The organism is Nocardiopsis terrae (assembly GCF_014651695.1).
Classification (GTDB): domain Bacteria; phylum Actinomycetota; class Actinomycetes; order Streptosporangiales; family Streptosporangiaceae; genus Nocardiopsis; species Nocardiopsis terrae.
In genome coordinates this window covers 54,825-170,167 of the sequence record NZ_BMXJ01000009.1, presented here as the reverse complement: position 1 = coordinate 170,167, position 115,343 = coordinate 54,825, and the positions used below count along the sequence as shown (strand labels likewise).

General features: G+C 71.1%; 99 protein-coding genes and 1 pseudogene (2 of these 100 cut by a window edge). 55 read left to right on the top strand and 45 right to left on the bottom strand.

The annotated features are described in order from the left end of the window. The 4 genes from IE195_RS24040 to IE195_RS24025 all read left to right on the top strand — a co-directional run. A protein-coding gene (locus IE195_RS24040) for a YciI family protein (protein WP_191275572.1) crosses the window boundary here: on the top strand, window positions 1-98 show its final stretch. It extends 340 nt beyond the left edge of the window; 98 of the gene's 438 nt are visible here — the last part of the coding sequence; the start codon falls outside the window, past its left edge; it ends in the stop codon at window positions 96-98. Between the two features lie 41 nt (window positions 99-139). Next, a complete protein-coding gene (locus IE195_RS24035; RefSeq protein WP_191275570.1) occupies window positions 140-1,393 on the top strand; it encodes an RNA polymerase sigma factor in 1,254 nt (417 codons plus the stop codon). Window positions 1,394-1,797: 404 nt separating this feature from the next. Then, window positions 1,798-2,544: an ABC transporter ATP-binding protein gene (locus IE195_RS24030; RefSeq protein ID WP_225942297.1), complete on the top strand. Its 747-nt coding sequence runs from the start codon at window positions 1,798-1,800 to the stop codon at window positions 2,542-2,544. Further along, a complete protein-coding gene (locus IE195_RS24025; RefSeq protein WP_191275568.1) occupies window positions 2,541-3,317 on the top strand; it encodes an ABC transporter permease in 777 nt (258 codons plus the stop codon). Before IE195_RS24030 ends, IE195_RS24025 begins: the two co-directional genes overlap by 4 nt. Window positions 3,318-3,339: 22 nt before the next feature. Here the strand turns inward: IE195_RS24025 and IE195_RS24020 are convergent, their stop codons facing one another. Further along, window positions 3,340-3,903 carry a CGNR zinc finger domain-containing protein gene (locus IE195_RS24020; protein WP_191275566.1) on the bottom strand — a complete coding sequence of 188 codons (564 nt, stop codon included), beginning with the start codon at window positions 3,901-3,903 and terminating at the stop codon, window positions 3,340-3,342. Window positions 3,904-3,965: 62 nt separating this feature from the next. Between IE195_RS24020 and IE195_RS24015 the strand changes: the two genes are divergently transcribed. Beyond that, window positions 3,966-4,802, top strand: coding sequence for an alpha/beta fold hydrolase (locus IE195_RS24015; RefSeq protein ID WP_191275564.1), 837 nt, complete (start codon window positions 3,966-3,968; stop codon window positions 4,800-4,802). 93 nt (window positions 4,803-4,895) lie between these two features. Next, window positions 4,896-5,882, top strand: coding sequence for an NAD-dependent epimerase/dehydratase family protein (locus IE195_RS24010; protein WP_191275562.1), 987 nt, complete (start codon window positions 4,896-4,898; stop codon window positions 5,880-5,882). Between the two features lie 42 nt (window positions 5,883-5,924). Here the strand turns inward: IE195_RS24010 and IE195_RS24005 are convergent, their stop codons facing one another. Further along, window positions 5,925-6,521, bottom strand: a complete 597-nt coding sequence (locus IE195_RS24005; RefSeq protein WP_191275560.1) for a Uma2 family endonuclease — start codon at window positions 6,519-6,521, stop codon at window positions 5,925-5,927. Between the two features lie 142 nt (window positions 6,522-6,663). Beyond that, the gene (locus IE195_RS24000; RefSeq protein WP_191275558.1) at window positions 6,664-7,677 is read right to left on the bottom strand and encodes an ethyl tert-butyl ether degradation protein EthD; all 1,014 of its coding nucleotides are present in this window, start codon (window positions 7,675-7,677) and stop codon (window positions 6,664-6,666) included. A gap of 202 nt (window positions 7,678-7,879) precedes the next feature. Between IE195_RS24000 and IE195_RS23995 the strand changes: the two genes are divergently transcribed. Beyond that, on the top strand, window positions 7,880-8,080 hold the full coding sequence (locus IE195_RS23995; RefSeq protein WP_191275556.1) for a hypothetical protein: 201 nt from the start codon (window positions 7,880-7,882) through the stop codon (window positions 8,078-8,080). Between the two features lie 215 nt (window positions 8,081-8,295). On the opposite strand, the gene clpB is transcribed toward IE195_RS23995, so the two are convergent. From clpB to dnaK, 5 genes are all read right to left on the bottom strand, one after another. Beyond that, entirely contained in the window at window positions 8,296-10,923 is a 2,628-nt protein-coding gene (gene clpB / locus IE195_RS23990; protein ID WP_191275554.1) for an ATP-dependent chaperone ClpB, read from the bottom strand. A gap of 85 nt (window positions 10,924-11,008) precedes the next feature. Further along, a complete protein-coding gene (locus IE195_RS23985) occupies window positions 11,009-11,554 on the bottom strand; it encodes a heat shock protein transcriptional repressor HspR (RefSeq protein ID WP_191275552.1) in 546 nt (181 codons plus the stop codon). Then, window positions 11,551-12,711 (bottom strand): molecular chaperone DnaJ, encoded by a 1,161-nt coding sequence (gene dnaJ / locus IE195_RS23980; RefSeq protein ID WP_191275550.1) that lies wholly within the window; start codon window positions 12,709-12,711, stop codon window positions 11,551-11,553. Before dnaJ ends, IE195_RS23985 begins: the two co-directional genes overlap by 4 nt. 148 nt (window positions 12,712-12,859) lie before the next feature. Then, window positions 12,860-13,594 carry a nucleotide exchange factor GrpE gene (grpE, locus tag IE195_RS23975; RefSeq protein ID WP_191275547.1) on the bottom strand — a complete coding sequence of 245 codons (735 nt, stop codon included), beginning with the start codon at window positions 13,592-13,594 and terminating at the stop codon, window positions 12,860-12,862. Between the two features lie 43 nt (window positions 13,595-13,637). Next, on the bottom strand, window positions 13,638-15,494 hold the full coding sequence (dnaK, locus tag IE195_RS23970) for a molecular chaperone DnaK (protein ID WP_191275545.1): 1,857 nt from the start codon (window positions 15,492-15,494) through the stop codon (window positions 13,638-13,640). A gap of 617 nt (window positions 15,495-16,111) precedes the next feature. Between dnaK and IE195_RS23965 the strand changes: the two genes are divergently transcribed. From IE195_RS23965 to IE195_RS23950, 4 genes are all read left to right on the top strand, one after another. Further along, window positions 16,112-18,331: a (Fe-S)-binding protein gene (locus IE195_RS23965; RefSeq protein WP_191275535.1), complete on the top strand. Its 2,220-nt coding sequence runs from the start codon at window positions 16,112-16,114 to the stop codon at window positions 18,329-18,331. 1,053 nt (window positions 18,332-19,384) lie between these two features. Next, window positions 19,385-20,389: an ABC transporter ATP-binding protein gene (locus IE195_RS23960; RefSeq protein WP_191275533.1), complete on the top strand. Its 1,005-nt coding sequence runs from the start codon at window positions 19,385-19,387 to the stop codon at window positions 20,387-20,389. Window positions 20,390-20,484: 95 nt separating this feature from the next. Beyond that, window positions 20,485-21,327: an ABC transporter permease gene (locus tag IE195_RS23955; protein ID WP_191275531.1), complete on the top strand. Its 843-nt coding sequence runs from the start codon at window positions 20,485-20,487 to the stop codon at window positions 21,325-21,327. Window positions 21,328-21,515: 188 nt separating this feature from the next. Continuing rightward, window positions 21,516-24,173 carry a sensor histidine kinase gene (locus IE195_RS23950; protein ID WP_229826413.1) on the top strand — a complete coding sequence of 886 codons (2,658 nt, stop codon included), beginning with the start codon at window positions 21,516-21,518 and terminating at the stop codon, window positions 24,171-24,173. 30 nt (window positions 24,174-24,203) lie between these two features. Here the strand turns inward: IE195_RS23950 and IE195_RS23945 are convergent, their stop codons facing one another. The 3 genes from IE195_RS23945 to IE195_RS23935 all read right to left on the bottom strand — a co-directional run bounded on the left by IE195_RS23945 (window position 24,204) and on the right by IE195_RS23935 (window position 26,480). Continuing rightward, window positions 24,204-24,959 carry a hypothetical protein gene (locus IE195_RS23945; protein ID WP_191275529.1) on the bottom strand — a complete coding sequence of 252 codons (756 nt, stop codon included), beginning with the start codon at window positions 24,957-24,959 and terminating at the stop codon, window positions 24,204-24,206. A 168-nt stretch (window positions 24,960-25,127) separates the two neighbouring features. Further along, window positions 25,128-25,625, bottom strand: a complete 498-nt coding sequence (locus tag IE195_RS23940) for a hypothetical protein (protein WP_191275720.1) — start codon at window positions 25,623-25,625, stop codon at window positions 25,128-25,130. 291 nt (window positions 25,626-25,916) lie between these two features. Next, window positions 25,917-26,480, bottom strand: a complete 564-nt coding sequence (locus IE195_RS23935) for a gamma carbonic anhydrase family protein (protein ID WP_191275527.1) — start codon at window positions 26,478-26,480, stop codon at window positions 25,917-25,919. Between the two features lie 376 nt (window positions 26,481-26,856). Between IE195_RS23935 and IE195_RS23930 the strand changes: the two genes are divergently transcribed. Together IE195_RS23930 and IE195_RS23925 are read left to right on the top strand one after the other, a co-directional pair. Continuing rightward, window positions 26,857-28,125 (top strand): F0F1 ATP synthase subunit B, encoded by a 1,269-nt coding sequence (locus tag IE195_RS23930; protein ID WP_191275700.1) that lies wholly within the window; start codon window positions 26,857-26,859, stop codon window positions 28,123-28,125. 124 nt (window positions 28,126-28,249) lie between these two features. Next, window positions 28,250-28,699: a GNAT family N-acetyltransferase gene (locus IE195_RS23925; protein WP_191275525.1), complete on the top strand. Its 450-nt coding sequence runs from the start codon at window positions 28,250-28,252 to the stop codon at window positions 28,697-28,699. Here IE195_RS23925 and IE195_RS23920 read toward each other — a convergent pair. Beyond that, on the bottom strand, window positions 28,690-30,402 hold the full coding sequence (locus tag IE195_RS23920; RefSeq protein WP_191275523.1) for an MDR family MFS transporter: 1,713 nt from the start codon (window positions 30,400-30,402) through the stop codon (window positions 28,690-28,692). The two genes, IE195_RS23925 and IE195_RS23920, sit on opposite strands and share 10 nt — an antisense overlap. 192 nt (window positions 30,403-30,594) lie before the next feature. Here IE195_RS23920 and IE195_RS23915 point away from each other — a divergent pair, with 192 nt between their 5' ends. Next, window positions 30,595-31,197, top strand: a complete 603-nt coding sequence (locus tag IE195_RS23915; RefSeq protein ID WP_191275521.1) for a TetR/AcrR family transcriptional regulator — start codon at window positions 30,595-30,597, stop codon at window positions 31,195-31,197. A gap of 141 nt (window positions 31,198-31,338) precedes the next feature. Here IE195_RS23915 and IE195_RS23910 read toward each other — a convergent pair whose 3' ends face one another. Next, the gene (locus IE195_RS23910; RefSeq protein WP_191275519.1) at window positions 31,339-31,659 is read right to left on the bottom strand and encodes a hypothetical protein; all 321 of its coding nucleotides are present in this window, start codon (window positions 31,657-31,659) and stop codon (window positions 31,339-31,341) included. Between the two features lie 182 nt (window positions 31,660-31,841). On the opposite strand from IE195_RS23910, the gene IE195_RS23905 reads away from it, so the two are divergent. After that, a complete protein-coding gene (locus IE195_RS23905; protein WP_191275517.1) occupies window positions 31,842-32,492 on the top strand; it encodes an SAM-dependent methyltransferase in 651 nt (216 codons plus the stop codon). A gap of 77 nt (window positions 32,493-32,569) precedes the next feature. Here the strand turns inward: IE195_RS23905 and IE195_RS23900 are convergent, their stop codons facing one another. After that, window positions 32,570-32,950, bottom strand: coding sequence for a RidA family protein (locus IE195_RS23900; RefSeq protein ID WP_191275515.1), 381 nt, complete (start codon window positions 32,948-32,950; stop codon window positions 32,570-32,572). A gap of 188 nt (window positions 32,951-33,138) precedes the next feature. Between IE195_RS23900 and IE195_RS23895 the strand changes: the two genes are divergently transcribed. Together IE195_RS23895 and IE195_RS23890 are read left to right on the top strand one after the other, a co-directional pair. Continuing rightward, entirely contained in the window at window positions 33,139-34,737 is a 1,599-nt protein-coding gene (locus IE195_RS23895; protein WP_191275513.1) for an N-acyl-D-amino-acid deacylase family protein, read from the top strand. Beyond that, window positions 34,734-35,639 carry a sugar kinase gene (locus IE195_RS23890; RefSeq protein ID WP_191275511.1) on the top strand — a complete coding sequence of 302 codons (906 nt, stop codon included), beginning with the start codon at window positions 34,734-34,736 and terminating at the stop codon, window positions 35,637-35,639. Before IE195_RS23895 ends, IE195_RS23890 begins: the two co-directional genes overlap by 4 nt. 46 nt (window positions 35,640-35,685) lie before the next feature. Here IE195_RS23890 and IE195_RS23885 read toward each other — a convergent pair whose 3' ends face one another. Beyond that, window positions 35,686-35,997, bottom strand: coding sequence for a hypothetical protein (locus tag IE195_RS23885; RefSeq protein WP_191275509.1), 312 nt, complete (start codon window positions 35,995-35,997; stop codon window positions 35,686-35,688). Between the two features lie 246 nt (window positions 35,998-36,243). Between IE195_RS23885 and IE195_RS23880 the strand changes: the two genes are divergently transcribed. Further along, complete coding sequence (locus tag IE195_RS23880) at window positions 36,244-36,543, top strand: DUF6412 domain-containing protein (protein ID WP_191275507.1); 300 nt, start codon at window positions 36,244-36,246, stop codon at window positions 36,541-36,543. Between the two features lie 98 nt (window positions 36,544-36,641). Further along, complete coding sequence (locus IE195_RS23875) at window positions 36,642-37,349, top strand: YidC/Oxa1 family membrane protein insertase (RefSeq protein WP_191275505.1); 708 nt, start codon at window positions 36,642-36,644, stop codon at window positions 37,347-37,349. Between the two features lie 63 nt (window positions 37,350-37,412). Here IE195_RS23875 and IE195_RS23870 read toward each other — a convergent pair whose 3' ends face one another. From IE195_RS23870 to IE195_RS23860, 3 genes are all read right to left on the bottom strand, one after another. Then, complete coding sequence (locus IE195_RS23870; protein ID WP_191275503.1) at window positions 37,413-38,030, bottom strand: superoxide dismutase family protein; 618 nt, start codon at window positions 38,028-38,030, stop codon at window positions 37,413-37,415. 66 nt (window positions 38,031-38,096) lie between these two features. Continuing rightward, a complete protein-coding gene (locus IE195_RS23865) occupies window positions 38,097-38,585 on the bottom strand; it encodes a DUF3291 domain-containing protein (protein ID WP_191275501.1) in 489 nt (162 codons plus the stop codon). 32 nt (window positions 38,586-38,617) lie between these two features. Next, a complete protein-coding gene (locus IE195_RS23860) occupies window positions 38,618-39,295 on the bottom strand; it encodes a helix-turn-helix transcriptional regulator (protein WP_191275499.1) in 678 nt (225 codons plus the stop codon). An 85-nt stretch (window positions 39,296-39,380) separates the two neighbouring features. Here IE195_RS23860 and IE195_RS23855 point away from each other — a divergent pair, with 85 nt between their 5' ends. From IE195_RS23855 to IE195_RS23845, 3 genes are all read left to right on the top strand, one after another. Further along, window positions 39,381-40,013, top strand: a complete 633-nt coding sequence (locus IE195_RS23855) for a YigZ family protein (protein ID WP_191275497.1) — start codon at window positions 39,381-39,383, stop codon at window positions 40,011-40,013. 118 nt (window positions 40,014-40,131) lie between these two features. Further along, entirely contained in the window at window positions 40,132-41,664 is a 1,533-nt protein-coding gene (locus tag IE195_RS23850; protein WP_191275495.1) for an outer membrane protein assembly factor BamB family protein, read from the top strand. Between the two features lie 355 nt (window positions 41,665-42,019). Further along, window positions 42,020-42,520 carry a sigma-70 family RNA polymerase sigma factor gene (locus IE195_RS23845; protein ID WP_229826412.1) on the top strand — a complete coding sequence of 167 codons (501 nt, stop codon included), beginning with the start codon at window positions 42,020-42,022 and terminating at the stop codon, window positions 42,518-42,520. A gap of 29 nt (window positions 42,521-42,549) precedes the next feature. Here IE195_RS23845 and IE195_RS23840 read toward each other — a convergent pair whose 3' ends face one another. Beyond that, entirely contained in the window at window positions 42,550-44,223 is a 1,674-nt protein-coding gene (locus IE195_RS23840) for a hypothetical protein (protein WP_191275491.1), read from the bottom strand. Between the two features lie 221 nt (window positions 44,224-44,444). Here IE195_RS23840 and IE195_RS23835 point away from each other — a divergent pair, with 221 nt between their 5' ends. The 9 genes from IE195_RS23835 (at window position 44,445) to IE195_RS23795 (ending at window position 57,899) form a co-directional block, all read left to right on the top strand. Beyond that, window positions 44,445-50,063: a hypothetical protein gene (locus IE195_RS23835; RefSeq protein ID WP_191275489.1), complete on the top strand. Its 5,619-nt coding sequence runs from the start codon at window positions 44,445-44,447 to the stop codon at window positions 50,061-50,063. 182 nt (window positions 50,064-50,245) lie between these two features. Beyond that, on the top strand, window positions 50,246-50,479 hold the full coding sequence (locus tag IE195_RS23830; RefSeq protein WP_191275487.1) for a hypothetical protein: 234 nt from the start codon (window positions 50,246-50,248) through the stop codon (window positions 50,477-50,479). A 113-nt stretch (window positions 50,480-50,592) separates the two neighbouring features. Next, a complete protein-coding gene (locus IE195_RS23825; RefSeq protein WP_191275485.1) occupies window positions 50,593-51,120 on the top strand; it encodes a hypothetical protein in 528 nt (175 codons plus the stop codon). A 97-nt stretch (window positions 51,121-51,217) separates the two neighbouring features. Continuing rightward, window positions 51,218-51,541, top strand: a complete 324-nt coding sequence (locus tag IE195_RS23820) for a hypothetical protein (RefSeq protein WP_191275483.1) — start codon at window positions 51,218-51,220, stop codon at window positions 51,539-51,541. A 14-nt stretch (window positions 51,542-51,555) separates the two neighbouring features. Further along, window positions 51,556-52,200 carry a hypothetical protein gene (locus IE195_RS23815; protein ID WP_191275481.1) on the top strand — a complete coding sequence of 215 codons (645 nt, stop codon included), beginning with the start codon at window positions 51,556-51,558 and terminating at the stop codon, window positions 52,198-52,200. A 68-nt stretch (window positions 52,201-52,268) separates the two neighbouring features. Beyond that, entirely contained in the window at window positions 52,269-52,562 is a 294-nt protein-coding gene (locus IE195_RS23810; RefSeq protein WP_191275479.1) for a WXG100 family type VII secretion target, read from the top strand. Between the two features lie 122 nt (window positions 52,563-52,684). Next, window positions 52,685-57,034 (top strand): FtsK/SpoIIIE domain-containing protein, encoded by a 4,350-nt coding sequence (locus tag IE195_RS23805; protein ID WP_191275477.1) that lies wholly within the window; start codon window positions 52,685-52,687, stop codon window positions 57,032-57,034. Between the two features lie 26 nt (window positions 57,035-57,060). Further along, on the top strand, window positions 57,061-57,738 hold the full coding sequence (locus tag IE195_RS23800; protein WP_191275475.1) for a hypothetical protein: 678 nt from the start codon (window positions 57,061-57,063) through the stop codon (window positions 57,736-57,738). Further along, entirely contained in the window at window positions 57,735-57,899 is a 165-nt protein-coding gene (locus IE195_RS23795; protein WP_191275473.1) for a hypothetical protein, read from the top strand. The genes IE195_RS23800 and IE195_RS23795 overlap by 4 nt, the downstream gene beginning before the upstream one ends. Before the next feature lie 143 nt (window positions 57,900-58,042). Here IE195_RS23795 and IE195_RS23790 read toward each other — a convergent pair whose 3' ends face one another. The 7 genes from IE195_RS23790 to IE195_RS23760 form a co-directional block, all read right to left on the bottom strand. Beyond that, a complete protein-coding gene (locus tag IE195_RS23790; protein ID WP_191275471.1) occupies window positions 58,043-58,792 on the bottom strand; it encodes a hypothetical protein in 750 nt (249 codons plus the stop codon). 93 nt (window positions 58,793-58,885) lie between these two features. Beyond that, window positions 58,886-60,025: a methyltransferase domain-containing protein gene (locus IE195_RS23785; protein ID WP_191275469.1), complete on the bottom strand. Its 1,140-nt coding sequence runs from the start codon at window positions 60,023-60,025 to the stop codon at window positions 58,886-58,888. 296 nt (window positions 60,026-60,321) lie between these two features. Beyond that, on the bottom strand, window positions 60,322-60,519 hold the full coding sequence (locus IE195_RS23780; protein WP_191275467.1) for a BldC family transcriptional regulator: 198 nt from the start codon (window positions 60,517-60,519) through the stop codon (window positions 60,322-60,324). Continuing rightward, window positions 60,512-60,913: a hypothetical protein gene (locus IE195_RS23775; protein ID WP_191275465.1), complete on the bottom strand. Its 402-nt coding sequence runs from the start codon at window positions 60,911-60,913 to the stop codon at window positions 60,512-60,514. The genes IE195_RS23780 and IE195_RS23775 overlap by 8 nt, the downstream gene beginning before the upstream one ends. Further along, a complete protein-coding gene (locus tag IE195_RS23770) occupies window positions 60,910-61,131 on the bottom strand; it encodes a hypothetical protein (protein ID WP_191275463.1) in 222 nt (73 codons plus the stop codon). Before IE195_RS23770 ends, IE195_RS23775 begins: the two co-directional genes overlap by 4 nt. After that, the gene (locus IE195_RS23765) at window positions 61,128-61,349 is read right to left on the bottom strand and encodes a hypothetical protein (protein ID WP_191275461.1); all 222 of its coding nucleotides are present in this window, start codon (window positions 61,347-61,349) and stop codon (window positions 61,128-61,130) included. Before IE195_RS23765 ends, IE195_RS23770 begins: the two co-directional genes overlap by 4 nt. Window positions 61,350-61,401: 52 nt before the next feature. Beyond that, window positions 61,402-61,698, bottom strand: coding sequence for an ATP-binding protein (locus IE195_RS23760; protein WP_191275458.1), 297 nt, complete (start codon window positions 61,696-61,698; stop codon window positions 61,402-61,404). A gap of 171 nt (window positions 61,699-61,869) precedes the next feature. On the opposite strand from IE195_RS23760, the gene IE195_RS23755 reads away from it, so the two are divergent. After that, window positions 61,870-62,625 carry a GntR family transcriptional regulator gene (locus tag IE195_RS23755; RefSeq protein ID WP_229826411.1) on the top strand — a complete coding sequence of 252 codons (756 nt, stop codon included), beginning with the start codon at window positions 61,870-61,872 and terminating at the stop codon, window positions 62,623-62,625. A 261-nt stretch (window positions 62,626-62,886) separates the two neighbouring features. On the opposite strand, the gene IE195_RS23750 is transcribed toward IE195_RS23755, so the two are convergent. Beyond that, a complete protein-coding gene (locus IE195_RS23750) occupies window positions 62,887-63,573 on the bottom strand; it encodes a hypothetical protein (protein WP_191275454.1) in 687 nt (228 codons plus the stop codon). A 490-nt stretch (window positions 63,574-64,063) separates the two neighbouring features. Here IE195_RS23750 and IE195_RS23745 point away from each other — a divergent pair, with 490 nt between their 5' ends. After that, the gene (locus IE195_RS23745; RefSeq protein ID WP_191275452.1) at window positions 64,064-64,546 is read left to right on the top strand and encodes a hypothetical protein; all 483 of its coding nucleotides are present in this window, start codon (window positions 64,064-64,066) and stop codon (window positions 64,544-64,546) included. A 16-nt stretch (window positions 64,547-64,562) separates the two neighbouring features. Then, window positions 64,563-64,739: a hypothetical protein gene (locus tag IE195_RS23740; protein ID WP_191275449.1), complete on the top strand. Its 177-nt coding sequence runs from the start codon at window positions 64,563-64,565 to the stop codon at window positions 64,737-64,739. Between the two features lie 720 nt (window positions 64,740-65,459). Here the strand turns inward: IE195_RS23740 and IE195_RS23735 are convergent. Continuing rightward, entirely contained in the window at window positions 65,460-66,101 is a 642-nt protein-coding gene (locus IE195_RS23735; protein ID WP_191275446.1) for a hypothetical protein, read from the bottom strand. 249 nt (window positions 66,102-66,350) lie between these two features. Between IE195_RS23735 and IE195_RS23730 the strand changes: the two genes are divergently transcribed. The 6 genes from IE195_RS23730 to IE195_RS23705 all read left to right on the top strand — a co-directional run bounded on the left by IE195_RS23730 (window position 66,351) and on the right by IE195_RS23705 (window position 75,713). Next, window positions 66,351-68,291 carry a methylmalonyl-CoA mutase family protein gene (locus IE195_RS23730; RefSeq protein ID WP_191275444.1) on the top strand — a complete coding sequence of 647 codons (1,941 nt, stop codon included), beginning with the start codon at window positions 66,351-66,353 and terminating at the stop codon, window positions 68,289-68,291. Continuing rightward, window positions 68,288-70,537 (top strand): methylmalonyl-CoA mutase, encoded by a 2,250-nt coding sequence (scpA, locus tag IE195_RS23725; RefSeq protein ID WP_191275442.1) that lies wholly within the window; start codon window positions 68,288-68,290, stop codon window positions 70,535-70,537. The genes IE195_RS23730 and scpA overlap by 4 nt, the downstream gene beginning before the upstream one ends. Next, a complete protein-coding gene (gene meaB, locus IE195_RS23720) occupies window positions 70,534-71,556 on the top strand; it encodes a methylmalonyl Co-A mutase-associated GTPase MeaB (protein ID WP_191275440.1) in 1,023 nt (340 codons plus the stop codon). Before scpA ends, meaB begins: the two co-directional genes overlap by 4 nt. A gap of 351 nt (window positions 71,557-71,907) precedes the next feature. Beyond that, entirely contained in the window at window positions 71,908-72,279 is a 372-nt protein-coding gene (locus IE195_RS23715; protein ID WP_191275438.1) for an STAS domain-containing protein, read from the top strand. A gap of 365 nt (window positions 72,280-72,644) precedes the next feature. After that, window positions 72,645-73,628 (top strand): LacI family DNA-binding transcriptional regulator, encoded by a 984-nt coding sequence (locus IE195_RS23710; protein ID WP_191275436.1) that lies wholly within the window; start codon window positions 72,645-72,647, stop codon window positions 73,626-73,628. Window positions 73,629-73,745: 117 nt separating this feature from the next. Next, window positions 73,746-75,713 (top strand): glycoside hydrolase family 31 protein, encoded by a 1,968-nt coding sequence (locus tag IE195_RS23705; protein ID WP_191275434.1) that lies wholly within the window; start codon window positions 73,746-73,748, stop codon window positions 75,711-75,713. On the opposite strand, the gene IE195_RS23700 is transcribed toward IE195_RS23705, so the two are convergent. After that, the gene (locus tag IE195_RS23700) at window positions 75,703-77,739 is read right to left on the bottom strand and encodes a beta-galactosidase (protein WP_191275432.1); all 2,037 of its coding nucleotides are present in this window, start codon (window positions 77,737-77,739) and stop codon (window positions 75,703-75,705) included. The genes IE195_RS23705 and IE195_RS23700 overlap by 11 nt on opposite strands. A 48-nt stretch (window positions 77,740-77,787) precedes the next feature. Here IE195_RS23700 and IE195_RS23695 point away from each other — a divergent pair, with 48 nt between their 5' ends. From IE195_RS23695 to IE195_RS23685, 3 genes are all read left to right on the top strand, one after another. Continuing rightward, window positions 77,788-80,013: a glycosyl hydrolase family 95 catalytic domain-containing protein gene (locus tag IE195_RS23695; protein WP_191275430.1), complete on the top strand. Its 2,226-nt coding sequence runs from the start codon at window positions 77,788-77,790 to the stop codon at window positions 80,011-80,013. Window positions 80,014-80,161: 148 nt separating this feature from the next. Then, complete coding sequence (locus IE195_RS23690) at window positions 80,162-82,939, top strand: cellulose binding domain-containing protein (protein ID WP_225942300.1); 2,778 nt, start codon at window positions 80,162-80,164, stop codon at window positions 82,937-82,939. 205 nt (window positions 82,940-83,144) lie between these two features. Further along, window positions 83,145-83,312: a hypothetical protein gene (locus IE195_RS23685; protein ID WP_225942301.1), complete on the top strand. Its 168-nt coding sequence runs from the start codon at window positions 83,145-83,147 to the stop codon at window positions 83,310-83,312. Here the strand turns inward: IE195_RS23685 and IE195_RS23680 are convergent. From IE195_RS23680 to IE195_RS23670, 3 genes are read right to left on the bottom strand one after another with little or no spacing between them, the layout of a single operon-like run. Further along, window positions 83,302-84,213: a carbohydrate ABC transporter permease gene (locus tag IE195_RS23680; protein ID WP_191275426.1), complete on the bottom strand. Its 912-nt coding sequence runs from the start codon at window positions 84,211-84,213 to the stop codon at window positions 83,302-83,304. The genes IE195_RS23685 and IE195_RS23680 overlap by 11 nt on opposite strands. Continuing rightward, window positions 84,210-85,241 (bottom strand): ABC transporter permease, encoded by a 1,032-nt coding sequence (locus IE195_RS23675; protein WP_191275424.1) that lies wholly within the window; start codon window positions 85,239-85,241, stop codon window positions 84,210-84,212. Before IE195_RS23675 ends, IE195_RS23680 begins: the two co-directional genes overlap by 4 nt. Further along, the gene (locus IE195_RS23670; protein ID WP_191275422.1) at window positions 85,234-86,895 is read right to left on the bottom strand and encodes an extracellular solute-binding protein; all 1,662 of its coding nucleotides are present in this window, start codon (window positions 86,893-86,895) and stop codon (window positions 85,234-85,236) included. Before IE195_RS23670 ends, IE195_RS23675 begins: the two co-directional genes overlap by 8 nt. Before the next feature lie 201 nt (window positions 86,896-87,096). On the opposite strand from IE195_RS23670, the gene IE195_RS23665 reads away from it, so the two are divergent. The 3 genes from IE195_RS23665 to IE195_RS23655 all read left to right on the top strand — a co-directional run bounded on the left by IE195_RS23665 (window position 87,097) and on the right by IE195_RS23655 (window position 93,316). Further along, a complete protein-coding gene (locus tag IE195_RS23665; protein WP_191275414.1) occupies window positions 87,097-89,943 on the top strand; it encodes a glycoside hydrolase family 3 protein in 2,847 nt (948 codons plus the stop codon). 144 nt (window positions 89,944-90,087) lie between these two features. Beyond that, complete coding sequence (locus IE195_RS23660; protein WP_191275411.1) at window positions 90,088-92,598, top strand: PEP/pyruvate-binding domain-containing protein; 2,511 nt, start codon at window positions 90,088-90,090, stop codon at window positions 92,596-92,598. A gap of 67 nt (window positions 92,599-92,665) precedes the next feature. Then, window positions 92,666-93,316 carry a hypothetical protein gene (locus tag IE195_RS23655; RefSeq protein WP_191275409.1) on the top strand — a complete coding sequence of 217 codons (651 nt, stop codon included), beginning with the start codon at window positions 92,666-92,668 and terminating at the stop codon, window positions 93,314-93,316. A 107-nt stretch (window positions 93,317-93,423) separates the two neighbouring features. Here the strand turns inward: IE195_RS23655 and xylA are convergent, their stop codons facing one another. Next, entirely contained in the window at window positions 93,424-94,581 is a 1,158-nt protein-coding gene (xylA, locus tag IE195_RS23650) for a xylose isomerase (RefSeq protein WP_191275407.1), read from the bottom strand. A 145-nt stretch (window positions 94,582-94,726) separates the two neighbouring features. Continuing rightward, window positions 94,727-94,894 carry a DUF397 domain-containing protein gene (locus IE195_RS23645; RefSeq protein ID WP_191275405.1) on the bottom strand — a complete coding sequence of 56 codons (168 nt, stop codon included), beginning with the start codon at window positions 94,892-94,894 and terminating at the stop codon, window positions 94,727-94,729. A 710-nt stretch (window positions 94,895-95,604) separates the two neighbouring features. Between IE195_RS23645 and IE195_RS23640 the strand changes: the two are divergent. Beyond that, window positions 95,605-95,808, top strand: a pseudogene (locus IE195_RS23640) (IS5/IS1182 family transposase); the annotation flags it as partial. Here the strand turns inward: IE195_RS23640 and IE195_RS23635 are convergent. Then, window positions 95,805-97,043 (bottom strand): ROK family transcriptional regulator, encoded by a 1,239-nt coding sequence (locus tag IE195_RS23635; protein WP_191275403.1) that lies wholly within the window; start codon window positions 97,041-97,043, stop codon window positions 95,805-95,807. The pseudogene IE195_RS23640 and the gene IE195_RS23635 overlap by 4 nt on opposite strands. A gap of 73 nt (window positions 97,044-97,116) precedes the next feature. Here IE195_RS23635 and IE195_RS23630 point away from each other — a divergent pair, with 73 nt between their 5' ends. Beyond that, window positions 97,117-97,698 carry a GNAT family N-acetyltransferase gene (locus IE195_RS23630; protein WP_191275401.1) on the top strand — a complete coding sequence of 194 codons (582 nt, stop codon included), beginning with the start codon at window positions 97,117-97,119 and terminating at the stop codon, window positions 97,696-97,698. A 25-nt stretch (window positions 97,699-97,723) separates the two neighbouring features. After that, the gene (locus IE195_RS23625; RefSeq protein ID WP_191275399.1) at window positions 97,724-98,194 is read left to right on the top strand and encodes an NUDIX hydrolase; all 471 of its coding nucleotides are present in this window, start codon (window positions 97,724-97,726) and stop codon (window positions 98,192-98,194) included. Window positions 98,195-98,489: 295 nt separating this feature from the next. Here the strand turns inward: IE195_RS23625 and IE195_RS23620 are convergent, their stop codons facing one another. The 3 genes from IE195_RS23620 to IE195_RS23610 form a co-directional block, all read right to left on the bottom strand. Next, the gene (locus tag IE195_RS23620) at window positions 98,490-98,750 is read right to left on the bottom strand and encodes a DUF6504 family protein (RefSeq protein WP_191275397.1); all 261 of its coding nucleotides are present in this window, start codon (window positions 98,748-98,750) and stop codon (window positions 98,490-98,492) included. 117 nt (window positions 98,751-98,867) lie between these two features. After that, a complete protein-coding gene (locus tag IE195_RS23615) occupies window positions 98,868-99,794 on the bottom strand; it encodes a M48 family metallopeptidase (RefSeq protein ID WP_191275395.1) in 927 nt (308 codons plus the stop codon). A 106-nt stretch (window positions 99,795-99,900) separates the two neighbouring features. Continuing rightward, a complete protein-coding gene (locus IE195_RS23610; RefSeq protein ID WP_191275393.1) occupies window positions 99,901-100,587 on the bottom strand; it encodes a DivIVA domain-containing protein in 687 nt (228 codons plus the stop codon). A 656-nt stretch (window positions 100,588-101,243) separates the two neighbouring features. On the opposite strand from IE195_RS23610, the gene IE195_RS23605 reads away from it, so the two are divergent. After that, window positions 101,244-102,473 carry an LPXTG cell wall anchor domain-containing protein gene (locus IE195_RS23605; RefSeq protein WP_225942302.1) on the top strand — a complete coding sequence of 410 codons (1,230 nt, stop codon included), beginning with the start codon at window positions 101,244-101,246 and terminating at the stop codon, window positions 102,471-102,473. A 108-nt stretch (window positions 102,474-102,581) separates the two neighbouring features. Here the strand turns inward: IE195_RS23605 and IE195_RS23600 are convergent, their stop codons facing one another. Continuing rightward, window positions 102,582-103,493, bottom strand: coding sequence for an N-acetylmuramoyl-L-alanine amidase (locus IE195_RS23600; RefSeq protein ID WP_191275391.1), 912 nt, complete (start codon window positions 103,491-103,493; stop codon window positions 102,582-102,584). A gap of 677 nt (window positions 103,494-104,170) precedes the next feature. Here IE195_RS23600 and IE195_RS23595 point away from each other — a divergent pair. Further along, entirely contained in the window at window positions 104,171-105,349 is a 1,179-nt protein-coding gene (locus tag IE195_RS23595; RefSeq protein ID WP_308428457.1) for a hypothetical protein, read from the top strand. Window positions 105,350-105,566: 217 nt separating this feature from the next. On the opposite strand, the gene bldC is transcribed toward IE195_RS23595, so the two are convergent. Together bldC and IE195_RS23585 are read right to left on the bottom strand one after the other, a co-directional pair. Then, window positions 105,567-105,770, bottom strand: coding sequence for a developmental transcriptional regulator BldC (bldC, locus tag IE195_RS23590; RefSeq protein ID WP_013155387.1), 204 nt, complete (start codon window positions 105,768-105,770; stop codon window positions 105,567-105,569). A gap of 706 nt (window positions 105,771-106,476) precedes the next feature. Then, a complete protein-coding gene (locus IE195_RS23585) occupies window positions 106,477-107,310 on the bottom strand; it encodes a DUF8083 family protein (protein WP_191275387.1) in 834 nt (277 codons plus the stop codon). Window positions 107,311-107,563: 253 nt separating this feature from the next. On the opposite strand from IE195_RS23585, the gene IE195_RS23580 reads away from it, so the two are divergent. After that, the gene (locus IE195_RS23580) at window positions 107,564-107,791 is read left to right on the top strand and encodes a DUF3073 domain-containing protein (RefSeq protein WP_191275385.1); all 228 of its coding nucleotides are present in this window, start codon (window positions 107,564-107,566) and stop codon (window positions 107,789-107,791) included. Between the two features lie 154 nt (window positions 107,792-107,945). Here IE195_RS23580 and purM read toward each other — a convergent pair whose 3' ends face one another. From purM to IE195_RS23565, 3 genes are all read right to left on the bottom strand, one after another. Beyond that, the gene (gene purM / locus IE195_RS23575; protein ID WP_191275383.1) at window positions 107,946-109,010 is read right to left on the bottom strand and encodes a phosphoribosylformylglycinamidine cyclo-ligase; all 1,065 of its coding nucleotides are present in this window, start codon (window positions 109,008-109,010) and stop codon (window positions 107,946-107,948) included. 117 nt (window positions 109,011-109,127) lie between these two features. Then, window positions 109,128-110,624 (bottom strand): amidophosphoribosyltransferase, encoded by a 1,497-nt coding sequence (purF, locus tag IE195_RS23570; protein ID WP_191275381.1) that lies wholly within the window; start codon window positions 110,622-110,624, stop codon window positions 109,128-109,130. 65 nt (window positions 110,625-110,689) lie between these two features. Continuing rightward, the gene (locus tag IE195_RS23565) at window positions 110,690-111,142 is read right to left on the bottom strand and encodes a sterol carrier family protein (protein WP_191275379.1); all 453 of its coding nucleotides are present in this window, start codon (window positions 111,140-111,142) and stop codon (window positions 110,690-110,692) included. 454 nt (window positions 111,143-111,596) lie between these two features. Between IE195_RS23565 and IE195_RS23560 the strand changes: the two genes are divergently transcribed. After that, window positions 111,597-112,214, top strand: a complete 618-nt coding sequence (locus tag IE195_RS23560; protein ID WP_191275377.1) for a DUF47 domain-containing protein — start codon at window positions 111,597-111,599, stop codon at window positions 112,212-112,214. A gap of 37 nt (window positions 112,215-112,251) precedes the next feature. Here the strand turns inward: IE195_RS23560 and IE195_RS23555 are convergent, their stop codons facing one another. After that, window positions 112,252-113,811 carry a PucR family transcriptional regulator gene (locus IE195_RS23555; protein WP_191275375.1) on the bottom strand — a complete coding sequence of 520 codons (1,560 nt, stop codon included), beginning with the start codon at window positions 113,809-113,811 and terminating at the stop codon, window positions 112,252-112,254. Between the two features lie 169 nt (window positions 113,812-113,980). On the opposite strand from IE195_RS23555, the gene IE195_RS23550 reads away from it, so the two are divergent. Together IE195_RS23550 and IE195_RS23545 are read left to right on the top strand one after the other, a co-directional pair. Further along, window positions 113,981-115,237: an NAD(P)/FAD-dependent oxidoreductase gene (locus IE195_RS23550; protein ID WP_191275373.1), complete on the top strand. Its 1,257-nt coding sequence runs from the start codon at window positions 113,981-113,983 to the stop codon at window positions 115,235-115,237. Window positions 115,238-115,309: 72 nt separating this feature from the next. Next, window positions 115,310-115,343: the 5' end (the start) of a GreA/GreB family elongation factor gene (locus IE195_RS23545; protein ID WP_191275371.1), read on the top strand. It continues 425 nt past the right edge of the window; only the first 34 of its 459 coding nucleotides appear in the window; its start codon is at window positions 115,310-115,312; the stop codon falls past the right edge of the window.

The following is a 115,343-nucleotide window of genomic DNA, read 5'->3' as shown; positions in this document are numbered from 1 at the left end:
GCCGGATCGGTGAGCTGGAGGACCTGGACCGGATGCCCGAGGAGCTCAAGGAGCGCGAGCGCGAACTGCGTGCCGAGCAGGAGCGCCGGAACGGCTGAATCCTGTTGCGCGGTGCGGCCCGCGGTGCTGGGATGGTGCCGTGGGCCACACCGGTGTCGAACGCGAGGTGGAGGCGGTCTGGCGGATCGAGTCGGCCCGCCTGGTCGCCGCGCTCACCAGGATGGTCGGTGACGTCGGCCTGGCCGAGGAGTTCACGCAGGACGCCCTGGTCAGCGCCCTGGAGAAGTGGCCGGAGGAGGGTGTTCCCCGCAAACCCGGGGCCTGGCTGACCACGGTCGCCCGGCGCCGCGTCCTCGACCGCTGGCGGCGGGACGAGCGCTTCCGGCTGCGCATGGTGGAGCTGGGGCGCGAGGTCACCGAGAACGACGGGCAGGCGGAGTTCGACGCCGTCCTGGAGGAGGACTACGGTGACGACCTCCTCAAGCTGATGTTCGTGTGCTGCCACCCGGTCCTGCCCGCACAGGCCCGCCTCGCCCTCACCCTGCGGTTGCTCGGCGGGTTGACCACCGACGAGATCGCCCGCGCCTTCCTCGTGCCCGAGTCCACCGTCGCCCAGCGGATCGTGCGCGCCAAGCGCACCCTCGCCAGGAAGAGGGTCCCCTTCGAGGTTCCCGCAGGCGAGGACCGCGACGCCCGTGTCGACTCCGTGCTGGAAGTGGTCTACCTCGTCTTCAACGAGGGGTACACGGCCACGTCGGGTGAGCGCTGGCTGCGACCGGAACTGTGTGAGGAGGCCATGCGCCTGGGCCGGGTCCTCGCGGAACTGCTGCCCGAGGAACCCGAGGTGCACGGGCTCCTCGCGCTGATGGAACTCCAGGCCTCCCGGTTCCGCGCCCGGGTCGGTCCCGGTGGCGACCCCGTCCCCCTCGCCGAACAGGACCGGTCACGCTGGGACCGGCTGCTCATCGGCCGGGGGCTGGCCGCGTTGGAGCGCTCGGTTCCAGCGGACCCCGCTCGCCCCCGGGGCGTCTACTCCCTCCAGGCCGGGATCGCCGCGAAACACGCGGTGGCCCTGCGGCCAGAGGACACCGACTGGTACGGGATCACCGCCCTGTACGAGTCCCTGGTCCGCCGCACCGGATCCCCCGTGGCCGAACTCAACCGGGCGGTGGCCGTGTCGATGGCACTCGGTCCCGGCGCCGCACTGGGCGTCGTCGACGCCCTGCGCGACTCCGGGACCCTGAACGGCTACCACCTGCTCCCGGCGGTCCGCGCCGACCTGCTCGAACGCCTGGGCCGTGCCGAGGAGGCCCGCGCGGAGTTCGGACGGGCCGCCGAGCTCACCCGCAACGAACGCGAACGCGCACTCCTGCTGGAGCGGGCACGGCCCTGAGGACCACGCCCGCCGAAGCCGGTTGCCGCGTCCGCCTCCTCGGCCCCCTCGGCTTCTCGTGTCCGGATCCGGCCATTTCCCGGAACCCTTTTTCGGTGCGGGGTGAGATGCCGGGCGCCGCGTCCCTGTCTTTCGTTGTGTCAACGCTTCGGTGGGCACACCGAAAGCTTGTCTGAATTACATCGAAAGTTGTGGGGTGCCTCGGGAGCCAGCGGGTTCGGGCCCGTCTCGGTGGTCATGGCGGCCTCGCCTACCAGGGGATCCGGGGTCGGAGGAACCCGCGAAAGTCAGGTCCTGACGCGCTGTCCAGCATTCCTCGCCAGGTACGAGAACCGGCAGAAACCACTGTTAGCGTTCTTTCACGGACGAACTGGATGAGTATGTCCCCGGCGAAGGTGAGTTGCATGGCAGCGATTGAGATAAGGGAAATAAGAAAGTCCTTCCGGAAGAAGAAAGCGGTGGACGGGGTCTCCTTCACCGTCGACCCCGGAACGATCACGGGCTTCCTCGGCCCCAACGGGGCGGGTAAGACCACCACCCTGCGCTGCCTGCTCGGGCTGGTCCGGCCGGACAGCGGCGAGGGGCTGGTCAACGGGCGCGCCTACACCGACATCCCCGACCCGCTGACCGAGGTCGGCGCGGTCCTGGAGGCCACCAACCTCCACCCCGGGCGCAGGGGCCGCGACCACCTGCGGGTCGTGTGCGACGCCGCCGGTATCCCCGTCTCCCGCGCCGACGAGGTGCTGGAGGAGGTCGGACTGACCGAGGCGGGCCGCAAACGGGTCGGCGGTTACTCGATGGGCATGCGCCAGCGCCTGTCCCTGGGGGCGGCCCTGCTGGGCGAACCGAAGGTGCTGATCCTGGACGAGCCCGCCAACGGACTGGACCCCGAGGGCATCGACTGGCTGCGCCGCTTCCTGCGCTATCAGGCCCACGAACGCGGGGTCGCCGTGCTGGTCTCCAGCCACGTGCTCGCCGAGGTCGAGCAGACCGTCGACAACGTCGTCATCATCGCGGGCGGGCGCAGCGTCCAGCAGAGCGCGCTGGCTGAGCTCACCAGGGAGGGCGAGAGCCTGCACGAGGCCTTCCTCCGCCTCACCTCGACCGGGTCGATGCCCATGACCTTCGGAAAGGCCGGTGCGGACCAGTGATTCCCCTCCTCAAGGCGGAACTGCGCAAGACCTTCACCACCCGCGTCTGGTGGATTCTGCTCCTCGCGGCCCTGGCCTGGACCGGGCTGATGCTGGCCGGCACCTTCTTCGTCGCGGGGATGGAGCACGGACCGGGGCGGGACAGCGCCGAGTACGGCGCGATGGCCTGGCCCCAGCTGGCCAACGGCACCACGTTCGCTTTGGTCATCGGTGTCCTGATGGTCACCACCGAGTACCAGCACCGCACCGTCAACGTCACCTTCCTGGTCACCCCGGAACGGGGCAGGGTGATCGGGGCGAAGCTGGTCACCGCCGCCCTGGTCGGGGTCGGCTTCGGCCTGACCGTGGCGGTCCTGGGCGGCAGCGCCGTCGCCGCGTCCATCCTGTCCGCGGGCGGTTCCCTGGACCTGGCCGCCAACGAGGTGCCGCGCGTGGTCGGCGGCACGATCGCCGCCTACGGCGTCTACACGATGATCGGGGTCGGGGTCGGCGCCCTGGTCCGTAACCAGGTCGCCGCCGTCGTCGCCTGTCTGCTGTGGGTGTTCATGGTCGAGCCGGCGTTCATGGTGGTCCCCAACGAGGTCGTCCAGACCATCGGTTCCTGGATGCCGGGTATCGCGCTCGCCTCGCTCTACAGCACCAGCAGCGCCGACTTCGGGTTCGACCCGGGCCAGTTCCTCCCGGTGTGGGTGGCCGCCCTCGCCCTGGTGGGGTACGCCGTCCTGGCCTCCCTGGCCGCTTCGTTCACCACGGCCCGGCGCGACCTCGCCTGATCCGGTCCCCGACCGGCCAGGGTCACGGTCGTCCCGGTGACCGGCGGGCGCGGTGGTTCGCGACGTTGAGCCGGTTACCGCACAGGCTCGGCGTGCAGTAGCGCCGCCGCCCCGCCCGGCTGGTGTCGACGAACACTCCCTCGCACGAGGACGAGGCGCAGTGCCGGAACCGGCCGTGGCCCAGCACGTCGAGGACGCCGAGGAGGCCGGTTCCGGCGAGCACCGCCAGCCGGTCCGCGAGGGGGGCCTCCGGCACGGTCCCGACGTACCACCGCCACCGGCCGTCACCGTCGCGGTGCAGGGCGGGGCCGACCCCCGCCCGTGCGACCAGGGCGTTGGCGGCCTCGGCGGTCTCGTCCTCGTCCTCCGTCTCCAGGATGTCGCGCAGTCGGCTCCGCAGGGAGAGCACCTCTTCGAGGTCGTCGGTCCCCGGTTCGCCTCCGTCGACGCCGTGTTCGGACAGGAAGTCCCGCAGGGCCCCGGGATCGGCGAGTACCTCTCCGGCCTCGCGGACCAGGGGTGAGGTGTTGACCAGCTCGGTGGCCAGCGCAGCCCCCCGGGTGTAATCGTTAAAACCTATTTTCAAGTCTTACTCCATGTTAGCGTAAGCGTTGCAAGGCAATTATAAGTCTTACATGGAGGTCCGCTGTGCCCACCCGAACCGAAAGCTGGCAGCTCACCGACCGTGTCCGCGTCTCCGGTGGCGAGGTCGCCACCGGGGTCTTCGGGGACGGCCCGCCCGTGGTCCTGGTCCACGGGACCCCGGCCTCCTCCTACCTCTGGCGCGGGGTCGTCCCCTCCCTCGCCCGGCAGCACACCGTGCACGTCTGGGACATGCTCGGCTTCGGCTGCTCCCACCCCGACCCGGGGGTACCGCCGTCGATCGCCCAGCAGGCCCGCACCCTGGCCGAACTCGTCGAACACTGGAACCTGGAGGCGCCGAGCCTGGTCGGCCACGACATCGGCGGCGGCGTGGTGACGCGGGCCCACCTCGTCGAAGGCGTCCCCGCGAACCGGCTCGCCCTGCTGGACGCGGCCGTCATCGGCCCGTGGAACACCCGGTTCACCGAACACATGCAGCGGCACGCGGAGGTCTACGCGACCATGGAGCCGAGCGTGTTCGCCGACATCGTCAACCCGCGCGTGCACACCGCGACCAGCCGTCCGATGTCCGACGAGGTCGCCGCCGCCTACCTCGCGCCGTGGGCCGGGGCCCGGGGCCAGCAGCGCTGGGTCGACCAGGTCGCGGCGGTCAGTTTCCGCGACACCGAGGAGGCCGTGCGGAGGCTGGACCGGGTCACCGCACCCACCCTGGTCCTGTGGGGCGAGGACGACGGCTGGATGCCCGCCTCGATGGGGGACGAACTGGCCGCGGCCATCCCCGGGGCCCGCCAGGAGAGGATCGCCGGTGCGGGCCACTTCCTCCCCGAGGACGCGCCGGAGGAGACGGCGGAGGCGCTCCTGCGCTTTCTCGGTCCGCGGTGACGCGGAACGGCCCGACGGTGGCTCCCCGCATGCCGGTTCTGCTGTGAGCAGGCAACCCTGGTGTTCGGGGTCCCCGGCCGCGAGACTGGCCGCATGAGGAGACTTCTGGTTCTGGGCGGTACCGAGTTCGTGGGGCGGGCGGTCGTGGCGGACGCGCTCGCCCGGGGTTGGGAGACCACCGTCTTCCACCGGGGACGCCACCCCGCCCCCGAAGGGGTGGAGGTGCGCCGCGGCGACCGCACCGCGGAGGGCGGTCTCGACGAGCTGGCGGCGGGGGAGTGGGACGCGGTCGTCGACACCTGGTCGGACGCGCCGTCCGCGGTGGCCGACGCGGCCCGCCTGTTGGAGGGGCGCGTCGGCCACTACTCCTATGTCTCCAGCCGCTCCGTGTACACCTCGCCCACCGCGCCGGGCGCGGATGAGGACGCGCCGGTGGTGGAGGCCCCGCCCGACGATGACGGAACCCACTACCCGACGGCCAAGCGCGGCGGCGAACTGGCCGCGGAGGCGGTGTTCGGCGGGCGCGCCCTGTTCGTGCGGGCCGGGCTCATCCTCGGCCCGCACGAGAACGTCGGTCGCCTGCCCTGGTGGCTGAACCGGATCGCCCGGGGCGGGGCGGTCCTGGCGCCCGGGCCGCGCGACCTGCCGCTCCAGTACGTCGACGCACGCGACCTCGCCGCCTGGACCCTCGATGCGGCGGAGAAGGGGCTGGGCGGACCGTTCAACACGGTCAGCCCGGTCGGGCACACCACCATGGCGGGCCTGCTGGAGGCCTGCCGGGAGGCCACCGGCTCCGACGCCGAGTTCCGCTGGACCTCCCCCGAGGTGATCGAGGAGGCCGGGATCGCCCCATGGCGGGAGCTGCCGGTCTGGCTGCCCCCGGGCGAACTGCACGGGACCCTGCACCAGGGCAACGTCGACCGGGCGCTCGCCACCGGTCTGAGGTGCCGCCCGGTGGCGGAGACCGTCGCCGACACCTGGGACTGGCTGCGCGCCGTCGGCGGCGGGGCACCCCAGCGCCCCGACCGGCCGCGCGTCGGTCTGGACCCCGGGACCGAGGCCCGCGTCCTGGGACTGTGAGACCGGTCCCGAACCCGGACGCTCGGGGACCCTCCGGATGGACTAGCGGCCGTACCGTTTGAGCCCGGTCGTGTCCAGGGTGATCCCGACCCCGGGGATCTCGACCGTGTGCCCGTAGCCGAGCGTGACGATGTTGCGGTAGCGGTCCCCGTCCGGCTCGCTGTGTACGGTGACGCTGTCGTCGTCACGGTCGACGAGGAGATAGGCGCCGATCCCGGAGGGGGCATGGGCCCGCGCCTTCCCGACGCGGTCCCGAGCGTTGGTGTCGAAGTCCCAGGACGTCACCTCGACCACGGCGAGCACGCCCCGTGGGCCGGCCCATTCGCCCTGTCCGGCGAAGTGGTCCACGGGTGCGAGGATGCCGTCCGGGCGTACCCGGCCCCTGCGGTAGGTGTCCACGTTCAGGCCCTGGCCGGTGACGTTCAGGTCCAGGTCCGCCCGTTGTGTCATGAACTGGCGCATCAACCACATGAGGACCGCGTTGTGGTCGCTGTCGGGCACGGGGCGGATCTCCATCCTGCCGCTGAGGTACTCAAGTGTGACGTCCTCGCGGGCGGCGGCCCGGGCGATGACCTCGAACTGTTCGACGCTGAGCTTTTCAGCAGGGGGTCTCGGCGAGGGGTGTTCGGTCACGGTCATGGCAGGCGGTCCTTTCCGGCGTGGGCGCGGGCCCCGGTACGCAACGCGGACTCCTGGGCCCAGGACACAAGGAGAGGGCCCCCGGGGCAGGATGCTCCCGGTAGGGCGCGGGACCGCTACGGCTCACGGGGTCCCGCTGGATTCAGGGGCGCCGCCTGAGCTGGTCCAGCCCGCGCACGGCGTCGCCGAAGAGGTGGTGCAGGAGGTCCTCGTCCCGCTGGTTGTCCGCGCCCGCGGCGGTGATCGCCCGCACCGCCGGGTAGCCGCGCAGGCCGACCTCCGTGGGGCGCCCGGCGCGGATGAGCGTGTGGATCTCCCGGACCGGGTACGTGTGGACGGCTCGGACCAGTTCGGAGAGTTCGCCGGTGGCCGTGCTCGCCAGGAGTTCACCGACCGCGCCCCGGTCACGTGCCGCCAACTCGATCCAGCCGAGATAGGTCTGGTCGTTCGGCCACTGGTGCGGCACACCGGGCGAGCCCATCGCAGAACGGGCGTAAGGGGGGAGCGGCTCGACGCGCACCCGCAGGGCGCTCGGACGTCCGCTCCACGGGCGCGCCACGCGCTCGGCCAGGTAGCGGTGGAACTCCTCGGTCGAGGCGGCTCCGGCCCGTGGGACGAAGCAGAGCACGAACGTCGGCACGTGGGGAGGGCCCTGCACGGCGGGGGCGTCGCTCCGGTCGAGGAGGGTGCGGCCGCCGCCCGGGGGCGACAGTTGGGCACCGATTCGGCCGAGGAAGTTGTGTGCGTCCTCTGGGATGGTCTCCCGCGCCATCGGATGGTCCGCGAACGCGGCCAGGTCGGCCTCGGACCGGAAGAGCCCGTGCGGCAGGCCCTGGGGCTGGGCCGCGTCCGGCGCCTCGAACGAGACACCTCGGGCCTCGGGCCAGAGGTCGGGACGGTTGGCGCCCAGACGCAACTGACGTAGCTGCCACAGGCCCGGGACACGGGCGAACATGATCCCGTGCACGTCGCGCCAGTAGTCCTCGCAGACTTCCCGCGGGAGGTCGGACCGCCACCAGCAGAAAGCCGACAGGGTCAGTTCGGCGGCGTTCTCGAGCCCGGCCGTGCCCGCGCCGTCGGCCCCGGCCCCCGGCTCGGCGGCCGGTGCCTCGTCCGGTCGTGCTGTGTCCCCCGCGAACTGCTTCCCGTCACCCATGGCGGGTTCCTACCCGGTGGAGGCACACCGTTCTGGCGGCGTGGCCCCAGCAAGGTCCAGACCCGGGAGCCCAGAGCACATTTGGTCCGCGGGCGCACGGTCCTGGCCGATGCCGGGTGTCAGCGAACACGGAACGCTGTCGGTGCGTCCTACTGGTGTGAGCCCCTTCACAGGGGGTCCGGAGAGAAAGGGGGAACGCATCATGCGCGCACTGACGGCGGCACTGCTGGCCGGAGCCGGGATCGCCCTGGCCTCCTCGGCTGTGGCCGCGGCCGACGAGAACGGTTTCCAGGTGTCGGGCGAAGCAGCCGGGACCTGGGACCCCAACGGGACCTGGGATCCGAACGGGACCTGGGATCCGAACGGGGTCTGGGACCCCAACGGGGTCTGGGAACCGAACTAGGTCCTGATGCTCGAATCCGTGGCTTCCGACGCCGGTGTGCGACCGGGAGCCGCGGGTCCGAGCTCACCGACGAAGAGCGGGGACCCGTCCGGGCCCTGCCGCTCACGACCACGCCCCGACGCGGCGGCCGTTGGCACGACCGTCCTCGGGGCGAGGGAGCGGGGTCGCGCCCCGATGGGTGCGGCCCCGCGCCGTCCCCGGCCCCTACGACCCGATCAGGCCGGGAGCCGCGGCTCATCCGCCTTCCTGGTGGTGACCGCCAACCGGTCGCGGTCGTCGTTCACGTCCACCATGACGGTGTCGCCGTCGGTCAGCTCCCCCGACAGCAGCTCCCGGGCGAGCGGGTCGCCGATCGAGGACTGCACCAGACGCCGCAGCGGCCGGGCACCGTAGTTCGGGTCGTAGCCGGTCAGCGCCAGCCACTCACGCGCCCCCTCGGTCACCTCCAGGGCGAGCTGGCGGTCGGCCAGGCGCCGGGCCAGCTTGTCCACCTGCAGATCCACGATCCGGGTCAGGTCCTCGGTGGACAGCGCGTCGAACATGATCACGTCGTCCAGGCGGTTGAGGAACTCCGGCTTGAACGTCGCCCGCACCACGTCCATCACGCGGTCCCTGCGCACGGACTCCTCCAGGGACGGGTCCACCAGGAACTGCGAACCGAGGTTGGAGGTCAGGATGAGGATGGTGTTGCGGAAGTCCACCTGGCGCCCCTGGCCGTCGGTCAGCCGGCCGTCGTCCAGCACCTGCAGGAGGGTGTCGAACACCTCCAGGTGGGCCTTCTCCACCTCGTCCAGCAGCACCACGGTGTAGGGGCGGCGGCGCACCGCCTCGGTGAGCTGACCGCCCTCCTCGTAGCCCACGTATCCGGGAGGCGCACCCACCAGGCGGGACACCGAGTGCTTCTCCGAGTACTCGCTCATGTCCACGCGCACGATCGCGCGCTCGTCGTCGAACAGGAACTCGGCGAGGGCCTTGGCCAGCTCGGTCTTGCCCACACCGGTCGGGCCGAGGAACAGGAACGAACCCGTGGGCCGGTCCGGGTCGGAGATACCCGCCCGGGCGCGGCGCACCGCGTCCGACACCGCGGCGACGGCGTCCCTCTGCCCGATGAGCCGCTGGCCCAGCTCCTCCTCCATGCGCAGCAGCTTGGAGGTCTCCCCCTCCATGAGCCGCCCCACCGGGATACCGGTCCAGGAGGACACGACGTCGGCGACCTCGTCGCCTCCCACCTCGTCCTTGACCATGGGGTCGTCCTCGCCGCCCGCGGCCCCGGCCGCGTTCTCCTCCGCCTTGGACGCCTCCTCCACCTGCTTCTCCAGCTGGGGGATCTCCCCGTACATCAACCGGGAGGCCTCCTCGAAGCGGCCCTCGCGCTCGGCCAGCTCCGCCTGGGTGCGCAGCTCGTCCAGCTGCCCCTTGAGCTCACCGACCCGGTTCAGCCCGGCCTTCTCCTGCTCCCACCGGGCCACCAGCCCGTTGAGCCGCTCCTGGTGGTCGGCCAGGTCGGCGCGCAGCTTCTCCAGGCGCTGCTGGCTCGCCGGGTCGGACTCCTTGTCGAGCGCCATCTCCTCCATCTTGAGCCGGTCGACCGTGCGGCGCAGCTCGTCGATCTCCACCGGGCTGGAGTCGATCTCCATGCGCAGGCGGGACGCGGCCTCGTCGATGAGGTCGATCGCCTTGTCCGGCAGGAACCGCGCGGTGATGTAGCGGTCCGACAGCGTCGCCGCCGCCACCAGGGCCGAGTCGGAGATCTGTACCTTGTGGTGCGCCTCGTAGCGGCCCTTCAGACCGCGCAGGATCGCGATGGTGTCGGTGGCCGACGGCTCACCGACGAACACCTGCTGGAAGCGGCGCTCCAGCGCGGGGTCCTTCTCGATCTTCTCCCGGTACTCGTCCAGGGTGGTCGCGCCCACCATGCGCAGCTCACCGCGGGCCAGCATCGGCTTGAGCATGTTGCCCGCGTCCATGGCGCCCTCGGCGGCGCCCGCGCCCACCATGGTGTGGAGTTCGTCGATGAAGGTGATGATCTGGCCCTCGGACTGCTTGATCTCCGAGAGCACCGCCTTCAGCCGCTCCTCGAACTCGCCCCGGTACTTGGCGCCCGCGACCATCGCGGACAGGTCGAGGCTGATCAGGCGTTTTCCGAGCAGCGACTGCGGCACGTCGCCGGCCACGATGCGCTGGGCCAGCCCCTCCACCACGGCGGTCTTGCCGACACCCGGCTCACCGATGAGTACGGGGTTGTTCTTGGTGCGGCGGCTGAGGACCTGGACGACCCGGCGGATCTCGCCGTCGCGTCCGATGACCGGGTCGACCTTGCCCTCGCGGGCGCGTTCGGTGAGGTCCACACCGAACTTCTCCAGCGACTGGTAGGTGTCCTCGGGGTTCTCCGAGGTGACCCGGCCGGTGCCGCGTACCCGCTCGAAGGCCTCCAGCAGCGCCTCCGGGGCGGCCCCGGCCTCGTTGAGCAGCCGGGCGGCCTCGCCGCCGTCGGTGGCCAGCCCCACCAGCAGGTGCTCGGTGGAGACGTACTCGTCCTCCATCTGCTGGGCGCGCTGGGCCGCGGTGTTGATGGAGACGATGAGCTGGCGGGAGGAGCTCGGTGAGCTGACCGTGGAACCGGCCGCCTTGGGCAGGTTCGCGATCGCGGCCTCGACCCTGTCCCTGATCCGGTCCGGGTCGGCGCCGACCTCCTTGAGCAGCGGCCGGGTGATGCCTCCGGCCTGGTCCAGGAGGGCGTTCAGCAGGTGCAGGGGCTCGGTCTGCGGGCTGCCGTCGGCGGTGGCCTGGCGGATGGCGGCGGCCAGGGCCTCCTGGCTCTTCTGAGTGAGCTTGTAGTTCATCTCCGGTGACTCCGTTCGCAAGTACTGTCACTCAGGGTGACGCTCGTTGGCCGAACGCGCCCCGTGTCGAAAGGTCGGAACCCTGTCAGCCCCGGGTGGGCCCGCCCGTCCCCGGCTCGTCCTGGTCGCTCTGTCCGCCCGGGCCGCCCTGACCGCCCGGGCCGCCCTGACCGCCCGGACCCTCGCCCCGGTCGGGGCGTCCGTCCTCGGGCTCCGCGGTGTTGAAGATCGTGACGCGGGTGCGGCGCACCAGCTCTCCGCGCACCGGTCCGCCCTCGGGGCGGGCCGGGCGGCCGCGCCGGGACACCGCCCGGCGGGCCGCCTCGAGTTCGTTGGCCAGGTGGAACACCTGCTCGCGCAGTTGCTCCACCTCGTCCTGCAGCTCCAGGATCCGCTTGATGCCGGCGAGGTTGATGCCCTCCTCCTGCGACAGGCGCTGCACCTCACGCAGCGTCCGTACGTCGCGCATGGAGTAGCGGCGGCCCCGCCCGGACGAACGGCCGGGGGAGACCAGACCCAACCGGTCGTACTGTCGCAGCGTCTGCGGATGCATCCCGGCCAACTCAGCGGCCACCGAGATCACGTAGACCGGTGCGTCGGCGCCGAAGGCAGGATCGTTCACGTTGTTCACGCGCCCTTCGCCCGCGCTTCGAGCCCGTCGCGCGGGTCGTAGTCCGACGTCGCCGCTCGGAACTTCTCCAGCGCCTCGCGCGCGTCGTCGTTGAGTTTCTGCGGCACCGCCACCTCGAAGGTGACGAGCATGTCGCCGGTGGTGCCGTCCTTGCGGGTGGCGCCCTTGCCGCGGACCCGCAGTGTGCGCCCGTTCTGGGTGCCCGGCGGTACCTTCACGGTCACCGGGAACCCGCTGAGGGTGGGGACCCGGACCTCGGCGCCCAGGGCGGCCTCGGGGAACGTCACCGGCACGGTGATGGTGATGTTGTCGCCGCTCCTGCCGAACACCGGGTGTCCCTTCACATGGACGACGACGTACAGGTCACCGTTGGGGCCGCCGTGCTCGCCGGGGGCGCCCTTGCCCTTGAGTCGGATCCGCTGCCCGTCGGACACGCCGGCGGGGATACGGGTCTGGATGGTGCGGGTGCTCTTGCCGCGCCCGCTGCCGGTGCAGGTGGGGCAGGGGTCGTCGACCACGAGGCCGCGCCCCTTGCACTCGCTGCACGGCTCGGACAGCGAGAAGCCGCCCAGGTTGGTGCTGTCGTGCCCGGTGCCGCTGCACTTGGGGCACATGCGCGGGGCCGAGCCGGCGCGTGCTCCCGTGCCCTTGCAGGTGGGGCACGGGGCCTCGCTGCTCAGCTGGAACGAACGGGTCACCCCGTCCGCGGCCTCGCGGAAGTTCAGTGTGGCCTCGGTCTCGACGTCGGCTCCGCGCCGGCGGCGGGTGGACTCACCCGCTCGGCCGCGGTTGCCGAACAGACCGCCGAAGAGGTCGCTCAGGCGCTCGCCGCCCGGGGCCCCGCCGCCCCCGGTTCCCTGACCGAAGATGTCGCTCATGTCGAACCCGCCGGGTCCGGCGCCGCCGGGACGGTAGGAGCCGCCGAACATCGAGCGCGCCTCGTCGTACTCCTTGCGGCGCTTGTCGTCCGACAGGACGTTGTACGCCTCGGAGATCTCCTTGAAGCGGTCCTCGGCCTTGGGGTCACCGGTGTTGGCGTCCGGGTGGTTCTCCCGGGCCAGCTTGCGGTAGGACGACTTGATCTCGTCCTTGGAGGCGGTCTTTGAGACTCCCAGGACCTTGTAGTAGTCCTTCTCCAGGTAGTCCTTGGTGCTCATCGACTGGTGCCTTCTCCCGCTGGTGCCGGTTGCGTCCGATGTTTTCACGTGTCCCCGCGCCGGGTGGGGCCGGGGTGCGACCCGGGGGCCGTGACCGACGCTCTCACGCCGGCCACGGCCGCACCAGGCTCACGGGCGTTACCCGCTCCTACTTGTCGTCCTCGCCGCTCTCGCCGTTCGCCTCGGCGGAGTCCGGGGACCCGTCGGCGGAGCTGTCCGCCTCCGTGCCCTCCATCGGCTCCCCGACCACCACGCGGGCGGGGCGGAGAACCCGCTCACCCATGCGGTACCCGGGCTGGAACACCTCGATCACCGTCTGGACGGAGATGTTGGGGACCGGGACCAGGGTGAGGGCCTCGTGGATGTTCGGGTCGAACTCCTCGCCCTGCTCCGCGTACTTCTCCAGGCCCAGCTTGGTGGCCGTGGCCTCCAGGGCCTCACCCACCGCCTTGAACCCGCCGTTGAGCTCGTCGTGCTCACGGGCCCGGCCGATGTCGTCCAGGATCGGCAGCAGTTCACCGACGACCTGGGCGGTGGCCGCCTCACGGACGGCCACCCGGTCGCGCTCGACACGCTTGCGGTAGTTGGCGTACTCGGCCTGGACCCGCTTGATGTCGTTGGTGAGCTCGACGACCCGCTCGTCCGCGTTGATCGCCTCGGTCACCACCGACTCCGGGGTGTCCGGAACCTCCGGGACGTCATCGACCTCGGCCTCGACGACCTCGGGCTCCTCCCCGGTCGCGGCCTCCCCTTCGGCGGACTCGGCCCCGGAGTCCCGGACCTCGCCGGTCTCGGGGTCGATCCTGCGGTTGTCGCGGATCACCGGACCCTGGTTCTCGTCACCGTCACCGGTGCCGGAGCTGTTCTTGTCCGACAGCGCCATGTCCGACGTTCCCTCCTTCCTCGGCTCTTACCGGACTCCCGGGTCAGGAACCCTGGTTGCCCTTGCCGTTGTCCTCGTCGACGATCTCGGCGTCGACCACGTCGGAGTCGTCGGCGGAGGCGTCGGCGTTCTCGGCGCCGGGCTGGGCGGCGTCCTCACCCTGCTGCCCCTGGCTGTAGATCGCCGAACCGATCTTCTGGCTGGCCAGCGCGACCTTCTCGCTCGCGGAGCGGATGGCCTCGGTGTCGGTGCCCTCCAGGGCGGTCTTCAGCTCGGCGACGGCGGCCTCGGTCTCGGAGCGCACGTCCGCCGGGACCTTGTCCTCGTTGTCCTTGATGACCTTCTCGGTCTGGTAGACGAGGGACTCGGCGTTGTTGCGGACCTCGGCCTCCTCGCGGCGCTTGCGGTCCTCCTCGGCGTACTGCTCGGCGTCGCGGACCATCTGGTCGATGTCCTCCTTGGACATCGCCGAACCGCCGGAGATGGTGACGGACTGCTCCTTGCCGGTGCCCAGGTCCTTCGCGGTGACGCTGACGATGCCGTTGGCGTCGATGTCGAAGGTGACCTCGATCTGCGGGACGCCGCGCGGCGCCGGGGGCAGGCCGGTCAGGTCGAAGACGCCCAGCTTCTTGTTGTACTGGGCGATGTCACGCTCGCCCTGGTACACCTGGATCTGCACGGACGGCTGGTTGTCGTCGGCCGTCGTGAAGATCTCGGAGCGCTTGGTCGGGATGGTGGTGTTGCGCTCGATGAGCTTGGTGAACACCCCGCCCTTGGTCTCGATGCCCAGCGACAGCGGGGTGACGTCCAGCAGCAGGACGTCCTTGACCTCGCCCTTGAGCACACCGGCCTGGAGCGCGGCACCGATGGCCACGACCTCGTCCGGGTTGACGCCCTTGTTGGGCTCCTTGCCGCCGGTCATCTCCTTGACCAGTTCGGCGATGGCGGGCATCCGGGTCGAGCCGCCGACCAGGACGACGTGGTCGATCTCGCTGAGCTGGATCCCGGCGTCCTTGATGACCTGCTGGAACGGGGTCTTGGTCCGCTCGACCAGGTCGGAGGTCAGGCGCTGGAACTCGGCGCGGCTGAGCTTCTCGTCCAGGTGCAGGGGGCCCTCGGCCGAGGCCGTGATGTAGGGCAGGTTGATCTGCGTCTCGCTGGAGCTGGACAGCTCGATCTTGGCCTTCTCCGCGGACTCGCGCAGGCGCTGGAGCGCCATCTTGTCCTTGGCCAGGTCGACGCCGTTGGAGTTCTTGAACTTCTCCACCAGCCAGTCGACGATCGCCTGGTCCCAGTCGTCGCCGCCGAGGTGGTTGTCGCCGTTGGTCGCCTTGACCTCCACGACGCCGTCACCGACCTCCAGCAGGGAGACGTCGAAGGTGCCGCCACCGAGGTCGTAGACGAGGATGGTGGCCTCGTCCTCCTTCTCCAGGTGGTAGGCGAGCGCGGCCGAGGTGGGCTCGTTGATGATGCGCAGGACGTTGAGCCCCGCGATCGTGCCGGCCTCCTTGGTGGCCTGGCGCTGCGAGTCGCTGAAGTAGGCCGGGACGGTGATGACCGCGTCGGTCACGTCCTCGCCCAGGTAGGCCTCGGCGTCGCGCTTGAGCTTCTGCAGGATGAAGGCGCTGATCTGCTGCGGGTTGAAGTCCTTGTCGTCGATCTTGACCGACCAGTCCGTGCCGATGTGGCGCTTGACCGAGCGGATGGTCCGGTCGACGTTGGTGACGGCCTGACGCTTGGCCACCTCGCCGACCAGGACCTCACCGTTCTTGGCGAAGGCCACGACCGAAGGGGTGGTGCGGGAGCCCTCGGCGTTCGTGATGACCGTCGGCTCGCCACCCTCAAGGACCGCGACACACGAGTTCGTCGTACCGAGGTCGATTCCGACCGCACGTGCCATGGTTGTTTCCTCCGTCAAAGTTGAGTCGTTCAGACGTAAGTTTGCTTCGTCGGGTGGCGGCTGTCAAGTCAGTTGAGTCAACCCGACTCAAGTTACTTCCTACGCCCTGACAACGGGCGGCCGGGCCGGGATGTTCCCGACCTGGACCGATTCCACCTGGGAAATGGGCGAACCCCGGGACAACTCCGGGACATCCTTGACCTGGAATCCAGGGGTGCGCGGGGGTTCTCGGGGTTGTCCCGGGGGGAGCGGTGGGGGAGGGCGGCTCCGTGCCGGGCGGGCGGGGCATGACCGGTGGACCTACCGATGCCCGGGTGTCCCCCGTTCGTTCCGTTGTCCGCTTACATAGAGACGTGTGGTGTGTTCGGGGGAGACTCCGGTGCACCCGAGTGATTCTGTTGTGCTGTGGCTGGCTACGGTTGGCACTCGCGCCGACGGGGCCCGCAGCCCGATCGCGCGCGGGCGATGGATGACAGGAGGGGCGGGGCTGCCGCGGATGCCGGGTCGTCGAGGCCCAGGGTCGATGGTCGCCGTGCTATTACTCGCTAGTAACATCAAAGATGACCTCCGGTGTGTGGCGCACCGGACGACGAAAGCAGGATGGGAGGCCACGGACGATGCATCCTCTGTACTTGACGCTGGGCATCATCACCTCGGTCTTCGCCGTGGTCGCGCTTGCCTTGTTCGCTCTGGGCGGTTACCAGATCTGGCGAACTGTGAGTGTGGGCCGACCGGCGGAGCCGGAGCGCACGGAGTCGCTGGGCAAGCGGCTCACGATGACGCTCATCGAGATCCTCGGGCACACGAGGATGCTCAAGCGGCCGTGGGTCGGCGTGGCCCACTGGTTCGTGATGGTCTCGTTCCCGCTGCTGTTCTTCACGGTCGTCGAGGCCCAGGGCGAGGTCTTCGACCCGCACTTCAAGCTTCCGGTGATCTACGACTGGGCCGTCTACGGCCTGGCCATCGAGATCATCGCCGCGGCCAGCCTCGCGGGCATCGTCGGCCTGACGATCTACCGCCTGCTGAACGGCCCCCACCGCAAGGGCAAGCAGTCCAGGTTCTTCAACTCCAGGACCTGGACCGCGTACTACGTCGAGGCCTACCTGTGGGCCCTGCTGATCTCGATCTTCGTGATCCGCGGTCTCAAGGTCGCCCTCGAGGACTTCCCGTTCCCGACCTGGGCCACCCCGGTCTCCCACGCCGTGGGCGCGGTCATGCCGACCGACGCCGCCGTGGCCGAGCCCGCCATCGCACTGGTCGCCGCGTTCAAGCTGATCATCAGCTACCTGTTCTTCGTGGTGCTGTACTTCAACCTCACCATGGGCATCGGCTGGCACCGGTTCGTGGCGCCGTTCAACATCTTCTTCAAGCGCAACGCCGACGGGTCCCCGACCCTCGCCGGCGCCAAGCAGATGATGGACTCCTCCGGCAAGAAGCCCCTCGACTTCGAGGAGGCCGACCCGGACGAGGACCCGTTCGGCGCCGGCAAGCTGGAGGACTTCACCTGGAAGGGCCTCCTCGACTTCACCAGCTGCACCGAGTGCGGCCGCTGCCAGTCGCAGTGCCCCGCCTGGAACACCGGCAAGCCGCTCTCGCCGAAGAAGGTCATCCTCGACCTCCAGGCGCACGCCTACGAGAAGGCCCCGTACCTCCTCAAGGGCATCACCGAGGAGACCCTCGCCGAGGCTCCCGACAACAGCCACGCGGGCGTCGACGTCCTCGCACTCCTCAACAAGCCGCTGGTCGGCACCGAGGAGGAGGGCGGCGTCATCCACCCCGACGAACTGTGGGCCTGCACCAACTGCGGTGCCTGCGTCGAGCAGTGCCCCGTGGACATCGAGCACATCGACCACATCCTGGACATGCGCCGCTACCAGGTCATGGTCGAGTCCAACTTCCCGTCCGAGGCCAACACCCTGCTCAAGAACCTTGAGAACAAGGGCAACCCGTGGGGCATGGCCGAGGACCGGCGGATGGACTGGATCGAGGAGCTGGCCTCCCAGGAGAACCCGGTCGAGGTCCCGGTCGTCGAGGACAAGCTGCCCGAGGGCACCGAGTACCTCTTCTGGGTCGGCTGCGCCGGTGCCCTGGAGGACCGCGCCAAGAAGACCACGAAGGCCATCGCCGAACTGCTGGACATCGCGGGCGTCAAGTTCGCGGTCCTGGGCGGCATGGAGGCCTGCACCGGCGACCCGGCGCGCCGCCTGGGCATGGAGTACGTCTTCCAGATGCTGGCCCAGCAGAACGTGGAGACGCTCAACGACGCGGGCGTCACCAAGATCGTGGCCAGCTGCCCGCACTGCTTCAACACCCTGGCCAAGGAGTACCCGCAGCTGGGCGGCACCTACGAGGTCGTCCACCACAGCCAGCTGCTGGCCAAGCTGGTCGACGAGGGTCAGCTGACCCCGGTGAACTCGATCGACGAGAACATCACCTACCACGACCCGTGCTTCCTGGGCCGCCACAACAAGGTGTACACGCCTCCGCGCGACATCATGGCGCAGGTGCCCGGCGTCAAGACCCAGGAGATGCACCGCCACAAGGAGCGGGGCTTCTGCTGCGGCGCCGGCGGTGCCCGCATGTGGATGGAGGAGCGGATCGGCAAGCGCATCAACACCGAGCGGGTCGATGAAGCGCTGACCACCAACCCGGACACCGTCTCCACCGCGTGCCCGTTCTGCCAGGTCATGCTGGGCGACGCGATCAACGAGAAGAAGTCCGCGGGCGAGGCCAAGGAGTCGCTGGAGGTCGTCGACGTCTCCCAGCTGCTGCTCCGTTCGATCAGGAACGAGGGCCCGGCCGAGTCCGGTGAGGACAAGGAGACCGCTGACGCCTAGGAGCTGACGCGGTCCTCCGAAGGACCACCGCACACGGTAGGGGGCGGGGTGCCCGGCGCACCCCGCCCCTTCCGTGTGGCCGGGCACCGTACGGCTCGGGTCCGCTCCCCGGCCGGGGCCGGGTGTCAGCCCAGGACGATCAGATGGTGGGTCATGGGCGTCGAACGCGGGACGGAGCGGGCAGCGCAGTTTCACGCGGCCGCTGCCCCGGACGACCTCGGAGGCCGCGAAGGTGAAGCCGAGCAGCAGGGTGCACCGCCCCGATACCCGCCGGCGGCGGCCGTGCCGGGCACGAGCGAGTCAGCCGGGGCGACGGCTGCTGCGAGGGTTCGGGCGGGGCGGGGGGAACGCATGGGATCTCCTTCAAGGGGGTTCTCCGGACGGGGACCATGATGCGGATCCCGGCTATCGTGCACCTATCGCTCCTCCTGCACCCCCGCCGGAACCGCTCGCAGCGTTCCCGCCCGTGCGCCTGTCCGTTTCGCTTTACCGGCGAATTGTTTTCCGTGCCGGGTGTTCGGGAGTCCCTTTTCCCCTCCCTCGGGGGTGCGACGGTGAAGGGGCTGCCATTCGGGTCGTCGTGACTGTTCAGGCGGGGTTCTTTCCGGTGTTCGGGCGCTGTCCGAAGCGCCCGCCCGGCCTCACCTGGCGCCGAAACACCCCGCGGGGTGATGTTTCCCGGGAAAGAGGCGGCAAATGCGCGGACCCGCCGTTCCGGTGCACCGGGCAATGACGCATTCCGCCCACGCGTCCGGGAGGATTCGTGTAGAAAGTTGACAGCCGCCGAGGGGCCGCGCCCGACGCGAGTAGTGAGGGGACGGGCGCGTACCCGCAGGCGGTCGCGACCGCGCCCGCACGTGAGGTGAAGAAGGGGTACGTGCGGGCGCGGCCGCACCACCACGCGCGGCAAGGGGATCGCGGCCCGGAAGAGCCGGGTTTCCACGCCCGACGGACCGATGACATTTGTCAGTACCGGAGCCGGGTGAAGTGCCATCGCGGGACGGTGACAGGAACGTCTGTCGGCGGGGGACCGGTTCACGGGAGCCTGGGGGCATGACGACGACAGCGAACACCGAACCGGCCGCCGCGAACCAGGACCCCGCCCAGACCGGCGGGCCGTCGGTGGTCGTCCGTGACCTCCACCAGCACTACGGCGACTTCGAGGCGGTCAAGGGCGTCTCCTTCGAGATCCGGCCCGGCGAGCTCTTCGCGCTCCTGGGCACCAACGGCGCGGGGAAGACCACCACCATCGAGACGCTGGAGGGCTTCCGCCGACCCAGCTCCGGCAGCGCCCGGGTCTTCGGCCGGGACCCCTTCGACCAGCCCGCCGGGGTCCGTGAACGCGCCAACGCTGTCCTCCAGGGCAGCGGACTCCTGGACGACCTCAGCGTGGACGAGAACCTCGGCCTCGCCAGCGATCTCGCCGCCGCCCCCCGCGACGCCGACGAGGTCCTAGGGCTGGTCGACCTGACCGACAAGCGCAAACTCCGCGTCCGCCAGCTCTCCGGCGGCCAGAAGCGCCGACTCGACCTGGCGCTGGCCCTGATCAGCGACCCCGAGGTCCTCTACCTCGACGAGCCCACCACCGGCATGGACCCCGAGGCCAGGAACGAGACCTGGAAGCTCATCAGCGAACTCAAGGAGAGCGGAGTCGCGATCCTGCTCACCACGCACTACCTGGAAGAGGCCGAGCGCCTCGCCGACCGCCTCGCCATCATGCACCGCGGCCGGGTCCACGTGGAGGGCACCCTGGCCGGAGTCCTCGCGGGCTGGGGCGACCGGGTGAGCTTCCTGGTCCCCAGCGACGTGCGCACCGCCGACCTGCCCGAGGTCGACGGGGCCGAGGTCGGGGTGCAGGCCCGGGACCAGGCCCTGTGGGCCACCTACACGGTCACCGGCGGCGAGGTCGCCGACCGCGCCCACCACGCCGTGTCCGCCCTGTTCGAGTGGGCCCGTGAACAGGGGACGACCCTCCAGCACCTCCAGGTCCGCGGCGCCTCCCTGGAGGACGTGTTCCTCCGGGTGGCGGACGACACCGCCGGCACGCTCCCGGAGTGAGAACCGGGTCCGGCGCGAGCCGACCCGCCCACCCGCCCCACCGGGGCCACCCGCCTCCCACCGCGAGGCCCCGCCCAGACCCCAGGAGAAACCCGATGACCACGACCACCACCCCGGCCCCGGTCCGGGGGGCCGCCCGCACACGGACCGCCCCGGGATGGTTCCGGCAGACCCTGCGCCTGACCCGTACCGAGTTCACCCTCTTCGTCCGGTACAAGACCGCGTGGCTGTACCTGGTGATGCCGCTGGTCCTGTTCATGCCGCTGACGTCGGTGCCCAGCACCCCGGCCTTCGGCGACTTCACCACCCGCGACCTCTCCTTCGCCGCGGCCGTCCTCGGAATCGGCCTGATGCTGGGTATCGGACACCCCTCCAACGTGTTCGCCGCACGGCGGGAGTCCCTGGTCCTCAAACGGCTCCGGGTGAGCGGGGTTCCACAGGTGGCGATCTTCGGCGGGGTGGTGGCTCTCGTCGTCCTGTTCACCCTGCTGCTCGCCGCGCTGGTCATCGCCGTCGGCGGCAGGGTGCCCGCCGACCCGGTGCTGATGCTGGTCGCGGTGCTGCTGGGCGCCGCCGCCATGAGCCTGGTCGGCCTGCTGATCACACCGCTGGTGCGCAACGCCGAGTCGGCGCAGATGTTCTCGATGGTCCCGATGCTGGCGCTGCTGCTCACCGGCGGGGTCTTCTTCCCGCTCGACCTGCTGCCCGAGCCGGTGCGCATGGTCGCCCAGTTCCTCCCGGTCGCCCCGACCGCCGAGATGGCCCAGGCCGCCTACACCGGTTACGACGTCTTCGGCGGTGTCGAGGGCGCCGAGGCGGTCGGCACCGCGGCCCTGTGGACCGGCGCCCTGCCGGCCATCGGCGTGATGCTCGCGTGGATCGTGGTCCTGGCGCTGCTGGTCCACCGCTACTTCAAGTGGGACCCCCGCCAGCCGTAGGGCGGTTCCGGAACACTCGCGCCGGGGCGCCCCGTACCGGGTGCCCCGGCACGGCCGTACCGAGGGACGGGGCCGGAACAGGACCGGGCTGTGGACAACGCCCGGAAGGGCCCGCCGCGCTCTAACGTGAAGGGGAGCGCTGCCGGGACCGCCCGGCACCGACCTACTGACGGCGCAGGGAGGCGGACGTGGTGAACCACGGTGCTGGTGCGGTGGAGACGGCGCCACCCGGCCCCGGGAACCGGCCCGGTCCGGGGGACGCGGAGGGGCTCTCCCCGTCGGAGGCGAGCAGGCGCTTCACCCGCAGGGTCCGCCGGGCCCGGACGCTGTGCCTGTGGAGTACGGCGCTCTTCCCCCTGGTGATCCCCACCTGGGCCGCGTCCGGGCTGCTGGCGGAGCTGGAGACCCCGGCCGACCAGCCGGAGCTGCTCACCGCGGCCCGCGCCCTCGCGGTGCTCCTCGCCGCGGTCCTGTGCTCGGCGGCGACGTTCCGGATGATCCGGGACCGGCTGGACGGGGCGCGGACCCCGGACCGGCGCCTCTACCGGAGCACGTTCGCCCTGCTCGCCGTGGTCGCCCTCCTCCTGTGGTACATCCCCAACGTCTTCTTCATCTGCGCCAGCACGTGGGCCATCGTCGCCTGCCTGGTGCCCAGGGGACGGCTCCTGCCCCCCACACTCCTCCTGGCGGCACTGCCGTGGGTGAGCGCTCTCGTCTCGCCCCGGGACGTCTCCCTCCTCAGCCTGCTGGGGCACGGCGTCGTCACGGTCCTCTGGGGCCTCCTCGTGTGGCTGAGCCTGCTGTACACCGTCTGGCTGTGGGACCGGATCCGGGAGGCGGTCGAGGGGGAGCAGGCCCGGGCCCGGTTGGCGGTGGACGGGGAACGGCTCCGCTTCACCAACGACATCCGGGAACTGCTGGGGCACGAACTCGGCTCGCTGGAACTCGGCGCACGGCGGGCCGGCGGGCTCCTGCGGACCGATCCCGAAGAGGCGAAGGCGGAGGTCGGCCGGGTCCACGACCTGGCCAGGACGACACTGCGGCAGCTGCGCTCGGTGGTCCGGGGGTACCGCGACATCGACCTCGGCACCGAGGTGCGCTCGGTCCGCGCGGTCCTGGAAGCCAACGGGACCGCCACCACCGTCACCGGTCTCGACGGCCTCCGGCTGCCGTCGGACACCTCCGCCCTGGCCGCCTGGGTGGTGCGTGAGGGCGGCACGAACGTCCTGCGGCACAGCCGTGCCCATCGCTGCCGGATCGCCTTCTCCGTGTTGGAGCCGTCCGGGGACGGGCGCCGGGAAGTCGTCGTGGAGGTGTTCAACGACAGGGCCCGGAAGGGCGGGCGGGACGGAGCGGACTCCGGCAGCGGGCTGGCCGGGCTCACCGAACGGATCGACGGGGCGGGGGGCACCCTGACGGCGGCCCGGACCGATGACGGCGGCTTCCTGCTCAGGGCCGCCCTCCCGCTGCCCGACGGGCCGGTCCTCCCGGAGGACGGTGTGCGCGGCCCGGCCCCGATCGCCGTACCGGACCGCCGGACCGGGCACGCGCCCCCGCCGGGGTCCACCGCCGCAACAGCTGCCGTGGACCCCGGCGGGGATGTCCCCGGGCCAGCCGCCCCTCCACTGAAGGGCCCGGAAACGGATGCCCTGCGGGGGGAGGGCGCCGACCCCGGCGGCACGGCCGACGACCGACGGGTCCGGATCGCCCGGCGCATCATCATGGGGACGATCGGCCTGAACGGCCTGATCCTGGTCGCCCTGGCCTTCGGAGACGTCCTCATCAGTCTCCAGCTCGGCGTGCCGTTGTGGCGTTCGGCGGTGGGCACGGCTCTGGCGGTGGCGGTCGCCGTCCTCCTGGTCCGGCTGCTCCGGGAGCGGGTGGGCGGTAACCGGCAGCCGAGCCCGAAGCTCTTCTGGACCTCTGTGGTGCTGCTGCTGACGGCAGCCGTGTTCCTGCGCTCCCCGATCCTGACCCTGGTCATGATCGGGGTCTGGTGGGGGACCGGGATCTTCTTCACCTCGCGCCGGTCCGGGCTCCTGGTCACCCTCCTGCTCCTGCTGTCCCCCCTGCCGCTGATCCCGACCTTCTTCGACCCGGGCGAGGTCGACCCCCTCCTCTACGGTCTGGTCTGGCTGGCCGCGGCCGCCGCCGCGCTGCTCCAGGTGACAGCCACGCTCGGCACGGTCTGGCTGTGGGACATCAGCCGTGAGGCGGTCGCCGGGCAGCGGGCCCGCGCCCGGTTGGCGGTGACCCAGGAGAGGCTCCGGTTCGCCCGGGACATGCACGACCTGCTCGGGCACAGCCTCTCGGCCCTGTCGGTCAAGGCCCAGCTGGCCGGGCGGCTCGTGGACCGGGCCCCCGAACGGGCGGGCACCGAGATCGCGGAGGTCCAGGCCCTGGCCCGTCAGGCGCTCCAACAGGTGAGGTCCGCGGTCAGCGGGTACCGGGAGGTCGATCTGAGGGGTGAGGTGGACGCGGTCGCGGCCGTCCTCGGCTCGGGCGGTACCAGGGCGGAGGTCACCGGTCTGGACGGGCTGGAGCTGCCGCCGGAGGTCGCCGAACTGGCCGCCTGGGTGGTGCGTGAGGGCGGCACGAACGTCCTGCGGCACAGTGAGGCCGAGGCGTGCCAGATCAGTTTCACGCTCGCCCGGGAGGGCGACGACGGGCTGAGGCAGTTGGTCGTGGAGGTCCACAACGACCGTGCGAAGGGGGAGGGCGCGGAGCGCTCCGGCGGCAACGGGCTGGCCGGCCTGTCCGAGCGCGTCGCCCTGGGCGGCGGAGCGTTGTCCGGGTCCCGGACCAGGGACGGCGGCTTCCTGCTCCGCGCGATCATCCCGCTGTGATCCGTCGGCCCTTCGGCCCGACAGGCGTGCTCAGAGGACCCTGACCGAGGAGAGGGCGGCGTCGATGCCCTCGGTGGCCTCGTCCGTGCCGCCGGTGTTGAGGCCGAGCACGAAGGCGCCCTTGCCCCCGGCGAGTTCGACCACCAGGAACCGGCCGTAGGCGTCCGCACCGTTCCCGGAGTCGCTGCCCATGGTGGCGCCGAAGGCGGGCAGGCCGTCCACCTCGGTCTCCCCGGACGGTTCGGCCCACACGTCGCCGCCGTCGGTGACCAGGTCGTCGACCATGTCCACGGCCATGCGGGCCCCGGAGACCGCGACGGGTTCCAGGGAACCGAGGTCCTCGGTCCCGGTGACGATGATCGCGTCCGGGTCGTCCGCGGACCCGTACACCGCGTACGAGGAGTACTCCGCCGGGACCTGGTCGTCGCCGAGACGTTCCCAGCCCTCGCCGGGCAGGTCGTAGGCCAGTCCCGCCCTGGGGTCGGTGACGGCGCCCTCCCCGTCGGGCCCCGTGCCCGGACCGGCGGTACCGTCCTCCCCGGCCTCCTGGGTGCTTTCGTCCCCGCTGGCGGCCGGGGCGGTCCCCGCGCCGGACCCCGGGTTCTGTTCGGAGAGGAACCAGATGAGACCGACCGCCGTGACCAGGAGAAAGAGAAAGGTCACCGCAAGAGCGACCGTGAGGGCGGTACGGCGGGTGCTGTCGGTGCCGTTCTCGTCAGGCCGTCGGCGGCGGACGCCGGAGGCGCTGTCCTCCTCGTGCGCGGTCCGTTCGGGTGCTGTGTTCATTCTGGCTCCTGAAAGGGTGCTGGCCGTTCCCCGGGCCCCGGGGCCCAGAGGGGCAGTACCCGGTGCGACCGCACGCGGAGCGGGATCGACGTGGCCGGATCGGGCCGTTTCCGGCCGGAGCGGGGCGTGCCGCGGTGGGCCGGGCCCGGGTCGGGCGGCCCGGGCCCCTCAGGTGTGCCGGACGTACCAGGGGAGGAACGGTTCGCACCTGGGGTGCGGCGGCCTGGTGTCGGAGCCGGTGCCGTGGGCGGGCAGGACGACGGTCGCGGGGCGGTGACCGGTACGCGGTGGCACCGCGGGATCGGGGTGCCGGCCCTGGCTGACCTCCTCCAGCGGTCCGGGGTCGCGCGGCGCCGTCTCCTCCGGCTCTTCGCCTCGCGCCCCTTCTTCGGGACGGGCGGGGTCGCGGGGCCTGGGCGGGGCCTGGACCTCGCCGTCCGGGGGGTCGCCTGTCGGCGGGCCGTGCGGGTGGACGTCCTCCGCCGATACCGCGGGGGGAGCGGAGGCCCCGGGTCCCGTGGTGAGCCCGAGGGCCCGGTCGAGCTCGGCGGGGCTGAGCGCGTGGTCGGTGTCGGCCACGGCGATGAGGACCTCGGCGTAGAGTTCGATCTCGTCCAGGGCGACGTGGTCGTGGAGACGGTTGCGCAGACCCGGGGTACTCGCCACCACTCACCTCCCGGGACAAAGGCGTCGCAGGACAGGACGGCAGCCCCTGCGCGGGGCGTTGTGGGCGCGGGCGCGACGGAACCGTTCCCACAGGGCGAGAGGACCCCCAGGTTACGTCCGGGGGCGTCCGGGGCGCATGACTCTTGTGGACCAGTGGCCCGCCCACCCGGGTTAGCCAGAGGCCGGTGGCCCCCTCGGGGGAGGGGTGCGCAGGCTCCCCCCGAGAGGGCCATGGTCGCGGGGCCGGTGCACGGGACCGCTGTGCGGACGCGGTCCGGGGACGCGCGCGGGTCAGCGCCAGGTGACGTCCTGGTGCTGGACGGCGTAGCCCGCGTAGGCGCTGGGGGTGTGCTCCAGCACGAGGCGGTCGTCGTCGTTCAGTTCCCGGACGACCTTGCCGGGCAGGCCCGCCCAGAGGGTGTCCGGGGGGACGGTCTTGCCGGGCGGCACCAGCGAGCCCGCGGCGACCAGCGCGCCCCTGCCCACCCGGGCGCCGCCCAGCACGATCGCCCCGATGCCGATGAGCGCGCCCTCCTCCACGATCGCACCGTGCACCATCGCCTTGTGGCCCAGGCTCACGTCGTCGTGCAGGATCGCCGGCTGGCCGGGGTCGGAGTGCAGACCGCACTGGTCCTGGATGTTGACCCGCTCACCCACCACGATGTCCTCGGTGTCGGCGCGAAGGACCGACCCGTACCAGACACTGCTCCGGGGGCCCAGCCGGACGCGTCCCACCACGACCGCCCCGGGGGCGATCCAGGCGGTGGGATGGATCTCCGGTTCACCGAAGGGAGCCCCGCCGATCCACGGCCCGGGGGCCTGTTCCGCCGCCGGTCCGTCCGTCGCGCTGCCCATGTCACGGTCCTCTCAAACGTAGGTCCCCGAGGGCCGGAGTGCGGGAAGTTGACCGCTCTGCCCCCGTACGGGGATGATCGCGCATACCTTAGTAAGAACGTGACCAGGGTCCGCACGGCGATGTACCTGTCAGGACTCTTGACGCTCAGGCGCAGCGCGTGTCTACCTTGGTCGTCTGGACGGTGTCCACGGCGTTACGCTCCGCTCTCGGCCGGTGCCCCTCATCGCGCCGAACCGGAGCACGAAAAGGCATCCTCGGGCCAACCTCACTGCACGGGTCCGACGGGTGTTTCTGTGACAAATGGGTACGGGGCTACTCTCACCATCTGCGACGCGCAGTCAACGGTGTTAAGGACATGAAGGGCACATGAGCGATATGTTGCCGGGCGGCGGACTGCAGCAAGACAGGTTCCCGACAGTGCGCAAGGGCGGCTACGACAAGGCGCACGTCGACGACTACTACGTCCGAATGGACAACCAGTTCAAGGACCTCCGCGAGCGTCTCCAGCGGATGGACGACGAGCTGGAACAGTACAAGCGCGACCTCGCGATCGCTCGGGAGAAGGCCCAGGTCAAACCTGAGCACGAGCAGATCAGCGAGCGCATGGCGGAGATCCTCCGGATAGCCGAGGAAGAGGCCAAGGAGCGTCGCTCCCGGGTCGAGGCCGAGGTGAAGGAGGCCCAGAAGAAGGCCCAGGAAGAGGTCGCCAAGCACCGCAAGGACTCCGAGGAGCACGCCGAGCGGATCGTCTCCTCCGCGCGCACCGAGGCCAACGAGATGGTCGCCGGCGCCAAGAAGGAGGCGGACCAGCTCCGGGAGCAGGCCAAGCAGGAGGGCGACCGCCGTCTGAGCGAGGCGGAGGCCAGGGCCAAGAAGATCCACGACACGGCGGACCGCCGTCTGGCCACACTGACGGCCACGCACGCCGAGGCGCTGCGCCGCCTGAAGGACATGCACTCCACCCTGGCCGACCTGGTCGCGGCCGAGGACCGGGCCGGTGCCCTGGAGACGGGCCTGTCCCGCGAGGACGCGGCGTCCGCCCCGGCTGAGGCTCCCGGGGAGAAGCGCGACTCCGGCCAGCAGAACCCGGGCCAGCAGAACCCCGGCCAGGCCAAGCCGGCAGCCAGGCCCGAGGGCAGGGCACCGGAGAACGGGGCCCCGGAGGACAAGGCGGCCCAGGGCCGGGCTCCGGAGAACAAGACCGCTGAGAACAAGGGTTCGGAGAACAGGGCTCCTGAGGCCGCCAAGCCCGCTGCACAGCCGGAGAAGGACGAGGCCACCGCCAAGCTTCCCCCGCTCCAGCAGGAGTCGGACGAGGCGACGGTGCGCATCAAGCCGGTACCCAAGCCCGACCAGGCCAAGCAGGAGGGCCCGAAGCCGGAGGCGCAGCAGGACGAGGGCAAGGGCGGCGACCCCAGGACCGCGGCCGCGCAGCCCCCGCAGGGCGCCCGCTTCACCGGCCCGGCCCCGGGCGGACAGCCGCAGGCCCACCAGCAGCAGAGCGGTCCGCAGCAGCCCCCGGCGGTCCCGCCCGCCGACGAGGACGGCGGTGACCCGGGCATCACCGGTGTCTACCGGCGACCGGAGGGTCCTCAGCAGCCGCCCATGGGCGACGAGGGCGTTCGGGTCATCCGTAAGCCCTGACGGGCGGAGCTCCGCCCGTCACGATACGGGGGCGGGACCAGACCGGTCCCGCCCCGGTGCTTTGTGGTCAGTTGTGGGGTGACGTCCGCCTTGTCGCAGGCTGTCGGCTACGATGCCGACAGCCATGATGATACGCGCGGCCATACGGTCTGACCTCGGTGCGATCCTGCGTCTCCTACGCGACCTCGGTGACACCACCCATACGCAGAGCGCGCACGTTCGCATGTCCTCAGCGGCTGTACGCGCCTGGACCCGGATGGAGAACGACCCCGACCGCACCGTCCTCGTGGCGGAGCGCAGAGGGCAGATCATCGGGACCCTGGACCTGCTGGTGGTGGCCAACCTGACCCACGACGCCCAGCCCTGGGCGGTGGTCGACAACCTCGTCGTCGATCCCGAGACCAGGCTCCAGGGCATCGGCCGGGCACTCATGGAGGACGCCCTGGACCGCGCCACGCGTGCGGGCTGCTACAAGGTCGAGCTGCTCTCCTACGAGGTCCACCAGGGGACGCACCGCTTCTACGCCTCCCTGGGCTTCGACGAGTCGTCCGCGGGCCTGCGCCGCTACCTCTGAGTCCCCGGCACGGCTTCGCCGGCCGACGTCGTCCTCCTGGGACCGCCGCGCAGCGGCACACCCCTCATGAACGACACCGCCACCAGGCCCAGCGCCGCGACGGGGATCCCGGCCACGAACACGCCCTGCATCGCGTGGTCGAAGGCGCCCACGATCACCTCGCGTACGGGTTCGGGCAGCGAGTGCACCAGCTCCGGAGAGCCCTGCGCCGAATCGGCCGCCTCCTCCAGGCCGGTCGCCAGCGCCTCGGCGCCGGAGTCGGTGCCGTTCGCGGCGTCGACGGCCAGGCGCTCCCGTGCGGCGGTGGCGGCGGCGGCGAGTTCGCTGTTGAGCCGGCTCACCATCACCGCGCCGAAGGCCGCCACGCCCACGGCACCGCCCAGGTTGCGGAAGAAGGTGACCGAGGCGGTCCCGGAGGCGAGGTCCCGCACGGGTAGTGAACTCTGGGTGGCCAGCAGCAGGAGTTGCATGTTGAGCCCGAAACCGAGGCCCACGAGTATCTGCCCCGCGACGACCGTGGTCAGCCCGGGGTCGACCTGGGCCAGGCTCAGCACGGTGAACCCGAGCACGCACAGCACCATGCCGACGACCGGGTAGGCCTTCCACCGGCCGGTCCCGCTCACCGCGAAGCCGGAACCGATCGAGGTGACCAGGAACGAGCCCACCAGGGGCAGGGTCATCAGGCCGGACACGGTCGGACTCATGCCGTGGACCATCTGGAGGTACTGCGGCATGTAGATGATCAGGCCGAACATCATCATGCCCACGGCCACCGAGCCGACCGAGGCCAGCACGAAGGTGCGGTCGCGGAACAGGCGGGCGGGGATGATCGGTTCCTTCGCGCGGCGCTCGACCAGGACGGCGGCGGCGGTCAGCAGCACCGAGGCGGCGCCCATGGCGTACGCGGCCGGGGAGTTCCACGGGATCTGGGTGCCGCCCAGGCTGATCAGGACGATCACCGTGCTGGCGGCGCTGAAGATCAGACCGGCCCCCAGCCAGTCCACGGACGGCTTGTGGCGCGGGGTGAACGGCATCCGGAACATGAACTGGATGACGCAGAACGCCACCACGGCGAGCGGAACGGTGATGAGGAAGCACCAGCGCCAGCCGAGCGGGCTGTCGACGAGGAAACCGCCGACCAGGGGGCCGAGCACGGTGGAGACGCCGAAGACCATGCCGATCAGCCCGCTGTAGCGGCCGCGCTCCCGGGGGGAGACGACGTCGCCGAGGATGATGTTGGGCAGGGTGGCCAGGCCGCCGACGCCCAGTCCCTGGAGGGCGCGGGCGGCGATCAGCCAGTTGATGTCCTGGGCGAACCCGGCGGCGAGCGAGGCGGCGATGAAGACGCCGAGGGCGATCTGGAAGAGGAGTTTGCGTCCCCAGAGGTCGGAGAGCTTGCCCCACACCGGTGTGGACGCGGTCATGGTCAACAGGGCGGCCGTGGCGACCCAGGCCAACCGGTCCTGGCCGCCGAGCTCGCCCATGATCGTCGGCAGGGCGGTGCCGATGATCGAGTTGGTGAGCATCGAGGTCAGCATCGCCAGGACGAGGCCGACCATGATCCGGCGCACGACCCGCCGCGGGGGGTACTCGGGCGCGGGCTCGGCCGGTCCGGCGGGGAGCCGGGACGCCTGTGGGGGAGGGGGCCCGGGGATCCGGGACGGTTTCCGTGGCTTGGTTCTCCCGCGTACCGACTGTTCCATGAGGCCCCCGATTCCGGACGCACGAAAGCCCCACGGCACACACACCGGGGGCAAGCATCCACCTCAGGTATATGTAAACGCTGTTGACCTGTCAAATCGGTATCTCTACGCCCCTTCCGGTATGCGCCGGGTGCACCGAGGTGCCAACCTGGAAACCTGAAAGCCAGACCGCGGCCACCAAGGGGTGTGCAGATGGACCGTCCGGACAGGACCGGAGGCGGTGCCGGGGCGCCGGTGCGTGGCCGTGAGGCGACCAGGGAACGAATTCTCGCCAGCGCGAAGGTGCTGTTCACCAGCGAGGGGTACGGGGCGGTCTCCTCCCGCAAGATCGCTTCGCACGCGGGGGTGAACGTCGCCCTGATCAACCGCTACTTCGGGTCCAAGGCCGGACTGCTCACCGAGATCCTGCGCGAGGACGGCGTCTTCCCCAGACTGATCGAGGAGGGGCCGCCGGAGGGGCTGACGGAGCGGTTGGCCGAACACTCGGTCAGCCGGCTGCACGGCGAGGGGAGCCCGCTCCAGCTGTCGCTGGACGACTCGGCCGGCGACCCCGACCTCCAGGCGGTCTACCAGGGGCGGCTCAAGAGCGCGTTGATCGAGCCCCTCGCCGCCTACCTGGGCGGCAGGGACGCGCGTGTGCACGCCTCCCTGGTCGCCGCCGTGCTGATGGGGGTGGGCCGGGTCCGGCGGGTGGAGGGTGCGACCGCCCTGCGTGCGCACGACCGCGAGCAGCTCAAGGAGCGGGTGCTGGCCCTGTTGGAACTGTGCCTCAAGGACTTCGACCCCCCTGAGTAGGGCGCCCGGGCCTCGGGCCGGTCCCGGGCCCGGCCGCCCCTCCTGGGACGGGCGGCCGCCGAACGTGAGGGCCCCGGCCCTCCCGGGGCGGGAGAGGGGCGGGGCCCTGCGGGACGAGGCGTCCCGGTCCCTTCGGGGGTCCTAGAGCGGCAGGGCGCTGATCGCCGCGGCGACGCCGCCGATCGGCAGGACGAACGCCCAGTACTGCATCGGCACGAAGAAGAACGTGTGCGCGTTGCGGTACTCCACCGGCTGGCCGGTGGCGGGGTGGAAGCCCTGCCTGGGCGCGTTCAGCTTCCTGCCGGCGAAGTAGACGCCCACGGCGCCGAGGACGAGGCCCGCGCCCGCGCCGAGGCCCGCGGAGTCGCTGCCCAGGACTTCGGCTGCGAGGAAGCCGAGGGGGACGGTGAAGACCGCCGTGATGAGGACGACGAGAATTCCCCAGCCGTTCCAGATGATCATGTGGACCTCTATGAGCTGTTCTCGTGGGGGTATGGACGGTCAATGGGATGACATGTGGCGGATGTGTTGTTCCGGGTTTTTCCTGAGTCCCAGGGCGGATGCCTCGCTTTTTGCCGTTCCGGCAAGGGAGCTCGCTCGGCCCGCCGCCACTGAGCAGAGTGAGAGGCGGAGGTGGACGGCACATGACCCACGAACACGAGTCCCTGCCCGAGGAGATGGGCGAGGACTTCTGGAACGAGCGGTACCGCTCCGGTGAGCGGATCTGGAGCGGGAGGCCCAACCGGCACCTGGTGGCGGAGGCCGGGGGGCTGTCCCCGGGGAGGGCGCTGGACGTCGGCAGCGGCGAGGGCGCGGACGCGCTGTGGTTGGCCGAACGGGGATGGCGGGTGACCGCGGTCGACATCTCGTTCGTGGCGCTGGACCGGGCCGCGGCGCACGCCGCCGAGCGGGCGCCGGACGTCGCGGAACGGATTACCTGGCTGGAGGCGGACGTGACCCGGTGGTCTCCGCCGACGCCCGGGTTCGACCTGGTCACGGCCCAGTTCATGCACCTCCGCCCGGAACCCCGGGCGCGGTTGTTCGCGGGCCTGGCCGCCGCGGTGGCGCCCGGCGGTGAGCTCCTGGTGGTCGCGCACCACCCCAGCGACCTGGAGAGGGGGGTGCCGCGTCCGCCGGACCCCGAGCTGTTCTACGGGGGTGGGGAGGTGGTCGCCGCGCTCGCCGAGGGGGAGTGGGAGGTGCTCGTCGACGAGGCCCGGCCGGGGGAGCAGACCCTGGACGGCACCACCCACACCGTGCACGACCTGGTGGTCAGGGCGCGCCGTCTCGGGTAGGTAGTGGTCAGGGGGACCGGCCGCCCCGGTGCAACCGCTTGTCGGAGCGGCCGGTCCGTCAGGGGTCCGGAGTGTCGTCAGTCGCGGAGCTTGGCGACGACGTCGATTTCGACGAGGATGTTCGCCAGGTCCGAGCCCACGGTGGTCCGCACCGGGTAGGGGGCGGTGAAGTGCTGTTCGTAGACGGCGTTGAACTCCGGGAAGTCCGCCTTGAGGTTCTCCAGGTGGACGGTGGCCTTGACGACGTCGTCGAGGGTGAGGCCGTGTTCGGCGAGTACGGCGGAGACGTTGGCCAGTACCTGGGCGGTCTGTTCACCCACGGTCGGCGCGACCCGCCCGGTCTCGGGGTCCTGGGGACCGAACCCGGCCGTGTACAGGAACCCGCCCGCCACGACGCCCTGGCTGTAGGCCCCGGCCGGAGCGGGGGCCCTGTCGGTCCGGACCGCCTTCTTGGACATGTGACTCCTTCGGTCGGGTCTGGTGTGCACCTGCGCGTGCCGGTGCCCGTGCTGATCCACCGGCGGCGGAACACATTTACTGGCAACAAAGTTACCAATTTTCTTTCGCGCAGCGTATCTTGGGCCACACCGGCACGTCGGCGGAAGTCTCGCCGCACCGGGCGCCGGGGACCCCGAACGGAGGAACAGTGCAGCCCGAGACCGTACTCGCCGGAGGACGGGTGATCGACGGCAGCGGCGGCCCCTCCCGCCTCGCCGACCTCGTCCTGCGCAACGGCCGCATCAGCCATATCGTCCCGCCGGGAAGCGCCAGAACCACCGGAAACGTGATCGACGTGACCGGGCTCGCGGTATCCCCCGGGTTCATCGACATGCACGCCCACTCCGACCTCGCCCTGCTCGCCGACCCCGCCCACGAGGCCAAGGTCTGTCAGGGCGTCACCCTGGAGGTGCTGGGCCAGGACGGGCTCGGCTACGCCCCCGTCACCGACGGCACCGTCGAACCCGTCCGCGAACAGATCGCCGCCTGGAACGGGACACCGGAACTCGACCACTCCTGGCGCACGGTCGGCGAGTACCTCGACCGGATCGACCGCGGCTCCCCGACCAACGCCGCCTACCTCGTCCCCCAGGGCAACGTCCGGATGGCGGTGGTGGGCAACGACGACCGGCCCGCCACGGAATCCGAGGTCGACCGCATGCGCGCCCTCGTCGCCCGGGGCATGGCCGACGGCGCGCACGGGCTCTCCTCCGGCCTGACCTACACCCCCGGCATGTACGCCGACGACGACGAGATCGTCGCCCTCCTCGAACCCGTCCGCGCGGCGGGCGGCTACTACTGTCCCCACCACCGCAACTACGGCTCCAGGGTCGTGGAGTCCTACCAGGAGTGCCTGGACGTGGCCCGCCGCGCCCACGTGCCCCTCCACCTCGCGCACTGCCACGTCAACTTCCCGCAGAACCGGGGTCGGGCCCCCGAGGTCCTCGACGCCATCGACGAGGCCACCGTCCGGTACGGCCTCGACGTCACCCTCGACAGCTACCCCTACCGGGCCAGCGCCACCTACCTCGGTGCCCCGCTGCCGAGCTGGTCCCAGGAGGGCGGGACCGCCGCCGCGCTCGACCGCCTGCGCGACCCCGACACCCGGGCCCGCATCCTGCACGAGATCGAGGCGGAGGGCACCGACGGCAACCACGGCATCCCGATGGACTGGAGCACCCTCGTCGTCACCGGGACCGCGGACCCCGGGCTCTCCTGGGCCGTGGGCTCCTCCATCGCCGACCTCGCCGAACAGCGCGGTGAGGCCCCGGGACGGGTGTACGCCGACCTGCTGGTCGCCGACGAACTCCGCAGCGGCTGCCTCCTCCAGGTCGGCAACGAGGAGAACATCCGCGCGATCATGCGGCACAGCGCCCATACCGCCGGGAGCGACGGCATCCTCGTCGGCGACCGGCCGCACCCCCGGGGCTGGGGCACCTTCCCCCGCTACCTGGGCCACTACGTGCGCGAACTCGGCATCCTCAGCCTGGAGGAGTGCGTCCGCCACCTGACCTCGCGCCCCGCCCAACGGCTCGGCCTCACCGACCGGGGGTCCATCCAGCTCGGCGCCGTCGCCGACCTCGTCGTGTTCGACCCCGACACCGTGGACGCCCGGGCCACCTACGAGGACCCGCGCCGCACCCCGGTGGGCGTCGAACACGTCATGCTCGCCGGTGAGTTCACCCTCCGGGACGGCAGGCGCACCGACCGCCTGCCCGGCCGGTCGATTCGCAGGAGCCGCCGATGAGCGGGATCGACGCGGTCTGCGTCGGCGAGACCATGGCCGTGCTCACCTCACCCGAGGCCCTGGCGGAGGGGAGTCGGCTGAGCGTGGGCACCGGCGGGGCGGAGTCGAACACCGCCGTGGCGCTGGCCCGGCTCGGACACCGCGCCGCCTGGGTGAGCCGGGTCGGCGACGACCCCTTCGGCCGGATCGTCACCGGCGCCGTCGCCCGCAGCGGGGTCGACGTGCGCGGGGTGGAGGTGGACCCCGAACACCCCACCGGCCTGTACGTGAAGGACACCGCACCCGGAGGGGCGGGGGTCCTGTACTACCGGCGGGGGTCGGCGGCCTCGACGATGTCCGCCGCGGACGCGGAGAAGGTGTGGTCCCGGGGTCCTCGACTGGTGCACCTGTCCGGGATCACCCCGGCGCTGTCCGCCCGCTGCGCCACCCTGGTCGAGTACCTGCTCGACCGGCGCTCCGGCAACGGCGCGCTGCGTTCCTTCGACGTCAACCACCGGCCCGCCCTGTGGGCCGCACGCGAGGCCGGGCCGGTGCTGCTGGACCTGGCGCGCCGGGCCGACGTGGTGTTCGTCGGCCGTGACGAGGCCGAACGCCTGTGGGGCACCCCCGCCGCGGAGGACGTCCGCGCGGTCCTTCCGGAGGTGCCGACCCTGGTGGTCAAGGACGCCGCGCACGGGGCGACGTGCTTCGACGGGGCGGAGACGGTCTTCGTGCCCGCTCCGCCGGTCGAGGTCGTGGAGGAGGTCGGTGCGGGCGACGCCTTCGCCGCCGGGTACCTGTCCGGCCTGCTGAAGGGCCTGCCCGCCGACCGCCGCCTCGCTCTGGGCCACGCGGCCGCGGGCGAGGTCCTCCGTTCGCGCGGCGACACCCTCGAGAGCGTGCCCCGGGAACCGGGGCTCTGAGGGCGGGAAACAGGCACCGTGTCCGCGCCGGCGGCCGCGGGCCGGTTCAGCCGATGACGATGGCCCCGGCCAGGACCGGGGTGCCGAAGCGCACGGAGCCGTTCCCGGAGGCCAGGGTGCGGCTGCCCTGACAGCTGGTGCCCGCGAAGAGGGCGAACCGGGACTCGCCGTCGATCTCGACGACCCCGCCCTGGCCGGTCTCCAGGACGCGGCAGCCGCCGTTCTCCACGGTCTGCTCGTGTCCGGACTCGAAGGTGACGCGGACCGGCGCGGTCTCCTCCTCCTTGCTCGACATCCCCGAGATGGCTCCGGCGATGGTGGCGGACATGGTGGCAAGGTTCGCAGGGCGGATCGGCACGGGATTCCCCTCTTCACCGGGCTCACACGAGCCCTCAAGACACAGGTACTCAGGACGCGGCCGGGCGCAGAAGGCGCCGCCGAGTACGGAGTTGGCTACTCTGTGTCATTTAGCTACAGGATCACGTGAATGGAGGGGACCGGCGGCGGAGTGTCGGCGGATTTCTCCCTGGGGTGAACGGGGACTTTGTCGGCTTGGTGCCGTCTGGGTACGATCGGTTCCACCGGACGGGGAGGGAGGACGCGCGTGCAGTACCTGCTGCCGTTCCTGGAGTTCCTCACCTTCGGTTTCCTGCCCGCCGACCTTCCGCTGCCCGGCATGCCGGGCGGGGCCCTGACCCTCCTGGTCGTGGCGGTCGGCGCGGCCCTGGCCTGGATGGCCCTGCGCGGCACGGCCCCGTGGCCGGTCGGTGACACCGCCACCGGCACGGCGCACGCGATGCGCCGCAGATCGAGGAAGCTTCCGGTCCTCACCCTGTGTGACCCCGACGCGGCGGGCAGACCGCGTCCCAGGGCACCGGGAGCGGCCCTTCCGGCCGCTCGCTGACCCGCGCTCCGGGGCGGTGTCCCACGACACGCCCCCGCCGCGCCGCGGCTCCGAGCGGCCCGACGTCTGAACACCCCATCCGGACGAAGGGCCTCACCTTGTACACCCTCGGGCCGATCGCGGCCGCCATCAACCTGCTCTCCGCTGTTCTCGCCGCACTGACCGGCATACTCACCCCGCTCACCGGAGCCCTGGCCGCCGGGCTGGCGGTCCTCGCGCTGACCGTCGCCGTCCGGCTCCTCCTGCTGCCGTTGGGGGTGGCCCAGGTGCGGGCGGAGAAGCAGCGCGCCCGGCTCGCGCCCCGGCTGGCCGAGATCTCCGAACGCCACGGGGGGAACCCGGAACGGATGGTCGCCGAACAGCGCAGGGTCTACGTCGAGGCGGGAACCTCCCCGCTGGCCGGCTGCCTGCCGGGGCTGGCTCAGATCCCGCTGGTCATCGCCCTGTACGGGCTGTTCGTCGGTGCCGGCGCCGGTGAGGAGCCGCTGCTCGCGCACACCTTCGGCGGCGTCGAGCTGGGCTCCACCCTCGTCTCCAGCGCCGAAGGAGTCCTCGTCGCACCCGTCTTCGCCGTACTCCTCGCGCTGCTGGCCCTGGTGGCCTGGGCCAACCGCCGTTACGTGGTCCTGCCGATGACGAGGAACGGCCCGGTGCGGTCCCCGATGCTCGGGGCGCTGTCCTACATGCCGTTCACGACGGTCGCCGTCGCCGTGTTCGTACCGTTGGCGGCCGGGCTCTACCTGTTCGCCTCGACCGCCTGGGCGCTCGCGGAGAAGGTCGTCCTGCGCCGGGTCCTGCCGGACTGAGTTCCGGTGCCTCTCCGGCCCCGTGCGCCCCGCGCGCCGACACCGGGACCCGGGGCCGGGCCCCTAGAACTCGACGGTCACGCAGGCCAGGCGGTCGCCCGCGCTGCCCGCGTGGCCCTCGTGGGTGGCGGTGTGCTCGTCGTGCAGGACCAGGGACTGCGCCTCGCCCTCGCGGAACTCCCAGTCGACGGTGGCGGTGACGAAGGCGTTTCCGCTGTCGTCGGTGGTCATGTCCAGCCAGACCTCGTTCTCGGGGTTGGCGTACTCGGGGTCGCTGGAGGGCTCGCCCTCCGCGGCCTCGGGGTCGGCCTCGTTCTGGTAGTGCGGTCCGGCGTCGCCGGGGTCGTCGCCGCACCTGTCGGTGTGCACGTGGGCGCCGAAGTCCCGGTCCGCCTCCAGACCGGTCCCGGTGAACTGTACGAAGGTGGAGCCCTCCTGGACACGGACCTGGACGTCCGCGGTGGCGCCCTCGGGGACGGCGGTCTCGTCGTAGGTGACCGCCCCGGCGCCCTGCCCCGGGGGGAGGAAGGTCGAGGCGGTCACGCTCGGGGCGGTGGTGGGCTGGGCCGCAGGGCTGTCCGTGGCGGCCGATCCGTCGTTGGTGGAGGGTGTTCCCTGGGCGCAGCCGGTGGCGAGAAGGGCGGTCAGGGCCAGACCGGCGGCCGTTGGCGTAATGCGCATCTCGGGACTCCCGGGTGTTTGTTGCTGTGGATGCCCGCAACGTTACCCAAAGTGTGTGTCAGATAACTACGGGTGCGAGAACTGTGGTGTGGCCGGAGGGTCGAAGGGGTCCCTGAGCGTGAACGCATCGGGGCCGGGGCCCTTGGCGCGCAGGGTTTCCAGGCGCTGTCCGCCCTCCTCCGGTGTGGGGACGGTACCAGCAGGAATCCACCACAGCGCCAGATGGGCGCCGGAGAACCGGTGGAACCAGTCCCTGCGCTGGCGCAACAGCTCCAGGTGCTCGGTCCGGTAGGTGAAATCCCACAGCGACTCCACCGTCTCCCACACCGAGAGGTTCACCAGGACCTCGGTGCCGAACGGCCGCATCTTCGTCGCGTCCGGCTCCCCCTCCTCGACCAGCCGCCACACGAAGCCGGGGGAGCGGTCGGCCAGGGCGTTGACCGGTTCGAGGAGATCGGTGAACCCCGACATCGAGGGTTGGTCCAGGGGCTCCTTGAGCAGGCCGACGTTGATCTGGGCGAGATGGAACGAGGGGTGGGGTGAGGGGGTGCTCATGGGGTCAGGACACCATGACCCCGGTTTCTATGTCAAGAATCATTGTTTTTGGAAATGACCACGCAGCACCGACCGGATTCCGGGGCCAGCCGGGCCTCGGCGGCCTCCTCCCCCCGGGCCTCGGCGCGGGCGGCGAGCATGCCCCGCACCAGTTCCAGGTTGAGTCCGCAGGCCAGCGGCGGGAAGTCCCGGGCCAGCCGGTGGAACGGGCAGTTGCGCAGCCGGAACCCGGACCCGTCCGCCTCCCCCTCGGGGCCGGCCTCGGGCTCGTAACCCCGCGTACGCAGCAGTTCCAGCACCGACCCCGCCTCGGTGGCCGCGCCGATCCGCCGTCCCTCCTCCCGGGCCGCCGCGTGCAGGGACTCCTCCGCACCGTGCCGTTCCACCGCCTCGGCCAGCACCCGGGCGGCCAGTTCGTAGTCGCGTGGCGGCAACTGGATCGAGACCTCGTGCACCGAACGCCGGTACAGCTTGGCCGGCCGGCCCGACCCCGGCCCCTCGCGGCCGCTCACCTTGCGCCGGACCACCTCCAGCAGGCCCGCCTCCGCCAGCCGGTCCAGGTGGTGTGCGGCCAGCGTGCGCTGGATTCCGAGCGCCTCTGCGGCCTGGCCCCGCCCGACCTCCTCCCCCGAGTCCGCGACGTAGTTGTACAGCCTGCGCCGCAGGGGGTCGCCGAGGGCCCGGGCGGCGTCGATCGTGGAGTCGTCCATGTCCCCATTGTGCTCCGGGAGAGCCCGGCCCCCGCCGGGATGGCAGACTGGTGCGGCCCACCACGACCCCTGCTGAACAGGCGACATGCGAACGATCAGACGCGGCGGCGAACACGAGACCGAGATCAGGAAGTCCCGGTTCATCTGTGCCATGGCCAGAGTGGACAGTGAGGACGCCGCCCGCGCGTTCATCGCCGCGCGCCGCAAGGAGCACTGGGGCGCCAACCACAACTGCACCGCCTACGTGCTGGGCGACGACGGCGCGGTGCAGCGCTCCAGCGACGACGGAGAACCCGCCGGGACCGCGGGTGTTCCCATGCTGGAGGTACTGCGCCACCGCAGGATCACCGACACCGTCGCCGTGGTCACCCGCTACTTCGGCGGGACCAAACTCGGGGCGGGCGGCCTCATCCGCGCCTACGGGAACTCGGTGTCCGCCGCGGTCGAGGAGTTCGGGCTGCTGGAGCGCCGTCAACTGCTGGTGGTGGACGTGTTCGCCGACTACGTCCTGGGCGGGCGGCTGGAGAGCGACCTGCGCGACTCCTCCCTCACAGTCCGGGAGGTCGCCTACGAGGACCGGGTCCGCATCGAGGTGGCGCTCCCCGAGGCCGACCTGCCCGGCTTCGAGATCCGGTTGGCCGAGCTGACCGGCGGCAGGGCAGCCTTCGAGGTGAGGGGCACCACGGTCGTCGAGGTGGAACCAGAAACCGGCCCCTGAAAGCGCGGGTGGCGCGTACACAGAGCGGTAACGAGTGGTCGGCCCTGTGTACCCACCCGACCGTTTCCCGGCTTAGGATTTGCCGTGAACGTCATCGTTTCGTGGGGAGAGACCGTCAATGCGCAGCTCACGCGTGCCCCAGGCCCTGACCTGTGGCCTTGCGGTGCTGCTGGTCGCGGGGTGCACCGAGGACCCCGAACCGCCCGCACCCGCTCCCGAGGAGGAGCCCTCCCCGGTCCCCACCTCCTTCGCGGGCGAGGCACCCCCCGGCATCGAGGGCGACGTCCTGCGCTACCTGCACGGTGACGGAGCCGAGGTCCACGACCTCCTCGACGACCCCCTGGGCGTGCGCATCAGCCCCGTCGGCGGGGCCTTCCTGATCAGCTCCGGAGGCGAGGACCGCCACCTGCTGCACGACGCGGCCACCGGCGAGACCCTCTGGGAGGGGCAGGCGCGCTTCCGCGGGTTCGACGTCGACTCGGCGGGTGAGACCGTCCTGCTCATGGCGGACGGTGACGGCGCCCCCTTCGCCCTGGGAGCGGACGGTGAGACCCGCTGGGAGCCGGACGAACCCGGTGACGCCTACCTCGACGGGGTGGCGGTGCGCCGCCCGGCCGAGTGGAGCACGGAGGAGCCCTACGGCGACTACTCCGTCCTGGACACCGACGGCGGCGAGTTGTGGTCCTACACCTTCGAGCCGGAGCCGGAGCCGGAGCCGGAGGAGGACGAGGACGAGGGGGACCCGGAGGCCCCGGAGGGCACCGGCACCGAAGAGGACACCGGGGCCGAGGAGCCCGAGGAGGACGCGGACGAAGCCGGCCAGGAGGCCGGGCGCCTCGGTGTTCCGGTGGCAGTCTGGGACGACACCGTGCTGCTGGACTCCGGCGATTCGGCCCTGCACGCCCACTCCCTGGACCCCGAGGAGGCCGGAGAGCACCTGTGGTCCGCGAGCGCGGACGACGAGGAGCTGGACCTGCCCGCCACCGCGCCGGTCTCGGTACCGCAGGTCCTCGGTGTCTTCCGGGCGCCCGAACCCGAGGGTGAAGAGGCCGAGGAGGAGGACGGTGAGGGGGACGGGGCCGGACCGGACGTGGTCCTGCTGCGCTGGGCCCAGCCCGAGGCGCCCTCGATCCTGTCCGCGCACGACGCCGCCGACGGCACCCCGCTGTGGACCCTGGAGGAGGCGGGGACCAACCCGGTCTCCCGGAAGTTCGACGAGGCCGGGGCTCCGGGCAGCCTCTACGACACCGACACCGCGACCCTGCTGCTGCCGCAGGCCAGCGGTGAGGCCACGTTCGTCGCCGTGGACCTGGTCGCGGGCGAGGTCCGCTGGGGTCTGGAGGAGGAGGCCGGTTCGATCTCACCGGCCTTCGCGCACGGCGGCCTGATCTACGGAGACCTGCGCTCCAACGAGGAGGGCGACCCGCAGTTGGTGCTGGACGCCGAGACCATGGACGTGGTCGGTGAGGACCTCTCCGCGTACGTGGAGGCGGTCACCGACACCGGGCACGCCATCCTCGTCCAGGACCGCCAGCGGTTCGTCTTCGGCCCCGAGCCCGAGCCGGAGGAAGAGGACAGCGGGGACGCGGAGGAGCGCACTGACGGCTCCGAGCCCCCCGAGGACGGCGTCCCCTCCGACGACGCCAGCTGACGGCCCCACCAACACGTCGATCGGCCCCTCCCCCAGATCACACGAGGGTCGCGCTCCGGTGAACACCCGTCGTCCGTCCGGCGGGCCCCACGGGCGCGCCATGGGTGATCGGTGGCACATTCCTCCTCCCCGGTTCCCCCCGGAAACCGGGATGGCCTGTGGAAACCCACCCCGCCGCAGAAGTCGTGTCTTTTGGCACCGGACGCGTGAGAACCAAGGGACGTCCAGCGATGTCCCATGGAGGTGTGTACCGGAAGACAGGTTCCCTTCGCGGAATCTTCCCCCCGCCTCCCGGAGGTTTTCGATGGCTGCTGAGGGTAGTTCCGAAAGGCCGGACAGCCCTGAGTTCCACGACTTGTTTCTGGCGCACTTCGACACACTCGTCGCCTTCCTCATGGCCCGCACGGACGTCGGACGACACGGCGCCGAGGACCTGGCCCAGGAGGTGATGGTCCGCGCCTGGAGGTCGTGGCCCAAGCTGGTCGGAGACGTCCAGGACCTCGGTCCCTGGTTGCGCACAGTCGCCAGGCGCCTGGCGATCGACACCAACCGGGCCCGCCGCGCCCGCCCCGAGGAGATCCTGTGTGACACGTCCTCGAACCTCGCGGAGCGGGCCGTGGCCGAGGAACACGACAGGTACGTGTTGGACCGCGTCACCGCCCGCGCGGTGATGGGTCTCCTCGGTCCCCGGCACCGACAGGTGATCGAGCTCTACTACCTGCGCGACCTCGACATCCGGACGATCTCCCGGTACCTCTCGGTACCGGAGGGCACCGTCAAATCCCGGCTGCACCACGCCGTCCGCCTGATGCGACGCCAGAGCTGGCGCGAACTGCGCGGCACGCTCTCCGGGTAAGCCGTGGGATCCCAATCCCGCCGGGAGTTTTACCGGCGTCCCGCGGGTCCGCTCTGCCCCGCAGCCTGCGGGGGCCGCCCTGGCCGGGGCCGGGAAGCATGATCGCCTGCGGCTCTCCTCGGATCACGTCGTCCCGGATCGCCGCGCCTACCCCGCTCATTCTGGTCCCGTGCCTTGTCCCTTACGGTCGAGTCGCGCGGCCGCTGCCCGCTCAGCCTGACCGCTCGCTTGCGCTCTCGCGCCCGTGAACTGCGCAACGTGACCGTCACCCCCAGCGGGCCGGTGTCCATGACGCCGTCCTCAGTCACGGTCCAGTGCCAGTGCGCGTACCTGGACTCCCCCTGCGCCAGGACCAGCGTGTCCTCGGGCAGGAGCGGCAACACGTCCTCGTCCTCGCTCCGCAGCGGGCGCGGGAGCAGCACCACCCGGCGGATCTCGCGGAGGCCGGACCGCCCGCTCATGGGTGCGGGTTCCAGGCCCGGGGGCGGCGTGAGGTCCTTGCGCAGGGCCGCACGCAACGGCTCGCCGCGTTCCAGCTCCCGCACCCCCAGCCCGCATTCGCGTAGCCCGTCGGCGGCTATCTCCAGCGCCTCCACTGCTGTCCTCTGGTGTCCGCCGATCGTCAGCAGCCCTTTCAGCCGCATGAAGTCCACGAAGACCTGCTCGCCCCCAACGGGGCGCTCGATGATGCCCATGCTGACGAGGAGACCTTGGGTGACCAGGCCCAGGCCGGTGTGGGTGGTGGTGTTGAACCGCACGGCCGAGGTCGCGGACTTGCTTCGGGAGTGCCGCCACACCGTCGGTCGCAGAACCCGCCAGGAAGCGGCCGGGGGTGTGGAGTTCGCGGGGACCAGAACGGTGATCATCCGAGGCGCGGTGAACACCGCCACCGGTCGCGCGGGGACCTCAGCCGGGGCGCTCAGAAGTTCAGCGAAGGCGATGTTGGCCCGCTTGGCAGCGCCCCGGTCCGCAGCGATCACGTCCGAGGCGTCTCTGCGGCGCCGTTCGCGCCGCAGAGTCCTGACGAAACGGGGCGGTTTCGGGACCCGCCAGGGCAGGGCGGCGATCCTCCGGAAGGGCCACGAGACACCACGCAGGATGGGTTGCCAGAACAGCGCGAAGACGGTCAGGGTCACCAGCACGGACAGACCGATGGCCAGGTACTTGGGGTTGATGTTCGGCCGGGTGGAGCCCGGAGTGAAGAAACCGCCCGAGGCCTCCTCGCTCGGTTCCGCCGTCGGAGACGGTGACTCCGAGGGCTCCTCCTCCGGCTTAGGGGGCGGGGCAGGCGGGGCTGGCGGGGTCGACCCCTGCGCCAGCGCCGCGTCCACGGCCGCCACACACAACGGGTCCTGCCCTTCCAGAACCCCTTCTCCCGCAGCGTCCCACGGCATGATCAGGTGCCAGCCCGGCCGTAGCTCCTGGTCACTGGTGAGGGCGCCGCCGTCCGGCTGGACACGGCCCTGGGTGTACTCGTAGATCTCCGATGCCCGGACGGGGTCTCCCAGGACCGTCTCGGCGATCTCGAACAACCCGCCCGAGGCTTCCGGGACCGTGTAGTAGATGAGGGTCGGGCAGTTGGCGTAGGGGTCGACCGGTACGGGTTCGGCGGAGGCTGGGGCCGCGGGCCACAACAATGGCGAAGAGAGCATCACGATGCCCGTCACCACCGCCCCGAACCGCAGTCTTGCTCTTCTTGTCACTCCGCCGCTCCCGTATCGTGCCCCGAGCCTCCACGCCCTGTTGGAGAGTACGTGTGTGAGTTTGCCAGGGTTCATCCGGCCTCGATGGCCGTGCCATGTTTTTCATTGAACTCGAGAGCTTTGACCGCCGTACTCCATACCGGACGGGTCGAGGGCCGCGAGGCGGTATGCGGCCGTGCGCGTGCCGGGAAGCCAGCGGGACAAGGAGAGCGAGAAACGACGTGAGCGACACTGACCGTTCCGGGGATTGGGACTGGTTCACGCTGGTGGGCGAGAAGTCGGACCCGGTGCCGTGGACCTTCATCCCGGCAAACTCGCTCCGTTTCCACTACCAGCAGCTGGCTGAGGCCTGTGAGGAAGCCTCCGAGGACGTGAGAGCCGTCAAGTCGGGCGATATCGGCAAGGGCGAGACGGTGGACGCGCTTCAGGATCTCGTCGGCCAGCTGCCGAAGCTGCTCGATGACGCCGCTGAGTCCTTCGGTCAGGCAGCCGACGCGTTCGACAAGTGGAGCGAGCTCGTGGAGAGGCTCCGTCCCGCCACCGAGCAGCTGGTGATCAATGCCCAAGCTGCCTATGACGAGCTCGAGGACAAGGACGACTGGGAGAAGGAGAATCTCAGGGACCTCTACTTCGATGAGATGGCGGGCTACCGCACCGAGCTCGACACCGTCGAGACGGAGGTCATCAGTGAGCTCAACGAGCTGCTGAGAGGCGGCTTGGAGAAAGCCTGGGACCTGTGGAACAACATCGTCGAGTGGACCGAGGACAACCCGATCATCTATGCGGTCGTCATGGTCGCGGTGGGGATCGTCGCCGTCTTCGTTCCCGTGATCGGTATCGCCCTGGCGCTGGCCGCGCTGGCCGTCACCCTCACCTCCCTGCACCGCAAGGACAAACTCGGGTGGAACATGGAGGCGATCACCATGATCGCCCTGGACCTCGTCTCGCTGATCCCCGGTGCCGCGGTCATCAAGGGGGGAGCCATGCTGGGGATGGGCGCCTCCTTCCTCGCCCGGAACTCCGGCCGTGCCGGTGCCGCGATCAACGGAGCGGCGAACTCCCTGCGGGCCAGCACCGCCGGAACGACCATCAGCAACGTGGTGAGCAGCGCCAGTACGACGCGCGCGGCCATCAACCAGGGAACCTGGCGCGGTAGCTCGGGCGCGAGCCTGGCCGCTGACATCGGACTGAGTTCGGCACGTGAGGCGACGCTGAGCACCGCCGCCGACGTCACGATCCAGGTGGCGTCCGGGCAGGACATCAGCGCGCAGAGCCTGGCGCAGTCCGCGCTCATGGGAGCGGCCACGGGCGCCCCCGGCGGTGCTGTTGGCGCGATGCACGACCACAACGCGTTCTCCGCCATGGGGGGCGACGGCAGCCTCACCGGCACCGAAACCAACATCTCCTCACCGACGGGAGACACCGCGAGCTCCACGATGGGGGCCAACGACATTGCCCCGGACAGCTCTTCACCTGCCGCAGCTCAGGGCGACGCAGGTGGTGTGACGTCGGACTTCAGCGGGGACGGGGGCGGCACCTTCTCGTCCGGCGACGGTGTGACGACCACGATCAGTGCTTCCGGGGGTGAGGGCGCGAACTTCGGTGCGGCCGGTGACGGCGGTGGAAACCCACCAGCTGCCGGAGACCGGGGGGACACGGTACCCACGTTCACCGCCGACCCCCCGACACCCGCTGCTGACTTCTCGGCTCCGGCCTCGGACACCCCCGCCCCGGCGCAGGGTTCGGTTCAGGGGCCGGACTCCGCCACTACCGACCTGCCCGCTGCCGAGGGGCCGGGTGCCCCCGCCGACGCTTCGTCTGGTCCTGAGGCAACGACGCCCCGTGGGGACACGGAGTCCGCTCCGGCGTCCGATCCGGTCGCCCCCCGGGAGAGCAACGGAGACGGGCCCGCCCCACAGCGTGAGGGTGACCCGGCCGGCGAGGGCGGTCCTCGAGCCGGTACCGCCACCCAGGCAGCCAGGACCTCCACCGGGGACGGGACCGACGTGTCCACCCGGTTCGACGGTGACGGCAACGTCGTGGACACGACCATCAACACGGGCAACCCCCGGGAGGGCACCGGTACGGAGTTCACTCACGATCCGAACAGCGGAACCACCCGGATCGAGACCAGCGACGGTCTGCCCCAGAACGCCCCGGAGAGCGCGGACTCCCCCAACGGTCGAGTCGAGACCATCCACACCACACACACCAGTGTCACGGACAGCGGGACCAGCAGCCGGGGTGAGTACGGGGACATAGGGTTCACCCGGACCGACGACGGGACCTTCGAGGCCCGCTTCCAGGGTGAGGACCTTCGGGTCTCCTTCCCGAACGCGGGAGAGGCCGTGGTCGGCACCTCCGACGGAGGCAGCGTGCCGGTGCGTTCCGAGGACGGCGGTGTGCGTGTCGGCGACGACACTGGTGGTGTGGTGATCAGACAGGGCGGCGACCCGGGAATCGAACTGCCCACGACTGACGGCCTCCCCGACCTCAGCCTCAGCTCCAGCGACCAGGCCGTCAGCGTCGCCGCGGCGGCTGGCGCGGTCACCGCTGTGCGCACGTCGGGTGGCACCGACATCCGCAACGGCCAGGGCGCCCGTGTGAACAGGCCCGACGATGCGGGCAAGCCCACGACCATCCGCCCGGACGGCTCGCGACCGACCACTCTCACCACGGATCGCGGTACCGGCATCACCCTCGGGGCAGAGGGCGGAAACACCACCGTCCACGACCCCGTCGGTGGACGCTCCACCCAGTTCGGTGACTCCCACTACCGTGTCGGCAGCGCCGACGGCAGCCACCGTTTCGACGCGGTGAACCGCCATGTCACCGCCGAGACCACCGGAAGTCAGGGGACCGCCGGGACCGACCGGGTGGAGATCGGCGGCAAGCCCGGGACAGACGGGGCCGGCATCCGCCTGAACGCCGACACCAACGGTAACGTCGGCGGGCACACCGGCGGTACCGACTTCGGGATCTCCCCGGAGACCGGTACCACCGCCGTCCACGGCGACACCACCCTGACCAGTTCACCGGATGGGCGGACCACCCTGGGAGACGTGCGGGTCGAGCCCGACGGCACCGTTCACCACCCGGACTTCACGCTTCACCCGGACGGCAGCAGCGCGGTCCGGGACCCCGACGGCGGGTCCACGGACCATCCCCCCGCCAGTGAGGCGGGAACCCGTCTGGAGAGCCGTGGGGCGGAGGTGAGTACCCAGCCGGACCCGGCGGGAGGCACTCGTACCTCGGTGCGCAGCGAAGGATGGACCTTCGTCAGGAACGGGGACGGCAGTACCCAGATCCGCCCGCCCGAGGACGCGGACGGTACGTCGGTCACCATCTCCCGGACCCGGGACGGCCAGGTGGAGGTGGTCGCTGGCGGGTACAGCGCCAGAGTCGCTGGCGGTGAGGCCGTCGCGAGCTCTCCGGACTCCTTGAACGTCACCGCCTCCGAGCGCGGCGGACAGGCACAGGACGGTACACACGTCACCCGCGTCGGGCCGGACGGCGACGGTCAGACCCGCAGTACCGACCCGGATGGTGCCGTCCTCGCCTCCCATACGGACGGGCAGGGGCAGATCGCGCTTCCCGACGGGATCACGGTGACCCACACGCCCGAAGGCGGCAGCGCCCGACTGGCACCGGACAGCACGTCCGGGGTTGTCTCGGGCGATACCGTGATCCGTCAGGACCCCGACAGCGGGGTGCGGGTCGAGCCCGACGGCCCCGACGCGCCCTGGCGGGTGGAGGCGGGCAACGACGGTGTGGTCCGGGCTGACAGCGGAGCGGACACCCGGATCGAGTCGCGTCCGGACGGGTCCGCGCAGGCCCGCTCCAGTCACGGGGGGCGTCCCTTCCACACGGAGGTCGGCGTCCGCGGCGACGTCCGCACCACCGATGTCCGGGACGGGACGAGCTATCTTCCGTTCCGGGGAGGAGCCGAGGTCCGGGGCTCCGACGGCAACGCCGCGGTCCGGATCAACGACCACACGACCCGGGTCGTCCCCGCCTCCGGGCGGCCCCAGAGCGTCGACTTCGCTCCGGACGGTTCGGTCGAGCAGATCCGGGTGAACGGCGGGGGACGCGGTCAGCCCGTGCACACCCCGGACGGGAGGGTCACCGTACAGGGTGACTCCACGAGCACTGTCTCGGGCCCGGACGGTATCCGGCACAGCCAGAACAACAACCGGTCCAACGTCACGGTCGGCGAGACCACCACGATTCAGCGGAACCCGTTCTTCGGCTCCGGGAGTACCACCACGCACGGTGGGTCCCCCGACGCTCTGGTCAACGTCGCGCACGACGGAAGCCAGCAGTCGTTCGACGCGGGTGGTGCCACCAGCCAGAGTCTGACGGAGAGCGGTACCGGGAGCGGGCGGTCGCCGCGCAGCACCCGGGCCGAGGTCACCCGGACGGGGGAGACCACCAGGGTCGAGCAGGTCTACTCCCGGGTCGACGATCCGCGCGGTCCGGTCACCGGGCCGACCATGACCCGCGACACCGGGACGGACACCAGCACGGTCAGCCACGGTGGCTACGAGGTCGCTCAGCGCCCGGGGGCCGAAGGCGGCCGCGACGTCACCGTCCGTACCGGGGATTCGCTGCCGGAGGTGACCTGTCTCGACAACGGCACGGCCATCGTCAGGAGCGACGAACTGAGCGTGCGGAGCAACCCGGTGGCGGACGATGGTCCGACCGTGAAGGTTGAGCCCGCCAAGGGTGATGAGAACCCGATCACCGTGGAGAGGAGCTCGGACGGGACGATCACGGTCAGGGAGGGAGACAAGACCGTGGTCCAGCAGAAGCCGGGCGAGAAGCCGGTCATCGGAGAGGGCGAGTGGAAGCCCGGGACGGACACCACCCCCACCGGGGCGCGGGTCGAGACGTTCGCGGACCAGAGCGTCACGCTCAGAAGGACGGACGGTGACGGAACTGTCAGCACGACCGTGCGCCCCGACGGAGGCTTCTCCTACCGCTCCCCGTCCAACGCCCACCAGGTGAACGTCTCGCCCAACGGTCTGCCGACCCACGTGAACAACCGGCCCAACGGCGACACGTCCACCACCACGCAGTTCGGCAACGGGACGATCGACATCCAGAGCCGTGACATGGGGCCGCGGTCCGCTGACGGGGAGACCCAGACGACGCACAGCACCACCAGAATCGGAACGGACGGTTCGGTGGAGAGTCGGATCCGGCGTCCCAACACCTCCCCGGACCACGGTCCGCTTCCGGAGAGCTGGACCGTGGGTGTGGACTCCCACGGACAGGCGACGACTGTGAACAACCGCACCTGGACGGAGGCTCCACTGCGGCTGAACGAGCACGGAAGCCTCCGTGAGATCCGAACTCCTGCGGAGGCGACCCACGGGGACAAGAAGCCGAGCTCCTTGCCGTGGATCCACAGTAGGGAGGATCTGAGGGTGATCGCTGAAAACATGCGTTGGGAGGTAGTGAAGTCCTTTGCGAATGTTGCCGGTGGCTTCATCGCCACCCCCGTGGTGCAGGAATTCAGCGAGCACGTCCTCGGTATGGAGGAGGACGAGATCGCTCCCGACGCCAGTCTCGAAATGGCGTTCGCGCAAATTGCCACCGCTCTCCCGAAGGGCTCCGCAGACGAGGCCTACACCGGAACGGCGGGCCTTCCGGAGTTCGGTCCGGGACAGATCCCGTGGAGGTTCGCCTCGGAGTTCGGGCACCAGGCAATGCGGAACCGCCTCGTCGAACTGTGGGAGCAGGGCGAATCCCCGGAGGAGCACACGATCGAGGCGCAGATCTCCGAGAGTATAGCTACGGATCTGGGTGAAACGGCTGAGGAGGAGGCGGCAAATTAGAGACTTTCCCTTTCTGGTCTTTTCTTCTTCTGCGGGGTGTCGTCTGCCGGCTCGGGATCTTTGTTCCCCGAATTCTCGCATTGGCTTTCTTGGACATTCTTTAAGAATGATTATCTGATGCCGCCCTGGTGGCCGAGGGGTTTCCGGGGGTCGTTGCTGGTTCTGGTGGTTGCGGTGCGGAGATGATTGAGGGGATCCGGCTTATGGGGGGTTGCCAGAGCCGTCGGATCCGCTTCGTTCATCGAAACATCACCGGCCAGATCAACGAGATCGGTGATTTCGAGAGGCGGGTGGGCGCTTCCTCCGCCGCCACGGGGCTCAGGAGGTGGTCTGGCCTGTCGGCGGGTGAGTCTCCTGTAAAGGTGTGCGTGGTCGAGGTGCAGGTGGACGGGATCGTCGAAAAGGATCTGGTGTGAGTGGGTGGGGATGGTGAAGGGAAAAGGGGTCCTCTATCTCCTGGGGTGTTTTTCTTGATTGGCAGGGTTCCGTGTACTGGTTGAGGTTTTTCGCTAGGACATTCGTTTTTGCGTTGGTGTTGTTGGTTGCGCTCGGTTATCTGTATCTTTTTGCCAATCCTCAGGTGATGCCGCCCTGGATGGTTCATGTGAATGATTCCGGGGGGATGCGTTTTCAGTGGTGGGCGCATGTTCTGATGGGTCTGGTCGGGGCGGGTTTCTATTTTCTTCTGCGGTTGGTGGGTGATCCTGGTGCGGGTTCTCTGAATAACTGGAAGGCGATTTATGGGTCTGCGAGGCGTTTGGTTCCGGAGAAGTCTCCTTGGGTTGCCGAGGTGTTGGTGAAGTTGGATCGCGCGCATGGGTTGGGTTATATGCGGAGGCGGCCCAGGAGCTTCCGGAGGAGGCGGGAAATCGTTGCTGGTTTTGATGACTACGGTGCGGAGATGATTGAGAGGATCCGGCTTATGAGGGGTAGTCAGAGCCATCGGATCCGCTTCGTTCATCGAAACATCACCAGCCAGATCAACGAGATCGGTGATTTCGAGAGGCGGGTGGACCGCTTCCTCCGCCGCCACGGGGATCAGCAGGAGGCGGACTGACGCGCCCCGGGCACGTTCCGCTATCGTGACCCTCCTGCGTCGTATGTACGCTTTTGCCCCACGCCCCTTGTGACCGAGAGCAGTGGAGACGCCCCCCATGGCTGATATCGAGATCGACACCGACGTCCTCGCTGAGATCCAGTCCGCCTTCAGCAGCATCGAGGGTCGCTTCGGTGACAGGCACACCGAGAACGCGGAGGAGTACGCGAGCCGGGTCGGACCCGCTGAACTGTGCTCCGTGGCGGGAGAGTACGTGACCGACAGCTCCGCCCACTTCGACCGCATGGCCAAGAACATGCGTGAGCTGTCCGAAGCGATCGACCCCGTTATCGAGTCCTTCGAGACCCAGGACGAGGACATGGGGCTCTCTCTCAGCGAGTCCGGGAACACCGGCCACGGTGGCGGGCCCACACCGGTCTGAACGGGAAAAGGGACATGGCCTACCAGTTCGAGGACAACACCACGACCGAGGTCGTGTTCGACATTCGGATACCGGAGGACTGGACGCACTACGACCTCTCGGCCGACGGGCTCGCCGAGCTACGCTCCAACCTCCTCGGCGTCGCGGCCCAGAACCCCGGCGACAGCGCCCAGGTGGAGGACTTCTTCGTCGAACTGGCCTCGCTCTCCCAGAACTTCACCGACAGCGGGATGCTCAGCGCCGCCGGGGTGATGAAGCTGTACGAGGACGGTCCCTTCATGGCCTCCATAGCCCTGTTCCGCTTCACCTCTCCGAAGTCGCATGACATGGACCCGCTCAAGATGATCGACCACCTCCACTCGTCGGGGGCGACCGAGAGCGAGGGCACCTGGCTGGAGAAGACCGTCGTCGAACTCCCGGACTCCGGGGCCGACAGCTGTGCTCGGGCCCAGGGGGTCACCGACTACGAGTACAGCCCCGACGTCACCCTGCGTTCGGTGGTGATGTACACGGCCTTCCGCGTACCCGGAAGCCGTGCCCGCCTCCTGATCGCTTGCAGCAGCCCCAACGTGAGGGAGCAGGGCGAGGTCCTCAACTTGTTCGACGCCATCACCGGCACCTCCCGCTTCTGGCACCGCGCCCCCGTTCCGGAAATGTGAACCCCGCGGGCCACCGTGTCCGTACTCATGAGTGGAAGCCCCAACCTCCGAACCGAAAGGGACGCACAATGCCCACGTTCCAGGTCAACAGTGACAAGACCGAAGAGACCTCCGGCTCCCTCGCCGCCGACTTCGCGGAGTTCCAGGAGCGGCTCACCAGCATCAAGAGCAAGGTGGACGGCCTGATCAGCGATGGGTACAGCACCCCGGCCGCCGAGAACCACTTCAAGCCCTTCTTCGAAGAGTTCGCCGAGGGCTTCGACTCCGTGAACGAGGGGCTCGACGGCATCAGCAAGTACGTCAAGCAGGTGGGTGACACGTTCACCGAGACCGACGAGAGCCTCGGCCAGGGCCTGCGCTGAGGCCACCGAGCCGTGAGCGACCGGCCCTCCCAGGGGGCCGGTACCACCCCCGCCTGTGACAGGAAAGCCCGACTGTGCGTCTTCTCCTCACCCTGAGCCCGGCCTATCCGCGAGGCGGGCCCATGCCGGTGCTGACCTCGGTCCCCCGCGTGGACGTCATTGTCGACGCCGACCCGGGAGCCACCGCACAGCAGCTCAGCGAGGTAGTCGACCCGCTGGTGCGCCTGGCCCCACGCTTCCCTGACGAACAGGTGCCGCTGTTCCTGGGGGATCAGGTGGTCCCGGCGCACACGCCTCTGGCGGAGGCGGGCCTGCACGACGGTGCGGTGGTGGGGGTCGGGGGACCCGTCGACGTGCGCGATGAACCCCCGGGCGTCATCGAGGTCCGGGTGGTGTCCGGTGAGGCCGCGGGAAGGGTGCACCGGGTCGACCCGGGTGACTACACCGTCGGCGACACCGACGGCTCCGACCTGCCGTTGGAGACCGGGGGCAACTGGGTGAGGATACGGGTGCGCCCCAACGGAACGGTCACCCTGTTGGGGTTCGGCGGGCCGGACGAGGTGACGGTCGAGGACGAGACCGTCCGTGCGGACGACGAATGGGGGCCCGGAGACCAGCTCGTACTGGGCGACCTCATCCTGGAGACCTGGCCCAACGAGCGCCCCGACGCTTCGGTACTGACCTCCGAGGACGGTACGGGGCTCGACTACAACCGGCCGCCCCGCCTGCACCCGGCACCGACCAAGACCAAGTTCCGTCTGCCTACTCCCCCCGAGCCCCCGGACAAGCCGCTCGCCCAGCTCGCGGTCATGATCATGATGCCGCTGCTGCTCGCGATGGGCGGGGCCCTGGTCATGGGCCGGCCCCAGTACATGCTCATCGGGCTGCTGGCTCCGATCTCGGTCCTCTTCATGCAGTTGCTCCAGCGCCGCACGAGCCACGCCCGGTACACCAAACAGCTGACCGAGTTCAATGAGAAGACCGAGAGGGTCGAGGGCGACGCCCGCGATGCCCTGGTCACCGAACAGCGCAGGTTGCGTTCGAACTGCCCGGACCCGGCCCGGGTCCTGCTCCTCGCCACGGGGCCGCGGTCCCGGCTCTGGGAACGCAGGCCCGAGGACGAGGACTTCACCCTGCTCAGGGTCGGCACCGGCACGGTGCCCTCACAGGTGGTGCTCACCGACCCGACGAAGGACGAACACCGCCAGGACGTCACCTGGGACCTGTACGACGTCCCCGTCACCGTCTCGATCAAGGAGCACGGGGTGGTGGGCGTGGCCGGACGGGGGGCCCGTACCCAGGCGCTGGAACGGTGGATGGTGGCCCAGCTCGCGGCTCTACACAGCCCAGCGGAGCTGGAACTCTACCTACTCTCGCTCCGCAAGGAGCACCACCGCTGGGAGTGGACCGGGCGCCTTCCGCACCTGCGGAGCTCCACGCCGAACGTATCGGTGAGCCGGATCGGGGTGGACGCCACCACTTGCGCTCAGCGCATAGCTGAGCTCCTCGCCGTCCTTGAGGCCCGCAGGAAGGCGGCGCGCCGAGCGGCCGAGGAGGAGTCCGACATCGTCGTGGTCCTGGACGGGGCCCGACGGCTGCGTTCCCTGCCCGGGGTGGTCCAACTGCTGCGGGAGGGCCCCGACTTCGGTATCCACGTCCTGTGCCTGGACAACGAGGAACGCCTGCTCCCGGAGGAGTGCCAGGCGGTCGTCAGCTTCACCGACTACGAACTGCGCCTGCGACGTACCAAGTTCGACAACGTCGAGGAGGTTCGACCGGACCTTCCCTCAGAGGAATGGGCGCGTCAGCTCGGGCGCGCACTCGCCCCGGTCCGCGACTCCAGTGTGGCCGAAGAGGGGGCGAGCCTGCCGCGCAGCGCCCGCCTGCTCGACGTCATCGGGTTGGAGCCGCCCACGAGCGACGCCATCGCCGCGCACTGGACCAGTAACGGTCGCAGCACCATCGCGACTCTGGGTGCCGGCCTGGACGGTTCCTTCTCCGTGGACATTCGCCGGGACGGTCCGCACGCCCTGATCGCGGGAACCACCGGATCGGGTAAGTCCGAGCTGCTCCAGACCCTGGTGGCCGCATTGGCCGTGGTGAACCGGCCGGAGTCGATGTCGTTCGTCCTGGTCGACTACAAGGGCGGTAGCGCCTTCAAGGACTGTGTGGACCTGCCGCACACCGTAGGTATGGTCACCGACCTCGATACCCACCTGGTGAGCCGCGCCCTGGTCTCCCTCGGCGCGGAACTGCACCGCCGTGAGCGCATCCTCGCGGAGGCCGGGGCGAAGGACATCGAGGACTACGTCGAGATGCTCGACCGGAACCCCGATCTGCCCCAGATGCCCCGGCTGATGCTGGTGATCGACGAGTTCGCCTCGTTGGCCCGGGAGCTTCCCGACTTCGTCAAGGGCCTGGTCAACATCGCCCAGCGAGGGCGTTCGCTCGGAATCCACCTGGTTCTGGCCACCCAGCGCCCCGGCGGTGTCATCACCCCTGACATCCGAGCCAACACCAACCTGCGTATCGCGCTGAGGGTGACCGACGCCGCAGAGAGCAGGGACGTCATCGACGCCGTCGAGTCCGCGCACATAGGCATCGACACCCCGGGCCGGGCCCATGCCAGGCTGGGGCACGCCTCCCTGCTTCCGTTCCAGACGGGGCGGGTCGGCGGTCGCAGGGTGGTCGCCGCCGCCGACGCGCCGGCCCCGGTCGTGAACGTGGTGCGCTGGGAAGACCTGGCCAAACCCGCTCCCAGCGGGGGGACGGCTGATCAGTCTGCCGGGGGCGATGTAGAGGTCACCGACCTGACGGTCCTGGTCAAGGCGGTCCAAGAGGCTGCCGGGCGGTTGAGTTCTCAGCATCAGCCCAGTCCCTGGAAGCCTGCCCTGCCCACGCAGCTGACCCTGCCTCAGCTGAACCGGAGGGCCCCCATGGCCCCGGCTGAAAGGGGCCGTCTCCAAGCGGTTCCGGTCGGCCTCATCGACCTCCCCGCCAAACAGAGTCAGGAACCCCTCACGGTTGACCTGCGAACTCTCACCCACATGCACATCATCGGTACCGGACGTAGCGGGCGGTCGCAGGCTCTACGCACCATCGCGGGGGCCTTGGCGGTCGGCCACCACCCCGCCGACGTTCACATGTACGGAATTGACTGTGGGAACGGCGCCCTGCTTCCCCTGGAGGCGTTCCCGCACTGCGGTGCGGTGGTGGGCCGAACCCAGCAGGAGCGGGTCGTCCGGCTCATGGGGCTGCTCGTGGCGGAGTTGGAGCGGCGCCAGAAACTCCTCGCCGCTCAGGGCTGTGCGGACCTGGAGGAACTGCGCTCCAAGCAGCAAGGAGGAGAGCGTCCCGCGCACATCGTCGTGTTCTGCGACCGCTGGGAGGTCTTCGAACAGGCATTCGGGGAGTACAACTACGGGGCCCTGGTGGCGGAGGCTGTCACGCTGATGCGGGACGGGGCGGGTGTGGGAATCCACTTCGTCATCACCGGCGACCGGATTCTCACCCGCAGCAAGTACTCCTCGACCACTGAGAACAGGATGGTGCTCCGCTGCAACGACCAGGGCGACTACAGCGCGGCCGGGCTCCGCGCCCGGGACCTGCCCGAGGAGATCCCCAACGGGCGGGCCTTCCAGAGCGGTGACTCCACCGAGGCGCAGTTCGCCCTGCTGACGGAGGACGTCTCGGGTGCCGCGCAAGCGGCGGAACTGGAATCGTTGGCCGCGTTCACCCGTCGCCGCTTCCCGGAGGGGGCCGAACCCGCTCCGTTCCGGGTGGACGTGCTCCCCGAACTCCTCACCCTCCAGGACACCGAGCCCTACCTGAAGGGGCCGCTGCGTCCCATGTGGGCCCTGCTGGGCGTGGGCGGCAACGAGCTGACCGCTGTGGGTACCGACCTGGCGGCCACCCCGACTTTCCTGGTCAGCGGTCCGCCCAAGTCAGGCCGGTCCAGCATGCTGTTGACCATGGCGCAGAGTCTGATCATAGGTGGGAGCGAACTACTGGTGGTGGCCCCCCGAGCCTCCCCCTTGTCGTCCCTCAGAGACCACGCCTCGGTTCCCGCCTACCTTGACTCCGGTGAGCCGAAACTGTCGGAGCTGCACGAAGCGCTCGGGAAGATGGAGGGTGAGACCGCCGTAGTGGTGGTCGATGACGCCGAACTCCTCCTCAGCAGCGATCTCGGTAAGGAGTTCACACGGATCGCGCGCGGCATGGTCGGGCCGGGGTGGGCGATCATCGCGGCCGGCGGCAACGAGGCGCTCCAGGGCGGATTCAACGGCTGGCACGTCACCCTCAAGCGCAACCGCATGGGTGCACTGCTGTCCCCGCAGTCCCAGGCCGATGGAGAGGTACTGGGCATCCGGTTGCCCAAGGGGGTGCCCTCGCCCCGGTTGACCCCGGGCACCGCCTATCTGCACATGGCGGACGGCCGCATCCAGCAGATCCGCGTCCCGCTGCCCGGCTGACCTGTATTCGAGAGAAGAGTGTCCCTGTGAGAGACCGTGCTCTGTCCCTGTTCGTCACCGTGAGCGTGTTCTCCACCTCGCTGCTGTGGGGGGCGAGCGCCTCGGCCCAGACCACCGAGCGCGAGGCGACCGAGATTTCGGAGATCGCCGAGGCCCTGATCGAGGACCCCGTGTACGTGGACGACCACATGGCGCAGGCCCTGGGCGAGGACGTGGTGGAGGAGATCCGGTCCCACGTCGAGGGCGGCCCCAACGCCGTCTACGTGGTGCTCGCCGAGGTGGAGTCGGGAACGTCCAGCGCCCCCGGCCTGATCGCGGACGAGACCGGAATCGACGGAGCCTACTACTACATGGGCCACGGTTCCGGTGTGGCCGGGGCAGAGGGGAACTCCCAGGAGAGCATCCGGCTGGCCTCGTGGCAGGCGGAGCAGGAGGGGGTCGAGCTGTCCCGCCCCGAACTGCTGACGGAGTCGGTCCGCCTCATCCAGCAGGACACCTTCGTCGAGGAGTACGACGCGATGGTCGCCGCGATGGTCCGCGGCGACGACGAGGAGGGCGTCGGGTTCCCGATGACCGGGGGCAGGGGCCTGGCCCTGGGCGGCCTGATCGGGACCGTGCTCCTCGGCCTGGTCGGTGCGGTGCGGGCGAAGGTCCGCAAGCGTCAGGGCAAGCAGCAGGTCGTGAGCCCTGAGGGGTCGATGTGAGCGGGGGTGCCCTGGTCTTCGCCCAGGAGGAGATCACGATCCCGGAGTACAGCGGCCCGGTGATGCTGACCCTGCTCGTGGTCGTCCTGACCGCCTTCGCGATCGGGGGGTCCTACGAGCTCCACCGCAAGATCAGGCACGAGCGGGAGAAGCTCGAGTAGGGGATCCCACAGGCCCGGCCGAGCAGGCTACCTCGACCAGATGCGCAGAGTGCCGGTGATGGCGTCGAACAGGTCCAGCACCGCGTCCGCCTCGGCCGAGACGGGGCTGTTGCAGCTGATCATCAGCCAGTAGCGGGTGCCGGTCACCGAAGGTGTGGGCGACCACCGCGCGCACTGATCTCTTCGTGCTTGTGGGTGACGATCCCGGCGATGAGTCTCATGCCGTCGCCGTCCTGAGCTCTGACCTGCCCTCCGACGGTGCCGTCCAGCTGGACGGGAGGCAGCCCCTGCGGGGACACCACCGTGTTTCCGTCCACGTCCCGGGCGAGCGGGGTACTCCCGTCAGGGCTGGTGATGCCTACCTGGGAGTCGCTTCCTCCGGTCGTGTGGTTGTCGACCGAACCGTGGACACTCGCGGCGTTGATCACCGTTCCGTCGGTGTGGCTCACCCGGTGCCATCCGAACCCGCCGGAGACGTCGTAACCGTCCGCGCGGACGTCTGCCTGGCGGCTGTTGCTGGTGACGACGCTTCCGCCGCCCTCCGCGTGGATCGTGGCGGTGGTGATGGGTGCGGGGGGAGCACTGCCGCTCGCCCCGGAGGTCTCTGAGCTGTCCTGCTGAGGGGCGAAGGTGAGCGTCAGGTCTTCATCTCCGGCCCTGACCGTGTTGGTGCCGTCCGGGTCGTTGGTCCGGCTCACCGTCACACCCTCGGGTGTGGTGACCACGGTGCCTTCGTCGTCCTTGCGGACCCGCACGTTCCCGCTCTCCGTGGTGACGGTGACCTCGTTGTCGTCCCGTGAGTGGGAGACGCTTTCGCCGCGGTCGTCCGGTCGCCCGCCGGGGGCGTCGGCGGAGTTCGGGTCGTCCTGCCGGTGCGGACGCGAGAGGGTCACGTCCGTTCCGGTCCCCCGCGGGAGGGCCCGCCCTCCACCTGGAAATCCCCGTTCCCACCACCCCCGTGACCCCGTACCGAGACCGGTGCGGGCCTACCCGCGAACGGACCAGAGGGAGTGCCGGGGGCCGTGTACCCACACCGTCTGCGTCTGCCGGTCCGGGTCGACGGTCAGCCCGAAGTCGGACACGGCCGGGCGGTTCCAGCCCTCCCAGATCCGCCAGGCCCGGTCGGCCTCCTCGAACAGGGCGCGCGTCCCGCCCTGTTCGACCCTGCCGTCCGCGTGCAACCGCGCCCAGGAGGAGCAGGTGGTCGAGGCCAGCCACACACACGGGTCGGTGGCGTCCTCCCCCATGCGCAGCCCGTAGGACCAGCCCGGCATCAGCAGGGACAGCAGGAGCGCCCGTTCCCCGTCGAGCCACGGCTCGCGCGGGTCGCCGGGCACCTGTTCGGTGGAATCGGCCACGGCCTCCGGCCCCGGAGCGGACCGGCCCGGACGGCGCTGCCCGCGCGCCCACATGAAGCTCAGTCCGCCTTCGAAGCGGCCCTGGGCATGGTTGCGGGTCGCGTCCAGGACGGCGAGTACCCCGCCCGGCAACCCCGGCGTCGGGGCCCACGGGGTCACGATCCGGCCCCGCCCCCGCATATGCCGCAGCCACGCCGCCGGAACCTCGGAGACCGTGCAGGTGGCGATCAGACGATCGTAGGAGGGCAGCCCGCCGGTCCGCTCGCCGTCCCCGGTGCGGACGTCGGGGTGGAACCCGGCGGCGGACAGGGCGGCGCGGGCAGCGCCGGCCAGTTCCGGGTCGATCTCGACCGTGGCCACCGAGCCGGACCCGAGCAGCTGTGACAGCAGAGCCGCGTTGTAGCCGGTACCGGTGCCGATCTCCAGGACCCGGTGTGCGGACTCGATTCCGGCGGCGGCCAGCATCCTCGCCATCACCGAGGGGGCGCTGGAGGAGGAGGTGGGCACCCCCATGCCGCCGGGGGCGCCGTCGTCGCGCTGGGTGGTGAGCGCCTGGTCGGTGTAGGCGACACGCATCCACTCGGCGGGGTCGGCGGCGCGGTCGTAGCGGGTGCGGTCCTCGCCCCACACGGTGTCGGGCAGGAACCGGTGCCTCGGCACCTGCGCGAACAGGCGGGCGATGTGTTCGGGGGTGCCCTGGGAGCGGAGCCGGGCGGCGAGGGCCTGGGCGAGGGGAACGTGGTCCATGCCCACGGTGTGCCCGCTCATGTGGCCCCCGTCCCGTTGCACGCGGTGCAGGCCACCCAGCGGGAGATGTTCTTGCCGGGGGAGGACCCGTCGGAGGTGACCCACGTTCCGCCCTGCCCGTTGCAGGCTCCGCACGCGGCGGCGGTGGGCGGCTGAGGGGCGGCGGGCGTGTGGGGCTTCGGGGCTGGGCGAGTGGTGTCGGGGCGGGCGAGGGCCGCTGCCATCGTGCTCTCCTGCGTCTTCGAGGGTTTTGGTCGGTCGTGGTCCTGACAACGCGCAGTGTCCGCGCTTCATGCTGTGCAAGCGCGGACACCGGCTCAGGTGAGGGGTGAGGTGGCCTCGGTCAGTAGGGCGCGGACCTGGGTTGCGTGGTAGCGGCGGTGTCCGCCCGGGGTGCGCAGCGAGGTGAGCTTGCCCGCTGCGGCCCACCGGGAGACGGTCTGGGGGTCCACCCGGAACAGGGCCGCGACCTCGACGGAGGTCAGCAGGGCGTCCGCGGGTCGGGGCTCAGCCACGGGTGTCGCCTGCCCGGCCCTGTGCTCGCTCCTGCGAGGCGATCTGGTCCTGGTAGCGGCCGTACCGGGCCATGACCTGGTCGTGTCGGCGCTCGCTGGGGGTGAGTGGCCGGTCCGGGCCGGTCCTGGGTGCGGTGGGCTCGGATGCGGTGGGCTGGGGTGCGGGTGTGTGGGCCACGGGGGTTTCTCCGTTCCTGTGTCGGTCGATGAGTGCGGCCAGGAGGCGGGGCCGGGTGGGTGCGGCGATGCGTTCGTGCGAGTTGCCGGGGCCGGTCCAGCCGATGGGCCGGTAGGCCACGTACTCGGTGTCGGGTGGGGTGCCCTCGATGGTCAGGATCCAGCGGCCCGCGATGAGTTCGTCCAGGATCCGGTCGGTGCCGGGGCGGGCGGTCACCGGGTCCGCTCCCGGGGGGAGTGCCACACGAGCGGGTGGGCGCGGGGGTCGCGAGTGGTGCCCCTGGCCAGGCGGGTGATGCGGCCCCGGTGGGCTTCGTAGACGGGGTAGCCCTCGGCGTTGGGGCCCACGTAGCCGATCGCGGTGTGGTGGGTGCGGGCCCAGGAGCGCAGCGCGTCGGTGTCGGACAGTTCGCGGATGTCGCAGACGTGGTTCATCGGGCCACTCCCAGGCGGTGCAGTCCGGCCAAGACCGCGTGGAGCACCTCCAGGGGAGCGGCGTCCAGCGGGCGGCGCGGTGCGGGGATGCGGGGGAGCGGGGCGAAGGCGCGGACCCGGGAGGCCCTGCGGGGGCGGCGGGGGCGTCGGAGGCGCATGGTTTCGGTGGCCAGCCAGCGCACGTGCACCAGCTCGGACAGGTTCAGGTAGCGCTGCATGGCGAACTCCTGGGTTCAGATGCCACTGGATAGGCGGCGAGGGAACAACGGATTACTGGGAGAAGACGGCCCAGGCAGTGCAGTCTCCTGAGCGGTGACGGCGGGCTCCGAAGCGGTCGGCCACCGCCGAAACGATGGCTAGGCCGTCCGGAGCCGCAGGGTCGATGTGGGTCTCTTCGACACGCGGGTACTGACCTCGCTGGTCGTGCACCTCGATGCGGACCTCCGAGCTGTGCTCGACCGTGATCATGAGGTCGGCATCGCTGGACCGGATTGCGGACGTCACGAACTCGGTGAGGACCAGTTCGACGTCAGCCAGACGGCCAAAGCCGGGTAGGAGAGCAGCCACGCCATGCCGGGTGATCGGCACCATCGCGTTACTCGCTGGGAGAGTGATTCGCTTACCCATGGCCATCCAAGCTGTACGTGCCAATTTAAAATCTGTACGTGCAGCTTGCTTTGGTACGTGCAGCCTTGTCAAGCTGTTCGTGCAGATTGGTCCCAATCAAGGAGTGCGCCCGTGGCCCGCCCGACCTACCAGCGCGTCGCCGATACGCTGCGGCAGCGCATCATCGCGGGCGACTACGCACCCGGCGATCGGCTCCCGTCCAGACAAGACCTGGCCGCCGAGTTCGAAGTGGGTATGCGGGTGGCCGCCGACGCCGTGCAGCAGCTTGTCGCCGGGGGATACGTTGTCTCGCGGACCGGCTCGGGGAGCTACGTACGGTCGCGCCCACCCGTGCGTCGCCTCACCCGGTCCTGGTATCGGGAGGCCCGTAGCGGTAGCCCGTTCCGCGCGGACATGGCTGCCCAGGCAGTGCGCGGAGGCTGGGAGTCCTCCTCAAGATCCACTACCGCGCCGGAGGCGATCGCGCATCGGCTCGCCATTGACCCCGACGACCCGGTGATGCGGACCCAGTACACCTTCACCGGCGATGATGAACCGGTAATGCTCTCCACCTCGTGGGAACCCCTGGAGATCACGCGGGGCACTGAGGTCGTGTTGCCGGAGAACGGTGTCTACTCCGGCCGGGGTGTTGTCGAGCGCATGCGGGCTATCGGGCAGCGCATTGTGCAAGCTGGCGAGATTGTGACCGCACGCCCGGCCAGCGCCGACGAAGCAGATAATTTGCAGGTCACACGTGGCAGTGTGGTGTTGGTGATCCAGCGGACCTACTACACCGAGGACTGCCCTGTGGAGACAGCAGACATCGTGGTGCCGCCGGATCGGTACGAACTGGCGTACATGATCCCGGTCGGTCAGGACGGGACATGAGAAAGGGGTCCGGCTCGGACCGGACCCCTTCGAGCACATTCCCATGTGCCGTTGTTCCCGCGTGCCACCTTAGAGCCTGGTTTTCTCCGGGCCGGTGGGTACACGGGAATGTAGAGGACGTCGATGCGCCTGGGGTGCCGAGCCCGGACGGCGCCTTCCTGTGTGCTGCCGTCGGGTCGGACCTCTTTCGGGGCGCCCTCTCCATCGCGCCCGCCGGACCAGTTGGGCGGTTCCGGGTTCGCCCAGGGGCCGGGCGGCCGGTCAGGCGCTGTAGAACGAGAAGGAACCGTACTGGGAGATGCTCAGTTCCCAGTCGCTGACGTCCCCGCTCTCCTCGTCCAGGCTCTGGCAGAGGAAGGGCGCCTCCCCGCCGGTCTCACCGCGCTCGACGTCGGACTCCATGTCGCAGAGCACGTACTCGCTCTCGGTGTGCGCCCGGAGGGTGTCCTCCACCACCTCGCGCACCAGCGGGCCCTCGGGCATCTCCCAGCCGTAGTTGATGAGGATGCCGGAGGACTCGATGTTGATCGTGTACTCGAACTCCTCGTCCAGGAAGTTCACCGTGCAGGTGACGGACTCGCCCTCCTCCCCGGCGATCTCGGGGCACTCGGCGGTGGCGTCGGGGTCGGTCACCGAGGCGAAGGTGGAGACCCGCTCCAGCGCCTCCCACGCGATGCGGTCGCCCAGGGGAGCGGAGGAGTCGGGCTCGGCGGGCAGGTCGGCCTCGTCGATCTCGGGTGCCTCGGCGGGGACGGGACCCTGGTTGAAGGAGGAGGCGTCGACCTCGGTGGTCTCCTCTTCCTCCACGGTTTCCTCGACCTCCTCGACGGCGGCCGTGTCGGTCTCGGCGGGCTCCGGGCCGCCCCCGCCGCAGGCGGCGAGAGCCAGGGCCGAACCGGCGGCGGTCAGACCGAGGGCGATGCGGTGTCTGCGGGCGGAGTTCAACATGGGGGTCCTGTTCGGAGGAAGCGTCTCGGTCACCCCCTTAGGTCCCTGGCCAGGGCATTTGGTTCCCCCGATTTCACTTCTGTGTCTCAGGTCACATCATGTTGATGATGGTGGGCGAGTGAGGGGCGGCCGTAAGCCAACTCCTCACTCCCCTCTTCCTCCGGTGGCCTGTGATGCCTTCTGAATGCTGACGGATGAGGGGGCCGCTCCAGGATTTGGGAGTCACGGGGTGGTGCTGCCTCGTGGAAGCAGTGGCCGGATCCGGCCACTGCCGGGGGAGTCGATTCGTCACCGCATGTCATGCGGCTTTTTCCTGTGTTTTCCGGTGGGGCGGAATTGGTTTTGCCCAGTTCACCGCTTGCGTCGGTGTATAGGAAATTTTACGTTGGCTTCCTGGGTGCATTGCAAAGGAAGTGCATGATGCACTTACCTTGCTCTTTCGTGTGCCCTGTGATTGCTTTGAATAAATTTAATTGGGAGGTTTCAATGTTTGCTGCGCGCGGTTCGTTCAACGTGGCTGGCCGTGGCGATGGCCATTACCATGGCCTTTGTCGCCACCACGCCGGCGCAGGCCGGTGGCCTTGCCCAAGCCGACTCGCTGAGCGCAGAGCAGCGCCAGGTCCGTGATGCGTTCGTCGACAGCTACCAGAGCACCTCGGTTGGCCAGTCGTTCGACGTCACCAACGCTGATGGCCGGGAACTCACCTTTGTCAAGACGACCGAAGGTGTGCGGGTATCCAAGGACACAGCCGATAGCAGCACTACGCAGACCATGGCCGCCGACTTCTGCCTGGCGGCTGCTCAGGCCGCCGTGTACGCGATCGGAGCCGCGGTCTTCGCGGGTGTTGCCGCCTCAGGTGGAACAATTGCTGTAGCGGGTGTGGTCATCGGGCCCTCTGTTGCGGGGATGTTCTCCGCGGCCTTGGCGGGCGGTGGTGGCCTGTCGGCGCTGATCGCCCAGTACATCTGCTAGTTGCAGCGGAGAGAACATGAACGTGGTCGTGATCCTCGGATGGCTCGAATTGGCTCTGGGGGTGGGGGCCCTGTCCTGGATGGTCTGGCATGCGCGCAACGGGCGCAGCCCTGCCCAGCAGCGCGGATTTCGCCCGCTCATGGCGGTGATTGCTGTAATCAGCGTCCTGTTCGTGATCACGCTGGTCATCTGACGCGGAAACAATGAAAGAAAGGAGAATGGTGCGAATCGCTGTGCGATTTCCCGCAACGCTTTCCTTGGGCCTTGTCGCATTCTTTGCGGTGCTTCTCGGTCTCGTGGCAGGGGTCTGCGGAGACACTCTTGTCGAGCAAGCCACCGCGCTCCTGGCCGTCCCCGCCGTTCTGGCGGGTTTCGGGTTGGTGATCGACCGGGCACTGCACACGCCGCAGGCCCCTGCGGCCGCCAGCGGTGTGCATCAGCGGCATCTTGACGTGACAGCAGCCGCCTAGCTTGGCGCTTGACCTCGGCCCGTGATCCGAACACTGTTCCGATCACGGGCCGAGTAGTTCTCCGGACCACGCGACGGCCTTCGCGTGATCATGCACAGTGGCCAAGTGAACACCACGAGGGCTGCAGCCATGCGTGGTGTCGCGCCAGGCCTCCACGGCCGAGTCGCTGTCGGCGCTGTCCCCGTTCGCGCATTGAACTTCACGCCTGCCTGCTCCGACACCGCCTTCGACCTGTGCGACGCACCCACCGGTGCTCCGACGACCGCTCTGTGCCGGCGGCCGACGCGGGCCATGGTGCACAGGACAGGCCCTGGCCGGGTGCGGCGAGTGTGTGCCCGCCCGAGCGTGGGAGTGTTCCGTGGCCCTTGAGGCCGGGCCCCGGCGAAGGAGGCAACGGCCCCTGTGTGCCGCCCTGGGAGCAAGCGAGCAGCGCGAACGCCGAGCTAGACCTCCTCGATGGAGTAGCCGAGGAGGACGCTGTAGGTAACCAGGTACTCCTCGGTCGCCCCGGTCTCGTCGTCCAGGGCCGTGCACGTCACCTCCTCCCCGTCGGTGGCGGCCACCACCTCGCCCTCCAGGCCGCAGTCCACGTAGGGCATGAGGCTCCACACCCGGATGTCGTGCTCCAGGTTCTCCACGATGATCGGCCCGGTGACCAGCCGGGCCTCCTCGGCGGCGTAGTCCGCCGTACTGCGCTCCTCGTCCAGTTCGACCAGGTACTCGAACTCCTCGCCGAAGTAGGTGACGACGCAGGTGTAGCTCCCCTCGGCGTGCAGGTCGACCTCCGGGCACTCGGCGGTGGCGTCCGGGTCGGCGGTCCAGGTCAGCTCGGAGACCTGGACCAGGGCCGTGTGCGCGTTCCGCTCGTGCCTGGGGGTACCGGGGGCGGGCTCGGGCGGCATCAGCGACTCGTCGATGCTCGGCCCCTTCGTGTTCTCGGTGGGCACCTCGCCGTAGGTGAAGCCGGCGGTGTCGACCTCCGGGGCGGGCTCCAACTCCGAAGTACCGTCCCCTCCGCAGGCGGTCAGCGCCAGGGCGAGACCGGACGCGGCGAGGGGGAGGAGGGCGCGGGTGGAGGGCTGCATGGGGAACGCTCCTGGGTCGGTCGGGGGCGGGGCTGCGGTGCGTGCCCGTCGGCACTCCGTATGGGTGTCCGTGCGGACACGTTCGGTTCGACCCCTGGGGTGGATGTGTCGCATGTCATACTCTGGGGCCACGGCGGCGTGTGGGGCGGCTCGGAGAGCCCGCAGGTCAGGGTGGCTGGAGGTAGCCATGTGCTCGCCACCACACCCCGGCGCACCGAAACCGAACCCTGTTCTCTACCATCTCGGAGTATGGACGTCCCTGAGAGCGGGGCCGCCGGCGCAGCGGTCCCCAACCTGGCCGAAGGCTTCCCGGCGGCCACACGTGAGCGGTGGCGCGAACTCGTCGCCGGGGTTCTGCGCAAGAGCGGTGCCGCCGAGGAGGATCTCGGCGACGCCCCCGAGTCCGTGCTGGCCACGCCCACCTACGACGGGTTCGACATCGAGCCCCTCTACACCGGCGCCCCGCCCGCGGCCGACCCCGGATACCCGGGACTGGCCCCCTTCACCCGCGGCTACCGTCCGGACGGGGGAGTGGCCGGGGGGTGGGACATCCGCGCCCGGCACACCGACGCCGACCCCGCCGTGCTCCGCAGCCGACTCAACAGCGACCTGATGAACGGTGTGAGCTCGCTGTGGATCTCGGTGGGCGGCGGCGCGCTCCCCGTGTCCGAACTCGGTGCGGCGCTCACCGACGTCTACCTCGACCTGGCCCCCGTGGTGCTGGCCGCACCCGGCCCCGACGCCGTCGACGCCGCGACGGCCCTGCTGACCGCGCACGCGGACGCCGGGGTCCCCGCCGACCGGGTCGTCTCCCACCTGGGCCTGGACCCGCTCACCGCGGCCGCGCTGGCCGACGAGCGCCCCGACGTGCGCGGACCGGCGCGTTTCGCCGCCGAACACGCCGCCGCCTACCCCGGGCTGGGCCTGTTCGTCGCCGACGGCACCCTGGTGCACAACGCGGGAGGCTCCGAGGCCCAGGAGACCGGTGCGGCGATCGCCGCCGCGACCGCCTACCTGCGCTCCCTGACCGAGGCCGGGCTGGACCCCGCCGACGCCGCGGGGCGGATCGAGTTCCGGCTGGCGGCCAACGCCGACCAGTTCGCCGTCATCGCCAAACTCCGCGCGGTCCGCGCCATGTGGAACCAGGTGCTCCAGGACTGCGGCGTGCCCGCCGACCAGCGCGGTATGCGCCTGCACGCCACCACCTCCGAGGCGATGATGACCCGCCGCGACCCGCACGTGAACATGCTCCGCACCACCGTGGCCTGCTTCGCCGCCGGGGTGGGCGGCGCCGACGCGGTCACCGTGGAGCCCTTCGACGCCGCGGTGGGCCTGCCCGACGACTTCGCCCGCCGGATCGCCCGCAACACCCAGTCGCTGCTCGTCGAGGAGGCGCACCTGGCCCGGGTCATCGACCCGGCCGGGGGTTCCTTCTACGTCGAGGCGCTGACCCGCGACCTCTACGTGGCCGGATGGTCCTTCTTCCAGGAGCTGGAACGTGCCGGTGGGATCGCCGAGGCGATCGGACACGGCCAGCTGCGCACGGCCGTGGACCGGGTGTGGCAGCGGCGCCGCCACGACCTGGCCACCCGCGCCGCCCCGCTCACCGGGGTCAGCGAGTTCCCGAACCCGCACGAGAGCCTGCTGGTACGCGAGGCGGACCCCGCCCGCCAGGGCGGAACCGCTCCGGGCGGTTTCCCGGTGCGCCGCTACGCCCAGGAGTACGAGGCCCTGCGCGACCGCTGTGACGCCCGCACCGGCGACACCGGCCACCGACCCACGGCCTTCCTGGCCACGCTGGGCCCGGTCGCGGTGCACACCGCCCGCGCCTCCTTCGCCACCAACCTCCTCGCCGCCGGAGGCATCGGGGCCGCCGACCCGGGCCCGCTGGAGGACGCCCGGGCGGCCGCGTCCGCCTTCGCCGACTCGGGCAGCCGGGTGGCGGTGATCTGCTCCTCGGACGGGGTCTACGACGAGCACGCCGAGTCGGTGGCCCGCGCACTCAGGGGGGCGGGCGCCCGCCGGGTGCTGCTGGCCGGGCCGCCGAGCGACGCCTACCGCCGGGCCGGGGTGGACGCCTTCGCGCACCGGGGCTGCGACGCCGTCGCCCTGCTCACCGACCTGGTCGAGGTGCTCCTCACCGACCCCCCGACCACCACGACCGACGCCGCACAGGGGGCGAGCGCATGATCCCCGACTTCTCCAACGTCGATCCCCGCCCACCCGCCTTCACCAGCACCGGCGGCCGGGGCGCGGCCGACTGGCAGCGCGCCCTGGAAGGGGCCACCGGCAAGGCCGCCGACGCCCTGGAGTGGGAGACCCCCGAGGGCATCGGCGTCAAACCGCTCTACACCCCCGACGACCGCGAGGGCCTGGGTTTCGTGGACGGGCTGCCCGGCATTCCGCCCTACCTGCGCGGGCCCTACCCGACCATGTACGTCAACCAGCCCTGGACCATCCGGCAGTACGCCGGCTTCTCCACGGCGCAGGAGTCCAACGCCTTCTACCGCCGCAACCTGGCCGCCGGACAGAAGGGCCTGTCGGTCGCCTTCGACCTGGCCACCCACCGCGGCTACGACTCCGACCACCCCCGGGTGGCGGGCGACGTGGGCATGGCCGGGGTGGCGATCGACTCCATCTACGACATGCGCCAGCTGTTCGACGGGATCCCGCTGGACCGGATGAGCGTGTCCATGACCATGAACGGCGCGGTGCTGCCCGTCCTGGCGCTGTACATCGTGGCCGCCGAGGAGCAGGGGGTGCCGCTCGAGAAGCTGTCGGGGACCATCCAGAACGACATCCTCAAGGAGTTCATGGTCCGCAACACCTACATCTACCCGCCGCAGCCCTCGATGCGGATCATCTCCGACATCTTCGCCTACACCTCGCAGCGGATGCCGCGGTTCAACTCCATCTCGATCTCCGGCTACCACATGCAGGAGGCCGGGGCCACCGCCGACCTGGAACTGGCCTACACCCTGGCCGACGGGGTGGAGTACATCCGCGCGGGCCAGCGGTCCGGCCTGGACGTGGACGCGTTCGCGCCGCGGCTGTCGTTCTTCTGGGCGATCGGGATGAACTTCTTCATGGAGGTCGCCAAGCTCCGCGCCGCCCGCCTGCTGTGGGCGCGCCTGGTCAAGGACCTGGGCGCCGCCAAGGACAAGTCGCTGAGCCTGCGCACCCACTCCCAGACCTCGGGGTGGTCGCTGACCGCCCAGGACGTGTTCAACAACGTGGCCCGCACCTGTGTGGAGGCCATGGCCGCCACCCAGGGCCACACCCAGTCCCTGCACACCAACGCCCTGGACGAGGCGCTGGCCCTGCCCACGGACTTCTCCGCGCGCATCGCCCGCAACACCCAGCTGCTGCTGCAACAGGAGTCGGGCACCACCCGGGCGGTCGACCCCTGGGGCGGCAGCTACTACGTGGAGAGCCTCACCCAGCAGCTCGCCGAGAAGGCGTGGGCGCACATCCAGGAGGTGGAGAAGGCCGGGGGGATGGCCGCGGCGATCGACGCGGGGCTGCCCAAGATGCGCATCGAGGAGGCGGCCGCCCGCACCCAGGCGCGCATCGACTCGGGCCGCCAACCGGTGATCGGCGTCAACAAGTACCGGCCCGAGACGGCCGACGACATCGAGGTGCTCAAGGTCGACAACACCCGGGTGCGCGCCGAGCAGCTGGACAAGCTCCGCCGCCTGCGCGCCGAACGCGACGACCACCAGGTGCGGGCCGCCCTGGACGCCCTGACCGAGGCGGCCGGGCGGGAGTCCAGGGCCGACGCGGAGCTCACCGGCAACCTGCTGGCCGCGGCGGTGGACGCGGCCCGAGCCAAGGCCACGGTCGGGGAGATCTCCGACGCGATGGAGAAGGTGTTCAACCGCCACTCGGGTCAGATCCGTACCATTCAGGGTGTGTACAAGGACGAGGCGGCCGGGAACGCCGACGCCGCCGGGCTGATGGACCGGGTGGGCGCCCGGGTGGAGGAGTTCGCCGAGGCCGAGGGGCGCCGCCCCCGCATCCTGGTGGCGAAGATGGGCCAGGACGGCCACGACCGGGGGCAGAAGGTCATCGCGACCGCCTTCGCCGACCTGGGGTTCGACGTCGACGTGGGCCCGCTGTTCCAGACCCCGGCCGAGGTCGCCGCCCAGGCGGCGGAGGCCGACGTGCACGTGGTCGGGGTGTCCTCGCTGGCGGCCGGGCACCTGACCCTGGTGCCCGCGCTCCGGGAGGAGCTGGCCGCGCTGGACCGCGAGGACATCATGATCGTGGTGGGCGGGGTGATCCCGCCGGGGGACTTCGCCGAGCTCCGGGAGGCCGGTGCGGCCGCGATCTTCCCGCCGGGCACGGTGATCGCCGAGGCCGCGATCGACCTGCTCGACCAGTTGGAGGAGCGTCTGGACCCGGAGCACCCGGGTTCCGCCCGGGAAGGGGAGTGAGCGTGGCGGTGCGCGGGAGGCGCCCGGTGGACGTGGACGCCCTGGCCGAGGGCGTCCTCTCCGGGCACCGGCCGACCCTGGCCAGGGCGATCACCCTGGTGGAGTCGCGCAGACCGGACCACGCGCGCGCCGCCCAGGAGCTCCTGGTGCGGCTGCTCCCGCACACCGGCGGGGCGCGGCGGGTCGGGATCACCGGGGTGCCGGGGGTGGGCAAGTCGACCTTCATCGACGCGCTCGGCACCCGGCTGACCTCCTCCGGGCACCGGGTCGCGGTGCTGGCGGTCGACCCCTCCTCGACCCGCACCGGCGGCAGCATCCTCGGGGACAAGACGCGCATGGCCGACCTCGCGGTGGACCCGAACGCGTTCATCCGGCCCTCGCCGACGGCGGGCACCCTCGGCGGGGTGGCGCGGGCGACCCGGGAGACCATGCTGCTCATGGAGGCGGCCGGGTTCGACGTGGTCCTGGTGGAGACCGTGGGCGTGGGCCAGTCCGAGGTCACGGTCGCGGCGATGGTCGACTGCTTCCTCTTCCTCACCCTGGCGCGTACCGGCGACCAGCTCCAGGGCATCAAGAAGGGTGTGCTGGAGCTGGTGGACGTGGTCGCGGTGAACAAGGCCGACGGGCCGCACGCCGACGACGCCCGCAAGGCCGCCCGGGAACTGTCCCGGGCCCTGCGCCTGCTCCACCGGGTCCACCCCCGGTGGCGGCCGCCGGTGCTCACCTGCAGCGGCCTGACCGGGGACGGGCTGGACGAGGTGTGGGAGACGGTGCTGGAGCACCGGCGGGTGCTGGAGGGGGACGGCTCCCTGGCCGAGCGGCGCAGCGCCCAGGGGGTGAGCTGGATGTGGGACCAGGTCCGCGACCAGCTCATGGACACGTTCCTGCGGGACCCGGAAGTGGCCGGGCTCATCCCGCGGATGGAGGAGCAGGTGCGTTCGGGCGGGACCACGGCCACCCTGGCCGCGCGCACACTGTTGGATTCGTTCACCCGGGGTGACCGCCCCCGGGAGGGGTGAACGGAGCGTGACCGGCCAGGGGGTGACGGAACGGACGTGCGCGGGGCGATCAGTAGCACCGGGCTTCATGTCGTGAAATAACCCACGGTAAAAGGGTGATACCGGGGCATTGGCCGGAGGTTCTTGCCCATGAGGCGAAAATTTCTTGCCCGATGGCATTCCCGTGGGGACGGTTCGCTTATACCGTGTGTGTCCAACGACTTACCAGGCCGCTCGGGCGCGCAGGCGTTCCCCTCACCGGACCGGCTCTGTGGGAGTGGAGCCGGGTCCGGTAGTCGTTCCCGGCCGGGCTGCGTATGGTTAAGCGAAGGGGCCCCGCACCATCTGATCGTGGGGCCGGGAGGAGTGAACGTGCACAGGCTCGGGCTGAGCACGCGGTTCGAAAGCCGCAGCGTCATCGTCGCGATCGAGGGAGAACTCGACATCGCGACCGCCGCCGACCTCCAGGAACACATCAGGACCGCGATCGAGGACCACGGTCCGTGGCTGATCCTGGACCTGTCCGCCCTGGACTTCATGGACTCCAGTGGGCTGAACGTCATCATCAACGCCTACCGGAACGTCCGTGAGCTGGACGGGTCCCTGTCGTTGGCGGCTCTCAACGAACGCGTCACCAAGGTCGTCCGCCTGGTCGGCCTGCACCGTCAGGTTCCGGTCCACCAGACCGTCGCCACCGCCGTCGCGGCGATGGAGGCCCTGGAGGCCAAACGCCAGGCCGGTTAGCCGCAGACCGTCTCCGCCAGCCGTTCCGAGCGCCCTGCCCCGGGGTGCCACAGCCACCGTCGAGCCCACCCCCTCGCCCGTGCGGACACGGGTCGCTCCCGCCTGCCCCGGTGCGCGCGGGTTCGTGACCCAGGACTGACACCGTGCCCGATCCGACTCCCCGCCCCCTGTCCGACGCCCTGACCCGCGTCCGGTCCGGCGCCGCGCTTCGCCGAGGCCCGCGACGCCCGGCACGGGCGGAGCCCGGGAGGACCCGCGGATCCCGGGTAGGCTCGTTCCGGCCGGGGCTGCCCAGGGCATTGCGCCAGGGTGGCCGGGTGCGTAACATTCCATCGAATCGATTCGACAACTGACGGGACGGCACGGTGCGGATCTCCGATGTGGCCCGGCACGCCGGGGTTTCGCCGAGCACGGTCTCCTATGTCCTCAGCGGCAAGCGGTCGATCTCGGAGTCCACCACCCGCCGGGTCCGGGAGAGCATCGAGGCCCTGGGCTACCAGCCCCACGCGGGGGCGCGCTCCCTGGCCAGCCGCCGCACCAGCGTCATCGCCCTGGTCGTCCCGCTGCGGGACGACGTCCACGTTCCCGTGGCCATGCGGTTCGCGGTCTCCGTCGTCACCGCCGCCCGCACCCACGACCACGACGTCCTCCTGCTCACCCAGGGGGAGGGCCCGGACGGCCTGCGCAGGGTCGCGGGCAGCGCCATGGTGGACGGCGTCATCGTCATGGACGTGGAGGCCGACGACGCGCGCGTGCCGGTCCTGCGCTCCCTCGGCCTGCCCTCCGTGCTCATCGGGGTCCCCGAGGACACCGAAGCCCTGACCTGTATAGACCTCGACTTCTCCGCCGCGGGTGCGCTCTGCGTGGACCATCTGGCGGACCTCGGCCACACGGACGTCGCCTTCGTCGGTCAGCCCCCCTCGGTCTACGAGCGGCGCACCGGTTTCGCGGAGCGCACGCTCGCCGGCTTCGAGGCCGCCGTGGCGCGCCGGGGCCTGCGAGCCACCAGCCATCCCTGCACGCCCGAGTCCGCCCGCCACGTCGCGGACGCCCTCCAGCGCGAGCGCCCGGACCTCACCGGCGTCATCGTGCACAACGAGCCCTCCGTCGGTCCGCTCCTGGACGCCTTCGCCGAGCACGGTCGGAGCGCTCCGGAGCTGTCCGCCCTGGTGATCGGCCCGTCGCCCCTCGTTCCCCAACCGCTGACCTCGGTGGACCTGCCCGCCGAGGAGCTCGGCGGACGCGCGGTCCGTCTGCTCGTGGACAAGATCGACGGCCTCGGAGAGCCCGGGGTCACCCTGCTCGAACCCGGTCTGACCGACCGGGGCAGCACCGCGCACCGGACCTGAGCCCCGACCGGGCCGTCCGCCCCCCGGCCACCCCTCACCCACCGCCCCTCCCACCCCGAACCAAGCCCGTTGTCGAAGCGCTTCGACACTCCTGCCACCCCTACAGGAAGGACCGACGTGTTCAACGAGATCGAGGACGGCTTCGAGTGGCGCGGCAGCCACCAGGTCCTACGCGCCCAGGCGTGGGGGACCGACGGCATCCGCGTCCGCTCCGCGCTGTCCAACATCCGCGAGGACCTGCCCGGCGCACTGACAGAACGCCCTCCGGGGGCGGCCGAGGTGCGTATCGGTGACACCGCCGTCCTGGTCAGCGGATCCCTCACCCTGGAGGTGAGCGCCGACGGCATGCTCCGCTTCACCCGCGGTGACACGGAGCTGCTCGCCGAGGAGCGCGCCCACTTCTGGTGGCCCGGCCCCCGCGTCTACACCTCCACCGGCAACGGCTACTACCGGATCGAACAGCGCTTCCGCGCCTACGAGGACGAGCGCATCCACGGCCTCGGCCAGCACACCCACGGGTTGTTCGACCAGAAGGGCGCGGTCATCGACCTCGTCCAGCGCAACGCCGAGGTCACCATCCCCTTCCTGGTCTCCTCCCGCGGCTACGGGATGCTCTGGAACAGCCCGGCCACCGGAAGGGTCGAGCTCGCCGACAACGGGACCCGCTGGGTGAGCGACAGCGCCCGCCAGATCGACTACTGGGTCACCACGGGCGACGGCCCCGCCGACATCCTGGCCCGCTACGCCGACGCGACCGGCCACCCCCCGATGCTGCCGGAGTTCGCCTCCGGCTTCTGGCAGTCCAAGCTCCGCTACCGCACCCAGGACGAGCTCATGGCGGTGGCCCGCGAGTACCGGCGCCGCGGCCTGCCGCTGTCGGTGATCGTCAGCGACTTCTTCCACTGGACCCACCTGGGCGACTGGAGGTTCGACCCCCGGGAGTGGCCCGACCCCGCGGCCATGGTGGCCGAACTCCGCGAGATGGGCGTGGAACTCATGGTGTCCGTGTGGCCCTCGGTGAGCCCGCTCAGCGAGAACCACGCCGAGATGCTCTCCAACGGCTACCTCGTCGCCACCGAACAAGGACCCCCCGTGCACGCGGACTGGGCCGACAAGGGGGTGGACTCCCAGGTGCAGGTCTCCTTCTACGACCCCACCAACCCCGAGGCGCGCGGGTACCTGTGGGAGCGGATCCGCCGCAACTACCACTCCCTGGGCATTCGGGTCTGGTGGCTCGACGCCTGCGAACCCGAGCTGAAACCGGGCCACCCGGAGAACCTGCGCTACCACGCCGGCCCCGGCACCGAGGTGGGCAACATCTACCCGCTCGAACACGCGCGCGCCTTCCACGAGGGGATGCTGGCCGCCGGCGAGGAGGAGGTGATCACCCTGTGCCGCTCGGCCTGGGCGGGCAGCCAGCGCCACGGCGCCGCCCTGTGGTCGGGCGACATCGCCCCCACGTTCGCCTCCCTGCGCGCCCAGGTCCGGGCCGGGCTCAACGTCGCCATGTCCGGCCTCCCCTGGTGGACGACGGACATCGGCGGTTTCCACGGCGGCGACCAGGACTCGCCCGAGTACCGCGAGCTGATGGTCCGCTGGTTCCAGTACGGGGTCTTCTGCCCGCTGGCGCGGCTGCACGGATACCGGGAACCGTTCTCGCACGACCTCTACCCGCAGATGTCCGGCGGCCCCAACGAGGTGTGGTCCTACGGCGAGGAGGTCTACGGGATCCTGCGCGAACTGCTGTTCCTGCGCGAGCGGCTGCGCCCCTACGTGATGGAGCAGATGCGCGCCGCCCACGAGCGGGGGCTGCCGCCCATGCGCCCGGTGTTCGTCGACTTCCCCGAGGACCCGAACACCTGGGGCGAGGGCGACCAGTTCCTCCTGGGCCCGGACGTGCTGGTCGCCCCGGTCACCGAGTACGGGGCCCGGACCAGGGACGTCTACCTGCCGGCGGGGGCGTCCTGGACCGACCCGTGGACGGGGCGCGTTCACCAGGGCGGCAGGGTGGTCACGATCGACGCGCCGCTGGACCGGGTCCCCGTACTGCTGAGGGAGGGGGCCGACCTCCCGATCACGGGCTGAGCCGGCCGTGCAGCACCGCCACGCCGCCGCCCCGCACCGTCAGGCCCTCGGCCGCCGCGTCGGTCAACAGGTCCACGGCCCCGGGGGCGAGCCCCAGCCCGGCCGGGTCGACCCGGTACGGGGCGTCGGCGTGGTTGAGCACGAAGACCCAGGTGAGGGACCCTTCGACGCGCCGCACCAGCTCCACGCCCGGGTCCGCCCCGAACGGGGACCCGGGCTCGGGCCGCAGGTCGGCGGCGGTGGCGTCCGGCCCGGCGCCCGCCGCCCCGACCCCGGCCAGCAGAGCGCCCAGGGCCGTGTCGTCCAACCGGACGGACAGGTACCAGGCGCTCCCCGCGCCCCGGCGGTTCCGGGTCAGGACGGGATCCCCGGCGTACGGGCCCGACCGGTGGACGGCCACCGCCTCGGCGCCGGTCGTACGGACCGCCTCCGTCCAGCCGCGGACCGGGCCGAGGCCGGTGTCGAACAGCTCGGTGTCCGGGGCGGGGCGCAGCTCCTCCACCCGGACACCGAGCAGGTCGCGCAGCGCACCCGGGTAGCCCCCGGTGCGCACGGTGCCCTGCGGGTCGGCGATACCGCTGAACGGGGTCACCACCAGGGTCCCGCCCCGCTCCACGTAGTCGGTCAGGTGTGCGGCGGCCCCGTCGGAGAGCAGGTAGAGCGAGGACACGACCAGCAGCGGCACCGGCGGCAGCGGCCGGTCGGGGCGGACGAGGTCCACCGTGCGGCCCGACCGCCACAGCACGCGGTGGACCTGCCGTACCGCGCTCAGGTGGTCGAGCCCGGAGTCGGGCAGCGAGGCCGCACCCATCGCCCACCAGGACTCCGGGTCCCAGGTCAGGGCGGCGTCGGCCGGAACGGGGGCCTCGGCCGCCCCGGCGACCCTGGGCAGCAGGGAACCGAGCTCGCACACCTCGCGGAAGATCCGCGAATCGGGACCGGCGTGCGGGACCATCCCCGCATGCCACTGCTCGGAGCCTCCCCGGGAGGCCCGCCACTGGAAGAACATGGCGCCCCGGGAGCCCCTCGCCACGTGGGACAGGCTGTGCCGGACGATCTCCCCGGGGGCCTTGGCGACGGTCCGTCCGGGGGTGTACACGACCCCCGCGGCCTGCTCCATCAGCAGCCAGGGGCTGCGCCCGCCGGGGACGCGGGCGGCGTAGGAACGGGCGAGGTCGGCGGCGAAGGCGGTCTGGGCCGCGGCCTCGGCACCGGTCCCGGACGGGTAGTCGTCCACGGCCACCAGGTCCACGTGTTCGGCCCACTTCCACGGGTCCACCGGGACCCAGTCGCCGAAGGCCAGGTTGGTGGTGACCGGGACGGCCGGGTTCGCCTCCCTGAGCACCCCGCGCTGGGCCAGGTAGTGGTCGAGCATCGCGTCCGACAGGAAGCGCCGGAAGTCCAGCACGTGGGCCGGGTTGGCCAGGTACTGGGTCGCGCGCGGGGTCCGGACCTGTTCCCAGTCGGAGTAGTGCTGCCCCCAGAACGCCGTCGTCCAGGCCCCGTTCAGTGCCGCCAGGTCACCGTGCCTCCCGCGGAGCCACTCCCGGAACGCCCGGTCGGCGTGGACGGAGTGCGACCACGTGCCGTACTCGTTGTGTACGTGCCACAGGCGCAGGGCCGGATGCGCGGAGTACCGCTCGGCGAGCGCCCGGACGATCCGCTCGCAGGCCGCCCGGTAGGCGGGCGCGGTCACGTCGTAGGTGTCCCGGCTGCCGTGGCTGAGGCGCACCCCCTCGGCGGTCACCGGCATGGCGTCGGGGTGGGCGGCGCTGAACCAGGGCGGCGGGGAGGCCGTGGGCGTGGCCAGGGCGACTCCTACTCCTGCCCCGGCCAGCCGGTCCATCTCGCGGTCCAGCCAACCGAAGTCGAACTCCCCCTCGCGGGGCTCCAGCAACGACCACGAGAAGACCCCGACCGTCACCAGGTTCACCCCGGCCCTGTGCATCAGTCCGATGTCCCGGGCACGCACCTCCTCCGGCCACTGCTCGGGGTTGTGGTCTCCGCCGAACCACAGCACGGACATGGCGCACGCTCCCTCGGACCCGCTTACACGACCCGGTAAGGATGCCCCGTGACACCGACCAGCGACAGCCCCCCGAACCGAACGATTCGCACCCGCTCGCCCGTCCGCGACTGGGAGGACGCTCTGATCAGCGGGAACGGCAGCCAGGGTGCGCTCGTGCACTCCGGGCCGGACCGGACCCGGCTCACCCTCTGCCACGAACGCCTCTTCCTGCCGGCCCGGGAGCCGCTGCCCGCACCGCGCACGGCCCCGATCCTGCCCGAGCTCCGCGCGCTCCTGGGCCGGGGCGAGTCCCGGGCGGCGGCCGAGCGGATCACCGCGCTGGCGGCGGGGGAGGGGTACCGGGGCACCCACTGGATCGACCCCCTGGTCGGGGCGGCGGAACTCGCCCTCACACCGGACCGCCCGGTCCCCGGCCCCCTCACCAGGTCCTGCGACCTGGACACCGGGGTGGTCACCGAGGAACTGCCGGACGGGACCCTCCACCGGGTGTTCGCCTCCCGGGCCGACGACGTCGTGGTCTGCGAGTTCCTCCGGGCCGGAGGGCTGGAGGGCAGACTCACGCTGGGGACGCTCCCCGAGGAGCCTCCGGTGCCGCTGTGGGCCCGGGCGGACGCCGGGACCGATCGGCTCTCGCTCACCGTGACCCTCCCGGACCGCCCGGCGGGCACCGCGCCCGGGTACACGGTGACCTGCGCGGTCACCTCCGAGGGCGGGACGGTCCGCCCCGACGGGGGCGGGCTCGCCGTGCGCGGCGTCCGCAGGCTCACCCTGGTGCTCCGGACGGAGGTGGCCGCCCCGGGCGCCGAACGGCCCCCGGCGCCCGCCGTCCTCCCGGGGAAGCGAACCGGCCCGCTGCTGGAGCGGCACCGGACCCTGCACGGGGAGCTCATGGGCCGGTTCCGCCTGCGCCTGGACGGCGCCGGCCCGGGCCACGGCCGCGGGGCCGACCCGGAGCGGATCGCCCGGCTGGTGGACGCGGGCCGGTACGCGGTCATCTCCGCCTGCGGTGACCTCCCGCCCACCCTCCAGGGGGTGTGGAGCGGAACCTACGATCCGCCCTGGCGCTCGGGGTACACCTTCGACGGCAACCTGCCCTCGGCCCTGGCCGGCCTGCACCCCACCGGCACCCCCGAGCTCATGCCCCCGCTGTTCGACCTGATGGACGCCTTCGCCGAGGACCTCCGGGAGAACGCCCGGCGCCTCTACGGGTGCGGGGGGATCCTCCTGCCCGCGCACGCCTCCACCAGCGGACGCCACAACCACTTCGGCCCCGAGTGGTGCCTGACCTGCTGGACCGCGGGAGCGGCCTGGGTCGCGCGCCTGTACTGGGACCACTACGCCTACACCCGGGACCGCGCCTTCCTGCGGGAGAGGGCTCTGCCGTTCCTCACCGAGGCGGCCGAGTTCCACGAGGACTTCCTCTGCGCGGACGGCTTCTCCCCCTCCTACTCACCGGAGAACACCCCGGCCGACGGGGACGGGCAGGCCTGCGTCAACGCGACCATGGACGTCGCCGCCGTCCGCGACCTGGCGCGCAACCTGGTGCGGGCGCACCGCGTCCTGGGGCTGCCCGGGGCCCGCAGGTGGGTCCGGCTGGCCGCCCGACTGCCCGGTTACCGGATCGGCCCCGACGGCTGCCTGGCCGAGTGGGCGGGGACGGCCGGGCCGGTGGCGCAGACCGACCGGCACGCGCACCGGCACGCCTCCCACCTGTATCCGCTCTGGTACGAGCGGGATCCGGCCTTCGCGGACCCGCGGCTGGCCGGGGCCGCGGCCCGGGCGGTACGCGCCCGCCTGGCCTGGTGGCGGGGGCAGGAGGCGGACGAGATGGCCTTCGGGCTGGTGCAGCTGGGGCTGGCCGCGGCGGCGCTGGGGATGTCCGAGGAGGCCTGCGAGGCGGTGTCCCTGCTGGCCGAACGGTACTGGCGGCCGACGATGGTGCCCACGCACAACCGGGGGCGGATCCTCAACGTGGACATCGGCGGGGGTTTCCCGGCGCTGGTGGCGGCGATGCTGCTGGGTTCGGCCGAGGGCAGGGTCGACGTCCTGCCGGCCCTGCCCCGGGAGTGGGCCTCGGGGTGCGCGGAGGGGCTGCGGGCGCGCGGGGGCGTGGTGGTGGACCGGCTGGAGTGGGGGCCGGACGGGGTCCTGGTGGACCTGCGGGCCACGGCTGACGGCCCGCTGCTGGTCCGTATGCCGGACGGCGACCGGAGGATTCGGCTGACGGCGGGTGGCACGGTGCGTCTGCGCGGGAAATTGCGGAACGGCTGAGCTCCGGTATCGAAGCGATTCGAAATAATCTCGGAAACCCCCGTTGACGTTCTGTCATCGCGAATACACACTGACAACCACAATTCCCGCCGGAGGCAGTCCCCCGTACGGGTCGGCGGGAGTACCCCCACACCGAGGAGCCCCGCTCATGCCCGGATCCAGGACATCCCCCGAACGACCATGGAAGCGCTCCCAGGATGCGAGGGGGCGAAGGGCGGCCACCGGCGCGGTCGCCGCCCTCTCCGCGGCCGCCGTCGCCGCGGCCCTCCTCGGTCCCGGAGGCGTCACGACCGCGGCCCCCGCCTCCGCCGAAGCCGCCGAAACCGACTACACCTGGGACAACGCCCAGATCGCCGGCGGCGGGTTCGTCCCCGGGATCGTCTTCAGCGAGACCGAACCCGACCTCGCCTACGCCCGCACCGACATCGGCGGCGCCTACCGCTGGGACCCCGGCACCGAACGCTGGCAGCCCATGCTCGACTGGATCGGCTGGGACGAGTGGGGGTGGACCGGCATCGTCAGCCTGGCCACCGACCCGGTCGACCCCGACCGCGTCTACGCCGCCGCGGGGACCTACACCAACGACTGGGACCCGAACAACGGGGCCATCCTGCGCTCCGACGACCGGGGTGAGACCTGGGAGGCCACCGAGCTGCCCTTCAAGCTCGGCGGCAACATGCCCGGCCGCGGCCTGGGCGAGCGCCTCATGGTCGACCCCAACGACAACAGCGTCGTGTACTTCGGCGCCCGCGGCGGCCACGGCCTGTGGCGCAGCACGGACCACGGCGCCACCTGGGCCGAGGTCGAGGAGTTCCCCAACCCCGGCGACTACGTCGAGGACCCCGACGACGAGTGGGGCGTGCACGACGACGTCACCGGGGTGACCTGGGTGGAGTTCGACCCGCGGACGGGCTCCGAGGGTTCGGTCACGCAGGACGTCTACGTGGGCGTCGCCGACCTGGAGAACACCGTCTACCGGAGCCGGGACGGCGGGCAGAGCTGGGAACCGGTCCCGGGGGCGCCCACGGGGCACCTGCCCGCCCACGGCGTGCTCGACCACGAGGGCGGACAGCTCTACGTGGCCACCACGTCCACCCCCGGACCCTACGACGGGGACTCCGGAGACCTGTGGCGCTACGACACCGCCGAGGAGGAGTGGACCAGGATCAGCCCGGTCCCCTCCGACTCCGAGGACAACTACTTCGGCTACGGCGGCCTGACCGTCGACCGGCAGAACCCGGACACCCTCATGGTCGCCACCCAGATCTCCTGGTGGCCGGACATCCAGATCTTCCGCAGCACCGACCGCGGCCGGACCTGGTCCCAGGCCTGGGATTACGGCGCCTACCCGGAGCGGGTGAACCGCTACGAGATGGACATCTCCACCGCGCCCTGGCTGGACTTCGGCGGCGGCGGCGAACCGCCCGAGACCCAGCCCAAACTCGGCTGGATGACCCAGGCCATGGCGATCGACCCGTTCGACTCCGACCGGTTCATGTACGGCACCGGGGCCACCGTCTACGGCAGCGACAACCTCACCAACTGGGACTCCGACACCACGTTCGACATCGAGGTGAAGGTCCACGGCCTGGAGGAGACCGCCATCCACGACCTGGCGAGCCTGCCCGGCGGCCCGCTGGTGTCGGTGATGGCCGACATCGGCGGCTTCACCCACCACGACCTCGACGAGGTCCCCGGCCGGATGCACCAGCAGCCCTACTGGGGCAACGGCACCAGCGTGGACTTCGCCGAACTCGAACCCTCGCTCGTGGTGCGCACCGGAGACGCCGAGGACGACGCCACCTCCCACATCGGGATCTCCGACGACGGCGGGGACAGCTGGTGGCAGGGCTCCGAACCCGGCGGGGTGACCGGCGGCGGGACCGTCGCCGTCGCCGCCGACGGCTCCTCGGTGCTCTGGAGCCCTGAGGGCGCCGGGGTGCACGTCTCCACCAGCCGGGGTTCGTCCTGGACCGCCTCGACCGGGGTCCCCGAGGGGGCGCGGGTGGAGGCCGACCGGGTCGACCCGGACGTGTTCTACGCCGTCGCCGACGGGGTCTTCCACACCAGCACCGACGGCGGGGCCACCTTCACCGCCTCCGGCTTCGACGGCCTGCCCGCGGAGGGCAACGTCCGCTTCGGCGCGGTTCCGGGCCACACCGGCGACGTGTGGGTCGCGGGCGGGGCCGAGGACGGCACCTACGGCATGTGGCGCACCACGGACGCCGGCGCCGCCTTCGAGCGGATCGGGGCCGTGGACGAGGGCGACGCGGTCGGCTTCGGCGCGCCGCCGCCCGGCGCGGACTACCCGGCCGTCTACACCAGCTCCCGGATCGACGGGGTCCGCGGGATCTTCCGTTCGGACGACGCGGGCGCCACCTGGGTCCGGGTCAACGACGACCGCAACCAGTGGGGCTGGACCGGGTCCGTGGTCACCGGTGACCCGGACGTCTACGGGCGGGTCTACGTCGGTACCAACGGCCGCGGCATCGTCTACGGCGACCCCGCGGAGGGGGACGGCGGGCCCGGCCCCGACCCGACCCCGTCGCCCTCGCCCACCGCGGACCCCGACCCCTCGCCCAGCCCTTCGCCGGAGCCCACCGCGGGTCCGGGCACGTGCGAGGTCGGTTACGACGTCGGCGCCACCTGGCCCGGCGGCTTCCGGGCCGACGTGGCGGTGACCAACACCGGCTCGGAGACCGTCGAGGGCTGGGAGCTGGCCTGGGACTTCACCGCGGGCGAGGAGGTGACCAGCCTCTGGAACGGTTCCCACACCCAGACGGGCAGCACCGTCACGGTGACCGGCTCCGAGTGGAACGGCCGGATCGCCCCGGGCGAGGCGGTGTCGGTGGGCTTCAACGGGTTCGTGGACGGCGAACCCGCCGTGCCCGAGGGGTTCACGCTGAACGGCCAGGCGTGCGACTGACCCGCTGACCTGGAGCATCCGGCACACGGGGCCGGGAACCGGACGCACGGTTCCCGGCCCTTGACGCGGCCCCGCCCGGAGGCAGGGGACTGTGGTCACCGGTGGCCCGGGAGTCCGCGGCAGCACCCGACGGCCGCGGGACCGTCCACGGCGGCCCGGCCCGAAACTCCCACGGCAACGGATGTACATCCGGCACCCTGGAGACATGAACGAGCCCCTGACGGCGACCGTGATCGAGCGGGCCGCCGAGGACGCATGGCTCAACCGCCTCGCCGACGAGTCGGAGCAGGAAGGGCGTGCGGATTCCGTCTCCTCGGAGGAGACGGCCCGTGAACTCGCCCGGGGCAGGGGGCCTGACGGCCTCAGCCCTTGACGGCGCCGATGATGACCCCCTTGGTGAAGTGCTTCTGGACCAGCGGGTAGACGAACGTGACCGGCACCAGGGCCACCACCACGATCGCCATCTGGATGGCCAGGTTCGGCGCGGAGGCGGTGCCCTGGACCGCCTCGCCCACCACCGAGCTGGAGCTGATCTGCTGCCCCTGCTGCACGTACTGGCGCAGCACCAGCTGCAGGGGCCACTTGGAGTTGTCGTTGATGTACAGGACCGCGTTGAAGAAGGCGTTCCAGTAGCCGACCGCGTAGAACAGGCCGATCACCGCGGTCACGCCCTTGGACATGGGCAGGACGAGCCTGGTCAGGATCGTCCACTCACCGGCCCCGTCCACCCGGGCGCTGTCGGAGATCTCCCCCGGCAGGTTCATGAAGAACGCGCGCATCACCACCAGGTTGAACGCGTTCACCGCCGTGGGCAGGATCAGCGACCAGTAGCTGTCGATCAGACCCAGGTCGCTGACCAGCAGGTACAGCGGGATCATGCCGGGGGCGAACAGGAAGGTCAGCAGCACGGCGAACAGGAGCGGCCGGTGCCACAGCGAGCCCGGCCGGGAGAGCCCGTAGGCGGCCAGGATGGTCGCGGCCAGGCTCACGGCCGTACCCACCAGGGTCACCCCCAGGCTCACCAGGACGGCGCGGGTGACCACGCCCCCGCTGAAGAGGTCGGCGTAGGCCTGGAACGAGATCCCGGCCGGGATCACCACCAGGCCGCCCGCCTCGTTCACCGCGGAGGCGGGCGACAGGCTGGTCAGGACCACGACGTACAGGGGCAGGACCACGACCGTCGCGATCGCGGCCAGGGTGGCGTTCTTCGTGAGCCGCGTCGGCAGGCCCGGGCGCTCCGCCCACACGGGGCGGTCCTTGAAGAGAGTGCTCATACTCGCCTGTAGATTCCGTTCTCACCCATCCGGTGGGCCGTCTTGTTGGCGATCAGGATGAGCACGAGGCCGATCAGGCCCTTGGTCAGGCCCGCCACCGCCCCCGCGCTGAAGTTCCCGGTGACCAGGGTCTGGTGGTAGATGAAGGTGTCGAGCACCTCGGACACACCGGAGCCGAAGGCGTCCCGCTGGAGGAAGAACTGCTCGAAGCCGACGTTGAGGATGTCGCCGAGCTTGAGGATGAGCAGCAGGACGATCACCGGGCGCAGCCCGGGCAGGGTGATGTGCCAGATGCGCCGCCACCGCCCCGCGCCGTCCACCGCGGCCGACTCGTAGAGGTTCGGGTTGATCGCGGCCAGGGCGGCCAGGAAGATGATCGTCCCCCAGCCGGCGTCCTTCCAGATCATCTGGGAGGTGACCACGAACAGGAACGCGTCCGGGTCGGACATGATCTCCAGGGGCGCGTGCCCGTTCTGGCGCAGCATCTGCGAGAACAGCCCGGCCCCGCCCAGGATCTGCTGGAACAGCGTCACCACCAGCACCCAGGAGAAGAAGTGCGGCATGTACACGATGCTCTGCAGCAGCAGTCGCAGCCGGGGGCTGAGCACGCTGTCGAGCAGGATGGCCAGCGCGATCGGGATGGGGAAGAAGAACACCAGCTGCACGGTGGCGATGGTCAGCGTGTTGCCGACCGCGTTCCAGAACCGGGGGTCGCCGAAGAGCCGCTCGAACTGGGCCAGCCCCACCCACGGGCTGCCGAGGACGCCGTCCCAGGGGTTGTAGTTCTGGAACGCGATGACGTTGCCCAGGGTCGGCGCGTAGTGGAAGACGGCCAGCAGCCCGATGGCAGGGAGGGTCATCAGCAGCAGCTGCCAGTCCCGGCGCAGTCTGGCCCCGAGGGAGGGGCGGTTCCCGGTCCCGGTCCGGGGCCGGGGCCGGGGGCGGCGCGCGGGTCGGCGGTCGTCCCGCCCGCCCCCGGGGGCCGGTGCCCCGAGGGTGGTCGCGGGCCCGCCGGAGCGGTCAGTCACGGCCGTGTTCCCGGAGGACCTCCAGGTAGAACTCCCGGCCCTCTTCGCCGCCGTCCCGGCGCCAGTCGTCGATGGCGGTGTCCAACGCGGACAGGTCCTCGCGGCCCCGGATGATGTCCTCCACCCGGTCGGTCAGCGGCAGTTCGGCGGCGGAGAAGCGGTCGGGCCGCTGGATGCGGATCCCCGCGAAGGGGTCGTCCTCGGCGTAGGCGATCGCGTCGTTGTACCAGGCGGTCTTCCAGGACACGAAGTCCGGGTACTGGCTCTCGGTGACGGCCGGCGGACGGCCGCTGATGAAGTAGTAGCCGTCGTTGACCTCGGAGTTGCCGAGGTCGGTGAGCTCGGGGGCGCCGTGCTCGTTGCGCTCGTGGTGCACGCCCTCCTCCCCGTACCGGTAGTCCATGTACTCCTGGGTGCCGAAGGGCGCCGCGCAGAAGTTCACGATGGCGAGGATCTCCTCGATCTGCTCCGGTTCCATGCCCTTGCGGACGAACACCGACTGGCTGGACGGGTCGTTGCGGTGCAGCACCGGGTCGCCGCCGTCGTGGCCCAGGGCCGGCAGCAGGTCCAGACGGAAGTCGGGGTTGTCTCCGAGGATCTGGCCGTAGGCCTCGTGCCAGGCGCCGAGGCCGTCCTGGTTGAAGAGGATCTGGCCGGAGTTGAGCAGCTCCTTGGCGTTGTCGCCCTGGGCCACCAGGTCGGGGTGCACGAGTCCGGCGTCGAAGACGCGCCGCATGAACTCCACGCTGGCGCGCCACTCCTCGGTCTCGAACATGTGGACCAGTTCGCCGTTCTCGTACCGCCACTGCTTGGGGGCGCCGAAGATCTGCCGGGCGGTCAGGCTGATGTCGCCGAAGGCCCAGCGGTTGTTGTCGGGGTCGTTGACCTCCTTCCCGAGTTCGAAGAGCTCCTCGGAGTCGGCGGGGACCGCGAGCCCGTACTCCTCCAGGAGGTCGCGCCGGTACAGGATCCAGTTGCTGAAGGGTTCGGAGGGCCAGGGGATCCCCTGGAGCTGCTCGTTGAAGACGTTGGCGCGCCAGGCGTCGCTGTCCAGGTTGGCCAGCAGCGGGTAGGCCAGCGCCGCGTCCCCGGCCAGGTAGGGGGTCAGGTCCTCGAAGAGTTCTCCGACGGCCCGGTTGAACTGGGGGATCAGGTTGATCACCCAGTCCGGGAACATCGTGATGTCGGCGACGTCGCGCCCGGCGACGACGGCGTTCATCTTGTCGATGATCGTGTTCCCGTCCTGGAAGTTGAACTCGACCGTGGCGCCGATCCGCTCGTTGACGTGGTCGTAGAAGGAGTTGTTGCCGAGCCCGGGCGGCACCGGGCCCCACATGGGGGTCATCGCCGTGTAGTGGCCGCCCGAGCCCCGCACGTCCGCGGCGGCCCGGACGAAGCTGTCGGGGTAGGCGGTGAAACCGTCGGGGGCGCCCGCGACCCCCGGGATGTCGGGGACGACCGCCTCGAAGGGCTGGAAGGTGGGGATCAGGTCGTTCAGGTCGGTGGCGGCGGAGGCCGAACCCCCGCCGCCGGTCTCGCCGGCCCCGCCGGAGCAGCCGGAGAGCATGCCGGCGGAGAGTGCGGTGGCGCCGGTGGCGCCCATCAGACTGAGGAAGCGACGGCGGCTCGGGGCCGGAGTCGGGGGGAGTGACATCACGGTCGTTCCTTTGGTCGGCCGGGTCGCCAACGCCCGGGGGTAGGAAACGCTAGGCCATTTTGCTATGAATTGACTTGGCCGATTAGAGAGTCAAATTACTGCAACGTGATCTAGCACACAAGGCCTCTGTGGTCCAAAGTCGAAGCGGTTCGATTTTGGTACGACGCGGCTCGGTCCCGACTGGGAGAAACGCCCCTGATGAGCACCACGAACCCCACCCGACAGACCACCGAGGACCGAGTCGAGGACCTGATCCGGAGCCTGACCCCCGAGGAACGGCTGGGTCTGCTCCACCAGTACCAGGCCCCCGTCGAACGGCTGGGCCTCGCCGCGTTCCGGACCGGCACCGAGGCGCTCCACGGCCTGGCCTGGCTCGGTGAGGCCACGGTCTTCCCCCAGGCCGTCGGCCTGGCCGCGAGCTGGGACCCGGCACTGCTCCGCCGGGTCGGCGAGGCCACCGCCACCGAACTCCTGGCCGTCCGCCGCCGGGACCCCCGGGCCGGGCGCAACGTGTGGGCCCCGGTGACCAACCCGCTCAGGGACCCCAGGTGGGGGCGGAACGAGGAGGGCTACTCCGAGGACCCGTGGCTCACCGGGCTCCTGGCCGCCGCCTACGCCAGGGGCCTGGCCGGGGACGGGCCGCGTCCGCGCACAGCACCCACGGTCAAGCACTTCCTCGGCTACAACAACGAGACCGACCGCTGCACCACCTCCAGCGACCTGCCGCCCCGGGTCCTGCGCGAATACGAGCTCCCCGCCCACCTGCCCGCCCTCAGCCAGGGCGCCGCACTCGCGGTCATGCCCTCCTACAACCTGGTCAACGGCAGACCGGCGCACCTGAGCCCGCTCATCAACCGGGTGCTGCGCCGTGCCGCCCCCGGACGGATCCTCGTGGTCAGCGACGCCCACGCGCCCGCGAACCTCTTCGGGCTCCAGGGGTTCCACCCCGACGGGCCCACCGCCTACGCGCACGCCCTGCGCGCCGGTCTGGACAGCTTCACCCAGGACGACGACCGCCCCGAGGCCACCCTCGCCCACCTGCGGGAGGCACTCGACCGCGGGCTGGTCAGCCAGGAGGACGTCGACGAGGCGGCCCGCAACGTGCTCTCCGTCCGGGTCCGCCTCGGCGAGTTCGACCCCGAGCCCCACCACGAGCAGGTCCCGGAGGAGGTCGTGAACTGCCCCGGGCACCGGTCCCTGGCCAGGGAGGCCGCCACCCGCTCACTCACCCTGCTCCGCAACGACGGCCTCCTGCCACTGCGGGCACCGCTGCGGATCGCCGTGATCGGACAGCTCGGCGACACCGTCCTGGAGGACTGGTACAGCGGAACCCTCCCCTACGCCGTCACCGCGCGCCAGGGCCTGGCCGAGCACTGCGAGGTGGAGTTCGTCGAGGGCACCGACCGGATCACCCTGGAGACCGGCCAGGGCCGGGTGGTCCTCGGCGCCGACGGGCGGCTCCGCCTTGACGGGGCCCCGCACGGGCAGGGGGAGGCGCCTCCGGGTGAGGACGCCGACCTGTCCGGGCTCTTCGACCTCCTCGACTGGGGCGGCGGGGCGCACGCCCTGCGCTCGGCGGCCAACGGGCTCCACGTGGACGAGGCCCCCGGCGACGCCCTGGCCTGCACCGCGCCGGGGCCGGGCACCTGGGAGGTCCGGCAGACCTTCCTGCTGACCCGGTCGGCGGACGGGGTCCGGCTCACCCAGGTGCACACCGGCCGTCACGTCACCGTCGCGGAGGACGGCGCCCTCCGGCTCGGCCCGGAGGGCGCCGAGGGCACCTTCTTCCGGGTCGGGGGACTGGGGTCGGGGGCCCGGGCGGCGGCGAAGGCGGCGGCCCGGGCCGATGCCGCGGTGGTGGTCGCGGGCGACCACCCCATGGTCAACGGCCGGGAGACGCAGGACCGCACCGACCTGGACCTGCCCGCCGCGCAGGAGCGGGTGCTGCGGGCCGTGCACGAGGCGAACCCGGACACCGCCCTCGTCCTGTGCAGCGGGTATCCGTACGCCGTGAACTGGGCGGACGCCCACATCCCGGCAATCGTGTGGTCGGCGCACGGCGGCCAGGAGTACGGGCGGGCGCTGGCCGACGTCCTGCTGGGCCGGGCCGAGCCCGCGGGGCGCCTCACCCAGACCTGGTACCGGGACACCGCAGACCTCCCGGACCTGCTGGAGTACGACGTCATCGGCGCGGGCGCAACCTACCTGTACTTCGGAGGGACCCCGCTCTACCCCTTCGGGCACGGCCTCGGTTACGCGACGGTCGAGTACGGCCGGGCCCGGGTACGGGTCCGTGACGACAGGGTCACCGTCGAGGTACCCGTCACCAACACCGGCGACCGCACCGCAGAGGAGGTCGTGCAGGTCTACACCCGGCAGACGGACTCCCGGGTGCGACAGCCCTTCCGGACCCTGCGGGGCTTCGCCCGGCTGCGGATCGGCGCGGGGCGGACCGAGATCGCCTCGGTCTCCTTCGAGGTGGACCGACTGGCGGTCTGGGACACCATCGGGGACCGTTTCGTGGTCGAGGAGGCGCCCCGGGAGGTCCTGGTGGGGCGCTCGGCGTCGGACGTGGTCGCCACCGTGCCCCTGGACGTCCCGGGGGAGCCGATCCAGCCCCGGGACGCCTTCACCGCCTGGTCGGCGGACCGCTACGACGAGGCTCACGGGGTCCGGCTGTGCCCCGTCACCCCGGAGCCCGGGCCCGTGGAGCCGGACGCACCCGAAACCGCGGTCCCGGGGGACGCGGTGCGCGCCAGGACCGACGGCGCGTGGGTGTCCTACCGGGACGTGGACCTGGGGGACGGCGCCGCCGAACTCCGGGTGGGAGCCAACGCGCCCCGGGCGGCCACCGTCCTGTTGCGCCTGGGCGACCCGGTCACCGGTGCGGTCCTCGCGCAGGTGCCGGTCCCCGCAGGCGACGGCGTCCACGACTTCACCGAGGTCCGCACCCCGGTCCGCGGCGCCTCCGGGGTGTGCGACCTGTACCTGGTCCTGGAGGACGCCGACACCGCGGTCTCCGAGCTGGTCCTCGGCGCCCCCTGAACCGACCGGAGCCTCCGGCCCCGCCCCGACGGGTCCCGCTCTCCCCTTCCGCCGCTCCGGGGCGCGCGGACCCCTGTCCGTACCCGCCTTCCGGGATGCAGGATGGTCCGTGTGCCACGGAGTGACGAGCGAGAGCGGGAACCTGTGCGGGTACTGACACTGGACCGGATCGACCCGGACCTGACCGGCCTGGTCGGGGGCAAGGCCGCCGGTCTCGCTGCGGCGGTCCGGGCGGGAGAACGGGTGCCGCCGGGGTTCTGCGTCACCACCGAGGCCCACCGTTCGGGCGAGGTACCGAGGGACGAGGTGGCGGCGGCCTACGAGGCGCTCGGCGGCGGCCCGGTCGCGGTGCGCTCCAGCGCCACCGCCGAGGACCTGCCCGACGCCTCCTTCGCCGGGCAGCAGGACACCTACCTGAACGTGGAGGGGGTGGACGACCTGGTCGGAGCGGTGCGCCGCTGCTGGGACTCCCTCCGGACCGACCGCGCCGCCGCCTACCGCCGGGACCGCGGGATCGACGACCGGTCCGTCCGCATGGCGGTGGTCGTGCAGCGCATGGTCGACCCCCGGGCGGCCGGAGTGCTCTTCACCGCCAACCCGGTCACCGGCACCCGCGGGGAGACGGTTCTGGACGCGGTCCCCGGCCTCGGTACCGCAGTCGTCGACGGTACGGCCGAACCCGACCGCTACCTGGTGCGGCCGGACGGGAGCACCGACGGCCCCGCCGACGGCTGCCTGCGCCCGGAGGAGGTGGCGGCCCTCCACGCCCTGGGGCGGCGGCTCCAGGGCCTCTTCGGTGCGCCCCAGGACGTCGAGTGGGCCGTCGACCGGGACGGGACCCCCTGGGTCCTGCAGTCCCGGGCGGTCACCACGCTCTTCCCGCTGCCACCGGCCCGCGCGGACGGGCCCGGGGTCTATCTGGAGGGCGGTCACATGCAGGGCATGCTCAGGCCCTTCACCCCGTTGGGCTTCGCCGCGCTCATCGAGGTGTCCCGGGACTGGTTCGCCGCCTTCACGGCGGGTGAGGGGCCGGGGCCGGAGTCGTGGATGGTGAACGTGGGCGGGCGGCTCTACCTGGACCTGACCGGCCTGGTCCGGGACCGCAGGACACGTGACAGCCTGCCCGGGGCCCTGGCCCTCTACGGCCCCGGGGCCGGCCGTGCGGTCCGGGGCCTCCTGCGGGACCCGCGGTTCGCTCCGCGGCCGGGGCGCCCCCTCCGGGCCGGGGCGGTCCTGCGCGGTGTGCGGGCGGCGGCGCCACTGCTGGCGGGCTTCGCCGCGGACGCCGCCCTCGCCCTCTGGAACCCGGCCCGGACCAGGGAAAGGGTGTTCGGCCTCGGGGAACGGGCACGGCTCGGCGCGAAGCGCACACCGGAGTGGGTGGTGACGGCCCGGGACCGGCTGGAGTACGCCCGGCACCTCCAGGACCCGGTGATGTCCGGGCAGATGATCGCCATGCTGGGTCCCCTGTACGCGGGCCTGGTGGCGGCGAAGCTGCCCGAGCACCTGCTCAGCGGGGTCGCGGAGCCGTCGGAGGTCGCGGTGGTCCTCGGCGGGATGCCGTACAACGTCACCACCGGGATGGACCTGGAGCTGTGGCGGCTGGCGGAAGGCGCCCGGGAGCACCGGGAGCTGCTGACGCGGACGCCGCCGGAGGAACTGGCCGAACGCCACCTGGCCGGGGACCTGCCGGACATCGGGCTCACCGGCTTCCTGGACCGGTACGGGCACCGGAGCGCCGCCGAGATCGACATGGGCGTGCCCCGGTGGGCCGAGAACCCGGCACCGGTGTTCTCCGCGATCGCCAACTACCTCCGGGTGGACGACCCGGAACAGTCGCCCGAACGACGGTTCGGGGCGGCGGCCGAGCGGGCCGTCCGGATGCGGGACGAACTCGTGCGCAGGCTCGCCCGGACCAGCCCGCTGCGCGCCCGGCTGACCGCCTTCCTGCTCGATCGGGCGCGCGAGCTGTCGGGGCTGCGGGAGTACCCCAAGTTCGTCTGGCTGTACGCGCTGGCCGAGGTGCGCCGTCAGATGCTGTCGGTGGGCGGGGAACTGGTCGCGCTGGGCCGGCTCGACCGGGCCGAGGACGTGGTCTTCCTGGACTTCGACGAGGTCGGTGAGCTGCTGGACGGGGCCGAACTCCGGGCCCTGGTGGCGGAGCGCAGGGCCGAGTACCGGCGTGAGCTCGGCCGCCGCAGGGTGCCGCCGCTCCTGCTCTCGGACGGCACCGACCTGGAGGCGGCCCTGCCCGCGCTCCCCCCGGCCGAGGGCCCTGATGGGGAGCTGACGGGTGTCGCGGCCTCCCCCGGGACCGCCACCGGGGTGGCGCGGGTGGTGCGTGATCCGGCGGGCGCCTCGCTGGCACCCGGGGAGATCCTCGTCGCGCCGACCACCGACCCCGGATGGACCCCGTTGTTCATGACCGCGGGAGGGCTGGTGGTGGAGACCGGGTCGACGGTGGCGCACGGCCCCACGGTCGCCCGCGAGTACGGCATCCCCTGCGTGATCTGTGTTCCCGGGGTGACCGAACTGGTCCGCGACGGCCAGACGGTCACCGTCGACGGGTCCGCGGGCACGGTCCGGGTGGAGGAGCCGGGGGAGTCGGGGGAGTCGGGGGAGTCGGGGGAGCAGGAGGGAACCGGGAGCCCCTGAGCCGAGTCATAGGGGGACCATACGGCGGTCTCGTATGGGTAACGGATAACCCGGGTAGAGGGCGGACATGAACGAGCAAACGACACACCCCCGGTCCGCTCACCGACATCCCAGGGCCCTGTTCGGTCGGATGCAGGTCTACGCGCAGAACAACCCGCGTCCCTACGCCGTCAGGGCCCTCCTCGTCCTCCTCTCCCTGGCCGTGCTCCCGCCGCTGGTGCTCTCCGTGATCCTGTTCGACGACTGGTCGGTCCTCATGCCGGTCCTCGTCGGGGCCGCGGTCCCCGTGGTGGTCATGGGCGTCCTCATGGTCCTGCTCATGCCGTGGTTCATCCGCCGCACGCTGGGCGCGTGGACCCTGCCCCCGGACACCGAACCGGGGCACCTCCTGGAGGCCAAGCGCCAGCTGCGCCGGGGCGGACTCCACGGGGACGAGGACGTCAACCGGATCGCGCGCGTGGTAGCGGCCCAGGCCGAGATCAAGATCAACTCACCGCGGACCATCAACGTCCTGGGCCTGGTCGCGGCCCTGCTCTTCGGCTCCCTCACCGCCCTGACCTACCGGCTCTCGGGGCCGGGCCTCGACTTCTGGTTCCAGGCGGGCATCACGCTGGTCTTCCTGTCGTACCCGCTCCTCCTCGGCCCGTGGGCCAAGCGCTACCGCCAGCGCGCCCGTGACTTCGCCAAGCTCTACGACGCCCGGCGACAGAAGGACTGACCGCCGCCCCGGCACCCCGGGAGGCCGGCGCGCCTCCCGGACGCGGAGGCCCCGCCCCGGGCGCACCGGCATGCGGCCCGGGGCGGGGGACCGGAAGGGGCCCGGGATCAGCGGGTGCCGAGCAGGTGCTCCAGGGCGAGCTGGTCCAGCCGCTCGAAGTGGTAACCCCGCCGGCCGGCCGTTTCCAGGTCCAGTTCCTCCCTGAGCAGGTCCGCGACGCTCTCGCCCGGGGAGAGGGTGGGTTCGGCCAGCTCGGGGACCCGGGCCTCGGCCAGGGCGGTGGCCACCGCGGGGTCGGCCCGGAAGGCGGCGGCCCTGTCCCGGAGGATCAGGTAGTTGCGCATGCAGCCCGCCGCGGACTCCCAGACCCCGGACATGTCCTCGGTCCGGGGCGGTTTGAAGTCGAAGTGCCGGGGGCCCTCGTAGCCGGACCGCTCCAACAGGTCGACCAGGAAGAACGCCTCCTTGACGTCACCGGCGCCGAAGCGCAGGTCCTGGTCGTACTTGACGCCGCGCTGGCCGTTGAGGTCGATGTGGAAGAGCTTGCCCGCCCACAGGGCCTGGGCGACGCCGTGCGCGAAGTTGAGCCCGGCCATCTGCTCGTGCCCGACCTCCGGGTTGACGCCCACCATCTCGGGGTGCTCGAGCTCGTTGATGAAGGCCAGGGCGTGGCCGACGGTGGGCAGCAGTACGTCGCCGCGCGGCTCGTTGGGTTTGGGCTCGATCGCGAAGCGCAGGTCGTAGCCCTGCTCCAGGACGTAGGAGCACAGCAGGTCGAAGGCTTCGCGCAGCCGGTCCAGGGCGGCGTGGTCGTCCTTGCCCGCCTCGGTCTCGGCGCCGTCCTGGCCGCCCCAGCACACGTAGGTCCTCGCCCCGAGGGAGACCGCGAGGTCGATGTTGCGGATGACCTTGCGCAGGGCGTACCGGCGCACGTCGCGGCTGTTGGAGGTGAAGCCGCCGTCGCGGAAGACGGGGTGGGTGAACAGGTTGGTGGTGACCATCGGCACCGCCATACCGGTCTCGTCCAGCACGCCGCGGAAGCGCTGGAGGATCCTGTCGCGTTCGGAGGGCGAACTGCCGGGCGGGACGAGGTCGTCGTCGTGGAAGGTGACGCCGTACGCGCCGAGGTCGGCGAGGCGGCGGACCGCGTCGACCGGATCGAGAGGGGGGCGGACGGGGTCGCCGAAGGTGTTGACGCCTCGCCAGCCCACGGTCCACAGGCCGAAGGTGAAGCGGTCCTCGGGGGTGGGCCGGTAGTCGGTCATACGCGCTCCTGGAGGGTGGGTCCGTGGACGGTGCCGGACCCGATTAGTTTGTCTAGAGACACAACTAATTGTCAACGGACGCGGCGGAGCGGGAGGGGTTTCGGGTGGGCGTGCGGAAGGCCCTGGTCTTCTGAACAGGGCCTTCTCAGATGCCGGATTGCCTGCGGATGGTCTCCAGGAGCGCCGACCACTCGGAGGAGGGGAACACCAGGTGCCCGAGGTTCCTGCTCCGGGTGTCGCGGATGGCGGCCACGACGGGCAGGTCGGCGACCTCTACGCAGTCGCTCTGATGTTGTTTCGGCGTGGTTGGCACCTGGGGTCCGGGTTTTGTCGCTGGCCTGGGGGTCCGACAGGTGTGGGGGCGTCCCCGTTTCCGGCCGCGTGATGGTGGCCGTCCTTGCTTCGCTCCGGGCGCTCCACCCTGACCCGCTTCGCCACGACGGCGGATCGGCGGCTGTCAGGAAACGGGGGGTGTGTGGTCGGGGCGGTCAGGGGCCGAGCCCCTTCCCGGGGTCTGACGGCTTCGGAGGACCGGCAGCGGGGGGCGGGGTGCGGGCGGACGCTGAGGGGGCGGTCCCAGGTTCGCGGTGCCCGAAACCGGTCCAGCAGGGTGTCCGCTGCTTCCGAAACCGCCCCAACCCCGGTGATCTTGCTACCAGGGGCGATTTCGGCGCCGAAGTTGCCCCTGGTAGCAAGATCACCGTGAAAAAGGGGACCTGATCCCGGGCGGAAATCAGGTCACTGCTCTCGAAGTGGTGGGTTTCGTCGGGGTACACGCGGTCGGTGTGCTGCTGATCGTGTTCGCTGTCGTCAGCGCCAAGCGGGCCGGGAAACGCGACAGGAACTAGGTTTCCCCGGGCGGCGACTGTCCGGGGCCCGGCCCCTGCTCCTGCCCCGCCCCCGGTCCGGGAACCTGGCCGGGTCCTCACCCCCAGGACTGGATGAGGGGCCCGGCCCGGGGCTTGGGCCGGACAGCACCCTCTCCAGGTAGGGCATCTGTACCGGGCAAGCCCGACACACCTGGCGCGCCGGGCAGCGCCTCGGCGGGGGCGGACGAGAGGCGTGGAATCCTCCCAACGGTTGGGGCGACACCGCTGGCAGGTCGAGCGGACCATGGCCTGGCCGGCTGGATGCCGTCGACTCCATCGTTGCTACCGGCCGAGCACCGCCGGCATCGCCTGCACGTTGATGTGCTTCCGCAGACTTACCGAATGCGATGAGCTCTAAGGCTGCGGCAGCGGCAGGGTGCCCGATTCCAGACCGTGGATCATCACGGCCGCACCGCCCCGGGAGGCGGCGCTCATCCCCAGGTCCGAGGGCTCCACCCGGCAGCCGCCCGCCTCCGGGGCGAAGGACCCGGCCCGTGCGGCCTCGCGACAGCGGGGGACCAGCCACCGCGCCATCGGCACGAAGTAGCCGCCCAGCACCACGGCGCCCGGGTTGACCACGTTCACCAGGGTCGCCACCCCGCGGCCCAGCCACGTCCCGGCCCGCTCCAGCGCGGCGACGGCCGTGGGCTCACCGGCCGAGGCGCGGTCCACCGCGACCGCGACCAGTTCGGCGACCTCCGCGCCGGACAGCGGGCGTCCCGGAACCAGGTCGGGCAGGGCGGCGCGCAGGATCGCCCCGATTCCGGCCAGCGCCTCCAGGCAGCCCCTGCGGCCGCACGAGCACTCGGGGCCGTCGGCGTCCAGTTCCAGATGCCCGATCTCCCCCGCGAACCCGCCAGCTCCGCGCAGCAGCTCGCCGCCGACCAGCACGCCCGCGCCGATCCCCACCTCACCGGTCACGTACACCAGGTCGGGCAGCCCGGCGAGGGGGCCGAAGCGGTACTCGGCCATGGCGCCGAGGTTGGCGTCGTTGTCGACCAGGACGGTCGCCCCGGCCAGGGCGGATCCGGCCAGGCCGGAGAGCAGGAGCTCGCGGAGCGGAACCTCCCGCCAGCCCAGGTTGGGGGCGCGCCGCACCGTTCCGGAGGGGGCGTCGATCAGCCCGGGGACCGCCACACTCACCCCGACCACGGTGCGCTCGCGCAGCTCCGGCGCCTCGGTGACCTCCCGGAGCGTGTCCGCGATCCGGTGGGCGCAGGCCCGGGCGCCCGCCGAGCGGGCGTCCAGCGGCACGTGCCGGTGCACCAGTTCCCGGTGGAGCAGGTCCACGGCCACCACCGACAGGAAGTCGACGTTGACCTCCAGGCCGATCGCGGCGACCGAACGCTCGTCCGGGGCCAGCAGGACCCCGGGGCGGCCCACCCGCCGCTGGGAGGTCTCACCGGTCTCCCGCACCAGGCCGCGGGTCATCAGGTCGGAGACCAGGCTGGAAACGGTGGTCTTGTTCAGCCCGGTGGCGGCGGCGACGGCGGCGCGGGAGCACGGGGCGTGTTCGCGGACGGTGCGCAGCACGGTGCGCAGGTTGCTCTCCCGGACGGTCTGGAAGCTCACCGTTCCCGTACCGGCCACCACCCCGTACCCCCTGCCGCCGACTGCCGCGGAAAACCCGTTGCCCGTGTGTGGGGGCGCTGGTTGGATTCCCATCATGGTGCCTCCAGACGTGTTCCGCGACCAGCCCGTCCTCGTGGGTGACCGGGTGCGGTTGGAGCCGCTGGGCGTTGCCAACGCGGGCGAGGTGATCCCGGGGATGGTGGACATGGACCCGCAGGTGCGCAGGCTCACCGGCACCCACCGGGAGTTCACCGCCGAACAGCTGCTCAGGGTGTTCGCGGCCTGGGAGCAGCGGCATGACCGGGCCGACTGGGTGGTCCGGGAACAGCGGGGCGGTGCGGCCGTCGGTGACTGCGCACTCATCGACCTGGACCCGGACAACGCCGAGGCGCACTACCGGGTCGCGCTCAGCTCCATGGAGCACACCGGCAGGGGCTACGGCACCGAGGCCACCGACCTGGTCCTGGAGTATGCCTTCGAGACCGCGGGGCTGCACCGGGTGGCACTGGAGGTGTTCGCCTTCAACACCAACGCGGAGAGGTCCTACGCCAGGTCCGGCTTCGTCCGGGAGGGCGTGTGGCGCCAACACCTGCGCTGGGACGGCGAGTGGCACGACGCGGTCCTGATGTCGATCCTCGCCGACGAGTACGCCGAGCTCCGCCGCCGGCGCGGCTGACCGGTCCGGCGTTAGGGTCGGTGGCATGCCCGTTCCCGAGTTCCTCCGGAAGCTGCGCCGGCACGTCGGCCACGACCTCCTCCCCCTGGTGGGTGTGACCGCCGTGGTTCTCGACGGGGGCGGCCGGGTGCTGCTGCACCGGCGCTCCGACGACGGTCGCTGGGCCACCCCGGGCGGCATCCTCGAACCCGGGGAGCAGCCCGCCCGGGCGGTGGTCCGTGAGGTGCGGGAGGAGACCGGGGTGCTGGTGGAGGTGGAGCGCCTCGCCACCGTGATCGGCCAGGAACCGCACACCTACCCCAACGGCGATCAGGTGCAGTTCCTCGATCTCGCCTTCCGCTGCCGCCCCGTGGGCGGTGAGCTCAGGGTCGACGGCGACGAGAGCCTCGACGTGGGCTGGTTCGCCCCGGACCGGTTGCCGCGGATGGCCGACCGGATTCTCGAACGCATCCGCTGCGCCCGTGAGCCCGGGGGCGAGCCCCACTACGAGCGCTGACCTCCGCTTCCGGGTGCCGTCCCTGCGCCTCTCTGCGCCCCCCGCCCCTGTCGCCCGGGTTCTCTGCTGCCCGCCCCGGCCCCTTCTTTCCACGGTGATCTTGCTACCAGGGGCGATTTCGGCGCCGAAGTTGCCCCTGGTAGCAAGATCACCGAGGGTTGGCCGATCTGTGCCCCGGGTGTTCCTTCGTGCCGGGCCACGGGCACGCTGACGGACTGACGCGGAACGCCCGCTGGGCAGCTGCCCAGCGGGCGTTCGGCACCGTGCCGCCCGGGCCGCGATGCCGGCTCCGTGCCTAGTTCCACTGGCGCCGCATGGTCCAGCGGTCCGAGGCGACGTCCCGGGTGATGTCGATGATGCTGGGAACGCCCGACTCCGACTCGGCCGAGACGCGGAGCAGGTGAATCTGTGTGGCCGGGACGCCCGGGGCCTCGGGGCGGGCCGGCCAGTCGCCGATGATCCTGCGCACCCGGAAGGTGTGGCCGCGCCAGGTGAACTGGGCGGGGTTGCCACGGTCGGTGGAACGGACGTCGATCTGTTCGTTCAGGAGACTCACTCGAACAGCATATCGAACACACGTTCGACAGAGTCAAGTCCTTCGGAGGCCGGCGCGGTTCGTGTCCCCACGGGGTTGCGGGCAGGTGCGCAGGTCCGCCCGCGTTCCGGGGCGGAACTACAGGAACACCCGGCCGCGGCGGGTGCGGTCGCGCAGCGCGGCCATCCGCCTGGTGTTGCTCGGGCGCCGCGAGAGCAGGTGGTAGAGCAGCAGCGAGCACCCCCGGTCGGTACGCGCCCGGGCGGCCATCTCGCCCATGTTCACCCGCGTGTACAGGTTCGGGCCCCCGGCGAACAGGTGTACCGCGTGCACCCCCTCGGGCAGGTGTGCGTGGGCGTGGTTGTCGGCCGTGTACTCCGCGGCGCGGGACAGCGCGGAGCCCAGGCCCGGGACCAGGTCGGCGCCGACGGTGGCCAGCCGGCGCCAGTACCCGGTGTGTCCGGCGGCCACATGGCCCACCTGGTGGGCGATGAGGAACGCCAGGGCGTCCGGGTCGTGCAGTCGGCCGTTCCCGTCGAACAGGGCGTCGGGCAGCACCAGGTAGCGACGGAGTCCGTGCGCGGCGGCGTCGGTGCGGGTGGAGACCGGACCGACCCGCACGTACGCCTCCGGGGGCCGGGCCAGCCCCATGTCCGTCGCCAGGGACACCACCATCCGGTGTGCCTCGGGGAACTGGGTCGGTGAGATCCGGACCGACTCCGCGCACTCGCGTGCGTAGCGCATACCGCGTACCGACCAGCACGCCAGGGGCACCGCGGTCAGTGACAGCGCGGTCCACGGCACCGACCCCGAGAAGGACCACACCAGCCTCAGCAGAACCGCGGTGAGCGCCAGGGACACCGTCGCGCACAGCACGAACAGAGGTTTCTCCCAGGGGTGCGCGGACGCCGGAACGATCTCCTCGTCGGTGTCCAGCGCGCACAGGTCCCGCGTTGGCCCGTGCGGGGAGGGCCGGTGCGCGGTCAGCCGCCCGGGGGAGGCGGTGCAGCCAGGGACCCCGTGGGCCGCACAGGCTCGAGAGGACCCTGGCGTCGCGTGTGGCATGCTGCTCCCCCTCAGAACGCCCCTGACTCAGGATGATTACTCCCTGTGCCCAAATATTACTTTCCGCTTTCCTTTGTGCGGGGTGGCGGAGGCGGCGTGTCCGGTGTCAGGAACGCTCGTAGTGGCGCAACTCCTCGGCGAGCACGTCCAGGAACCGGTCGACCTGGGCCGGGTCGTACCCGGGTCGCGCCCGGGTGGTGGCGAACTGGACCCGCTCCACCTCCTCGGAGGTGAGGGTGGCCCGCTCCGGCCGTCCCTGTTGGAGGACGTCCAGCGTGTACTCGGCGCGGTCCAGGAACTCGTCGACCTCCTGCTCGTTGTAGCCGGTGGTCAACCGGGTGGTGGCGAAGCGCTGCTCGCGGATGTCCTGGGGGGCCATCCGCGGCCCGGGCGACGGTGGACCGGCCGGCGGCAGGTCCGGCTGTTGCGGCCCCTGGTGCACCCGGCCGGGTTGTGCGGGGCCGGTCTGCCCGGGGTGCGGCGGCAGAGGCGGGGGCGGGGCGGGCTGGCCCAGACCGCGCCCGGCGAGGTCGGCCACGACGAGGTCGAGGAAGTCGTCCACCTCGTCCTCGCGGTATCCGGGGCTCATCCGGGTGGTGCGGAAGCGGGAGTTGCGGATCTCGTCCGCGGTGAGCAGCGGGCCCTTGCGCGGTCCGCCCTCCAGTGCCACCAGGGTCGCCTCGATCCGGTCGAGGAGTGCGTCCACGTCCTCCTCGTTGTAGCCCGGGCGCAGGCGCACCGTGTGGAACTTCTTGTTGCGGATGTCCGCCGGTGTCAGAGGCATGGTCCCCATTGTGCAGTTCACGGGGTTCTCGGGGGGCGCTGTCACAGGTCCGCGTGTGGCTCGGCGGCGGACCCGGCGCCGGTGGCGTCCCAGGCGGCGGGGATCCGGGGGCGGCCGTTCCCGTGTGGTGCCGTGACGAGGGGAGGGGCGGGGGAACTCATGGACGGCATTATGCCGACGGTGAGTGGCGTACGCCACAAGTACCGTTGGTTCTGGCCGGGTGCGGACAGGCTTGTCGTTCGCCCGAGGGGCCACTCGGGCGGGACGCATTCCCTGTAAGACGCCTGAGTCCTATTGGGGTTTACCGGAATCCAAAAGATTCACCCATTTTATTGGGTGTCGTTACTCAGGGCATTCGCATGTCCATCGTGATCTTTTTGATATCGAAAGTCCGATAGTTCGACATTTGTTGGCATGTACTCTCGTTCTGGCGAATGGAAAGCAGTCAGGCCGGTTCTTCCGGCCCTTGCCCTCTGCGGGCCGAAACCGCGCGAGCTTTCTATTTTTGCAGGTCATGGGCTTCTGTGTGCCCCGACCGTCCCCCATACGACCCTGGTCCGTGCTCCACGCTCCGAGAATCCCCACCCTTGTTGTTCCGGTGGTGGAAAGTGCGGCCAGGCCCGGCCCAGACACATACGGGCTCGGACGACCCAAACGAGGATGACTTGAAGAACGCTCCCCGAATCACGGCGCGCCGCGTCCTCCAGGGCGGTGCCGCCTTCGCCGCGCTGGGCGCTCTCAGCCTGGCCACCGCGATGCCCGCCCACGCCGACACCTATGGCTGGGCCTACGCCTCCGCCATCGGCGGCCAGGGCTCCTCGGAGACCTACATCACCCAGGAGCAGACGGTTTCCAACCCGTTCTCCACCACCATCGGTGACTGGCTGGTCGTCGAGGGCACCACCACCGCCACGGTGAACGCCGACGGCGCCACCGCCACCACCGTCATCGACTCGGCCAAGGTCTCCGTCACCGCCGAGAACGTCGAGGACATCCTCGACCCCGAGGACGAGGACTCCGACGAGGACGACGACTCCGACGAGGACCCCGAGGGCGACGACCTCGACGAGGACGAGACCCCTGAGGACAACGAGGGCGGCGACTCCGAGGACGGCACCGACGAGGGCACAGACCCCGAGGGCGGTGAGGGCTCCGGCGACCCGTCGGAGGAGCCCGCCGAGGACCCGACCGAGGAGCCCGCCGAGGAGCCCTCCCAGGCCCCCACCGAGGAGCCCACCGGGGCGCCTTCGGACTCCGCCGAGGTCATCGAGCTCGACGAGGAGAACTCCGAGCTGGTCGACGGCAGCGAGACCGTCATCCTCGAGGGGACCATCACCGGGATCACCGTCACCACCACCCAGAGCTGGGACGGCGAGGTCAGCCACCACGCTGACGAGGGGACCTTCAAGCCGGAGCCCACCGTGTTCTCGGGTGACGACGGTGAGGAGCTGGTGCTGAACATCCAGCCCTCCGTGAACCAGGGCGTCGTGCAGACCGAGGACGCCGGCTTCCACTGGAACGACGCGTACACCAACCTGTACATGAACTTCCTGGTCGACGACGAGTTCGTTGCCGGATACCCCCTCGCCGAGAGCGCCGCGGGCATCACCACCGGCGCGGTCGACAACGGTGACGACGGTGACGACGGCACCGGTGACGACGGCAACGGCGACGGCGACGAGGGTGACGACAAGAACCCGCCGCAGAAGGAGCGCGACGAGGACACGCTCCCGAAGACGGACCCCAAGGACGCCCAGCCCCTCGCCCAGACCGGTTCGCCGGTCGCCGGTCTGATCGCGGCCGGCGCGGCGATCGCCGCCGGCGGTGGCGCCGCCGCCTACCTGGCGCGTCGCAGGAAGAAGAACGACGAGGTCGCCGAGACCAACGAGGACTAGTAGCGCCTCCGAACCGCCCGCACGGACGGTTGTCGTGACAGAGGGCCCCGGGGCCGCCGCTCAGGCGTGCGGATCCGGGGCCCTCTCCGTGCGTTCGGAGGCCCGCCCCTACTCGCGCATGAGGTAGGTGGCCAGACCGCGGGCGATGGCGTCCGCGGCGTGCTCACGCCACTCCGGGTCCTCCAGGAGTTCGGCGTCCTCGGCGTTGCGCATGTTCCCGGCCTCCAGGAACACCTTCGGCACGGTGGAGAGGTTCAGCCCGCCCAGGTCGGTGCGCTCGTCCAGTCCTTCCTCCGCGAGGTAGTCGGCGTAGGGGACGTCGCTGCCCTCGAGGTACTCGCGGCGGATGTCCTCGGCCAGGAGCGCGGAGGGCTCCACGATCTCCTCGGTGAGACCGGGCACCTCCCCGGGAGTGATGACGTGGAAGCCCCGCCCCGACTCCGGTCCGCCGTCGGCGTGGATGGACAGGGCGGCGTCCGCCTCGTTCTCGTTGCCGATCTCCGCGCGCTCGTCGATGCAGGGGCCCACGCTCCCGTTGTCCTCGCGGGTGAGGATCACCGTGGCGCCGTCGGCCTCCAGGCGTTCCTGGACGAGCAGGGACAGCTCCCAGTTGAACTCGTGTTCGGGGTAACCGTTCACGCTCTGGGCTCCGACGGTGTCACAGGCCTTCTCTCCGTTGCCCACGGACACCTGGGTGTTGATCTCGCTCGGGGCGGAGGCGTTGCCACCGTTGTGGCCGGGGTCGATGACCACGACACGGTCGCCGAGCGGGCCGTCGCCGGGCGGGGTGGACCCGTCCTCGGCCGGAGCGCCGCCTTCTTCGGGGGCGCCGCCGTTCTCGGCGCCGGGACCGTTCGCTCCGTCCTCGGGGCCGGGTAGCGGCGGTGCCGCGGTGGGGTCGGCTCCGGGGGTGCCTCCGGCCGGGGCCGAGCATGCCGTGGTCCAGAGCGCGGCGAACGAGAGCAGGGCCAGGGCGCGTGCGGCGCGGCTCCGGCGCCCCGGTGGTGCGGAGACGGGCATGACCACAACCTAGCCGGTGCCCGTGACTCCGACGTACCCGCACAGACCGGGACGGAGGGCGCATGGCGGAAGCCCAGGAGCGGGCAAAGGGCGCTTCGGGGCCTTCGGCACGGTGTGCGCCCGGGCATGTCCTGCGTTGGCGGCCATCCCTGTCCGTGGTCCGTGTTCCTAGATCTCCCCGCCGGGTTCTCCGGCGGTGGATCGTGTGACCGGGACCGTCCGGCCCCCCGGGCGGGCGTGAAGAGGACAGTGCCACCGACGGGTGGAGACCAACGGGAGCCAGCCGGTCCGTTCGGTCACGCCCCGACACCGTGATCGGCTGACGGCCGGGTGAACGCACCGAGGTCCCCATGGATCCGCCCACCTCGGGGCCCTCGGTGTTTCCCCAGTTCCAGGCGGTTCACCGACAGGTGACCAGCACCTCGGGGCCACCGTTTGGTCGTCACCGGGGCGGTTTCCGTTTTGTGATCAACGCGTTAGGCTCACCGTGTGGAACGCCTTGTGCACGCAACTCCACAGCGATCAGCATCTCGACCGGCCGGCGGGGCACCGAGCCCACCCGTCCGGAACACCGCGCCCGGCCAGCCAGGTCGGCCAGAAGCTCCCGGCCCGCCGCTTCAGCGGCACGGGAGCGGCCCCAGGGCCGGGCATCCCCCAGATACAACAGGAGTGTTGTGGTGACTCCCGCCGATTCGTCCGCCCGCCGCCTCGTCGCGGGCGGCACCCTCTTCCTCGCGCTCGGCGCGCTGGGTGTCGCCTCCGCGGTTCCGGCCGGGGCGACCCGGTTGCTCTGGGCCAACGCCCAGGCCTGGGCCGCCGACGGCGACCTCGTCGCGGGTTACTCCACCGCCGTCAGCGTCGGCGGGGAGACGGAGGACGACGCGGGAGCGGAGCGGCTCCTGGGCCCTCTGGCCGAGTACGCACAGGTCGAGGGGGAGAGCCGCACCCTGGTCAATGCCAGGGGGGCGCTGTCCGAGGCGGTGGTCGAACAGGCGGTGGTCCGGCTCGGCGTCAACGACCTGATCGATCTGGGCATGATCGATCTGGCCGGCGAGCTCGGTGAGCCGCCCGCCGGGGCACCCGAGGAGGAGCCGCGGGGGAGCGGTCCGCAGGACGGCCCGGCTGAACGCACCCCCTGGGAGCGGGAACCGGAACGGGAGTCCCAGCAGGCGGAGGAGCCGCTCCCGCGGACACCCCCGCAGATCCCCACCCGGGGGCCCACCGACGCACCCGAGGAGGACGTCGTCATCCTCGGGGAGGAGGACTCCGAACCCGTCTCCGCTGACGGCAACGCGGTCGAGTTCACCCTCACGGACGTGCGGGCCAGCTCCGCCGCGGCCTACGGCGGGGAGACCGAGGCGAGCCTCGAACACGGAGAGTTGACCGCCTTCGGTGAGCCCGTGGCGGACTTCGACGGTGACCACCTGTCCGAGGAGACCCTGGAGGTCCTCGACGAGGAGGGCGGGACCCTGACCGAGGTGCCCGTCAGCGTTCGCTTCCTGGCCAACGAGGACGTCTTCGATGACGAGGAGGACGCCTGGGACGGCAAGGGGGTCCAGTCCTCGCTCACCGTCTGGGTCCAGGTGGGTGACCCCGAACTGGAGAACGGTTTCGTCGTGGACTTCGCCGACACCCGGGCGGTCGGCTCCACCCACGGTTCGGCCACGCCTCCGGGGACGGATGGGCCGGATGAGGGACAGGAGGAGGTCACGGCCCCGAGTAAACGGCTGGCCACGGCCGGGGGTTCGCTCGCCGCACTGGTCGCCGCCGCGGTGGTCGCGGTCGGCGGCGGTGCCGCCGCCACGTTCCTGGCCCGCAAGCGCACCACCGCCATGGACGACCGGATCGAGGACTGATCCGCGACCGGATCGCTCCGGGGCCCGTGGCACCGCCTGCCCCGATGAGGGTTCCGGTCCCCTTCCGGGGCGGGGCCGATCGGGCGGCGGCTACGGGCGGGCCGGGAGGCGGTGAGGGAGGGCGGGCCACCCTGTCGGGGTGGCCCGCCCTGGAATTCTCTTCAGCAGCCGGAGTTCGTCCAGCCGTTCCCCCCGGAATCGGCACAGACCGGGGAGATCACTCCGTACGCTGGCTGGGGATTCCGGCCAGCAGGGCGCGGACCTCGGTCTCGCGGTAGCGGCGGTGGCCGCCCAAGGTGCGGATCGAGGTCAGCTTTCCCGCCTTCGCCCAGCGTGTCACGGTCTTGGGGTCAACGCGGAACATGGTGGCAACCTCAGCGGGGGTCAACAGGGGCTCCGCCTCGGGCGTGCGAGTTGACATGTGTACGGCCTCTCCTCCTGGATCTGTGTGCCGATCCTTGAGCCTTATTCCTGGCACTTGGCCCGGATGTCCAATATTTCCACTAGGTCCATATTGGCACCACCCGAGGTGATTGCGCGACCACTCCAAGCAACTTTGCACGTGGGAGGCCATTGAAAGCCGCCCGTGGCCGCGTCACGCTAAGTGATTCTAGCGACACGTTTAGTGGCATGTGGCGTATTCGGTCAAAACTTCGTTCTCGGGCCTCGTTTTTCTCGATCCGGAGAGCCTGAAGTGCTACGGCAGACTGACCGAAAATCGAGGGTCAAGGCCGGGGGAAGGTTGCGCAAGCCCTGGTCGGCTGCTGTCTGGAGAGGGGCGGGGCGGGGTGGCGCGCCGGGCGCCGGTTTGCTTCGGCTGGTGGGTCGGGCCACGCGGATCCTCGGCGTGGCGGGGGTTTCACGATTACGCAGAGTGCACTCAGTGACCGTCTGGCTACAGTCTATGTCGATCCCTATCGGGCGTTATGCCCAGTTTCACGATGCTTGATGTCGCACCTCGGCCGGTCAGCCGTCCGCACCGCTGCCACGTGCGCAAAGAGGGGCGCTTCCGGCCGAGAAACCTGGTGTACCAGGTTGTCCCACGGCGTGGCGCGAACCCGCGCCGGCGCTCGGATGACGACATTCAGGGTCCGGGTGCCCGCGAAACCGAGGGGAGCCCGTGACCGTCAGTTGGTGCGGTCAAGGGCGCGCACCGACCTCCAGCGCCGGGTGATCCTCCTGCGGAGTTCCGTCACGCGGGCTCCGTCCCCCTTCGCGAGGGCCTCGACGGCCTCGGCGACCTCGGCCACCGAGTGGTCCTCGCTCAGGTGGTCGTCGCTCAGCAGGTGGGGCAGCCCCCCGTAGTCCAGCTCGAGGAGGGAGTCGGGGTGGGCGGTCGTGGACAGCCAGTCCAGGAGCTCCTCGGTCGAGGAGGACACCGCGTGCTCCCCGACGCGCTCGCGCAGTACCGCCGCCGTGTGCTCCAGGCGCCGCGTCGCCAGCGCGGTCCTGGTCAGGTACAGCAGGGTCCTGGTGTTCCCGGCCGACAGGACGAGACAGCGCTCCTGGGGCTCGAAGGGGACGAACCAGGGGACCGGGACCGTCCAGTTGCTGGACAGGATCCCCGGCTGGGCCCGGGCTCCGGACTCGCGCCACTGCCGGTAGCCGGCCTCGGCCCGCTCGGCCTCCCGGGCCGGTACGCACGCTTCGGCCAGGGGCCGCGGCGCGGAGCCGGTGAACTCGTCGAAGGCGCGCCAGGAACGCAGCCGGGTCTGCCACGGGCACACGTACAGCCGCTCGTTCACCCGGCGCAGGTAGGCGTGCCCGCTCTCCTCGACGGGGGCGACCACCGGCGGTGTGGTGATGAGTCTGCCCAGGCTCTCGGTGTGCTCGGCGGCGAGGGCGTTGACACGCCTGGGGCGGTCTGCGGACTCCGCGTACCCTTCCCAGTACCGGCGGTCACGGGGCGAGAAGGCCGTGACCGGCTGGTAGACGCGGAGATAGGCGGTGTAGGGCAGCACGATCGCATCGTGGCACAGATCGTTCCGTCTGGCACTCACCGTGAGAAGCCCCAGGCCGGGAAGGGTTTCGTGTGCACGCCACATCCGTCACACCCGGGTGGCGTAGGCACGGCGGGGTCCGACCAGGTACGGTTGTATGTGTACGTAAGCTGACGCCTGTCGTCAGTCGCGTTTGACGGCCGTCAGCCTGGTAGTGCGGGTTAGTAAGTGATCTGGGGTTCGTCGGAACCCAATCGTTGAGGGGGTCGAGCCAATGGGGCGCGGCCGAGCCAAGGCCAAGCAGCAGAAGGTCGCACGGAAGCTCAAGTACAGCTCCGGTGGGACCGACCTTGATCGGCTGCGGTCGGAGCTGGGTGTCGCTGAGGACGAGGGGTCTCCCTCCGGGCCGTTGGGTCCGGACGATCCCTACACGGAACCTCAGGACGACCTGGTCGACCGTTACGCGGATCTTGCCGACAAGTACTCGGAGTCCGACAAGTAGGCGTCGGATTCGGCCGAGTCTTTCAGGTCGCTCGGATAACAACCGCTGACCTGTAGCGGCCACGGTCTTCCAACCGGAGACCGTCGCGGACAGGTGGATATAGCCGGTGCGAACCACTGTGGTGGTTCGCACCGGCTATGTTCGCGTCCCTGCCTCACGCGTTCCGGTACTCGCCGTTCAGCACGGCCCGGCCGGAACCGTTCTTCACCACGCCGAGGCGCCAGGCCTGCACACCGCGGTCGGCGAGCACGCCCAGGGCGCGCTCCGCGTCGTCCGCGGCGACGACCGCCACCATGCCCACGCCCATGTTGAACGTGGCCTCCATGTCCTCCCGGCCGACCCCGCCCTTCTCGGCCAGGTAGCCGAAGACCGGCAGCGGAGCCCAGGTGGAGCGGTCCAGTTCGGCGTCCAGGCCCTCCGGCAGCGACCGGGACAGGTTCGCGGCGAGGCCGCCCCCGGTGACGTGCGAGTAGGCGTGCACCTCGACGGCCGCGGTCAGGGCCACGCAGTCCTTGGCGTAGACGCGGGTCGGGGTCAGCAGCACCTCGCCGAGGACCCCGCCCAGCTCCGGGACCTGTGAGTACAGGTCCAGGTCGGCCTCGTCCACGATGTGCCGGACCAGCGAGTAACCGTTGGAGTGCGGGCCGGAGGAGGCCATCGCGATCACCGCGTCGCCCTCGCGCACCCGGTCCGGGCCCAGGATCGCGTCACCCTCGACCACACCGGTGCCGGCCCCCGCCAGGTCGTACTCCTCGGGGTCCATCGCTCCGGGGTGCTCGGCGGTCTCGCCCCCGATCAGCGCGCACCCCGCCTGGTGGCAGCCCTCCGCGATACCGCCGACGATCTCCGCCACGCGCTCGGGCACCACGGCGCCGGTCGCGATGTAGTCGGTCATGAAGAGGGGCTCGGCACCGCTGACGACCAGGTCGTCGACGACCATCCCGACCAGGTCGATACCGATGGTGTCGTGCTTGTCCATCTGCTGGGCGAGCATGACTTTGGTGCCCACCCCGTCGGTGGAGGTGGCCAGGACCGGGTCCCTGTACTTGGCCGTGTCCAGGCGGAACAGGCCGGCGAAGCCGCTGGCGTCGGTGACCTGCTCGGGCCGGCGGGTGCGCGCGACGTGACGCTTCATCAGGTCGACGGCGCGCTCACCGGCGGCGATGTCGACGCCCGCAGCCGCGTACGCGCCCGTCGTCCCTGTGCTGTCGGCTGCCACGCGAGTTCTCCTCGTGTTCGGTGGTGTACGGGTGTCCGCGGCCCTGTTCCAGGGCACGCCGGAGGATCCGGAAGGCGCTTCCGGGCGCGGCGGACCGGATCGGTCCGCCGCGTGGTCTCACTTGGGGCTGGTCGCCAGAGTGGAGCCCTCAGGGGTGCCGCAGGCCTTCTCCAGCAGGTACTTGCCCTGGGAGTCGGTGTCCACCTCCAACGGGTACACCCCGTCGAAGCAGGCGCGGCACAGCTGGTCCTTGGGCTGCTCCGAGGCGGCCACGAGCTCGTCCAGGTCCACGTAGGCCAGCGAGTCCGCGTTCACCGACTCGGCGATCTCGTCCACCGACAGGTTCGCGGCGATGAGCTCGGCACGGGTGGCGAAGTCGATGCCGTAGTAGCAGGGCCACAGCACCGGCGGGCTGGAGATCCGCACGTGCACCTCGGCGGCGCCCGCGTCGCGGAGCATCCGGACCAGGGCGCGCTGGGTGTTGCCGCGCACGATCGAGTCGTCCACGACCACCAGGCGGCGGCCCTCGATGACCTCGCGCAGCGGGTTCAGCTTGAGCCGGATACCCAGCTGGCGCAGGGTCTGGCTGGGCTGGATGAACGTGCGGCCCACGTAGGAGTTCTTCACCAGGCCCTGGGCGAAGGGGATCCCGCTCGCCTCGGCGTAACCCACCGCGGCGGGGGTGCCGGACTCGGGAACCGGGATCACCAGGTCCGCCTCGACCGGGTGCTCCCTGGCCAGGCGACGACCGACCTCCACCCGGGTGGAGTTCACGTTGCGCCCGTTCATCGTGGTGTCCGGGCGCGCCAGGTAGACGTACTCGAACAGGCAGCCCTTGCGGCGGGCCGGGGCGAAACTGCGGGAACGGACGCCGTCGCCGTCGATCACCAGGAGTTCGCCCGGCTCGATCTCGCGGACGACCTTGGCGCCCACGATGTCCAGGGCCGCGGTCTCACTGGCGACCACCCAGCCGCCGGCGCCGGAGGTCTCCCCGAGGCGGCCGAGCACGAACGGGCGGATGCCCTGCGGGTCGCGCGCGGCGTAGAGGGTGTTCTCGTCCATGAAGACCAGGGAGAACGCACCCTGCACCTTGGGGAGGAGTTCCATGGCCGCGTCCTCGAGGGCCTGGCCGTCCTTGGCCCTGGCCGCGAGGAGGTTGGTGAGGACCTCGGTGTCGGTCGTGGCGCCGCGCCGTTGGTCGGGCAGCAGCGCGGCCAGTTCTGGTGTGTTGATCAGGTTGCCGTTGTGGCCGAGCGCCAACCCCCCCTCACGCGCGGTGTAGAAGGTCGGCTGGGCGTTCTCCCACACCGGTGAACCGGTGGTGGAGTAACGGCAGTGGCCGATCGCGAGGTGGCCTCCCAGGGAGTCGAGCGTCGCCTCGTTGAAGACCTGGGAGACCAGTCCCATGTCCTTGTAGACGACGATCCGCTCCCCATCGCTTGTGGCGATGCCCGCGGATTCCTGGCCGCGGTGCTGGAGCGCGTAGAGGCCGAAGTAGGTGAGCTTGCTGACTTCTTCGCCGGGTGCCCAGACCCCGAAAACGCCGCAGGCGTCCTGCGGGCCGCGTTCGAGCGGATCGAGGTCCATGGAGAGCCGGCCGTCGGAGTACGACACAGCCACAGCTTAGCCGCTGGCCGAAGGCGGGGTGCCAACCGGGGTCGGAGGTCACCGCACCGGGCTCACACCGGCGGCTCGCCCGGCCACAGCGGAAGGTGCTCGGACAGGTCGGAGCGCACCCCGCTCGCCCGCACGCGGTGCCCCCCGACCGCGCTCTCCCAGTCGGTCCGGCCCCCGGCCAACCGCAGCCAGGTGAGCGGGTCGGTCTCGACGACCCCGGGCGGGGTGCCGCGCGTGTGCCTGGGCCCCTCGATCACCTGGACCGCCCCGTACGGGGGCACGCGCACCTCCAGGCTGTGCCCCGGGACCCGGTCGGCCAGGACGGCGAGGCTGCACCGGACCGCGGCCTTCAGCAGCGGCCGCGGCGGTTCCTCGGTGTGCAGGGCCGCCCGCACGGCCGCGGCCACCGCCTCCTCGTCGGCGCCCTCGAAGGCGGGTTCGCCCAGGGCGGAGAGCTGTTCGTCCAACGCGGCGCGCAGGCGCCGCACGGCGCCCGGGGTCAGAGCGGAAGGCATGCGCAGATCCTAGACCGGGCGAAGGGCCCTGCGCAGGTCCGCCGAGGTCGGGAACCGCTGGCCCGGATGATCGGAAGGATGAACACCGGGGATACTTGTCATTGCGAAGGAATGGCCCGAAGGTGGACATCGGGGTATTCCGGTGCGGCTGTCCACCGGTCTCCGCTCGATTGGGTGATTCCTGTCTCAGCGCCCCGCTGGCCAGCGGGAGCAGGACACGGTAGCGTCCCGAACCGTCCCGGTGTCGTCCGAGATTGGGAGGATTGCGAGGGAACCCGCGCCCCGCGGGGTTCCACGCGTCGACACAGACAGATGAACGAGGGGTGACCGCACCCGGACCCGCCTCCCCCAGTACGGGGCCGGCGCGTGGGAAGCCCACGCTGTCGCGCTGAAGCAGCTGGTCAGCGCCCTTAACATCCACCAAGGAAGACCACCGCACCATCGGGAGAACGACGTGCGCCTGCGCTTGCGCCCGCGTGATGACAGCTACTACGAGATGTTCACCGACTCGGCGAACAACCTGGTCATCGGGGCCCGCCTGCTGGTGGAACTGATGAGTGACGGGGCCGATCGGGAGGCCATCACCGAGAAGATGCGTGCCTGCGAGCACGCCGGTGACGACGCCACCCACGCGATCATGCGTCGGCTCAACAAGAGCTCCGCACCCCCGCTGCACCGCGAGGACATCTACCGACTCGCCTCCAACCTGGACGACGTCATGGACTCCATGGAGGCCGCCGTCGACCTCATCGGCCTGTACGGGCTGGAACGGCTCCCCAAGGGCATCATCGACCAGATCGAGGTGCTCGAACGGGCCGCCGAGCTCACCGCGGAGGCCATGCCCAGACTCCGGTCCATGAAGGACCTCACCCGTTACTGGATCGAGATCAACCAGCTGGAGAACCAGGCCGACCGGATCTACCGCAAACTCCTCGCCAAGCTGTTCAGCGGGGAGTACGAGGCGCTGACCGTACTCAAACTCAAGGACGTCATCGAGGAGCTGGAGACCGCCGCCGACGCCTTCGAGCACGTCGCCAACACGGTGGAGACCATCGTCGTCAAACACGGTTAGAGGGGGCGCCTTCCGGTCGAGGCGCCCCCGGATGCTCTCAGGGGCCTTCCTCACCGGGTGCGTTGGCCTCCAGCGCGATGGCCAGGGCCAGCCGCATCCTGGGCCGGTCCAGGCCGAGCGGGGTGACCTCGGCCATCCTCCGCATCCGGTGCCGGACCGTGTTGGGGTGCACGCCCAGCTCCTCCGCGGCCCTGTTCGGGTCGCCCTGGGCCCGGAGCCAGGCGTGCAGCGTCCGCGTGTGGTGCGTGCCGTGCGCGGCGTCGTGGCGTGTGAGTTCGGCCACGGGGCCGTCGGCCGGGCGCCGACCGGACGCTGAGGCCATTCGCAGGCGGTGGACCAGCACCTCGTCCCAGGACTCGTCGTAGGCCACCGCGGCCCTCCCCGGCCGGGAGGCGTGCAGGGTGAGGCTCTCGTCGGCCTCCCTGCGGCTCGCCGAGAGCCCGGCCAGGTCCGCGGGGGCGCCGATCCCCGCGTTGACCACCACGTGCCCGGGCAGGGACCGGGTGGTCTGCGCCACCCACTCCCGGGCCGGGGCGGGATCGGCCCCGCAGGGCAACACCGTGTAGACGGTACTGCCGAACACGGTGCTCCGTCCCGGACGCGACCAGCCGAACCCGGTGGTGGCCCGCTCGAAGGTCATCAGGGTGGCGGAGTGCCGTTCGTCGGGTGTGTGGGCCTGGAGGGCGACCACCCGGTGCTGTGTCGCGGCCAGCCCCAGGCGCCCGGCGGCCTCGGTCGGATCCATCGCCCCCTCCAGCAGGCGGCTCACCAGGTCGGACTCCACCTGACGCTCCAGGTCCGCGCTGACCCTGGTGCGCAGCAGGTGCAGGGCGACGGTGCGGGCGCCCTCGGCCAGCGACACCGAGCGCTCCTCGTCCAGCGGGCCCTCGCACGCGGCCCAGACCGACCCCAGGAACTCCCTTCCGACCCGCACGGCCGCCGCGGTGCGCCCGCCCAGCCCCAGGGCCGGTTCGGGCGGCAGGAACACCGGCTCCGCGGACGAGGCCAGGTGCGCGACGACCCCTGTGCGTTCGAGGTGGTGCTGGACCGCCTCGGGGACCCTGCGGCCCAGGATGGTGTCCCACCGGGCCCGGTCGGCCTCGGTCTGGCGGTCCGAGTAGGCCAGCACGCGCAGGCCCGGGTCCTCGATGGTGACCGGCCCGCCGACCCGGGCGGCGATCGTGTCCGCCAGCGCGGGCAGGTCCGCAGGGCCCCTCCCGGCCTCGGTCTCACCGCCCTCCAGCACCAGCCCGTACACCACGCCGGCGGCCTGGCCCCAGGACACCGCCGGGTCCACGACCAGGAGTGCGATCCCGCCCGACCGGGCCCGGTCGGCGGCCTCCCCGTGCGGGTCGGCCGCGTCCTCCCGTGCGGTCCGCACCACGACGGCCAGGGCTCGGGAGCGCTCGGCGAGCTCGACCGCCAGGAGCGGGTCCTGGACGCCCACGGCCAGGAGGACGTCGGCCTCCTCCGGCTCCGGTGCGGCGGGATCGTGCACTGCCACACCGCGCAGCACCGTGTCCGCGGTGGGGCGCGGGCCCACCAGCCGGGTGCCGTACGTGCCGAGGATCGTCACCAACCGGTCCAGCAGCACCATCGAAACCGTTCCTTCGACCTCTGGTCCCGGCTCTGCCTGTTGTCGGGATCCCACATCAGCGTACGCCGAGATTGTTCTGCCGGGACAAAGGGCGCGTCCTGCTTCCGGGGGAGACTCTGGTCGGGTGCGGTTCCGCACCCGTCAGTCAGCATGCACGGGAGAACTCGCCATGTCCGGGAAGGGCGCGGGCGCACCGCGTACCGTCATCGTCGTCGGGGCCGGGATCGTCGGTCTGTCGACCGCCTGGTTCCTCCAGAAGCACGGGGTCGGGGTCACCGTGGTCGAACGCGACACGGTGGCCTCGGGCTCGTCCTGGGGCAACGCGGGCTGGATCGCACCCGGTCTGGCCATTCCGCTGAACGAGCCGGGTGTGCTGGGCAACGGGCTGAAGGCGCTGTTCGACCCGAAGGCTCCGCTGTCCGTGCCGCCCACCACGGACACCGGGCTCCTGCGCTTCCTGGCGTCGTTCGCCCTGCACAGCGGGCAGGCGTCCTGGGAACGGGCGCTGCGCGGCAACGTCCCGCTCAGCTCGGCCTGTCTGGACGCCTTCGAGGAGCTGGCCGAGGGCGGGGTGGCCGCCAGGGTCGAACCCTCCCCGATCACCGCGCTGTTCACCGCGCACAAGCACGCGGCCCGGCTGGTCATGGAGCTGGACGCGGCCCGCGAGGCGGGGCTGCCGCTGACCTACACCGCCCTGGAGGGGGAGGCGGCGCGCGCGGAGGTGCCGATCGCCTCGGAGGCGGTGCGGGCCGGGGTGCGGATCGACGGGCAGCGCCACGTCAACCCCGGCGTGTACACGCACGCGCTCGCGGACTCCGTGCGCGAGCGCGGCGGGAGCGTGGTCGAGGGGTTCCGGGTGACCGGGGTGGAGGCTCGTGGCGGCGGCTTCCGGTTGCGCTCGGCGCACGGCGAGACGGAGTCGGCGGACGCGGTCGTGGTGGCCACGGGGGCCTGGCTCGGCCGTCAGGCGCGCCCCTGGGGCGTCGACGTGCCGCTGCGGCCGGGGAGGGGTTACAGCTTCATGGTCCCGACCGCGAGGCCTGTGCCCGGGCCCGTGTACCTGCCCGAGGTGCGGGTGGCCTGCACACCGCACGGTGAGGGGCTGCGGGTCGCCGGGACGATGGAGTTCCGCGACGTCGACGCGCCCCTGCGCACCGAGCGGATCAGGGCCATCACGGAGTCGGCAGAACCCTGTCTGGCCGGTGCCGACCTGCGCAGGCGCACCGACGAGTGGGTGGGATCCAGGCCCGTCACCTCGGACGGCCTCCCCCTGGTCGGCCCCACCCGGGTTCCGGGGCTGTACGTGGCGGGAGGGCACGGCATGTGGGGCCTCACCCACGGTCCGGTCACCGGCCGCCTGCTCGCCCGGACGGTCGCCACCGGGGTCCCGTCACCGGTGCTGCGGCCCTTCGATCCCCTCCGCTGACCCCGCCCCGCACCCGTTCCAGCAGCGCCCCGCCGAACCCCGGCGGGGCGCCATGCGTACAAGGAGGATTCCATGGCCGAGAACAACCGCACCTGGCTCACCCCGG

Coding starts and splice junctions, on each gene's coding strand:
- IE195_RS23820 (WP_191275483.1), top strand. CDS start 51,218: ATGGCTGATATCGAGATCGACACCGACGTCCTCGCTGAGATCCAGTCC.
- IE195_RS23740 (WP_191275449.1), top strand. CDS start 64,563: ATGAACGTGGTCGTGATCCTCGGATGGCTCGAATTGGCTCTGGGGGTG.
- IE195_RS23600 (WP_191275391.1), bottom strand. CDS start 103,493: ATGCCCGTCTCCGCACCACCGGGGCGCCGGAGCCGCGCCGCACGCGCC.
- IE195_RS24010 (WP_191275562.1), top strand. CDS start 4,896: ATGAGGAGACTTCTGGTTCTGGGCGGTACCGAGTTCGTGGGGCGGGCG.
- IE195_RS23920 (WP_191275523.1), bottom strand. CDS start 30,402: ATGGAACAGTCGGTACGCGGGAGAACCAAGCCACGGAAACCGTCCCGG.
- IE195_RS23815 (WP_191275481.1), top strand. CDS start 51,556: ATGGCCTACCAGTTCGAGGACAACACCACGACCGAGGTCGTGTTCGAC.
- IE195_RS23925 (WP_191275525.1), top strand. CDS start 28,250: ATGATGATACGCGCGGCCATACGGTCTGACCTCGGTGCGATCCTGCGT.
- IE195_RS23770 (WP_191275463.1), bottom strand. CDS start 61,131: ATGAACCACGTCTGCGACATCCGCGAACTGTCCGACACCGACGCGCTG.
- IE195_RS23765 (WP_191275461.1), bottom strand. CDS start 61,349: ATGCAGCGCTACCTGAACCTGTCCGAGCTGGTGCACGTGCGCTGGCTG.
- IE195_RS23580 (WP_191275385.1), top strand. CDS start 107,564: ATGGGGCGCGGCCGAGCCAAGGCCAAGCAGCAGAAGGTCGCACGGAAG.
- IE195_RS23655 (WP_191275409.1), top strand. CDS start 92,666: ATGAACGAGCAAACGACACACCCCCGGTCCGCTCACCGACATCCCAGG.
- IE195_RS23610 (WP_191275393.1), bottom strand. CDS start 100,587: ATGGGGACCATGCCTCTGACACCGGCGGACATCCGCAACAAGAAGTTC.
- IE195_RS23630 (WP_191275401.1), top strand. CDS start 97,117: ATGGTGCCTCCAGACGTGTTCCGCGACCAGCCCGTCCTCGTGGGTGAC.
- IE195_RS23850 (WP_191275495.1), top strand. CDS start 40,132: ATGCGCAGCTCACGCGTGCCCCAGGCCCTGACCTGTGGCCTTGCGGTG.
- IE195_RS24000 (WP_191275558.1), bottom strand. CDS start 7,677: ATGGGTGACGGGAAGCAGTTCGCGGGGGACACAGCACGACCGGACGAG.
- IE195_RS23700 (WP_191275432.1), bottom strand. CDS start 77,739: ATGTCCGTGCTGTGGTTCGGCGGAGACCACAACCCCGAGCAGTGGCCG.
- dnaK (WP_191275545.1), bottom strand. CDS start 15,494: ATGGCACGTGCGGTCGGAATCGACCTCGGTACGACGAACTCGTGTGTC.
- IE195_RS23955 (WP_191275531.1), top strand. CDS start 20,485: ATGACCACGACCACCACCCCGGCCCCGGTCCGGGGGGCCGCCCGCACA.
- IE195_RS24005 (WP_191275560.1), bottom strand. CDS start 6,521: ATGACCGTGACCGAACACCCCTCGCCGAGACCCCCTGCTGAAAAGCTC.
- IE195_RS23625 (WP_191275399.1), top strand. CDS start 97,724: ATGCCCGTTCCCGAGTTCCTCCGGAAGCTGCGCCGGCACGTCGGCCAC.
- IE195_RS23680 (WP_191275426.1), bottom strand. CDS start 84,213: ATGAGCACTCTCTTCAAGGACCGCCCCGTGTGGGCGGAGCGCCCGGGC.
- IE195_RS23860 (WP_191275499.1), bottom strand. CDS start 39,295: ATGGACGACTCCACGATCGACGCCGCCCGGGCCCTCGGCGACCCCCTG.
- clpB (WP_191275554.1), bottom strand. CDS start 10,923: ATGAACTACAAGCTCACTCAGAAGAGCCAGGAGGCCCTGGCCGCCGCC.
- IE195_RS23550 (WP_191275373.1), top strand. CDS start 113,981: ATGTCCGGGAAGGGCGCGGGCGCACCGCGTACCGTCATCGTCGTCGGG.
- grpE (WP_191275547.1), bottom strand. CDS start 13,594: ATGGCGCTGTCGGACAAGAACAGCTCCGGCACCGGTGACGGTGACGAG.
- IE195_RS23890 (WP_191275511.1), top strand. CDS start 34,734: ATGAGCGGGATCGACGCGGTCTGCGTCGGCGAGACCATGGCCGTGCTC.
- scpA (WP_191275442.1), top strand. CDS start 68,288: ATGATCCCCGACTTCTCCAACGTCGATCCCCGCCCACCCGCCTTCACC.
- IE195_RS23945 (WP_191275529.1), bottom strand. CDS start 24,959: ATGAACACAGCACCCGAACGGACCGCGCACGAGGAGGACAGCGCCTCC.
- IE195_RS23730 (WP_191275444.1), top strand. CDS start 66,351: ATGGACGTCCCTGAGAGCGGGGCCGCCGGCGCAGCGGTCCCCAACCTG.
- IE195_RS23935 (WP_191275527.1), bottom strand. CDS start 26,480: ATGGGCAGCGCGACGGACGGACCGGCGGCGGAACAGGCCCCCGGGCCG.
- IE195_RS23810 (WP_191275479.1), top strand. CDS start 52,269: ATGCCCACGTTCCAGGTCAACAGTGACAAGACCGAAGAGACCTCCGGC.
- IE195_RS23910 (WP_191275519.1), bottom strand. CDS start 31,659: ATGATCATCTGGAACGGCTGGGGAATTCTCGTCGTCCTCATCACGGCG.
- IE195_RS24030 (WP_225942297.1), top strand. CDS start 1,798: ATGGCAGCGATTGAGATAAGGGAAATAAGAAAGTCCTTCCGGAAGAAG.
- IE195_RS23665 (WP_191275414.1), top strand. CDS start 87,097: ATGAGCACCACGAACCCCACCCGACAGACCACCGAGGACCGAGTCGAG.
- IE195_RS23785 (WP_191275469.1), bottom strand. CDS start 60,025: ATGAGCGGGCACACCGTGGGCATGGACCACGTTCCCCTCGCCCAGGCC.
- dnaJ (WP_191275550.1), bottom strand. CDS start 12,711: ATGAGCACCAAGGACTACCTGGAGAAGGACTACTACAAGGTCCTGGGA.
- IE195_RS23995 (WP_191275556.1), top strand. CDS start 7,880: ATGCGCGCACTGACGGCGGCACTGCTGGCCGGAGCCGGGATCGCCCTG.
- IE195_RS23870 (WP_191275503.1), bottom strand. CDS start 38,030: ATGCGCATTACGCCAACGGCCGCCGGTCTGGCCCTGACCGCCCTTCTC.
- bldC (WP_013155387.1), bottom strand. CDS start 105,770: ATGTCAACTCGCACGCCCGAGGCGGAGCCCCTGTTGACCCCCGCTGAG.
- xylA (WP_191275407.1), bottom strand. CDS start 94,581: ATGACCGACTACCGGCCCACCCCCGAGGACCGCTTCACCTTCGGCCTG.
- IE195_RS23750 (WP_191275454.1), bottom strand. CDS start 63,573: ATGTTGAACTCCGCCCGCAGACACCGCATCGCCCTCGGTCTGACCGCC.
- IE195_RS23670 (WP_191275422.1), bottom strand. CDS start 86,895: ATGTCACTCCCCCCGACTCCGGCCCCGAGCCGCCGTCGCTTCCTCAGT.
- IE195_RS23905 (WP_191275517.1), top strand. CDS start 31,842: ATGACCCACGAACACGAGTCCCTGCCCGAGGAGATGGGCGAGGACTTC.
- IE195_RS23930 (WP_191275700.1), top strand. CDS start 26,857: ATGTTGCCGGGCGGCGGACTGCAGCAAGACAGGTTCCCGACAGTGCGC.
- IE195_RS23615 (WP_191275395.1), bottom strand. CDS start 99,794: ATGCCACACGCGACGCCAGGGTCCTCTCGAGCCTGTGCGGCCCACGGG.
- IE195_RS23965 (WP_191275535.1), top strand. CDS start 16,112: ATGCATCCTCTGTACTTGACGCTGGGCATCATCACCTCGGTCTTCGCC.
- IE195_RS23690 (WP_225942300.1), top strand. CDS start 80,162: ATGCCCGGATCCAGGACATCCCCCGAACGACCATGGAAGCGCTCCCAG.
- IE195_RS23855 (WP_191275497.1), top strand. CDS start 39,381: ATGCGAACGATCAGACGCGGCGGCGAACACGAGACCGAGATCAGGAAG.
- IE195_RS23865 (WP_191275501.1), bottom strand. CDS start 38,585: ATGAGCACCCCCTCACCCCACCCCTCGTTCCATCTCGCCCAGATCAAC.
- IE195_RS23900 (WP_191275515.1), bottom strand. CDS start 32,950: ATGTCCAAGAAGGCGGTCCGGACCGACAGGGCCCCCGCTCCGGCCGGG.
- IE195_RS23915 (WP_191275521.1), top strand. CDS start 30,595: ATGGACCGTCCGGACAGGACCGGAGGCGGTGCCGGGGCGCCGGTGCGT.
- IE195_RS23735 (WP_191275446.1), bottom strand. CDS start 66,101: ATGCAGCCCTCCACCCGCGCCCTCCTCCCCCTCGCCGCGTCCGGTCTC.
- IE195_RS23805 (WP_191275477.1), top strand. CDS start 52,685: ATGCCGGTGCTGACCTCGGTCCCCCGCGTGGACGTCATTGTCGACGCC.
- IE195_RS23565 (WP_191275379.1), bottom strand. CDS start 111,142: ATGCCTTCCGCTCTGACCCCGGGCGCCGTGCGGCGCCTGCGCGCCGCG.
- IE195_RS23960 (WP_191275533.1), top strand. CDS start 19,385: ATGACGACGACAGCGAACACCGAACCGGCCGCCGCGAACCAGGACCCC.
- IE195_RS23830 (WP_191275487.1), top strand. CDS start 50,246: ATGATTGAGGGGATCCGGCTTATGGGGGGTTGCCAGAGCCGTCGGATC.
- IE195_RS23685 (WP_225942301.1), top strand. CDS start 83,145: ATGAACGAGCCCCTGACGGCGACCGTGATCGAGCGGGCCGCCGAGGAC.
- IE195_RS23555 (WP_191275375.1), bottom strand. CDS start 113,811: ATGGTGCTGCTGGACCGGTTGGTGACGATCCTCGGCACGTACGGCACC.